Annotated in this window: 108 protein-coding genes, 1 pseudogene and 1 riboswitch (2 of these 110 only partly in view); of the genes and pseudogenes, 57 read left to right on the forward strand and 52 right to left on the reverse strand. The window is 64.1% G+C overall.

The window, feature by feature from the left end; translation table 11 throughout:
• The 9 genes from OC446_RS04610 to OC446_RS04650 form a co-directional block, all read right to left on the reverse strand.
• On the reverse strand, positions 1-194 hold the 5' portion of the coding sequence (locus tag OC446_RS04610) for an SDR family NAD(P)-dependent oxidoreductase (RefSeq protein ID WP_262027870.1). It extends 571 nt beyond the left edge of the window; 194 of the gene's 765 nt are visible here — the first part of the coding sequence; its start codon is at positions 192-194; its stop codon lies off the left edge, out of view.
• A gap of 12 nt (positions 195-206) precedes the next feature.
• The gene (locus OC446_RS04615) at positions 207-1088 is read right to left on the reverse strand and encodes an SMP-30/gluconolactonase/LRE family protein (RefSeq protein ID WP_262027871.1); all 882 of its coding nucleotides are present in this window, start codon (positions 1086-1088) and stop codon (positions 207-209) included.
• Positions 1089-1099: 11 nt separating this feature from the next.
• Positions 1100-1906: an HpcH/HpaI aldolase family protein gene (locus OC446_RS04620; RefSeq protein ID WP_262027872.1), complete on the reverse strand. Its 807-nt coding sequence runs from the start codon at positions 1904-1906 to the stop codon at positions 1100-1102.
• 9 nt (positions 1907-1915) lie between these two features.
• Positions 1916-3649, reverse strand: a complete 1734-nt coding sequence (araD, locus tag OC446_RS04625) for an L-arabinonate dehydratase (RefSeq protein ID WP_262027873.1) — start codon at positions 3647-3649, stop codon at positions 1916-1918.
• Between the two features lie 104 nt (positions 3650-3753).
• Positions 3754-6132 (reverse strand): TIM-barrel domain-containing protein, encoded by a 2379-nt coding sequence (locus OC446_RS04630; protein ID WP_262027874.1) that lies wholly within the window; start codon positions 6130-6132, stop codon positions 3754-3756.
• 22 nt (positions 6133-6154) lie between these two features.
• The gene (locus tag OC446_RS04635; RefSeq protein WP_410055010.1) at positions 6155-7234 is read right to left on the reverse strand and encodes an ABC transporter ATP-binding protein; all 1080 of its coding nucleotides are present in this window, start codon (positions 7232-7234) and stop codon (positions 6155-6157) included.
• A gap of 13 nt (positions 7235-7247) precedes the next feature.
• Positions 7248-8297, reverse strand: a complete 1050-nt coding sequence (locus OC446_RS04640; protein WP_262027876.1) for a carbohydrate ABC transporter permease — start codon at positions 8295-8297, stop codon at positions 7248-7250.
• A 7-nt stretch (positions 8298-8304) separates the two neighbouring features.
• Positions 8305-9342 carry a carbohydrate ABC transporter permease gene (locus OC446_RS04645; RefSeq protein WP_410055002.1) on the reverse strand — a complete coding sequence of 346 codons (1038 nt, stop codon included), beginning with the start codon at positions 9340-9342 and terminating at the stop codon, positions 8305-8307.
• Between the two features lie 60 nt (positions 9343-9402).
• Positions 9403-10683, reverse strand: coding sequence for an ABC transporter substrate-binding protein (locus tag OC446_RS04650; protein ID WP_262027877.1), 1281 nt, complete (start codon positions 10681-10683; stop codon positions 9403-9405).
• Positions 10684-11039: 356 nt separating this feature from the next.
• Here OC446_RS04650 and OC446_RS04655 point away from each other — a divergent pair, with 356 nt between their 5' ends.
• The gene (locus OC446_RS04655) at positions 11040-12053 is read left to right on the forward strand and encodes a LacI family DNA-binding transcriptional regulator (protein ID WP_262027878.1); all 1014 of its coding nucleotides are present in this window, start codon (positions 11040-11042) and stop codon (positions 12051-12053) included.
• Positions 12054-12056: 3 nt separating this feature from the next.
• On the opposite strand, the gene OC446_RS04660 is transcribed toward OC446_RS04655, so the two are convergent.
• The 3 genes from OC446_RS04660 to OC446_RS04670 are packed head-to-tail and all read right to left on the reverse strand — an operon-like array spanning position 12057 to position 16173.
• Positions 12057-14309: a xanthine dehydrogenase family protein molybdopterin-binding subunit gene (locus OC446_RS04660; RefSeq protein ID WP_262027879.1), complete on the reverse strand. Its 2253-nt coding sequence runs from the start codon at positions 14307-14309 to the stop codon at positions 12057-12059.
• Positions 14309-14797 carry a (2Fe-2S)-binding protein gene (locus tag OC446_RS04665; RefSeq protein ID WP_262027880.1) on the reverse strand — a complete coding sequence of 163 codons (489 nt, stop codon included), beginning with the start codon at positions 14795-14797 and terminating at the stop codon, positions 14309-14311. The genes OC446_RS04660 and OC446_RS04665 overlap by 1 nt, the downstream gene beginning before the upstream one ends.
• Entirely contained in the window at positions 14788-16173 is a 1386-nt protein-coding gene (locus OC446_RS04670) for a cytochrome c (RefSeq protein WP_262027881.1), read from the reverse strand. The genes OC446_RS04665 and OC446_RS04670 overlap by 10 nt, the downstream gene beginning before the upstream one ends.
• A 530-nt stretch (positions 16174-16703) precedes the next feature.
• On the opposite strand from OC446_RS04670, the gene OC446_RS04675 reads away from it, so the two are divergent.
• Positions 16704-16871, forward strand: a complete 168-nt coding sequence (locus OC446_RS04675; protein ID WP_262027882.1) for a hypothetical protein — start codon at positions 16704-16706, stop codon at positions 16869-16871.
• Positions 16872-16944: 73 nt separating this feature from the next.
• Here OC446_RS04675 and OC446_RS04680 read toward each other — a convergent pair whose 3' ends face one another.
• The gene (locus OC446_RS04680; protein WP_410055003.1) at positions 16945-17196 is read right to left on the reverse strand and encodes a phage tail protein; all 252 of its coding nucleotides are present in this window, start codon (positions 17194-17196) and stop codon (positions 16945-16947) included.
• A 204-nt stretch (positions 17197-17400) separates the two neighbouring features.
• Here OC446_RS04680 and OC446_RS04685 point away from each other — a divergent pair, with 204 nt between their 5' ends.
• Positions 17401-17535, forward strand: a complete 135-nt coding sequence (locus OC446_RS04685) for a hypothetical protein (RefSeq protein ID WP_262027884.1) — start codon at positions 17401-17403, stop codon at positions 17533-17535.
• A 467-nt stretch (positions 17536-18002) separates the two neighbouring features.
• Here OC446_RS04685 and OC446_RS04690 read toward each other — a convergent pair whose 3' ends face one another.
• Positions 18003-18407, reverse strand: coding sequence for an HWE histidine kinase domain-containing protein (locus tag OC446_RS04690; RefSeq protein ID WP_262027885.1), 405 nt, complete (start codon positions 18405-18407; stop codon positions 18003-18005).
• Positions 18404-18742: a hypothetical protein gene (locus OC446_RS04695; RefSeq protein WP_262027886.1), complete on the reverse strand. Its 339-nt coding sequence runs from the start codon at positions 18740-18742 to the stop codon at positions 18404-18406. The genes OC446_RS04690 and OC446_RS04695 overlap by 4 nt, the downstream gene beginning before the upstream one ends.
• Before the next feature lie 542 nt (positions 18743-19284).
• Here OC446_RS04695 and OC446_RS04700 point away from each other — a divergent pair.
• From OC446_RS04700 to OC446_RS04745, 10 genes are all read left to right on the forward strand, one after another.
• A complete protein-coding gene (locus OC446_RS04700) occupies positions 19285-19656 on the forward strand; it encodes a hypothetical protein (RefSeq protein ID WP_262027887.1) in 372 nt (123 codons plus the stop codon).
• Between the two features lie 549 nt (positions 19657-20205).
• Positions 20206-20811 (forward strand): hypothetical protein, encoded by a 606-nt coding sequence (locus tag OC446_RS04705; RefSeq protein WP_262027888.1) that lies wholly within the window; start codon positions 20206-20208, stop codon positions 20809-20811.
• The gene (locus OC446_RS04710) at positions 20765-21103 is read left to right on the forward strand and encodes a molybdopterin dinucleotide binding domain-containing protein (RefSeq protein WP_262027889.1); all 339 of its coding nucleotides are present in this window, start codon (positions 20765-20767) and stop codon (positions 21101-21103) included. Before OC446_RS04705 ends, OC446_RS04710 begins: the two co-directional genes overlap by 47 nt.
• Positions 21104-21223: 120 nt before the next feature.
• Positions 21224-22567 carry an MFS transporter gene (locus tag OC446_RS04715; protein WP_262027890.1) on the forward strand — a complete coding sequence of 448 codons (1344 nt, stop codon included), beginning with the start codon at positions 21224-21226 and terminating at the stop codon, positions 22565-22567.
• Positions 22568-22582: 15 nt separating this feature from the next.
• Positions 22583-23824, forward strand: coding sequence for a ubiquinol oxidase subunit II (cyoA, locus tag OC446_RS04720; RefSeq protein ID WP_410055011.1), 1242 nt, complete (start codon positions 22583-22585; stop codon positions 23822-23824).
• A gap of 17 nt (positions 23825-23841) precedes the next feature.
• Complete coding sequence (gene cyoB / locus OC446_RS04725; RefSeq protein ID WP_262027892.1) at positions 23842-25845, forward strand: cytochrome o ubiquinol oxidase subunit I; 2004 nt, start codon at positions 23842-23844, stop codon at positions 25843-25845.
• Positions 25846-25849: 4 nt separating this feature from the next.
• Positions 25850-26476, forward strand: a complete 627-nt coding sequence (gene cyoC / locus OC446_RS04730; RefSeq protein WP_410055004.1) for a cytochrome o ubiquinol oxidase subunit III — start codon at positions 25850-25852, stop codon at positions 26474-26476.
• Entirely contained in the window at positions 26473-26883 is a 411-nt protein-coding gene (cyoD, locus tag OC446_RS04735; RefSeq protein WP_262027893.1) for a cytochrome o ubiquinol oxidase subunit IV, read from the forward strand. The genes cyoC and cyoD overlap by 4 nt, the downstream gene beginning before the upstream one ends.
• Before the next feature lie 35 nt (positions 26884-26918).
• Positions 26919-27638, forward strand: a complete 720-nt coding sequence (locus tag OC446_RS04740) for an SURF1 family protein (protein WP_262027894.1) — start codon at positions 26919-26921, stop codon at positions 27636-27638.
• A gap of 160 nt (positions 27639-27798) precedes the next feature.
• Entirely contained in the window at positions 27799-28125 is a 327-nt protein-coding gene (locus OC446_RS04745) for a hypothetical protein (RefSeq protein WP_262027895.1), read from the forward strand.
• A 69-nt stretch (positions 28126-28194) separates the two neighbouring features.
• Here OC446_RS04745 and OC446_RS04750 read toward each other — a convergent pair whose 3' ends face one another.
• Positions 28195-30735 (reverse strand): arylsulfatase, encoded by a 2541-nt coding sequence (locus OC446_RS04750; RefSeq protein WP_262027896.1) that lies wholly within the window; start codon positions 30733-30735, stop codon positions 28195-28197.
• A 362-nt stretch (positions 30736-31097) separates the two neighbouring features.
• Here OC446_RS04750 and OC446_RS04755 point away from each other — a divergent pair, with 362 nt between their 5' ends.
• A complete protein-coding gene (locus OC446_RS04755) occupies positions 31098-31364 on the forward strand; it encodes a hypothetical protein (RefSeq protein ID WP_262027897.1) in 267 nt (88 codons plus the stop codon).
• 20 nt (positions 31365-31384) lie between these two features.
• Here the strand turns inward: OC446_RS04755 and OC446_RS04760 are convergent, their stop codons facing one another.
• The 12 genes from OC446_RS04760 to minD form a co-directional block, all read right to left on the reverse strand.
• Positions 31385-31942: a hypothetical protein gene (locus tag OC446_RS04760; RefSeq protein WP_262027898.1), complete on the reverse strand. Its 558-nt coding sequence runs from the start codon at positions 31940-31942 to the stop codon at positions 31385-31387.
• A 117-nt stretch (positions 31943-32059) separates the two neighbouring features.
• Positions 32060-33082: a hypothetical protein gene (locus tag OC446_RS04765; RefSeq protein WP_262027899.1), complete on the reverse strand. Its 1023-nt coding sequence runs from the start codon at positions 33080-33082 to the stop codon at positions 32060-32062.
• 15 nt (positions 33083-33097) lie between these two features.
• Positions 33098-34471: an MBOAT family O-acyltransferase gene (locus tag OC446_RS04770; RefSeq protein WP_262027900.1), complete on the reverse strand. Its 1374-nt coding sequence runs from the start codon at positions 34469-34471 to the stop codon at positions 33098-33100.
• Between the two features lie 323 nt (positions 34472-34794).
• Complete coding sequence (pepT, locus tag OC446_RS04775) at positions 34795-36030, reverse strand: peptidase T (RefSeq protein ID WP_262027901.1); 1236 nt, start codon at positions 36028-36030, stop codon at positions 34795-34797.
• A 151-nt stretch (positions 36031-36181) separates the two neighbouring features.
• Positions 36182-36922 (reverse strand): energy-coupling factor transporter transmembrane component T family protein, encoded by a 741-nt coding sequence (locus tag OC446_RS04780; RefSeq protein WP_262027902.1) that lies wholly within the window; start codon positions 36920-36922, stop codon positions 36182-36184.
• Positions 36916-38616 carry an ABC transporter ATP-binding protein gene (locus OC446_RS04785; RefSeq protein WP_262027903.1) on the reverse strand — a complete coding sequence of 567 codons (1701 nt, stop codon included), beginning with the start codon at positions 38614-38616 and terminating at the stop codon, positions 36916-36918. The genes OC446_RS04780 and OC446_RS04785 overlap by 7 nt, the downstream gene beginning before the upstream one ends.
• Positions 38588-39172, reverse strand: a complete 585-nt coding sequence (locus OC446_RS04790; RefSeq protein WP_262027904.1) for an ECF transporter S component — start codon at positions 39170-39172, stop codon at positions 38588-38590. Before OC446_RS04790 ends, OC446_RS04785 begins: the two co-directional genes overlap by 29 nt.
• Before the next feature lie 40 nt (positions 39173-39212).
• Positions 39213-39821, reverse strand: a complete 609-nt coding sequence (locus OC446_RS04795; protein WP_262027988.1) for a Ykof family thiamine-binding protein — start codon at positions 39819-39821, stop codon at positions 39213-39215.
• Positions 39812-39923, reverse strand: a riboswitch (TPP riboswitch). (Overlaps the previous gene by 10 nt.)
• Positions 39924-39988: 65 nt before the next feature.
• The gene (locus OC446_RS04800; RefSeq protein ID WP_262027905.1) at positions 39989-40726 is read right to left on the reverse strand and encodes a ComEA family DNA-binding protein; all 738 of its coding nucleotides are present in this window, start codon (positions 40724-40726) and stop codon (positions 39989-39991) included.
• 182 nt (positions 40727-40908) lie between these two features.
• The gene (locus OC446_RS04805) at positions 40909-41844 is read right to left on the reverse strand and encodes a DUF5996 family protein (protein ID WP_262027906.1); all 936 of its coding nucleotides are present in this window, start codon (positions 41842-41844) and stop codon (positions 40909-40911) included.
• 165 nt (positions 41845-42009) lie between these two features.
• On the reverse strand, positions 42010-42288 hold the full coding sequence (minE, locus tag OC446_RS04810) for a cell division topological specificity factor MinE (protein ID WP_262027907.1): 279 nt from the start codon (positions 42286-42288) through the stop codon (positions 42010-42012).
• A complete protein-coding gene (gene minD, locus OC446_RS04815; protein ID WP_262027908.1) occupies positions 42285-43094 on the reverse strand; it encodes a septum site-determining protein MinD in 810 nt (269 codons plus the stop codon). The genes minE and minD overlap by 4 nt, the downstream gene beginning before the upstream one ends.
• A gap of 351 nt (positions 43095-43445) precedes the next feature.
• Here minD and OC446_RS04820 point away from each other — a divergent pair, with 351 nt between their 5' ends.
• The 4 genes from OC446_RS04820 to OC446_RS04835 all read left to right on the forward strand — a co-directional run bounded on the left by OC446_RS04820 (position 43446) and on the right by OC446_RS04835 (position 48574).
• Positions 43446-44420 (forward strand): ABC transporter substrate-binding protein, encoded by a 975-nt coding sequence (locus tag OC446_RS04820; protein ID WP_262027909.1) that lies wholly within the window; start codon positions 43446-43448, stop codon positions 44418-44420.
• The gene (locus OC446_RS04825) at positions 44420-45226 is read left to right on the forward strand and encodes an ABC transporter ATP-binding protein (RefSeq protein WP_262027910.1); all 807 of its coding nucleotides are present in this window, start codon (positions 44420-44422) and stop codon (positions 45224-45226) included. The genes OC446_RS04820 and OC446_RS04825 overlap by 1 nt, the downstream gene beginning before the upstream one ends.
• Positions 45223-45996, forward strand: a complete 774-nt coding sequence (locus OC446_RS04830) for an ABC transporter permease (protein ID WP_262027911.1) — start codon at positions 45223-45225, stop codon at positions 45994-45996. Before OC446_RS04825 ends, OC446_RS04830 begins: the two co-directional genes overlap by 4 nt.
• Before the next feature lie 91 nt (positions 45997-46087).
• Positions 46088-48574 (forward strand): glucose/quinate/shikimate family membrane-bound PQQ-dependent dehydrogenase, encoded by a 2487-nt coding sequence (locus tag OC446_RS04835; protein ID WP_262027912.1) that lies wholly within the window; start codon positions 46088-46090, stop codon positions 48572-48574.
• 161 nt (positions 48575-48735) lie between these two features.
• Here OC446_RS04835 and OC446_RS04840 read toward each other — a convergent pair whose 3' ends face one another.
• Positions 48736-49758 (reverse strand): hemerythrin domain-containing protein, encoded by a 1023-nt coding sequence (locus OC446_RS04840; protein WP_262027913.1) that lies wholly within the window; start codon positions 49756-49758, stop codon positions 48736-48738.
• A gap of 229 nt (positions 49759-49987) precedes the next feature.
• Here OC446_RS04840 and OC446_RS04845 point away from each other — a divergent pair, with 229 nt between their 5' ends.
• Positions 49988-50995, forward strand: a complete 1008-nt coding sequence (locus OC446_RS04845) for a threo-3-hydroxy-L-aspartate ammonia-lyase (RefSeq protein WP_262027914.1) — start codon at positions 49988-49990, stop codon at positions 50993-50995.
• 170 nt (positions 50996-51165) lie between these two features.
• Here the strand turns inward: OC446_RS04845 and OC446_RS04850 are convergent, their stop codons facing one another.
• Positions 51166-51849 (reverse strand): hypothetical protein, encoded by a 684-nt coding sequence (locus tag OC446_RS04850; protein WP_262027915.1) that lies wholly within the window; start codon positions 51847-51849, stop codon positions 51166-51168.
• 74 nt (positions 51850-51923) lie between these two features.
• The gene (locus OC446_RS04855) at positions 51924-52706 is read right to left on the reverse strand and encodes a class I SAM-dependent methyltransferase (protein WP_262027916.1); all 783 of its coding nucleotides are present in this window, start codon (positions 52704-52706) and stop codon (positions 51924-51926) included.
• 208 nt (positions 52707-52914) lie between these two features.
• Here OC446_RS04855 and OC446_RS04860 point away from each other — a divergent pair, with 208 nt between their 5' ends.
• Genes OC446_RS04860 through OC446_RS04870 form a run of 3 tightly spaced genes read left to right on the forward strand, consistent with a single transcriptional unit; the run spans position 52915 to position 55884 of the window.
• A complete protein-coding gene (locus OC446_RS04860) occupies positions 52915-54051 on the forward strand; it encodes an ABC transporter substrate-binding protein (RefSeq protein WP_262027917.1) in 1137 nt (378 codons plus the stop codon).
• Positions 54052-54079: 28 nt separating this feature from the next.
• Positions 54080-55120: a FecCD family ABC transporter permease gene (locus OC446_RS04865; RefSeq protein WP_410055012.1), complete on the forward strand. Its 1041-nt coding sequence runs from the start codon at positions 54080-54082 to the stop codon at positions 55118-55120.
• Complete coding sequence (locus OC446_RS04870) at positions 55114-55884, forward strand: ABC transporter ATP-binding protein (RefSeq protein ID WP_262027919.1); 771 nt, start codon at positions 55114-55116, stop codon at positions 55882-55884. The genes OC446_RS04865 and OC446_RS04870 overlap by 7 nt, the downstream gene beginning before the upstream one ends.
• Before the next feature lie 18 nt (positions 55885-55902).
• Here OC446_RS04870 and OC446_RS04875 read toward each other — a convergent pair whose 3' ends face one another.
• Entirely contained in the window at positions 55903-56139 is a 237-nt protein-coding gene (locus tag OC446_RS04875) for a DUF6894 family protein (RefSeq protein ID WP_262027920.1), read from the reverse strand.
• A gap of 80 nt (positions 56140-56219) precedes the next feature.
• The gene (locus OC446_RS04880; RefSeq protein WP_262027921.1) at positions 56220-56906 is read right to left on the reverse strand and encodes a Crp/Fnr family transcriptional regulator; all 687 of its coding nucleotides are present in this window, start codon (positions 56904-56906) and stop codon (positions 56220-56222) included.
• A 335-nt stretch (positions 56907-57241) separates the two neighbouring features.
• On the opposite strand from OC446_RS04880, the gene ampC reads away from it, so the two are divergent.
• The 5 genes from ampC (at position 57242) to OC446_RS04905 (ending at position 63675) form a co-directional block, all read left to right on the forward strand.
• The gene (gene ampC / locus OC446_RS04885) at positions 57242-58363 is read left to right on the forward strand and encodes a class C beta-lactamase (protein WP_410055013.1); all 1122 of its coding nucleotides are present in this window, start codon (positions 57242-57244) and stop codon (positions 58361-58363) included.
• A gap of 54 nt (positions 58364-58417) precedes the next feature.
• The gene (locus OC446_RS04890) at positions 58418-58684 is read left to right on the forward strand and encodes a hypothetical protein (protein WP_262027923.1); all 267 of its coding nucleotides are present in this window, start codon (positions 58418-58420) and stop codon (positions 58682-58684) included.
• 437 nt (positions 58685-59121) lie between these two features.
• On the forward strand, positions 59122-59484 hold the full coding sequence (locus OC446_RS04895) for a hypothetical protein (protein ID WP_262027924.1): 363 nt from the start codon (positions 59122-59124) through the stop codon (positions 59482-59484).
• A gap of 139 nt (positions 59485-59623) precedes the next feature.
• Positions 59624-62284, forward strand: a complete 2661-nt coding sequence (gene mprF / locus OC446_RS04900; RefSeq protein WP_262027925.1) for a bifunctional lysylphosphatidylglycerol flippase/synthetase MprF — start codon at positions 59624-59626, stop codon at positions 62282-62284.
• On the forward strand, positions 62281-63675 hold the full coding sequence (locus tag OC446_RS04905) for an AcvB/VirJ family lysyl-phosphatidylglycerol hydrolase (RefSeq protein WP_262027926.1): 1395 nt from the start codon (positions 62281-62283) through the stop codon (positions 63673-63675). The genes mprF and OC446_RS04905 overlap by 4 nt, the downstream gene beginning before the upstream one ends.
• Before the next feature lie 30 nt (positions 63676-63705).
• Here the strand turns inward: OC446_RS04905 and OC446_RS04910 are convergent, their stop codons facing one another.
• Entirely contained in the window at positions 63706-63999 is a 294-nt protein-coding gene (locus tag OC446_RS04910; RefSeq protein WP_262027927.1) for a hypothetical protein, read from the reverse strand.
• A 101-nt stretch (positions 64000-64100) separates the two neighbouring features.
• The gene (locus OC446_RS04915) at positions 64101-64343 is read right to left on the reverse strand and encodes a DUF3297 family protein (protein WP_262027928.1); all 243 of its coding nucleotides are present in this window, start codon (positions 64341-64343) and stop codon (positions 64101-64103) included.
• A 165-nt stretch (positions 64344-64508) separates the two neighbouring features.
• On the opposite strand from OC446_RS04915, the gene kynA reads away from it, so the two are divergent.
• Entirely contained in the window at positions 64509-65339 is an 831-nt protein-coding gene (kynA, locus tag OC446_RS04920; protein WP_262027929.1) for a tryptophan 2,3-dioxygenase, read from the forward strand.
• 15 nt (positions 65340-65354) lie between these two features.
• The gene (locus tag OC446_RS04925) at positions 65355-66548 is read left to right on the forward strand and encodes an aminotransferase class V-fold PLP-dependent enzyme (RefSeq protein ID WP_262027930.1); all 1194 of its coding nucleotides are present in this window, start codon (positions 65355-65357) and stop codon (positions 66546-66548) included.
• Between the two features lie 39 nt (positions 66549-66587).
• Here OC446_RS04925 and OC446_RS04930 read toward each other — a convergent pair whose 3' ends face one another.
• The 5 genes from OC446_RS04930 to OC446_RS04950 form a co-directional block, all read right to left on the reverse strand.
• The gene (locus tag OC446_RS04930; protein WP_262027931.1) at positions 66588-67160 is read right to left on the reverse strand and encodes an HdeD family acid-resistance protein; all 573 of its coding nucleotides are present in this window, start codon (positions 67158-67160) and stop codon (positions 66588-66590) included.
• Positions 67161-67188: 28 nt separating this feature from the next.
• A complete protein-coding gene (locus tag OC446_RS04935) occupies positions 67189-67791 on the reverse strand; it encodes a DUF1269 domain-containing protein (RefSeq protein ID WP_262027932.1) in 603 nt (200 codons plus the stop codon).
• A 130-nt stretch (positions 67792-67921) separates the two neighbouring features.
• Positions 67922-68860, reverse strand: a complete 939-nt coding sequence (locus OC446_RS04940; protein ID WP_262027933.1) for a D-alanyl-D-alanine carboxypeptidase family protein — start codon at positions 68858-68860, stop codon at positions 67922-67924.
• A 100-nt stretch (positions 68861-68960) separates the two neighbouring features.
• Entirely contained in the window at positions 68961-69206 is a 246-nt protein-coding gene (locus tag OC446_RS04945; RefSeq protein WP_262027934.1) for a hypothetical protein, read from the reverse strand.
• A gap of 75 nt (positions 69207-69281) precedes the next feature.
• On the reverse strand, positions 69282-70460 hold the full coding sequence (locus OC446_RS04950; RefSeq protein WP_262027935.1) for an NAD(P)/FAD-dependent oxidoreductase: 1179 nt from the start codon (positions 70458-70460) through the stop codon (positions 69282-69284).
• A 432-nt stretch (positions 70461-70892) separates the two neighbouring features.
• On the opposite strand from OC446_RS04950, the gene OC446_RS04955 reads away from it, so the two are divergent.
• Entirely contained in the window at positions 70893-71363 is a 471-nt protein-coding gene (locus tag OC446_RS04955) for an aminoacyl-tRNA deacylase (protein ID WP_262027936.1), read from the forward strand.
• A 186-nt stretch (positions 71364-71549) separates the two neighbouring features.
• On the forward strand, positions 71550-71987 hold the full coding sequence (locus tag OC446_RS04960; protein WP_262027937.1) for a YqaA family protein: 438 nt from the start codon (positions 71550-71552) through the stop codon (positions 71985-71987).
• Between the two features lie 55 nt (positions 71988-72042).
• On the opposite strand, the gene OC446_RS04965 is transcribed toward OC446_RS04960, so the two are convergent.
• A complete protein-coding gene (locus tag OC446_RS04965; protein WP_262027938.1) occupies positions 72043-72279 on the reverse strand; it encodes a hypothetical protein in 237 nt (78 codons plus the stop codon).
• A 47-nt stretch (positions 72280-72326) separates the two neighbouring features.
• Positions 72327-72929 (reverse strand): cation transporter, encoded by a 603-nt coding sequence (locus OC446_RS04970; RefSeq protein ID WP_262027939.1) that lies wholly within the window; start codon positions 72927-72929, stop codon positions 72327-72329.
• A 214-nt stretch (positions 72930-73143) separates the two neighbouring features.
• Between OC446_RS04970 and ilvD the strand changes: the two genes are divergently transcribed.
• The 4 genes from ilvD to OC446_RS04990 all read left to right on the forward strand — a co-directional run bounded on the left by ilvD (position 73144) and on the right by OC446_RS04990 (position 77382).
• Positions 73144-74973: a dihydroxy-acid dehydratase gene (gene ilvD / locus OC446_RS04975; protein WP_262027940.1), complete on the forward strand. Its 1830-nt coding sequence runs from the start codon at positions 73144-73146 to the stop codon at positions 74971-74973.
• A gap of 131 nt (positions 74974-75104) precedes the next feature.
• Complete coding sequence (locus OC446_RS04980) at positions 75105-75407, forward strand: hypothetical protein (RefSeq protein WP_262027941.1); 303 nt, start codon at positions 75105-75107, stop codon at positions 75405-75407.
• A gap of 138 nt (positions 75408-75545) precedes the next feature.
• Positions 75546-75863 carry a quaternary ammonium compound efflux SMR transporter SugE gene (gene sugE / locus OC446_RS04985; protein ID WP_262027942.1) on the forward strand — a complete coding sequence of 106 codons (318 nt, stop codon included), beginning with the start codon at positions 75546-75548 and terminating at the stop codon, positions 75861-75863.
• Between the two features lie 25 nt (positions 75864-75888).
• Positions 75889-77382, forward strand: coding sequence for a sensor domain-containing diguanylate cyclase (locus OC446_RS04990; protein ID WP_262027943.1), 1494 nt, complete (start codon positions 75889-75891; stop codon positions 77380-77382).
• 149 nt (positions 77383-77531) lie between these two features.
• Here OC446_RS04990 and OC446_RS04995 read toward each other — a convergent pair whose 3' ends face one another.
• The 4 genes from OC446_RS04995 to OC446_RS05010 form a co-directional block, all read right to left on the reverse strand.
• Entirely contained in the window at positions 77532-80042 is a 2511-nt protein-coding gene (locus OC446_RS04995; RefSeq protein ID WP_262027944.1) for a cadherin domain-containing protein, read from the reverse strand.
• A gap of 158 nt (positions 80043-80200) precedes the next feature.
• Positions 80201-81571 carry a glutamate--cysteine ligase gene (locus OC446_RS05000; RefSeq protein ID WP_262027945.1) on the reverse strand — a complete coding sequence of 457 codons (1371 nt, stop codon included), beginning with the start codon at positions 81569-81571 and terminating at the stop codon, positions 80201-80203.
• 179 nt (positions 81572-81750) lie between these two features.
• Complete coding sequence (locus tag OC446_RS05005; RefSeq protein ID WP_262027946.1) at positions 81751-82890, reverse strand: carboxylate-amine ligase; 1140 nt, start codon at positions 82888-82890, stop codon at positions 81751-81753.
• 175 nt (positions 82891-83065) lie between these two features.
• Positions 83066-83812 (reverse strand): 16S rRNA (uracil(1498)-N(3))-methyltransferase, encoded by a 747-nt coding sequence (locus OC446_RS05010; protein ID WP_262027947.1) that lies wholly within the window; start codon positions 83810-83812, stop codon positions 83066-83068.
• 208 nt (positions 83813-84020) lie between these two features.
• On the opposite strand from OC446_RS05010, the gene OC446_RS05015 reads away from it, so the two are divergent.
• The 7 genes from OC446_RS05015 (at position 84021) to lpxK (ending at position 89664) form a co-directional block, all read left to right on the forward strand.
• The gene (locus OC446_RS05015; RefSeq protein WP_262027948.1) at positions 84021-84488 is read left to right on the forward strand and encodes a hypothetical protein; all 468 of its coding nucleotides are present in this window, start codon (positions 84021-84023) and stop codon (positions 84486-84488) included.
• Positions 84489-84506: 18 nt separating this feature from the next.
• On the forward strand, positions 84507-85436 hold the full coding sequence (gene ubiA / locus OC446_RS05020; RefSeq protein ID WP_262027949.1) for a 4-hydroxybenzoate octaprenyltransferase: 930 nt from the start codon (positions 84507-84509) through the stop codon (positions 85434-85436).
• An 80-nt stretch (positions 85437-85516) separates the two neighbouring features.
• Positions 85517-86320, forward strand: coding sequence for an inositol monophosphatase family protein (locus tag OC446_RS05025; protein WP_262027950.1), 804 nt, complete (start codon positions 85517-85519; stop codon positions 86318-86320).
• Between the two features lie 59 nt (positions 86321-86379).
• A complete protein-coding gene (locus OC446_RS05030; protein ID WP_262027951.1) occupies positions 86380-86613 on the forward strand; it encodes a DUF4170 domain-containing protein in 234 nt (77 codons plus the stop codon).
• A gap of 14 nt (positions 86614-86627) precedes the next feature.
• Complete coding sequence (locus OC446_RS05035) at positions 86628-87362, forward strand: lysophospholipid acyltransferase family protein (protein WP_410055005.1); 735 nt, start codon at positions 86628-86630, stop codon at positions 87360-87362.
• On the forward strand, positions 87359-88648 hold the full coding sequence (locus tag OC446_RS05040) for a 3-deoxy-D-manno-octulosonic acid transferase (RefSeq protein WP_262027953.1): 1290 nt from the start codon (positions 87359-87361) through the stop codon (positions 88646-88648). The genes OC446_RS05035 and OC446_RS05040 overlap by 4 nt, the downstream gene beginning before the upstream one ends.
• On the forward strand, positions 88648-89664 hold the full coding sequence (gene lpxK, locus OC446_RS05045; RefSeq protein WP_262027954.1) for a tetraacyldisaccharide 4'-kinase: 1017 nt from the start codon (positions 88648-88650) through the stop codon (positions 89662-89664). The genes OC446_RS05040 and lpxK overlap by 1 nt, the downstream gene beginning before the upstream one ends.
• A 9-nt stretch (positions 89665-89673) precedes the next feature.
• Here the strand turns inward: lpxK and OC446_RS05050 are convergent, their stop codons facing one another.
• Together OC446_RS05050 and xseA are read right to left on the reverse strand one after the other, a co-directional pair.
• Positions 89674-89895 carry a DUF2093 domain-containing protein gene (locus OC446_RS05050; RefSeq protein ID WP_262027955.1) on the reverse strand — a complete coding sequence of 74 codons (222 nt, stop codon included), beginning with the start codon at positions 89893-89895 and terminating at the stop codon, positions 89674-89676.
• Between the two features lie 70 nt (positions 89896-89965).
• On the reverse strand, positions 89966-91540 hold the full coding sequence (gene xseA / locus OC446_RS05055; protein WP_262027956.1) for an exodeoxyribonuclease VII large subunit: 1575 nt from the start codon (positions 91538-91540) through the stop codon (positions 89966-89968).
• A 185-nt stretch (positions 91541-91725) separates the two neighbouring features.
• Between xseA and purD the strand changes: the two genes are divergently transcribed.
• The 4 genes from purD to OC446_RS30985 all read left to right on the forward strand — a co-directional run bounded on the left by purD (position 91726) and on the right by OC446_RS30985 (position 96694).
• The gene (gene purD / locus OC446_RS05060; protein WP_262027957.1) at positions 91726-93003 is read left to right on the forward strand and encodes a phosphoribosylamine--glycine ligase; all 1278 of its coding nucleotides are present in this window, start codon (positions 91726-91728) and stop codon (positions 93001-93003) included.
• A 151-nt stretch (positions 93004-93154) separates the two neighbouring features.
• Positions 93155-94063, forward strand: a complete 909-nt coding sequence (locus OC446_RS05065; protein ID WP_262027958.1) for an alpha/beta fold hydrolase — start codon at positions 93155-93157, stop codon at positions 94061-94063.
• 125 nt (positions 94064-94188) lie between these two features.
• Positions 94189-95907, forward strand: a complete 1719-nt coding sequence (locus tag OC446_RS05070) for a calcium-binding protein (protein WP_262027959.1) — start codon at positions 94189-94191, stop codon at positions 95905-95907.
• A gap of 94 nt (positions 95908-96001) precedes the next feature.
• Positions 96002-96694: a GH25 family lysozyme gene (locus OC446_RS30985; protein WP_410055006.1), complete on the forward strand. Its 693-nt coding sequence runs from the start codon at positions 96002-96004 to the stop codon at positions 96692-96694.
• A 13-nt stretch (positions 96695-96707) separates the two neighbouring features.
• Here the strand turns inward: OC446_RS30985 and OC446_RS05080 are convergent, their stop codons facing one another.
• Positions 96708-97136 (reverse strand): nucleoside deaminase, encoded by a 429-nt coding sequence (locus OC446_RS05080; protein WP_262027989.1) that lies wholly within the window; start codon positions 97134-97136, stop codon positions 96708-96710.
• A gap of 105 nt (positions 97137-97241) precedes the next feature.
• Between OC446_RS05080 and OC446_RS05085 the strand changes: the two genes are divergently transcribed.
• Positions 97242-99305 (forward strand): pseudouridine synthase, encoded by a 2064-nt coding sequence (locus tag OC446_RS05085; protein ID WP_262027961.1) that lies wholly within the window; start codon positions 97242-97244, stop codon positions 99303-99305.
• A gap of 239 nt (positions 99306-99544) precedes the next feature.
• Positions 99545-100105: pseudogene (rsmD, locus tag OC446_RS05090) on the forward strand (16S rRNA (guanine(966)-N(2))-methyltransferase RsmD); the annotation flags it as partial.
• A gap of 6 nt (positions 100106-100111) precedes the next feature.
• Here the strand turns inward: rsmD and OC446_RS05095 are convergent.
• Positions 100112-100879 carry a hypothetical protein gene (locus tag OC446_RS05095; protein WP_262027962.1) on the reverse strand — a complete coding sequence of 256 codons (768 nt, stop codon included), beginning with the start codon at positions 100877-100879 and terminating at the stop codon, positions 100112-100114.
• Between the two features lie 121 nt (positions 100880-101000).
• On the opposite strand from OC446_RS05095, the gene OC446_RS05100 reads away from it, so the two are divergent.
• From OC446_RS05100 to OC446_RS05115, 4 genes are all read left to right on the forward strand, one after another.
• The gene (locus OC446_RS05100; protein WP_262027963.1) at positions 101001-102041 is read left to right on the forward strand and encodes a zinc-dependent alcohol dehydrogenase family protein; all 1041 of its coding nucleotides are present in this window, start codon (positions 101001-101003) and stop codon (positions 102039-102041) included.
• 104 nt (positions 102042-102145) lie between these two features.
• Entirely contained in the window at positions 102146-103240 is a 1095-nt protein-coding gene (locus tag OC446_RS05105; protein WP_262027964.1) for an ATP phosphoribosyltransferase regulatory subunit, read from the forward strand.
• On the forward strand, positions 103240-104214 hold the full coding sequence (gene hisG, locus OC446_RS05110; RefSeq protein WP_262027965.1) for an ATP phosphoribosyltransferase: 975 nt from the start codon (positions 103240-103242) through the stop codon (positions 104212-104214). Before OC446_RS05105 ends, hisG begins: the two co-directional genes overlap by 1 nt.
• Before the next feature lie 120 nt (positions 104215-104334).
• Entirely contained in the window at positions 104335-104814 is a 480-nt protein-coding gene (locus tag OC446_RS05115) for an META domain-containing protein (protein WP_262027966.1), read from the forward strand.
• 211 nt (positions 104815-105025) lie between these two features.
• Here OC446_RS05115 and OC446_RS05120 read toward each other — a convergent pair whose 3' ends face one another.
• A complete protein-coding gene (locus OC446_RS05120; protein WP_262027967.1) occupies positions 105026-107122 on the reverse strand; it encodes an ABC transporter ATP-binding protein/permease in 2097 nt (698 codons plus the stop codon).
• A gap of 264 nt (positions 107123-107386) precedes the next feature.
• Here OC446_RS05120 and OC446_RS05125 point away from each other — a divergent pair, with 264 nt between their 5' ends.
• The 4 genes from OC446_RS05125 to OC446_RS05140 all read left to right on the forward strand — a co-directional run bounded on the left by OC446_RS05125 (position 107387) and on the right by OC446_RS05140 (position 111177).
• Entirely contained in the window at positions 107387-108481 is a 1095-nt protein-coding gene (locus tag OC446_RS05125; protein ID WP_262027968.1) for a methionine ABC transporter ATP-binding protein, read from the forward strand.
• The gene (locus tag OC446_RS05130) at positions 108471-109136 is read left to right on the forward strand and encodes a methionine ABC transporter permease (protein WP_262027969.1); all 666 of its coding nucleotides are present in this window, start codon (positions 108471-108473) and stop codon (positions 109134-109136) included. Before OC446_RS05125 ends, OC446_RS05130 begins: the two co-directional genes overlap by 11 nt.
• A 33-nt stretch (positions 109137-109169) precedes the next feature.
• Positions 109170-109958 carry a MetQ/NlpA family ABC transporter substrate-binding protein gene (locus OC446_RS05135; protein WP_262027970.1) on the forward strand — a complete coding sequence of 263 codons (789 nt, stop codon included), beginning with the start codon at positions 109170-109172 and terminating at the stop codon, positions 109956-109958.
• Positions 109959-110148: 190 nt separating this feature from the next.
• The gene (locus OC446_RS05140) at positions 110149-111177 is read left to right on the forward strand and encodes an ABC transporter substrate-binding protein (RefSeq protein WP_262027971.1); all 1029 of its coding nucleotides are present in this window, start codon (positions 110149-110151) and stop codon (positions 111175-111177) included.
• A gap of 51 nt (positions 111178-111228) precedes the next feature.
• Here OC446_RS05140 and OC446_RS05145 read toward each other — a convergent pair whose 3' ends face one another.
• Positions 111229-112308 carry a flavodoxin family protein gene (locus tag OC446_RS05145; protein ID WP_410055007.1) on the reverse strand — a complete coding sequence of 360 codons (1080 nt, stop codon included), beginning with the start codon at positions 112306-112308 and terminating at the stop codon, positions 111229-111231.
• A gap of 263 nt (positions 112309-112571) precedes the next feature.
• Between OC446_RS05145 and OC446_RS05150 the strand changes: the two genes are divergently transcribed.
• Positions 112572-112984, forward strand: partial view of an aldo/keto reductase gene (locus tag OC446_RS05150; RefSeq protein WP_262027972.1) — the start only. Its footprint extends 415 nt past the window's final position; 413 of the gene's 828 nt are visible here — the first part of the coding sequence; its start codon is at positions 112572-112574; its stop codon lies off the right edge, out of view.

Consider the following 112984-nt stretch of genomic DNA (forward strand, 5'->3'; position numbering starts at 1 on the left):
GCATGGAAGGCGGCCCCCGTCGCGCTCGCCAGCGCCTTCCCCGGCTCCTCGGCGATATCGATGAACGATACGCGCGCGCCTTGCGCCACGAACGCCTTCACCATCTCTTCGCCGATTCCGGACGCTCCTCCCGTGATGATCACGGAGCGGTCTTGAAGAGAGCGATACTGAACGGTTGTATAGTCGAATGCCATCGTAGCGCGGCCTTAAACGGATGGGTCGAAACGGGTTTCAGGCAATCCCGGCACATCGACCGGCATGAAAAACAGACTTCCAGAATGGGGGAAGGCTTCGAGCTCGTCCTCCGGACGACCAGTGCGGGCAGAGGTTACGTAAAGGGTTTTCCGATCCTCGCCGCCGAAGCACACCATGGTGGGGCATCGGGCCGGAACGGGATACTCGGCCAGCAACTGGCCATCCGGCGCGTAGCGTTGGATCCGCCCGCCCTCGAACAAGGCCGTCCAGTAGCAGCCCTCCGCATCGACCGCGGCACCGTCGGGACGGCCACGGTCGGTTTCGGTTGGTTGAAGGCGCGCGAACAAGGCCTTGTCCGTGGCCTCGCCGGTGGCGGGATCGTAGGCGTATCGCCATACGGTGAAGGTCGGCGTGTCGGAATGGTAGAGCATGCGCCCGTCGGGCGAAAAGGCGACGCCGTTCGACGTGAGCAGGTCACCTGCGAGCGCCGCGAGACCGCGCCGGTCGTAGCGGTAGAGATGCGCCCTGCCGCCGTCCTTCGGCTCGTCGATGGTGCCGGCGAGGAACCGCCCCGCCGGATCGACGCGGCCATCGTTGAAGCGGCTGGTTCGCTGATCTTCGGGATTGTCGGCCAGCTTCGTCTCGCGGTTTCCTTGGGAATCCAGCAGCCACAAGCCGGAACGGAAACCTGCGATGAAGCCTCCACCCCTCCGGAGGCCGATACAGCCGATCTCCTCGGGCATCGTCACGACACGATGCTCACCCGTCGTCGGTCGGAAGCGATGAAGCGCCCGGCCCTTGATGTCAACGAAGAACAGCGCCTGCTCGTGGGAATCCCAGATTGGGCATTCACCCAATTCGGCGCGGATATCGAGCGCGACGGTCAGCGGCATCTCGTCGAACCTCAATAGGCAGCCGTCGGAGCCCCCGATGGGGCGGGCTGATCGCGCAAGGCGCTCAGCCACTCGGAGGCGCGACTCGTCATCATGGCGATGTCGGACGCCACCGCCACGTAGCTGTAGCCGAAATCGATGAAGCGCCGCACCATGTCCGGGTTGGGGCCCACGATGCCGACCGGCTTGCCCGCATCACGGGCCATCTTTGCCGCCTTCTCGATCAGCGCCTGAACATCGGGATGGGTGATATTGCCGATATGCCCCAAGGCAGCCGCGAGATCGCCGGGCCCGACGAACAAGGCGTCGATGCCAGGAACGGCGGCAATCTCCGGCAGCCGCTCGATGGCCTCGGGTGTCTCCAGCTGGACGATCACCGCCACCTGATCATTGGCACGTTTGAGATAATCCGCCGCGCGACCGAACAGCGATCCGCGATGTACGGCGGCGACGCCGCGCACACCCTCGGGCGGATATTTCGCGAACGAGACCGCCTGACGGGCCTCCTCGGCGGTCTGAACGAACGGAAGCATGATCGTCTGCGCCCCGGCATCGAGCACGCGCTTCACGAGCACCTGATCGTTCCAGGCGAGACGCACGACCGCGTCGGCGGGCGTGCAGCCGATGGCGCGCAGGATATGGGCGAGGTCCGACACCTCGATCGGCACATGCTCCATGTCCACGACGAGAAAGTCGAAGCCGCTATAGCCCATCGCCTCGGCGCTCGCGGGAGCGGCGGCCATGAGCCAGGTGCCCAGCGGCGGACGCGGCCCCGCACCCTTCAGCCAGCCCTTGAAGCGGTTCTCGATATCGATCATGACGGGCCCCTAGAAGATGGACGGCTCGACCACCAGGCCGGGCGCGCTGAGAAAATCGAAGTCGCAGCCCTGGTCGGCCTGCGAGACATGGCGCTGGTAGAGCGCCGCGAAGGAACGGCCATAGACGTGTGCGGTCGGCTTCCACGCGGCGCGGCGGCGCTCCAGCTCGGCATCGTCCACCTTCATGTCGAGGCGCCCGGCCGCGACGTCGAGCTCGATGAGGTCGCCCGTCCTGAGCAGCCCCAGGGGACCGCCCACGGCCGCTTCCGGGGCAACGTGCAGGATGCAGGTGCCGTAATGGGTGCCGCTCATGCGCCCGTCGCAGATGCGCACCATGTCGCGCACGCCTTGGCGAAGAAGCTTCTTCGGAATCGGCAGATTGCCCCATTCCGGCATGCCGGGCGCCCCGACGGGGCCCGCATTGCGCAGCACGAGAACCGTGTCTTCCGTGATGTCGAGATCGGGATCGTCGATCATCCGGTTCATCTCGGCGGGACTGTCGAAAACGAGCGCCGGGCCGACATGCTTGAGGAATTTTGGGTTCGCCGCCGAGGACTTCATGACCGCGCCGTTCGGGGCGAGGTTGCCGCGCAGGAGCGCCAGCGTCTTGCCGCGCGAGAGCGGGACGACCGGGTTGTCCTCCCCGCGGATGACGTCGTCGTTCCAGCACTCGGCCCCGGCGATGTTCTCACCGAGCGTCCTGCCATTCACCGTCATGGCTCCCCGGTCGAGATGGCTCTCCAGCTTCCTGAGCAGGGCGAGCAATCCGCCGGCGAAGTAGAAGTCCTCCATCAGGTATTCGCCGGACGGGAAGAGGTTCGCGCAGACAGGCACCCTCCCGGCCATGTCGGACATGTCGTCGAGGGTCAGCTCGATTCCGGCGCGGCGCGCCATGGCGATCAGGTGCACGGCGGCGTTGGTAGAGCCGCCCAGCCCCATGTAGGTCACGAGACCGTTCCGGAAGCTCCTCGCGTCAAGGAACCGCGACGGCTTCCAATCTTCCCAGATCATCTCGACGATGCGCTCACCGCAGAGGGAGGCCATGCGCGGATGACTGCTGTCGGCGGCGGGGATCGAGGACGCGCCCGGAAGCGTCAGGCCCATGGCGTCCACGATGGACGTCATGGTGGATGCCGTTCCCATGGTGTTGCAGGTGCCGATGGAGCGGGTCATCCGGCTTTCCAGATCGACCCAGTCTGCTTGCGTGATGTTGCCGGCCCGAAGCTCGTCCCAGTACTTCTTGGTGTGGGTGCCCGCGCCGGTCTTCTGGCCGCGCCACTGCCCGTTCGACATCGGCCCCGCTGGGCAATAGAGGGCCGGGATATCCATGCTGATCGCCCCCATGAGAAGCCCGGGCGTGGACTTGTCGCACCCGCCCAGCAGCACGGCCCCGTCGACGGGATGCGAGCGCAGGAGTTCCTCCACCTCCATGGCGAGGAAGTTGCGGTAGAGCATGGTGGTAGGCTTCACCATCACCTCGCCAACCGAGAGCGCCGGCAGCTCCACCGGGTAGCCGCCCGCCTGCCAGACGCCGCGCTTCACGGCCTCGGCACGGTCGCGCAGATGCGAATGGCACGGGCTCAGATCGCTCCAGGTGTTGATGATGGCCACGACGGGCTTGCCGAGGAATTCCTCCCGCCGCAGGCCCATCTGTTGCGTGCGCTGGCGATGCGCGAAGCCGCGCATGTCGTCCGAGGCGAACCAGCGCTGGCTCCGCAACTCTCCGAGAGATCGGCGTGTCATGTCAAAACTTCCTTCTCCCTCGATGCCGCCGGAGGTCCGGCCGGATCAACGGCACCGAACCGTCGCCGAGCATGTCCCAGGGATCACGCCCCTGGACACTGCTCTCAATCCTGGAACGCAGGTGCGCCCTGCGCGACCTTGATGGCCCCCGCCGGAATCTCGATCCGGATCGGCCCGTCAATGGCGACAGTGCGAACCGAAATCGCGTCGAACGCGGGCCGGTAGGAGCCGGTCGTGTCGAGCGACAGGACCAGGTCCTTACCGTTTTTCCGGAGCCCGAAGCGAAGCTGCAGCCGGCCTTCACCCTGCCACTCGGACGTGTCGCCGTTGTCCTCGTAGAGATCCGCGTGGGCTTCATCCCGCGGAGCCCCGAAGACGATCAGCTCGCGCTGCGTGTCGCTGCTCGGATCGATCGCATCCGTCTGACGGGTCAGCGGAACGATGGCACCGCAGCGGACGAAAACCGGCAGGCGGCCGAGAGGGGCCGCGACCGTGACAGTCCGCCCGCCGTCGAAATGGCGGCCGTCATGGAAATCGAACCAGCCGCCCGCATGCTCCGGCAGATAGACCTGCCGGTCCGTGGCCGCTTCTTCAAGAATGGGCGCCACCAGAATGTCCGGTCCCAGCATGAAGCTGTCTTGCACATCCAGGGCCGAACGGTCTTCGGGGAAGGCGTAGAACAGCGGCCGCACGACCGGCTCGTTCTCGCGCGAGGCGCGCCACATCTGCGTGTAGAGATAAGGCATCAGCCGGTAGCGCAGCTTGATCACATCCCGAACCTGGGGAATGACGCTCTCATGCATCCAGGGAAGATTGACGACGCCGTCGTCCTTCCAGGAATTCATGACCATGCGCGGCCAGAGCGCGCAGAACTCCACGAAGCGGCAGAACAGCTCCGCATTCGGGCTGGGCCCATGAAACCCGCCCACATCATGCCCGATGTTGAACATGCCGGAGAGGCTCATGTTGAGCCCCTGGGTCAGATTGAACCGGAGAGTCTTCCACGCGGTCTCATTGTCGCCGGACCAGGTCTGCGCGTAGCGCCACAGGCCGGCCGCTCCCCCGCGCGTGATCGCGTAGGGCCGCTTTCCGGGCGTATGGGCCGCCTGCGCCTCGTAGGAAAGCTTCGTCATGAGAAGCGGCTGCGCGGCCCGCGCCAGGACCTGCGGGAACGGGCGACCGTCTCCGTCGCACACCGCATCCTCATCCCAGATCTCGTATTCGTTGTTGTCGTTCCAGATCGTCAAGACACCGTAATCCAGCAGGGCGGATTGAATGCCGTTCCGCCACCAGGTGCGGCCATCGGGATTGGTGAAGTCGACGTGGAACCCCAGACCGTCCCAGAACTGAGCCACGGCCGGCTGGCCGGTCGCACCATCCTTGACAAGGATACCCTGCTCCACCGCCTCGTCGAGCCGAGGATGATCGTCCAGGAGGCAGGGCTTGAGATTGGTGACCGGCTGCATGCCGGCTTCCTTCAGCCGGCGCATGGTGCCTGCCGGATCGGGAAACTTGTCGCGGTTCCAGTTGAAGGCATAGCGGCGATGGCCGATGGATGTATAGCCGGAGCCGAAATGGAAGCTGTCGCAAGGGATCTGGTGATGGCGGCACTTCTCGATAAAGTCGGTGATCCGCGCATCGGCGTCGGGCGCGTCCGCGATGGTCATCGACGTGGTGGCGAAACCGAGAGACCATTTCGGCGCGAAGGCCTGGCCGCCCGTGAGCCAGGAGAACCGCCGCACCACATCCGGAACGCTGGGGCCCGCCAGCACATAGAAGTCGAGGTCGCCGTCCTGCGCGCTGTAGGACCGGAACGGCCCGTGGTAATTGTCGATCGTGCAGCCGAGATCCATCTCGCCGACGGCGAGATTGTCGTAGAAGATTCCGTGCGCACCCGTTGGCCCGTCGACCATGAGGAACGGGATCATCTTGTAGAGCGGATCGCTGAGCTCCGCATCGAAACCGCAGGGATCGACGGCGTCGATCTTGAAGCGGCGGCCCGTGTGATCGAGAGGTCCCGCCTTGTCGCCCACGCCGTAATGGCGCTCGTGATCATCGCGCGCCATGACGTGTTGAAGTGCGCCGGTCTTGCGCGACGCGAAATAGGCCTGCGTTCGCCGGTCCTGCAGGAAGGGACGATTTTCACCGCTCCGGTGCCAGGCAATTCCGAAGGGAGACAAGGTGACGATTGCCGTCAGACCTTCGGAGGCGAGCACGACGGTGCCATTCTGTTCCGTGACGGACGCGTCCGGGCAGGCAAACCCTTCCACCGAATCCCTCCATCTGCCCTCATAGGAAGGCTCGACCCCATTGGGCGCGATGCTCCAGCCTCGGTCGAGGCGGTAGCCGCCGTCACGCTTCAGAACGACACGACCAATATCGTGCTCGAGGATCCCGACGCGCAGCTGCGTGTTCCAGCCCAATTCGAACACGGCCCAGATTCCATCGCGGCCACTGTAGCGGCCTTCCGTCAACGCCTTCATCGAAAATGTCTCCTCAGAAATATCAGCGAACCCGGATCGCGTTTCCGCCCGCGTCGAACAGATGAAGCGCATCGCGCTTGAGGCGCAGTCCGATCCTCTGGCCGCGGTCGTATCCGGCCTGACCATCCTTGCGCACGGTAATCTGCGGCAAGCCGGGAGCCGACCCGTACAGGTACGTCTCGCCCCCAAGCTGCTCCACCAGGTCGATCGCGATAACGAGATCCGCCTGGCTCTCGTCCACGACATCGATATGTTCGGGGCGAGCCCCCAGGGTGATGGCATCGCCCGAGGAAGCCTGTCCGGTCGAGGGCACGGCCACCGTCTGCGAGCCGTCTCCGATCGTCACCTGCGCCGGCCCGGTCACGCGGGCCGGAAGCAGGTTCATGCGGGGCGACCCGATGAAACCGGCCACGAAGAGGTTGGCCGGATGATTGTAGACTTCGAGCGGCGTGCCGATCTGCTCGATGCGGCCCGCATGCAGCACGACGATGCGGTCGGCCAGGGTCATGGCCTCGACCTGATCATGCGTGACGTAGATCATGGTGCCGCCGATCTCCCCATGCAGGGCGGCAAGCTCCTTGCGCGTCGCGACACGCAGCTCCGCGTCCAGATTTGACAGCGGCTCGTCGAACAGGAAGATCTTGGGATCGCGCACGATGGCGCGGCCGATAGCGACGCGCTGGCGCTGGCCGCCCGACAGCGCCTTCGGCTTGCGGTCGAGATAATCGGTCAACCGGAGCATCTGTGCCGCGCGGCGGACACGTTGATCGATTTCGGCCCGCCCGAGGCCCATGTTCTCGAGAGCGAAGGCCATGTTCTTGTAAACGCTCATATGCGGATAGAGCGCGTAGGATTGGAAGACCATCGCCAGTCCACGGTCGGAAGCCGGGACGTTCGTCACGCTCTGGCCGTCGATCCGGATATCGCCGCCGCTGACCGTCTCCAGCCCGGCGATGATGCGCAGAAGCGTCGACTTCCCGCAGCCGGAGGGACCGACGAACACCACGAACTCGCCGTCCTCGATCGCAAGGTCGATGCCATGGATGATCGTGGTGGCGCCGTAGGATTTCTTGATGTCGGTGAGCTTCAGCTCTGCCATGATTCATCCAGTCCGGTTATTTCATCCCGGTATTGGCGATACCGGTGGTGATGAAGCGTTGCAGGAACACGAAGACGAGGGCGACCGGGGTGAGCGTCATCACGGTCATCGCCAGGAGATACTGCCACTGCGTCTGCAATTCGCCCTGGAAGGCATTGAGGCCAATCTGCAGCGTGTAGGATTCCGTCTTCGTCAGGACGGCAAGCGGCCACAGGAACTCGTTCCAGCGCCACATGATCGAGAAGATCGTCAGGACCGCGAGCGCCGGCAGGGTCAGGGGCATCACGATCCGCCAGTAAATCTGCCATTCCGACGCCTTGTCCATGCGGGCCGCTTCGATGAGATCGCGCGGCAGGGTCAGCATGTACTGACGCAGGAGGAAAACGCCCGTCGGTGTCGCCGCTCCCGGCAGGATCACGGCCCACAGCGAATTGACGAGCCCGAGCTTGGTCACCACGAGATAGACCGGCACCAGGATGATGGTGATGGGGATCATGAGCGTGCCGATCACCATCAGCATGGCGGCGTTCTTGCCCTTGAACTCGTAGATCGAAAGGGCATAGGCCGCCATGGAGTTGATCAGAAGCGTGATCAGGGTGGCGACCACCGTCACGAAGACCGAATTGGCGAGGAACCGCGGGAACGCGAAGCGTTGCAGCGGTTCGGAGTAATTCTCCGTCGCCAGGGAGAACTGACGCACGGGGGTGCGCTTGTCGATGGCGACCCTGAACTGCTGGCTCGGATTGGCCGGATCGACCATCTGCGCCTGGATTCCGATCCGCCGGACCTGCGCGAGCTCGCGCTTGGTCCCGTCCTCCATCGTGACCGTGAACAGAGGCAGCGGCTGCGGATAGCCTGTTACGACGACTTCCTTTTGCGACAGGGGCAGAAGAGAGGGGGGAAATTCCAGTAGGCTCGCCTGCGTCTTGAACGACGACAGGACCAGCCACAGCACCGGTCCGAACATGAGGACCACGCCGAGCACCAGATACGTGTAGGCCGCGATATCGGTCCAATGCCAGCCCTTGGGGTTGCGACGGGCGGTGACGAGATGAGCGATGTTCATGACGGCCTCACGAGGACTTGCGTTGCGTGAAGGCGAGCTGCGCCAACGTCAGGGCGAAGAGCACGATGCCGAGCACGACGGATGCGGCCGCTGCGAGGCCGAAATTCTGAACCTGGTTCGAGAATGCCGTCTCGTAGATGTACTGCACGACCATGAGGGTGGATGTTCCCGGTCCACCTCCGGTGAGCACGAACACCTCGTCGAAGGTCTGAACGGCGCGGATCAGCGACAGCACGATCACGACGATGAGGTTCGGCCAGAGCAGCGGCAGGGTGAGGCGCCAGAACACGCGCCACCGGGGCGTCGCGTCCATTTCGGCCGCCTCGTAGATGTCCGACGGAATGGCCTGGAGGCCTGCCAGCAGAATGAGGGTGTAGAACCCCATATGGGCCCAGACCGATACGAAGATGGCCCAGAACATCGCCCAGCCGGGCTCCGTCAGAAAGAGGGTTCTCTCCCCGCCCAGGCCCATGATGGCGGCGTTCAAAAGGCCGTCGCGCTGCAGGATCCACTTCCAGATCAGCGCCACCACGACGGGAGACAGGAGCACAGGGAAGAAATAGACCGCGCGGAAGAAGCCCCGTCCGCGGATCTTCATGTTGAGCACGACGGCCGTCAGAAGCGACAGCCCCACCATCGCGACGACTTGGAAGAACGAGAAGAAGAGCGTGTTGTAGACGCCACGCCAGAAATGATCCTCGCGGCAGGTGTTCGGATCCACGTAGGAGCCGCAATCGAACAGATACGAATACTGGTCGGCGCCGACATAGGGGCGCTCGGACGGGAACAAGGCCGGACCACCGGTGACCGAATAGACGAAGTTGATGGCGATCGGCACGAACACGAAGAGGCCGAAGAACACGAGATTCGGCAGGAGGAAGACATAGGGCATTCGCCTTTCGCCGATGAGGCGCTGCAGTCCCGCCATCGGCCAGTCGAGAATCCGGGTGACCAGCTTCAGGACGGGGTTCGCTCCGCGCGATGGGGCAAGGCTTGCTGCCGGGGCCGGCGATGTCGCCGGAGAGGTCTTCGACGTGAGGGTCATGATGTCTTCAGCCAGAGCGGGAATGCTCCGGGCGGGATCGCCCGGAGCAGGTTGCAGGCTTTACTTCCTGGTACGCTCAGCAATCTGCTGCTGCACATCCGACTCGATGCGCTGGTACGCCTCGTCGAGCGAGGATTCGCCCGCGATGGCCTGGCCGAGCCGGCTGATCACCGCGTTGAAGATCACGCGGTTGTGGACATAGCCCTGAAGCTTGGTGGCAACCGGCGAGAGCTGCGCCACGCCTTCGTTGAAGACCTTCAGCGCGGCCTTGCCCTGCGGCGTGGCACTCTTGTACTCGAGGCCCTTCTTGGCGATGCCCAGGTGGCCCGGCACGAAGAGGGAGCGCTCATAGAACTCCGCCGCGATCGGCTCGCTCGCGAGGAACTCCACGAGGCGCGCGACCTCCTGAGGATGCTGCGTCGTCTTGATGGCCACGAGCGCGGCGCCGCCGGGCATGCCGGAGCAGTTGGCGGGCCCGCAGGGCGTCGGAACCGCCACCCAGTCGAAGGCGTCGCCGATCGTCTTGTCGAATTGTCCGATCTGCCAGGAGCCGGACTCGTACATCACGACCTGCGCGTTCTTGAACTCGTCATTGGCGCCCCGGTAGGCGGTGCCGGCGACGGAGCCCCAGAGCTCCTTCGACATCACGCCGTTCTTGTGCCAGTCGAACACGAGCTGCGCGCCCTTCTTGAATCCTTCGTCGATGACGGCGGGCTCGCCCTTGTCGTTGAACACCTTCGCGCCCTGCGTGATGGCGAGGCTGAAGAACCGGTGGCCGGAGCGGTCGATCGCGATCGGGAACGGCGCCTGCACCTTGGCCGCGACATCCTTCGCGGCCTTCGCCCATTCCTCCCAGGTCGCCTTGGGACCGGGCATGGGAACCTTGGCCTGCTCGAACAGGGTCTTGTTCACGAAGGGGCCCGTCAGGGTGAGCTGGGTCATGAAGCCCGGGATCGAGCTCGTGTCGCCTGGAACGCGCATCCACTCGAGGAAGGGGCCGAAATTGGTCTCGAAATAGGCCGGGTCCTTCAGATGAGGACGCAGGTCGAGCATGTAACGGGCCACGCCGCCGAGATCCGCGACGCGCGCGAGGTCAGGTCCCTGCCCCGCCGCGAGCTGGACGGGCAGGTTCTCGTTGATGGCCTTGAAGGGCACCTGATCGAGAACGACCTTGATGCCCTTGTTCTGCTCCTCGAACCGGCGCAGGAGATCGGACATGACCTCGCCCTCGTTGCCGTCCGAGTACCAGGTCATACGCAGCGTCGTCTGAGCTTGAGCATGGCTCATTCCAAGGCTTGCCGCCAGCAAGGCGCAGCCGAGGAGCATCTTCGTACCCTTCATCGTTTCCTCCCTCTTATCTTCTTATCGAACGTCGAGATTTGCTCGGATCTGTGGCGCCACGGGGGCATCAGATCGCGTTGAAGCCCTTCCCTGTGAGTCGGCTTCGTCCTCCGGCGGAGGAGTTCGCTGGCCCCTGGATCGGGCTGGACTCTACTCAAGTCGCGTATCAGTCCGTGGCTGCTTGCCGGCAGCCCGTTCGCCTCGGCGCAAGCACCCGATCATCGGCCCTGGCGTCGATCTTGCGACTGGACTTTGGCAAACGTTTGCCTAAAACGTCTATCAGCCTTTGGTATAAGGAGCCCGGCGAGAGCCTCCGGGCTCTCGACAGAACGGGCGAATGTGGTGAACAAGATGGCATGACCAAGCAGAAGCCCATCGCGCAGGAACCTGTTTCACTTGCCACGGTCGCCGCCCAGGCCGGCGTCTCGGTCGCTACCGTATCACGTATTGTGAACGGCGAAACCCGGCGCGCATCCGCCGAGACCGTCGAGCGGGTTCAGAAGATCGTGGCGGCCCTCGGCTATCGGCCGAACCATGTGGGCCGGACCCTGCGCCGGCGGGAAAGCCGCGTCGTCGCCATGCTCTCGCCCAACCTCGACAACCCGGCCATGGCGGCCATCGCGGCCTCGGTCGAGACGGCCCTGCGCTCCGCGGGCTACGTGATGATCCTGTGCGACACGCACGATCGCGCCGACCTCCAGGACGAATATCTGCACGTGATGCGCTCGCAGCTCGTTCAAGGCTATATCGTCGTCAATCCCGTGCGCAGCGAAGCGCTGTCGGCCGCGTTTGAGCGCGGCGATCCCATCGTGTTCGTCGGACGTCGCAACCCGGACGGCGGCGGGGGGGCCTTCGTGGGCATCGACAATCGCGGCGCCGGACGGGATGCCGCCGACCATGTCTGGTCCCGAGGGATCAGGAACATCGCCATCATCCACCCGACGCAGGGATCCTCGGCAACACGCGATCGTGTCGGCGGATTCATCGCACGCCTGAAGGAGCTGGGCCTGCCCGAGGGGGACATCCGCCAGGCCGAGGCGCCGGGCCTGTCGCACCTGGAGGTCGGCTACGCGGCGGCTCGGAGGCTCGTCCACGGACATCCATGGCCGCAGGGGCTGTTCTGTCCGAGCGACCTCATGGCCTATGGCGCCTACCGCCTCGCGTTGGAAACCGGCATCCGCATCCCGGAGGATTGCAGGATCGTCGGCGTCGACGACAACAAGCTCAACGCCTGGATCACGCCGTGGCTCACCTCGGTGCACATTCCCTATGCGGATTTCGGCGCCAAGGTGGTGGATCAGCTGCAAGCCCTATGGGCCGGCGAGCACCCTTCGGAGCTGCTTCTGCCGCATACGCTGATCGTCCGCTGACGCTCATACGCCGATCGCGGCCTTCACCTTCTCGGCTCGGAACGGAATGTCGTAGAGCCGCTTTCCGGTCGCGTTGCGAATGGCGTTGGCGATGGCCGCCGGAGTGGGTCCCTGCGCCGCCTCTCCTGTCCCGAGGAAGGGCTGCCCGGGCCGGTCCATGATGCGCACGTCGATCTTATCCGGCACCGCACCGAAGCGCATGATCGGGTAGCTCGCCCAATCGATGCTGGTGATGCCGGTTTCCTCGAACGTGACGGCTTCATACAGCGTCCAGCTCGCGGATTGAATGATGCCGCCCTCGGTCTGGTTGCGGATTCCATCGGGATTGACGACTTCGCCGCTGTCGATCGCCGCCGTCACTCGGGTGATGCGGGTGCGTCCCGACTCCCGCTCCACAGTCAGTTCCAAGGCCATGGCGAGATAGGCCGCCAGGTTCTTGTAGCGGGCGAAGGCGAAGCCCCGACCGCGACCTTCCGGCAGCGGGTCCCGCGACCACCCGAAGCCCTCCGCGGCGGATTCGATCACGGCCCTCGCGCGCGGATCTTCCAGGTGGCGCAGGCGGAACTCGACCGGATCGGCATCCGCCATCAGGGCGAGTTCATCCATCGCGCTCTCGATCGCGAACACGTTCGCGTAGGCACCCAGCGCCCTCAAGGCGGAAACACGCAGAGGCATCTCGGGCAGGAAGTGCCAGATCACGCGCATGTTCGGGATCGCGTAGAGCGGCACCGCGTTGCGGTCGCCGTTCCCGGAGGGCGTGATGCTGAGTTTGGCAGGCGGCGCCTCGAACGGCGTCGGAAGCGAGCGCGCCGCGATGAGCGAACCGGCCGGCCCGGGACGCGTGGTGTGGGTGTTGCTCCACAGATCGTAATTCCACTCGACGATCTTGCCGGTCTGATCGAGCGACGCGCGAACCTCGGTCAGCATGGCCGGGCCATAGGGCTCCCATGCATGCTCCTGCTCGCGCATCCATTGCAGCCGGACCGGACGCCCCGGCACCGCCTGGGCGATCAGCGCCGCATCCGCAGCCGCGTCGTCGGCGCCATTATGGCCGTAGCAGCCCGAGCCCTCCACGTGGATGACGCGCACCTGTTCCGGCGGGATGCCCAGCATCTCCGAAATGGCCGCCCGGTCCGGATAGGCTCCCTGGGTGTGGCTCCACACCGTGGTGGTGCCGTTCTCGAGATGCGCTACCGCGCAGGAAGGCCCGATGGAGCCGTGGATCTGATAAGGCCGGGTGAAGGTCGCCTGGAAGGTCCGCGACCCGGGAGCGCCCCCTCCCTTTTTCTCGGCCACCACGCCCTGCTCGGAAGGCATCGTCTTCAGGGACTGGATCAAGCTGTCGGGGCTCGGCAGCCTTGCGCCCTCCGACCAGCGCGCGGAGGATGCCAGAACGCGCATAGCGCGGATCGCCTGGAATTCCCGCTCGGCCACGACGGCCAGGAAGCTGCCGTTGCGCACGATTGTGACGATACCGGGCATTCTCTCGACGGTTGCCGTGTCCACGTCCATGAGCGTTGCACCCGGGCGAGGCGGGCGCACGACACGCGCATGGACCATGCCCGGCAGGCGCATGTCCTGGACGTAGATCGGCGTTCCCGTCACCTTGGCCGGAATGTCGACCCGGGGCATGGGCTTGCCCATGATGCGGAAGCGATCCCTCGGCTTGAGACGCGATTGCGGCGCCGCCTCCACATGGAGGATCTCGGCCGAGACGAGGGAGCCGTAATCCAACGCCTGTCCGTCAGCCCTGATCACCCGGCCGTTTTCCGCGCGCAGCTGATCGGCCGGGACCTGCCACCGGGCCGCCGCCTGAGCGAGCAGGATCTCGCGCACCTGGGCGGCCGCGTGGCGGATGGCCGTGCCACTGTTCTGGATCGACTGGCTTCCGGCCGTGTAGCCCTCGTCCGGGGTCCGGTCCGTGTCGGCCGTGATCAGGCGGATTGATGCCGGATCGACTTCCAGCTCCTCCGCGGCAATCTGGATGAGGGCCGTCTTGACGCCCTGCCCCAGCTCAGCCTTGCCTGTGAAGACGGAAATCTCGCCGCCGGCGTCGATCCGGATCCACGCATCGAGGAAGGGATCGCCCGACAGGCTTCCAGGCAGTTTCGGCTTGGGCTGGGCCGGAGGAGCCGTGCCCTGCACCTCGCCTTCCTGGGAAAAGGCCTGGGACAGCATGGCAAAGCTGACGACGAGGGAGCCGCCTGCGGCGAGCACGCCGCGACGCGTGGGATTCTTCACATCAGAGCGGGTCATCAGATGGCACCTCCGCCTCGGGAATTCTGGCGCATCGCCTCGCCGGCCCGCATCACGGCCTTGATGATCCGCATATGCGTGCCGCAGCGACAGAGATTGGGCTCGAGCGCGGCGCGGATCGCCGCCTCGTCGGCGGAGGGGTTCGCCTGCAGAAGCGCCTGCGCGCGCATCATCATGCCGGGGATGCAATAGCCGCACTGGGCGGCCTGCTCATCGATGAACGCCTGCTGGATCGGCCCGGGCCGCTCCCGCGTACCGAGGCCTTCAATGGTGGTCACCCTTCGGCCTTCGAGCAGCAGGACGGGCGTGACGCAGGAGAGCACCGCCTCGCCGTCGACCATGACCGTGCAGGCGCCGCATTGCCCGATGCCGCAGCCGTATTTCGCCCCGTTGAGCTCCAGGTGATCGCGCAGCACGTAGAGAAGCGGAGTCTCGGGATCGGCATCGACCTGCTGGGTCTTGCCATTGACGGTGAGGGTCACGGCCATGGTGCGGTCCTCATGCTGGTTTCCGGGGGAGCCTGCGTCGTGCCGTCCATCCGATAGATGGGCACCTCGCGCTGGCCGTTCATCGTCGCGACGACACGCTCGCGCGTGTCGGTCCAGGCCGGCTTGTCGCTGAAGCGTTTACGCATGTAATCGAGCAGGGCCACAAGCTGATCCGCATTCAGGACGCCGCGATAGGCCGGCATGATGGCGCTGGGCTCGCCCCTGGCCGCAGGAAGGCCGAAGAGTGTGACGTTGATGATGTTTTGCGCATTGGCGGCATTCACGGCGGAGCTGAGATGGAGATTGAGCCCGCCGAAGGGCACGGGCCGCCGCCCGTCGTGACACCCCTGGCACGCACTGACGAAGATCGCCTCGCCGACCCCGTTCCCATTGGCGGCCGTGCGCACGGCGAGAGGCGTTTCGCTCTCCTTCCGCGCGGCCGCCAGAGCCGCTTCGCCCCGGGAGATCCGTTCCTGGTTCGGAGTGCCCATGACATCGGCCACATAGGCTGCGATCGCCTTCACGTCCTCTTCGGGAACCGACCCGAGATTGGCCGTCACCGGCGCCATCGAGCCGCGGGATGCGCCATGCTGCTCATGCCAGCCGTGACGCAGATAGATTGCGAGGCTGTCCGCATTCCACGGCACAGGCGCGGGCGAATTCGCGTTGATGGGATAGACGGTCCAGTTCTCGACCTCCGCCCCGGCCAGATACTCGCCCTTCTTTTCGGCGCCCAGCCGGTTGCGCGGCGTGTGGCAGGCACCGCAATGGCTCAGCCCCTCGGTCAGGTAATATCCCCTGTTCAACTCCGCGGACCGGTTCGGATCCGGCTGGAACGGTCCCTCGCGGAAATACAGGGCCTTCCAGCCGGCCAGAAGCATCCGGATGTTGAACGGAAAGGACAACTCGTTCGCCGGGATCCTGGCCGAGACGGCCTTGCGCGTCATCAGGAAGGCGTAGATGGCGCGGTTATCCTCATTCGACACGAGGGTATAATGATCATAGGGGAACGCCGGATAAAGGTGTCGGCCCTCCCGGTCCACGCCCTCGCGCATGGCGCGAATGAAGGCTGCCTCGGACCAGTGGCCGATGCCGTTCTCCGGATCCGGCGTGATGTTGGTGGAATAGATCGTCCCGAACGGTGTCGGGATTCCCAGCCCGCCGGCGAAGGGCTGGCCGCCTGGAGCCGTGTGGCAGACGTTGCAGTTCCCGATGGCGGCCAGATCGGCGCCCCGCGCCACGAGCGCGCGATCGATGTTCGCCTGAACCGGCGGTTCGACCGGGTCGATGGCGGAGCGCCATGCATAGGCGACGAAGGCTGCTGCGGCGACCACGACGATGGTCGCGAGACCTGCGATGATCCGCAGGGCTCTCATGGACACATCCTCCTCACCGGGAGGCAGAGCAGGGTCCATGAGCCGTAGGGTTGATGTCGATCCTGCCTCATCCGATTCTTCTCATTCCATTCACCGACAGTCACAGCCAGGGTTGAAACTGGGGCGGAATCGACGCTGAGCAAGAACGACCTCGACCCGACCGGATCACTAGAACGTGTAGGGGCACGAAGCCCTCCCTATGCCGTCGGGTGGGGCTCAAGCCGCTGCTGGAGCAGCCTTCGTCGCTGCGGATCTAGGTCACCGACGAAAAAACCGCTTTGGCAAGGCTACGAGCTGTTGCCTCGCAAGGGACAACAGTTCTAGACATGGGCTGAGACCGAGACGAGTTTACCGGAACGCGAGAGGCGCGGCCCTCCGGATCTCGGTGGCCGGTCACTGCCATTGGCCGCTTGGCCCTATCGCACCGTCCGAGAATCATTGGAAAGGTCGCTCTCATCCGACGCTCCTCTGCGCCCCTAAAGTCCTGGGATACTTTATCGCTCGCCTGCACGGGGGCTATTCTGGGCATCATGATCGCCACATTGCATTTCGGCTGGCACCTGATCCGGGACGAGATCCCGCATCACACGCTCCCGCATACCCTGCCCGAACTGATCATCGGCGGGCTTGTGGGAGCAGGGGCGCTAGCGACAGTTTCGAGTGTGCGGAACAGGCTTCGGCGGAGCGCCGACCGCTGAACAAGGTGATCGATGAAACAGGGTCTCGCATGCGAGTCGCGCCGATCGGGTAACCGGCTTTTGCCCACGGTCTTCAGAGATAGGCGAGATAGATGGCCGCGGTGATGAACCCGGCTAGGCCCAGCAACGACAGTACGGGCATGATGGCATTGAATGTTGTCTTGTAGCGCGCCAGCTCCGCATTTGCCGCTACAACCTTACGGCGCTGCTCCTCCGGATCGTAACGCTCTCGCTGCACGGTAGCTCCAGTGCTCAGAAATGATCTCTTTAAACTTGACCGCCTTTCATAAGTGAACCGGCCGATTGTAAGTTCCGGAAGCCACATTCAGGAAAATGAATCGAACTATCACGTGACAAAATTCCTAGGGATTAAGCCGTTTGGGGAGGGATACCATTGAAGCTGGCCACGGCTGTTCTGGAAAATATCTCGCCCAGCGCGATAATACTTCAAATCTATTCTCGATCAGGATCCTCTGTTCAGGGCAACCGTCTATCCAGCACCTCCTGAAACCCTGGAGGTTTGACGGCGATGAACGATGACGATCCTTTCCTGGAAGCCTCGAAAACCACGCCGGCGACCGACACCCTGGCTCGTATCCTGAGATGGGTCGGGTTGCTCGCCGGCATCGGCCTGTGCGCTTGGGCTATCTCGACCGTTCTCTGATCCTAACCCGGGCTGTCGAGCCGCTGCACTCGTCTCATACCGCCTCCTAAAGCTCTGGAACCCTTCTCCCTCACAAGTCTCAGGGCCTGCACGAGACCTGTCTTGCTTCAGTGCCACTCGGGCAACCCGACTGGCGGTGGGGAGGCGCCAGACTTTGAGAGGGCGCGAGCCGCGCATTCATCAGGCAAGTCAACGCTGTCGGAGCATAGGTGAAACCGACATCGCCGGAGAGCTCGCGGGCGAGGCTCCGCTCGATCAGGCGCGTCCCGAACCCCATACGCGATGGCGGCACGACGGGGGCCCCGGTCTTCGTGCCACGACAAGGAGAGACATACCGGGTCGGTCGGCGTGACCGTCCAGGTAATCGACACGCTGCCCGCAGGCCCCGAGAACGCGCCGTGTTTCTCCGCATTGGTGCTCAGCTCGTGCAGCACCAGGCTTAAGGCCAGGGCCACCCTCGGGTACAGTCACAGCGGAGGGCCATCGATGGAGAGGCGCTCGCCGTCGCCGTGGGACCGGCAATAGGGCGCGGCGGCCGCAGTCGCGACTTCCGTCAGCTCGGCCCCTTCCCAGTTCTCGCGCGTGAGCAGATTGTGCGCCTTCGACAGTGCCGGCAAGCGGGCTTCGAACGCTGCTTCCGTGTCGGCGTCCACGCCCTTGCGGAAGGACTGGCGGGCAAGCGACTGCACCGTCGCAAGTGTGTTCTTTACCCGATGGTTGAGTTCATGAATCATCAGCTTCAGGCGTTCGTCGGTATGCTTGCGCTCCGTGATGTCGATCACCACGCCAGGAAAGCGGGAGGGGCGGCTATCCTCATCGTAATAGACATGACCCTTGGCCGACACCCAGCAGACCGACCCGCTGGGCTTCACACTCGGTAGTCCGAGGCATGGAGCGTCCGATCGCGGATCGTCTCCTCGACCTCCCGTCGCCGCTGGATGGCGAGCCGCTCATCGGAGGTTTCCGTGCAGGCGCAGAACATGCCCGCGACCTGGCCGGCGGCGTCGCGCATATGAGTGGATATGCCCCGGCAGGCGCGATCGAGAATGGGACCGATCTGGTCCATGGCATCGTACCACACGACCGCGATGGGCTGGCCGAGTGCGGCCGGATGGCGCTGGCCGAGGATATGAATGTAGCTGTCGTTGTAAAGAAGGATGCGCTCCGCGCCCCAGATCAGGAACATGGGCTGACTGGAGGCGAGCATCAGCTCCAGCACGGTCTGGAGAGGCTATGGCCAGTCTGCGGGCGGGCCGAGCGGTGATAAACTCCAATCAACCGCTCTGATACGAGCTTCCATTTGGTTGCCAGTGGAAGCCTCACGCGAATCCGGGGGCAGATCAACGTGCATCACACCAGCCCGTCGTCAGGGATCGACGGATCTCGCCGCCTGCTTTGATCAACCTTCGCCGCCAGGCAAAGTGCGGCGGGCGCGAGTGAGAAGCTGCGAACACGTCTGGCTGGCATGAGGGATGATCCAGAGGGCGGGTTACGACAGTTCGTAGCAAACCAGAGCAGTACTGGATTGTTTCAGCTTGACCACAACATGACGAGCCGGAGCTGTAGAAATTTTCGATCCACCTCGTCAAACCGGGCAAATGCCGGCCTTTCAACGAGTTGCAGGCCGAGTTACCAGGTGCCATAGCGCTGGGCGGAACCTGGACGAAACTGTCTTAGGACACCGCCGAGAGCATCAACCGGAACCTTGGCCGTGAGATCGCGTTACCATGTGTCAGCCCGGGAGCTCACATGCAGGATTTCGACCTTAGCAAAATGGTCATGACGTGCCTCGTTGCACTCGGCCCTGGCGGCGGAACTCTGATAAAGGCAGCGCCCGCTCAAGCGGCAGACCTGCCCTCCTATATCACGGGCGAAGCAGCCTTTTTGGAGCACCCGCCCGTCCAGAGGCGGATCGTGGTCGAGGAACGTTTCAGTGCCCCGCCTATCGATCGCCATGTGATCGAACGCCGGGTTGTCGTGCATCGCATTGATGAAGGATATGAGGGACCTGCTCTGGTGCCGCAACGATATTTACCGATCATTCCTCTGGAGGAGAGCGATGGCTATGAAGGGCCTGCGCTCGTCCCGCCGCGGTATCTACCGATCATCCCCTTTCCGTAAGTCGAGCCGGCGCGCCGGGACCGAGCGAAGGCCCGCAGCGGCGAAGACGAGTTCATCTGTCGCCCTGGAACGGCAGTACATATACCTCCGAGAGTTACGTGTAGGTCGACCATGAAAGCTCCGGTGGAGGCGGGAGCTATCTTACTGCAACCTCGGCTCAACAATGCTCTCAGCCAATGACATCCTGATCCTATGACGACATGGTCTTTCAGGATCACATCGAGTAGCACCGATGAATGTCGTTGACGCATGACGAGGTTTGCCGCTTCACTCAGCTCACGGATCGTAGCCAGTCGGCAAACTGACTGATCATGACCCTGTGGCGATGCTCGGGCCGGTGGATCAGGTAGTAGCGCAGGAGCCTGCCCGATCCGGGGGCATTCCAACGTACAGGGCGACCGCACCGTCGGCATCTATCAGAAGCCCAAGGAGCCTTTCCTTGCCAAGCTTGACAAAGCCTTCGGCTTCCGCAGCCCGCGCTAGGATGGGCACGATACAGCCGAATGCTGCGAAGCGATCCTGCGGGGCGAGGTCGATGCCTTCCTGGCCATGGGCGGCAACTTCTCCCGCGCCATTCCCGACACCGACCGGGTCGGCGCGAAGGTGCCGGAGATCGGCATGACCGTGCATGTCGCCACCAAGCTCAATCGCTCTCACCTGATCCACGGGAAGCGCACCTATATTCTTCCGGCGCTCGGGCGCACGGAGCTCGATATTCAGAATGGGAACAAGCAGACGGTCACCGTGGAAGACAGCTTCTCCATGGTCCATGGGTCGACCGGGATGCTGACGCCCGCGAGCGAGCATTGCCGCTCCGAGCCCTGGACCATCGCGGGTCTTGCCAAGGCAACCGTCGCCGGTCGGGCGAGGATCGACTGGGACCTGCTCGTATCCGACTATTCCCTGATCCGAGACAAGATCGAGGCCGTGCTGCCTGAGCAGTTCGAGGGCTACAACGACCGGATGAGGCAGCCCGGCGGCTTCCGTCCTCCCAAACGGGGCGAGCGTACGCAAATGGGACACGCCGACCGGCAAGGCCAACTTCCTCTTCAAGCCTGGCCTGAGAGATCAGGACGACGACGCGCCGGAGGCACCGCACCTCTAGCTCATGACCCTGCGCAGCCACGATCAGTTCAATACGGCCGTCTATTCTAACAATGATCGCTATCGCGGCGTTTCGGGCGAGCGGCTGGTGGTTTTCATGAATGAGCAGGATATCGCCGCCCTGGGCCTGTCGGAAGGGTCGGTGATCGAATTCACCAGCACAGCCGGAGATGGGATCGAACGGCGCGTCGGCGGCTTCAAGGTCGTCGCCTACGACGTGCCGCCGGGCTGCTGCGCGGCCTATTACCCGGCATCACCTTGCCGCTCAAAGGGCCCCTCCACGGCAAATACTCGCTGCCATCGGGTTGTTGAACAGGACAACGGCCCTAAAACAACGAGCTAAGTTAAACCTGAATTGCGGCAAGCAAGGCCTCAGATCGAGTAGCCGGAGCACAGGCCGACGCGGGACTGAACCGGATAGACCGACTGAGCTGAACTATTCTCGCTGGAGGCGTTCGCCCGGATGACGATGGATCAGGTTCAAGGATCGCAGCCCTCCTCCACGGCTCTCGAGCGTGATGCCCGCCTAGTGTCCACGGACCACAGGGTCGCCCCGAGCGAGATCGCCATTGGCGTCGTGATCGGCCGGGCGGCGGAATATTTCGACTTCTTCGTGTTCGCCATCGCGTCCGTGGTGGTATTCCCAAAGGTGTTCTTTCCCTTCGCCGAACCCGTGACGGCGACGCTCTATTCCTTCGCCGTTTTTTCGCTCGCTTTCGTCGCCCGGCCCGTCGGTACTATCATCTTCATGGGGATCGACCGCCGGCACGGACGCGGCGTCAAGCTGACCATCGCGCTCTTCCTGCTCGGCTTCTCCACCATGGCGGTCTCGTTCCTGCCCCGCTATGAGCAGATTGGCGCCTGGTCCCTGTATCTCCTCGCCATCCTGCGCATTGGACAGGGACTCGCCCAGGGCGGCGCCTGGGACGGGTTGGCATCGCTCCTCGCCCTCAACGCGCCCGTTGAACGCCGGGGCTTCTACACCGCCGTCGCACAACTCGGCGCCCCGATCGGCTTCATGGTCGCCAGCGTTCTGTTCGCGTTCTTCATGCTCAATCTGTCCGACACCGATTTCCTGGATTGGGGTTGGCGCTATCCCTTCTTCTGCGCATTCACGATCAACGTCGTGGCCGTGTTCGCCCGGTTGCGTCTCGTGGCGACGGAAGAGTTTTCGCGGTTGCTCGAACAGCGACGGCTCGAACCTTCGCCCATCATCCCGCTGATCCGGACACAGGGGCGCGTTCTCATCATCGGCGCGCTGGTTCCGCTGGCGAGCTTTGCCCTGTTCCATCTCGTCACCGTGTTCCCCATCAGCTGGATTACCCTGTTCACCCAACGGTCGGCCGGCGAGTTCCTGATGATCCAATGTTCCGGCGCCTTCATCTGCGCCGGCGCCGTCGTCGCGTCCGGCCTGATCGCCGACCAGATCGGCCGCCGCAGGCTCCTCCTCCTGTCCGCCGGACTCATCGCGGTCTTTGCCATCTGCAGCATCATTGCTCCCCTGATCATCGAGGAGAACGCGATCGGCCAGACGATCTACGTCAATGCGGGCTTCACGCTGCTCGGCCTGTCCTACGGCCAATCGTCCGGCGCGGTGACGTCGCAGCTCGAGCGGCGCTACCGCTATACGGGCGCGGCCCTCACCAACGATCTCGCCTGGCTGCTCGGCGCTGGATTCGCGCCGCTGATCGTCCTGTACCTGTCGGCCCGCTACGGGCTCGCCTGCGTCGGGTTGTATCTGCTGTCGGGGGCAGTCACGACCATCATCGTGCTCAGCCTGTCCCGCTCCGAAATCCGGCAGGTTTGAACCATGCAGACGCCGATGCATCCAGCTCATCCTATCGCATGTCCCCGCTGGAGCTATGCCCTGAAGAGCAGATCCCTCCGCATCCTGGCGTTGCTCGCGACCGCAGGCCTGCTCGCCGGCTGCAACATGACCGTGATGTTTCCGTCCGGCGACGTCGCGGTCCAGCAGCGCAACCTCGTCGTCGCGTCCGTTGCTCTCATGCTGCTCGTGGTCCTGCCGGTGATCGCGCTCACCTTCATCTTCGCGTGGCGCTACCGGGCATCGAACACGGACGCGCCCTATGACCCGGAATTTCACCACTCGACCCAGCTCGAAGTGGTGATCTGGACCGTGCCGCTGCTGATCATCATTGCTCTTGGCGCGATGACCTGGATCGGCACGCACACGCTCGATCCGTATCGACCGCTCACGCGGATCGGACCCAACAAGCCCGTGCCCCCCGACGTGAAGCCCCTGACGGTCGAGGTTGTCGCGCTCGATTGGAAATGGCTGTTCATCTACCCCGATTACGGCATTGCCAGCGTGAACGAGATGGCGGCACCCGTGGACGTGCCGATCTCTTTCAAGATCACATCCTCCTCCGTTTGGAACACATTCTTCGTTCCTGCCATGGCGGGCATGATCTACGCCATGCCCGCCATGGAGACGAAGCTTCATGCCGTCATGAACGAAGAGGGCAACTTCACCGGCCAGTCGGCACATTACAGCGGGTCGGGATTCTCCCGCATGAATTTCGGCTTCCGGAGTCTCAGCCAGCAAGGTTTCGACGAATGGATCGCAAAGGCGAGATCGGCCGGAGCGTCCCTTGACCGCGACGTGTTTCTCAAGCTCGAGAAGCCAAGCGAAGAGGAGCCGGTCCGCTATTTCGCCTCCGTGGAGAACGGTCTTTACGAGGCTATTCTCGGCCTGTGCGTCGCGCCGGGCCAGATGTGCGTCAGCGAAATGCACCATATCGACAGGATGGGTGGCACGGCCGAGGGGAGCGAGGAAAACCGCAAGCGCCTCGACTATGACAACCGCCGGCTGGAACGCGGCGACGAGCCATCCGGGGCGACCTTCCCGGCCTCCGGCCGTCCGCCCCAGGGTTCCGTTCAACCGCAGGGCATGATGCCACGGGATCAGAACATGAGCCGCGGCGGCGTCAATGCTCCCGAGACCCAGCCGGACCAGGGACAGGGCAACGCCCTTCCGGGCGCCGACCGGGGACCTGCGCCGGCGCAATTGAACAGCCAGCCTACCGACGGTCACAAGCACTGATTGGAACGAGCATCCTCATGTTCTCGAACGTCGATCTCCAGCAACTCATTTTCGGACGCCTGTCGCTCGAAGCCATTCCCTATCACGAGCCGATCCTGCTCGTGACTTTCGCGGTCGTGGCGTTAGGAGGGATAGCGCTCCTCGGCGCCATCACCTGGTACGGCAAGTGGGGCTATCTCTGGCACGATTGGTTCACGAGCGTCGATCACAAGAAGATCGGCATCATGTACGTGGTGCTCGCCATCGTTATGCTGCTGCGCGGTTTCGCCGACGCCGTCATGATGATCACCCAGAAGGCGCTTTCAGTCGGCGCATCCGAGGGCTACCTGCCCCCGCATCATTACGATCAGGTCTTCAGCGCCCATGGTATGATCATGATCTTCTTCATGGCCATGCCGTTCGTGACCGGCATCATGAACTACATCATGCCGCTGCAGATCGGCGCGCGCGACGTCGCCTTCCCGTTCCTGAACAACTTCAGCTTCTGGATGACCGCCGGCGGCGCCGTCCTCACGATGATGTCCCTTTTCGTGGGTGAGTTTTCTCGCGCCACATGGTTAGGCTTCGCACCTCTGTCGGGGGCGGCGTACAGTCCGGGCGTCGGGGTCGATTACTATATCTGGGGCCTCCAGATCGCGGGGGTCGGCACAACGTTGTCGGGCATCAACCTGATTGCCACTATCGTCAAGATGCGCGCCCCGGGCATGACCATGATGAAACTGCCCGTCTTCTGCTGGACGACGCTCGCCAGTAACGCCATCATCGTCACGATCTTCCCGGTTTTGACCGCGACCTTGGCGCTTCTCGCCCTCGACCGTTACGTGGGAACGCATTTCTTCACGAACGATTTCGGCGGCAACTCGATGATGTACATGAACCTCATCTGGATCTGGGGCCATCCGGAGGTTTACGTTCTCATCCTGCCCGCTTTCGGCATCTTCTCCGAGGTCACCTCGACGTTCTGCAGCAAGCGGCTGTTCGGCTACACGTCGATGGTCTACGCCACGATGGTGATCGCCCTCGTGTCGTGGCTCGTCTGGCTGCACCATTTCTTCACCATGGGCGCGGGGCCCACCGTCAACGCCTTCTTCGGCATCGCCAGCATGATCATCTCGATCCCGACGGGCGCGAAGGTGTTCAACTGGCTTTTCACCATGTATCGCGGCAAGATCCGGTTCGAAACGCCGTTCATCTGGGTGGTGGGCTTCATCCCCACCTTCGTGATCGGCGGCCTGACAGGTGTGCTGCTCGCGGTGCCGCCCGCCGACTTCGTGGTGCACAACAGCCTGTTCCTGGTAGCCCATTTCCACAATGTCATCATCGGCGGCGTGGTGTTCGGGCTGCTCGCTGGCGTCCAGTACTGGTTCCCCAAGGCGTTCGGCTACAAGCTCGACCCGTTCTGGGGCAAGGCCTCGTTCTGGTGCTGGCTGGTCGGCTTCTGGACCGTGTTCGGGCCGCTCTACGTCCTCGGCCTGATGGGCGTGACGCGCCGGACGCAGCATTTCGACGACCCGAGCGTGCAGCCCTTCCTGACGGTCGCGGCCATCGGTGTCTTCATCATCGCGGCCGGAATCCTGGCCTTCCTGATCCAGCTTCTCGTGAGCTATCTGCGCCGCGACAGCCTGCGCGACCTTACCGGCGATCCGTGGGACGGGCGAACCCTCGAATGGGCGACGTCCTCGCCTCCCCCACCCTACAACTTCGCCTTCACACCGGTTGTCCACGATCTCGACGCGTGGTGGGACATGAAGCGGCGCGGGTTCGATCATCCCATGGAAGGCTTCAAGCCGATCCACATGCCTAAGAACACCGGCGCGGGCGTGGTGCTGGCCGGGCTCAGCACCGTACTCGGCTTCGCCCTGGTCTGGTACATCTGGTGGCTGGCCGCCCTGTCCTTTGTCGCGCTGCTCGCGGCCGCCATCATCCACACCTTCAACTACAACCGGGACTACTACATCCCGGCCGAGGACGTCGTCCGGCTTGAAAGCCAGCGCATGGCGCAACTCGCAGGAAGGGCCTGAGCCGATGCATGAAATGACCCCGCCGCCGGGCGCCACGGCGCCGGTCTTCTATGAGCAGGAAGAGCACGCCCACGGCGATGGCGGCACGTTGTTCGGCTTCTGGATCTACCTGATGGGGGACAGCCTCATCTTCGCGGTCCTGTTCGCCTGCTACGGTGTGCTCGGCCGCAATTACGCGGCTGGTCCATCGGGCGCCGACCTGTTCGATCTGCGGCTGGTCGCCGTCAACACGAGCCTCCTGCTCCTGTCCTCGATCACATACGGCTTCGCCATGCTGGAGATGGACAAGGAGCGGGTCAGCAAAACTCTCACCTGGCTCGCCGTCACGGGCGCGCTGGGCGCAGCGTTCCTCGCAATCGAACTTTATGAATTCGCCCATCTGATCCGCGAGGGCGCCACGCCGCAGCGCAGCGCCTTCCTGTCCTCGTTCTTCACGCTGGTGGGCACGCATGGGCTGCACGTCACTTTCGGCATCGTCTGGCTCGTCACGCTGATGGTCCAGGTGCGCCTGCGCGGGCTGATCATGGAGAACAAGCGCCGGCTCATGTGCCTGTCTATGTTCTGGCACTTCCTCGACGTCGTCTGGATCGGCGTTTTCACCTTCGTCTACCTGATGGGAGTCATGCGATGAGCCAAGTCGTCGAGCCCGAGCTCGCCGGGAAGCCGCACGGCCACGGCGAATCGCATGGACACCATGATGCGCACGGCTCGCAGGGCACGTTCAGAAGCTACATGACCGGCTTCATTCTGTCGGTCATCCTCACGGCCATTCCATTTTGGCTCGTGATGGGCGATGTCCTGGACGACACCCGTACGACCGGCATAATCATCATGGCGTTGGCGGCCGTGCAGATCGTGGTTCATATGATCTATTTCCTGCATATGAATACGAAATCCGAAGGCGGTTGGACCTTTCTTGCTCTGTTGTTCACGCTCATCCTTGTCGTCATCACGTTGGTTGGCTCCATATGGGTCATGTACCACCTCGACCAGAACATGATGCAGATGCCGCCGCACGAGGCGGTGCAAAAGCCCTGACGGGAAAACGCATCGCGGCGCTGGTCGCCTTCGGCGTGGCCGCGATCCTGCTCGTTGTCGGCCTCGCTGCGCTCGCGGTCTGGCAAGTCCACCGCCGTGCCCAAAAACTGGATCTCATCGCGCGCGTGGAGGCGCGGATTCATGCGGCTCCGACATCCGCCCCGGGGCCGGAGCATTGGGCCGAAGTGTCGGCCGCGACGGACGAGTACCGCCGCGTGGTCGTGACGGGCCGGTGGATCGAGGATCGCTCCGCACTCGTTCAGGCGGTCACCGAATTGGGCGGCGGTTATTGGGTCATGACACCCCTGGCCAGGGACGACGGGACGAAGATCTTCGTCAACCGCGGCTTCATTCCCGCGACGGAGCGCGATTCGGCCGCCTGGCAGGTCCGGAACGCTGGATCCGTCACGATCATGGGCCTGTTGCGCCTGTCCGAGTCGGGCGGCGGCTTCCTGCGTGCGAACGCCCCCGCGTCCGACCGGTGGTACTCCCGCGACGTGACGGCGATTGCTGCGGCCCGCGGCCTCGGCAAGGTCGCGCCCTACTTCATTGACACCGAGCGGACTACCACCAGCCAGGGCAGCCTGCCCGTTGCAGGACTGACCGTGATCGCCTTCTCCAACAATCACCTCGTCTATGCGCTCACATGGGCGGCTTTGGCCCTGATGACCGCGGCGAGCACGATCTTCGTTACTCTGGACGTGCTGCGCCCCCGCTGGTTCGGATGGCGTCAGGCTGGCCTCAACGAGTCGTGAGACACATCGGCCCTGGATTCGCAGAGTGCGAGTGGATCGACCGCCCTGTGACGCGCTTCACAGCCCGCCTTTGCGCGATCGTTCAAAGTCCCATCATCGCCAACGGAGATCGCATCTCAGGCGGTACGGAACGCAACATTTGAACGGCAGAGGATTTGTTATGGATATCAATGTGAATGCCAGCCCGATCACCCAAGTCGCCACCACCACGGCCATCGGCGGAGCCGGCATCTTCGGCGATGGGGGCGATGCCACGGCGGTGACGAACCAGCATGCCGACAGCTCAAACGTCCAGTCGATGGACGGCTACCACTTCCCTTGGGGTGGGCCGCTCTCCGATTTCGGCCCCGACATCAACGTGAATGCCAGCCCGATCACCCAGGTGGCGGATACGACTGCCATCGGCGGTCTCGGACTTTTCGGCCACGGGGGCGATGCCCTCGCGTTCACCAACCAGGATGCGCACATCTTCAACTTTCAGGGCTGACGACGCTCCGGAGCGCCAGGGCCGCAAGCCCCTGGCGCTCCGCACCTTTCGATTGCCTCTCCCCCTTCATCACTGAGGCCCGGCCTGCACCCGGGTCAGCGGCGTGCCATCCACTGCGGTGGCCTGTGCGCTTTCGAGCTTCTTGATGTCCTCAGGCGACAACGTCGGACGATCCACCTTGATCGTCAGCTTGTTCAGCTTGGCAGTCAACGGGAACGGCGGTTTGTAATCGGCATCGTTCACACCCGTGAGGGTGTCGGATCCAATGTCGAAGGACTCGTCCCATTGCAGGATCATCGGCAGCGTCTGCGGCAACGTGATCGTCTGAACGTCTTTGCCGTCCACCTTGAGCGTTCCGGTACCAGGGCGTCCGATCCCGCTCATGCTGTCGAAGGCGAGCGTGCCGGCGCCCAAGCCGTCATACTTGAAGTCGAACTCCAGGACGTGCCTGCCGGGGGAAAGCACATCCGCCCCCTCCCACTTCACCCGCTTCAGGTCGACGAGGTTCCACAGGAACACAGGCTTTCCCTTAAGCAGATAAAAACCGTAACCGGCGAACCGTCCACCGGAGGTCAGGATCATGCCTTCCGCGCCCTCCGGCGGGACATCGATATCGGCCGTGATCGTATAGGAGGTGTTCAGCAGAACCGGCGAGTCGCCCTGCGGCAGCCCGGTCATCGGCCGCGTGTACACGAACTCGTCACGCCCCGCCGTGATGTTGGGCCGCGGCGCGACGATGCGTGCGGCCACCGAGGCATCCATCGGGAACACTTGGTACTTCCTCGCCTCGGCGATGAACTTCTGCTTCATCTCCTCCACCTTCTGCGGATTTTTTTGAGCAACGTCGGTGGTTTGATTGAAGTCCGTGTTCAGGTCGTAGAGCTGTAGCACTTGGTTGTTGAGAGGATCGGGATTGGCCAGGCCGAACGCCTCCCAGGGGGCGCGGTTGACCTTGGTGCTCAGGAACCAACCGTCGTTGTACAGAGCCCATTGCCCGAGCATCTCGAAGTACTGTGTCGTGTGCCGCGACGGCGCCTTGGCGTTCGCTGCGTCGAAGGTATAGGCGAAGCTCGTGCCTTCGATCGGCGCCTGCTTGATCCCGTCGACGATCTCCGGCGCGGCGACGCCCGTCGCCTCAAGGATCGTCGGCACAATGTCGACCACATGCACGAATTGTTCGCGCAACGCACCCTTGTCCTTGATACGCGCTGGCCAGGAGATCGCCATGTTCTGGTTGATGCCGCCAAGCTGCGAGGCGTTCTGCTTGAACCAGGAGAACGGCGTATCGAAGGCCCAGGACCAGCCGGCCGACATATGGTTGTAGGTCAGGTCCGTGCCCCAGACATCGTAGAACTTCATCTGCACGTCGACGGGCAATTCGTTCAGGCCGTTGAAGAACGCGACCTCGTTGGGCGTTCCTCTGGGCCCGCCTTCGGCGCTGGTGCCGTTATCGCCGTTGATGTAGATGATCAGCGTGTTGTCGAGCTGACCGATGTCATCGAAGGCCCGGATCACGCGCCCGATCTCGTTGTCATTGTAGGCCGCATAGGCGGCGAAGACCTCGACCTGGCGGATGTAGAGCTTCTTTTCCTCAGCCGAGAGGGTGTCCCATTCCTTCAGCACGTCCTTCGGCCATGGCGCCAGCTTGGCGTCCTGCGGGATGACCCCGAGCCGCTTCTGGTTCTCGAAGATGCGCTCACGGAGCTTGTTCCAGCCCTCGTCGAACAGATGCATTTGGCTGATATTATCCACCCATTCCTTGGTTGGATGATGCGGAGCGTGCGTGGCGCCGGGCGCGTACTTGACGAAAATCGGCTTGGACGGCTGGATCTGGTGCATCCTGTTCACGTAGTCGATGGCGTCGTCTGCCATGGCAGTGACCAGGTTCCAGCTGCCTGCCGGCTTGCCCTCGAAGGGATAGATCTGCGTCGTGTTGCGGAAGAGGTTCGGCTGCCACTGGTTGGCATCGCCGCCGACGAAACCGTAGAAGTATTCGAAGCCCATCCCGGTCGGCCACTGGTCAAACGGCCCGGCCTGGCTCGCCTGGAAAGCAGGAACGTTGTGATCCTTGCCGAACCACGAGGTGGCGTAACCATTGTCTTTCAAGATCCGCCCGACGGTCGCCTTGTCCTTGGCGATGATGCTGTTGTAGCCGGGGAAGCCCGTGGATTGCTCGGAGATGACCCCGAAACCCGCCGAGTGATGATTGCGCCCGGTGATGAGCGCGGCTCGCGTGGGCGAGCACAAGGCCGTCGAGAACATGCGGTTGTAGCGCAGGCCTTCGCTGGCGACGCGATCCAGCGCCGGCGTCGGGATGACCCCGCCGAAGGTGCTGGGCACGCCGAAGCCGGCATCGTCGGTGATGATCAGCAGCACGTTGGGCGCGCCCTTCGGCGGCACGACACGCGGCGCCCACCACGGCGTGGACTGCAAGGCCTCATCCCTGATCACGCCGCCAAACTGCGGGTCAGGAGCGGGGAGCTGCCGCCCATCAATGGAAGTTGTCGCATCCGGCGCACCGGGCGTGCCGGTCGTGCCCTGGGCTTGGGCCACGGAGATCGCCAGAATGCTGGCGGAGATGAGAGACAGGGCTGCGCAGATCGCTTTCATGGCTGGATCCTCCTCAAGACCACCAAGCCGAGCTCGGCGTCAAAGGACGGGACTGCCATGCCGACATCCAGTACGGCCCATGGGGTGGAGATCATTCTGTCCCGACTGACGACAGTATGTCCCTGCAACGGTCGCTCAGGCTATCGGGGACATTCCTGAAATCCAGGGCGGCAAACCCTCATGTTCATCCGGGTAATTCTGCACGTTACCGGGAGATCGACGCCAGGTCCGGCGCGACAAAACGCACCTCTGCGCGCTGAATCGTTATGGTATTCTGCCCGCTAGGCTCCGGCCGCATTGGACTGGCGCCACCATAATCGAACGCGGCCGGATCGAACCGGGCGAAAGAGGGGGCACCTCTCATGGAAACAACAGTTCTTGGCGTCCTGAAGAAAGCCTGCGATCTCGTCGGCAGCGGGCAATCTCTCGGAATCATCGAAGCGATCAGTTCCCTGCGGGATCAGACCAGCGGCCGAACGCGTGATCTCGCGTATTACGCCGTACTCGAAACCGCGATGGTGAGCCGGGGCGATGCTTCCCTGACGACGCTCTCCTGTAATGACCGCAGGGAATCCGCGATCGAGCTGCTCGAGGCGACTATCCGGCGCATCGTGTCGGCACTTCACTAGCGCATCGGGCGATACACTCGTCAGAGGCTGCCTTCCGCCCCGCAGGCGATCTGAGCGCCCGTCATGTGAACGGGCGTGACCGGCTTGACGTCCCGTCCGGCGACGGCACAGGTGAGGCGGGCCTCGGACCGGCATTGCGGGCCCTTCGCCGGCCCGACCCGCGGCCCGACGGCGAACTGGACCGTCACTTCCCCGGGCGCCGATTCGAGGAAACCTTCGACCGCCGACAGCCAGGTCTGGCCCACGAGATCGTCCGTGGCGCGAGCTTCGCTCAGGGCCTGCTCGACGCAGGCCACGGCGGCCTCCTTCGGCTGCAGGGGCTCGACCACGACGGGCGTCGCAATGGCGGCGGTCGTCTCCACCTCCGGAACCGGATTCGTCGCCGATGCCTGCTTGTCGGTCTCCTGCGGCTCGCCGCGGAAGCCGTTGATTGTCGCGAGCGCCAGAATCGCAAAGACCGCGGTCTGGATCGGGATGCGCTTCAGCTTGTTCAGGAGCGGAGCCCGGCTGAAGAGGATCCGGCCATACAGGTGAACGAAGACGGTGACGAGGGTGAGGAGAAGGAGAAAACGCAACATAATGAATCGTGCCCGCGCGATATCGTGCGAAATAGACGGCTTGTCCTGGGAACGCCCCCAACCTAACGCAGGATCCCCGTCATCGCATGCGACAAGTGTTGTTTCTCGCTTTTATGGTTAGCGATGCGTTAAAGAGCCCGCACGCTCCCGGATGTCGAGCAGCGCCGCTACAATGTCCTGCTCCATGGCTCGGGCGACCGAGTGGCGATAATGGATCTGATCGATGAACGCGTCGATCTTCTTCAGCTCCGGTCGGTCGTCCCACCAATCGACTAGGGCCGTATTCGGACGTGCCGATGCGAGATCGACGAGACGCTGCCGGCAGGCCTGCTCCGCGCGGTGACGGGGCGTTCCCGGGCGCGGCTGCTTTGCCGTGAAGACGGGCGGGACCGTGAGAACGACAGAGAGATCGGCCGGAAGCGACGCAAGCTTCTCACTCAGGACCCGGATCCCTGGAAACGACGGCTCACCCAGGACGTCCTGATCGCTCCGCCGCTTGAACAGGAGTTCGCGTCGGCGCGGCGCGTCGGCAAGGAGCTTCGCGTAGAGAGGATCGTAGTCCCAGTAGCCGTCCGCTGCAGAATCGGCTTTGGAACTCGGGACGAGCCCCAGGCGCCGGCCGGCCTGCTCCAGACTGCTCGTGCTGATCAGGCCGGTCAGATACTCGACTTTCGAGGTGCTGAATCGCCAGAGTGGAAAGGAGCTGTTGCCGAGTTGTGTCGGATCGGATGCGCACCATGTGTCCCGGCTGATCCCGATCACCAGCGCTTTCGCGTTGCCGTCATGATGCTTCATGAACCAGTTGATGATCGCGAGCTGTTCGGGAATCTGTGTGCCGGGCACGGCCAGTTGGACGAAGGGGATCCCGGTCTGCGCCGTCAGCCGCGACGGCATGATGAGAGCGATCGTCGAATTTCCGATCACGGCCGCCTCGTATTTCCGGTTGCGTCCCACGCTCGCCGTCGCGTTGACCTCCTTCTGCCCACGAAGGTTCGGTTCGCGGGAGAACGGCGAGCGGCCCGTATCGTAGGGGTCGATCAGGTATATCCCAACCATGAACGCCAGAAAGAGAGCAACGGACGACGAGACAGCCCACAGAGCGAACTGCTTCCAGGCTTGGTTCTGATTGTCTGCCGTCATCGGATGTATCGTCCGTCAGAACTGGAAATAGATGAATTCATAGTTCGCAGAGTCCCCGATCTGGAGCAGAACCGCCATCAGCACCACCGCGAAGCCGACTGCGATCCAGCGACGGGGCGGAACGAGCTGGACGGCCGTCCATGTGGTCGGCCCTAGGCATGCCACCGCAGCCGCAAGGGCGATGGCACGCCACTTGAAGGTCCCGCCGATTGTCGTGAGCCCGAGCATGCCTTCATAGATCCGCAAGGCGGCATCGAAACTCGGCGCACGGAACAAGACCCAAGTGAACATGACGAACAGCATCGTCAGCACCCAGCCTGCCAAGGCGGGCATGCGGAGCCCGGCCCGGCGCCAGAGGACGCCCGCCCCGAGACCGAGACCATGCGCGACGCCCCAGGCGATGAAGGTGAGCCCGGCCCCATGCCAGAGCCCGCCCAGCGCCATGGTGGCGAACAGGGCTCCGATCTGGACGCCGAGCCCGTTCCGGCTGCCCCCAAGCGGAATGTAGAGGTAGTCGCGCAGGAAGCGGGACAAGGTCATGTGCCAACGGCGCCAGAAGTCCTGGAGAGAGGTCGAGACATAGGGTTTGTCGAAATTCTGCGGCAGGACGATCCCCAGCATCAGAGCCATGCCGAGCGCCATGTCCGTATAGCCCGAGAAGTCGAAATAGATTTGGAACGTGAAGCCGAGCGTCGCCTGCCATGCGTCGAGGGTGGGGATCGTAGCCCCAGCCGCAGCCTGGGCGAAAATGGGATTCACATTTTCGGCCAGGGGGTCGCTGACGAAGACTTTTTTCGCAAGTCCGAGAATGAGCAGCATGAACCCGCGCCCGAAGCGCTCCGCCGCGTCAGGACGCTTGTAAGGGCGCTCGTCGAACTGGTGCATGATCTCGCTCCAGCGGACCAGCGGACCGGCGAGAACCTGGGGAAAGAAGGCAATGTACAGGGCATAACGCACGAGGCCGAAACGCGGCGCGCGTCCAGCCTTCAGGTCGACGAGATACATGACGTGATGGAACGTGAAGAACGAGATGCCCAGCGGCAGCGCGATGTCCCATTTCGGAACCGTAACGGTGGAAAGGAGGCTTATAAGGTCGGCGAAGAAGTTGAAATACTTGAAGATGCCGAGAACGAGGAGGTTCGCGATCAACGCTAGGGTGATCAGGATCCCCTGCCGCGCTTGCAGGAAGGCCTGCGCGACGAGCCAGTTCACCAGGATCGAGGCGGCAAGCAGCGGGGCAAAGCGCCAATCCCAGTAGCCGTAGAAGACAAAGGACAGGATGAGCAGCAACGGCAATCGCCATTGCGGCCGGAAGCGCTCGACGAGCCAATGCATCACCAATGAGGCCGGCAGGAATACGAGCAGGAACGCGAAGGAATTGAAAAGCATCGTTGACCGGCACGTCTTGTGGATGGAACGACACGGAGGCCAACGGCGTCAGAAACCCGCTCCGAATCTTCTGGTTTCCTCATAGACAATACGATGCGCCGTCAAGTTTTCGACACCCATCCGGGGTCCCGACTATCGTCTATGCCCAGCGCACCACACTGACATGAAACTTCATTACTAAAATAATTTCTTGAGCTTCAACCTGTCAAGCGCTGAGGGGCCGACCACCTTTGGGCGACCCCTCATCGTTCCGTTCGGCCACAAGTAGCTTCCTTTGGCATGAAAGCCACTCTTCTCTCCGACAGGTTCGAAAGTGTGACGCGTTAAGCGCGCTCTTCCCAGACCTTGGCGAGCTCGACGATGGTCTTCACGGCTTTTCCCATGTCCTGGCTGCTGACGAATTCCAGCGGGGAATGAAAGGCATGACCACCGGCGAAGATGTTGGGACAGGGAAGCCCCATGAAGGAGAGGCGCGAGCCGTCCGTGCCGCCACGGATGCTGCCGCGCACCGGATCCATGCCGGCCCGGCGGATTGCCTCCACGGCATTCTCGACAATCTCCGGGTTCTTATCGAGCACGACCTTCATATTGCGGTACTGCTCTTTCACCGTGAAGGTATAGCTGGAGCCCGGATAGGCCTTCATCACGTCCTTGGTGATGCTCTCCAGCAGCGCCTCCTTGGTCTTGAGCCCCTCCTCCGTGAAGTCGCGGATGATGAAGCTCAAGCTGGCCTTTTCCATCACGCCGGAGAGGCCGGTCGGATGGATGAAGCCGTCGCGGCCCTTCGTGGTCTCGGGCGCTATGTCCTTGGGAAGACGCGCGACGATGTCGCCAGCGATCCGGATGGCATTCTCCATCTTGCCGTAGGCGAAGCCCGGATGGATCGCCACGCCCTTGATGGCAATCTCCACGGCATCGGCGGAGAACGTCTCGTCCTCGATGGTGCCAGCCGTCTCGCCGTCCATGGTGTAGCCGAAATCGGCTCCGAGCTTCTTCAGGTCCACCTTGTCGACGCCGCGACCGATCTCCTCATCCGTGGTGAACAGGATGCGGATCGTGCCATGCCGGACATCCGGATTATTGATCAGGAACTCGGCCGCCGCCATGATCTCGGCGATGCCGGCCTTGTCATCGGCGCCGAGGAGCGTCGTGCCGTCCGAGGTGACGATGTCGTGGCCGACCAAGTCCTTCAGAACGGGATGGTCGGATACACGGATCACCTGGTTCGGATCGCCCGGCAGGCGGATGTCGCCGCCCTGATAGTTCCTGACCACCTGCGGCTTCACGTTCGTCCCGGAGAAATCCGGTGCAGTGTCCATATGAGCCGTGATGCAGATCACCGGCACGTTGTTCTTCGGCGTGTTCGACGGAATGGTCGCATAGACGTAACCGTGCTCGTCGAGATGCGCGTCGGAGATCCCGATTTCCAGCAGTTCCTCGACCAGCAGCCGGCCGAGATTCTTCTGCTTTTCGGTGGAGGGCTGCGTCTGGGACTTGGCGTCGGACTGGGTGTCGATGACGACATAGCGGAGAAAACGGTCTGTAACGCTGGCGGCCATGGTTCTCGATCCGGGTTGCGAGGAGATGCAACGAGGTTGTAGCCGGGCAAGGGCATCTCGTGAATGGGGCGTGGGAAACTTTCTCATCTCCTGAGATGCGCACCCAACTCCGACTCCGACGCGAGGTCCGTTCCATCCAAGGAGAAAGGCTCTACTGGCTCATGACTACCGCGGCGGTGCACAGCCCCAAGACCAGAAACCCAACAGTCACGAATATCCCGTCACGGCTATCGAAGTCGGGCGCATTCATGATGGTGCGAGGCGCCTCAGGGCCGAGGCCCCTCGCCTCCATGGCGATCGCTGTGCGACCGGCCCGGCGGATGGCGAAGGCGAGCAGCGGGATCACGAGGCTCATCAGCTCGAAAGGGCCCGGGATGCGCCGGAGCCGGCGGCCGGACCTCATGGCGCGAGCAAGGCGCATCTGCTGCGCTTCTCCTGCCAGATCGGGCACGAGCTGCATGGCGGCGAACAGGGAATAGCCGATGCGCGGCGGGAGCCCTGTGTGCCTCATCAGGGCCCTCACAAAAAGGCCCGGATCTGTGGTCAGCGCGAAAAACACCGAAATCATGCCGCAGGCGAGCGCGCGCAGGAACAAAGTGATACCGGCCGAGAACGCTGGCGACGCGCGAAGGGCTTCACCCGCCATGCGCAGGGCAAAGTCGCTCTCCCGGCGGAACAGCAGGCTGGTGGAGAGGAAGCCGAAGCCGAACAGGGCGAAAGGGACCATCAGGGCCAGGAGCACCAGCGGCGAAGTGCGGTTGAAGATTACAAGGGTGAGCGCGGGCACGAAGATCGCAGCAAGCTGGAAGCGCGGGTCGAACACCAGCACGGAGGCGACAAGCCAGACGCAGCAGACACAAAGCTTCGACAGCGGATTGAGCGCTTTCAACATGCCGCAACCGGCTCCAGCCTCAGGGCAACCGCTTTGAGCCACCGGAAGGCCGCAAGGGACGCTGGTTCGGCGAGCCCGGCACGTGCGAGAAGGGCAGCATCGCCCAGCAACTCCTCCGTCGCGCCATCCGCCATAATTCCACCCTCTCCCAGGACGATGGAACGGGGGCAAAGCCTCAAGGCGAGATCCATGTCGTGCGTAATCAGCGCGATCGTGCGGCCTTTCTCATGCAGAGTGAGGATCTCCTGGGTAAGAAGCGCTGCCCCTTGGGCGTCGAGCCCGGCCATCGGCTCGTCGAGCACGAGGAGCGGCCAACGGTCCGACACCGTGAGCGTGGCCAAAGCAAGCTTGCGCTTCTCGCCCTGCGAGAGCTCGAGCGGATGGTTGGCCGCCAGATGCTCCAGGCCCCAGGCCTCGAGCGCGGCGTCTGTCCGGCGGGCCCTCTCGTCCGCACTCATGCGCTTCGGCCATGCGCCGAGAATTTCCTCGCACACGGTGCCGGCGGTAAACTGGTTCTCAAGACGCTGAAAGGCATAGCCGCCCGGAGGCCCTTTGCGCAGGCCGGCCTTCACAGGCAGGAGACCGGCAAGGGTGAGACCCAGCGTAGATTTGCCCGCGCCGTTGCGGCCCAGCACCCCGAGAATCTCACCCTCTTGGACGGTGAGATCGACACCGCGCAGGACGGCGGAGCTCAGGAACGGCGCGCAATCGGCTTTCGACAATTGCACGAGCGCCGGATTGTCGCGGACAGCGTGGGATGGCTTGGCCGATGCGGCGAAGGCCTCCACGGCGGGACGCGCTTGTTCGAGAAGACGCCTCGGTGCGCTGTCGGGATCGAGATGCGCGAGCGCTTCGTTGACGGACAGCGGTGCAAAGGGCGCTGCGATGCCCGCCCTCATCAGCTGCGCATCGAGCATGCTCGCGGCGGGACACCAGATGCCGTGCGACTGGAGCAGCGCGCGTTCTTCGCGGAAGATCCTGCGCGGCTCGCCTTCGGCGATGATCGTGCCATCGCGTCCGAGCACGACCATCCTGTCGATGGATTCGATCAGACCGTCGAGACGGTGGTCGACGATGAGAATGGTTCGCTCGCCTTGGTCACTCGTGAGCAGCGCGTGCAGGCGGCGGGCTGCATCCGGGGCGAGATGCGCGGTCGGCTCGTCGGCCACGAAGAGCGGCGCATCCTGAACGAGAATGGCCGCCAATGCGACGAGCTGGCGCTCACCACCGGAGAGCTGCGTCGAGCGGCGATGGCGCCACTCGTCCGGCACACCGACTTTGCGCATGGCCTCTGCGACAGCCTCGGCGATTTTCTCCGGCGTCATGGCGCGGTTTTCGAGCGCGAAGGCGAGCTCGTCCTCGACTCTCATCCCGCAGAGTGTCTGGTCCGCATCTTGGAAATACTGTGCCACGTGGCGCGCCCAGGCCCAGGGCTTCTGCGTGCCGACATCCGCGCCGAAGAGACTGACCTCTCCCGTCACATCGGCCGGGATGCTGTCGGGGACTAGCCCCGTCAGCGTCAGCAGCAGCGTGGATTTGCCGGAACCCGAGGGACCGAGCAGAAGAACACGTTCGCCCTGGCGGACATGCAGATTCACCGGCCCAACTGCAGCGCGCTTGGCGAAGGGGTACGCGACGCAGACCTCACGCCATTGCGCGGCAGGCTCAGGCAGCGGCGGAGCGCTTGTCGACATCGATCGCCAGACCCGCGAGCGCGCCGGTCTTATAGAGAGCGCGCACGATCACATGAGCGAGCCACCCGCCGAGCAGTGCACCGCTCAAGGTGCGCAGAGCGAACATGGCAATGAGCAGCGTGGGCTGAAGGGCGCCGTAATCGAACCGGATCCATGTATAGATGTAGGAGAAGACTGCGGCTCCGGCGCCCGCCGCCATCAGCACCGGGAGCGAATATTTGCGCCAGCGTGTTGCGGCGAAGACCGCTTCCGCGCCCGCGCCCTGGACGATGCCGCTGACCACGAGCAGCAATCCGGCGGGACTTCCCAGCAGCACCTGCACGGCCGCGGCCATGACTTCGGCTGCGAAGGCGGCGCCCGGCTTGCGGATGATGGCGGCCGCCACCATGGAAGCCACGAACCAGAAGCCCATCACCACATCCATCGTCAGGGGGCCGAAAGCCGCTTGCGCGATCAGCCAAACCTGCACCCATCCGAGATAGAGCACGGCGAACACCGCGCCGATCACGGTGACGATGAGGATCTCCCTCAGCGTCCAGCCACGCGTCACAGACATGACGACCTCCTTGTTGTACGTTAGGAATGCTCGCGAAGAACTACGCCTTGGTCGGGCTGTTCGCCGAGACCTTGAGATCGAGAGCCACATGGCCCTGCGGGGCGCCAAAGCGCAGAAAGGCTTCGCTCAAGGTGGCGAAGACCGGCCCCGCATCGCCGCGCAGCTTGGTGCAGAAATTCTTCGAGCGGTCGAAGACGCCGGACTTTTTGAGAAAATTGATGCAGCCGTAGATCTCGTCCATGTGGTGTCCGCTGCCGAGCGGATAGAGCGAGAACTGCGCGGCCACGACCTGCCCGGTGCGGGGCGCGGCCTCCACGCGCCCGACGGCGGCGACAATGCGTTCTTCGAGCGACCGATCATTGTTGGAGCCCGCTATCGGCGTGCAGATCGGATCGTCGGGCTCCCCCGGACAGCCACGCGAAACGGTTGCGGCCAGCACGCAGTGAACGCCCCGGCGTGACGCGGCGAGAAACAGATCGCGCATGGCGTGAAAGAGTTGCTCGGGCGGTCCGACGATCAGGGTCGAGATATCGTCGGTCTCGATTCTGAAATTGGCCCGGTAGGGATCAAGCGCCCCGATGGCGCCGAGGATGACGTCGATGAAATCGTCGGTCATCGGATAGAGGGAAATCTGTGCGCCGGAAAACATCGTCACCTCGCTCCGCTGGCATTACCCAGATCAGCTTGAGGGTCCAACGGCTTCGCGCCGTCATCTCAGCCCCGGCGATACGGAGCACCCCTGTCGGATGTCATGGTCTTATCACCTTTCACCGCCGCGTGGCAAGCGGGTGGCGTGCGCGACGCGGATCACGACGCCTACTGCACGGTGATCTGACCCTTGATCTTCTCGTAGGTGGCGCGGCGGACCACGCGCTTGTTCACAAGATCCTCGACTGACTTGTACGGACGTCCCCTGACGATGGCGCGTCCGAGTGAGCCGGCGCCTTTCAGGTTGTTCAGATCCTCGATCGTACTCTTGTTGAGATCGACCCGGTCCGACGCTGCTCCACCCGTCGGCACGGAGGGATCCGCGAGAACCGCCTGCTGCGGCACCGTGCCCGTCATGTTAATGTCCGTGCGCGGTGCGGGCTGAGGCTTGGAAGGCTCCTTCCTGGCCGCTTGCGATTGCCCGAGGGCGGCCTCGAACTGCTTCAAAACGGCAAGGGATTGATCGTGCGATCGCCCTATGGCGACGGTGTCGATAGTGGGTTCCACGATGGATTCGTCCCACTCATCCTCGTCCGCTTCCGGCGGAGGGGCCGCAGCCACCGGTTTCGCGGGCAACGCAATCGGCGCGGCGGGATCCGCATCGGCCACCTGCAGGGGTGCGGTCCGATCCGGCGGTGCCGGGGGCCTCGCCTCCACGGTGATGGTCTGCGGCGGTGCTGCGGCGACCATTCCTTCCGCGGCGGGTCCGCTGTCCTGAAACCGCCAGAGGGCGAGCCACCCTCCATTCATGAGGCCGACGACGAGCAGAACGCGCATGGCCAGACGGGCCGCGTTGTCGTTCGGTTCGCTGGGCGCTCGGGTTCGAGACAAATCGCCAACGTGCATGGGATCCTCGCACATCACATCGATGACGGAACCTTGGAAGGGCTAGAGCTAGACGGGGGATGTGGCGCAGGCGTGGCGAATGGCGCCTGTAAAGTGGCTTCAACGGCAATTTCGGATAGGTGTGGACTTTCCGCACGTGATCGGCAGATGTGTAACATCGCCACATTTTTTGAGGCCGAACTTCAGATCGGGCGCACCTGCGCGGGCGCGCCAATAGCGCATTCGAGGGCAGCGCGATCCCATTGCCCCGCATCGGCAGCGGCATCGTAGGTGGTCATGAGGAAATCAAGCAGCAGCGCATCCGGATCCTTCGCCTGACGCACCGTGTCGTAGGGCAGGATGAACTCGCCGAGCGTCGTCTCGAAGGACGCGCCCGGTGTCACAGTGGCATCGCGAAAGCCCGGTGGCTCGGGATAGGCATAGGAATAGAAGGCCGGGTGCGGATAGGCATCGTTGCCGGGCCAGAAGCCTGCGCTCGAAACCTCGTGCGAATAGGCCTCGCGGGTCACATCGTCCGGTAGTCCAGGCACGCCGCCGGGATGCAGCGGCGCGGTCCGCCCGGAAAAACGCGTCACGGCGAGATCGAAACTGCCCCAGAAGAAATGCACCGGAGAGGATTTTCCCAGAAACCCGCTGCGGAACAGCTTGAACACGCGGTCCACCTGCATGAGCGCCCGCCAGAAACGATGGGCGGCTTCACGGTCATAGGATGCATGGACCTGGTCCTCGGAGAAGGGGATGGGATCCGCCACCTCATTCGGCGTTTCGTTTATCACAACTGTAACGCCGATGTCGCTGAGGATGGTCAGAAGCCGAGAATGGAACTCCGCGACGCTCTGCGGCTGTAGCGGCAATTCCCGCTCCTCCCCGCTACTCGTACGTACGCGCAGCAAATGAGAGATGAAGTCGAACTCAATTTCGAGGATCTCATGTCCGACCGGCATGGGCGAGGTGCATAGCCCCCGGGCGGTCACGTAGAGCGGAACGTGCCAGCCGTGATTGAGCCAGGGAGAGAGGGAAAGCCGGATTTTGCCGACGATCTGCGTCCAGAGCTGGAGGGTCGCCGCCGTGTCGCGCCAGGCGGGATAGGACAGTTCGGGCCAGGACGCGTCGTGCATCGCATGCCTCCGTGAGGAACGGATCTCATGTCGAGTAGATCATCGTTCAGGCTAGGCAGCAAGGCTACCTGAAGCGGGAGAGCATCACAGATGCGCGTCGACGGGATTTCCTATCGGAGCGGCCGGCAACCGGATGGAATGACGGCCGCTCCGAGGATTGTTCGATCACGCGGCCGGGCGCATGCTGGCTGCGATGTCGGTCGGAATCTCGATATCGACTTCCAGGGTCGACACGGAGGCGCCGCGGTCCATCTTGATCTGCACGTTGTCCTGCGGCACCGCCATGTGCTTTGCGATCACGGCCATGATCTCCTCGCGCAGGATCGCCACGAGATCGGATTCGCCGCCTCCGACGATGGTGCGCTCATGGGCGAGCAGGACCTGAAGCCGCTCGCGAGCGACGGGCGCAGAGGTGTTGCGCTTGAAGAAACTGAACAGGCTCATGCGGCCCTCCGTGAGAAGAGTTTGCTGAAGAGACCGCGCTGCTTCTGCACTTCGACGACGGTCTCACCCTGGAGCTTGCGCACCGCATCGAGGTAAGCGCGGGCCGGCGCGGAGTTCGGGCTGCCGAGCGTCACCGGCGCGCCGAGGTTGGACGAGCGCAGCACCTCGGTGCTTTCGGGGATGATGGCGAGCAGCGGAATCGAGAGGATTTCCAGCACATCCTCGACCTTGAGGATCTCGCCGCGCTGCGCGCGGGCATTGTCATAGCGCGTGAGCAGAAGATGTTTCTCCACCTGCTCGCCCTTCTCCGCCTTCTCGGTCTTGGAATCGAGGAGGCCGATGATGCGGTCGGAATCGCGGATGGAGGAGACTTCCGGGTTGGTCACGACGACGGCGACATCCGCATGGCGCATGGCGAGAGTCGCGCCGCGCTCGATGCCGGCCGGGCTGTCGCAGATGATCCAGTCGAACTTCTCGCGAAGCCCGTTGATGACGCGCTCGACGCCCTCCTCGCTGAGGTTGTCCTTGTCGCGGGTCTGCGAGGCGGGCAGCAGGGACAGGGTCTCGATGCGCTTATCGCGTATGAGCGCCTGCTCGAGCTTTGCGTCTCCCTTGATCACGTTGATGAGATCAAACACCACGCGGCGCTCGGCGCCCATGATCAGGTCGAGATTGCGCAGGCCCACGTCGAAATCGACAACGGCCACCTTCTTGCCGCTTTGCGCCAGCGCCGCGCCAAGCGCGGCCGTGGAAGTCGTCTTTCCGACACCGCCCTTGCCCGATGTCACGACCAGTACTTTCGCCATCCTTGGTTCTCCTCGCCTACAAAACTGCTCCTGCGACGTCACCACCATCAGGTTCCCCGGAGGACCGCAGAACATGGTCGGAGAGCGGAGGCGGATCAGGCTGTCGCGTATTTATTACGCTACGTAATGCATCTTATTCGACGCCAGTTATGGTTACCGGGCGGTTAACATTTCCGGTTTCAACAAAGTTTTTTGTTGAAAAAACAAGAGTTTCTACGATCGTGGACATTGAGAGGAATGCTGTCCTCCTGCCGGAATCAAAGCGTGAGCCATTGACCTTGGACTCCGGCGTCCCATTGACCTTCAGCTGGGAATCCCTAGCCTTGGATCAATACGACCGGAGGTCTTCCGATGCGGCATGGATGGCGGATCATTCTCCTATCGGCGGTGGCGCTCGTCGCGGCAAATGACTCGACGCGGGCTCAGCAGGCCACAACGGTTCGGGTCGGACATTTCCCCAACATCACCCATGTCCAGGCCTTGGTGGCCCGCGCCTTCGAGCGCCAAGGACGCAATTGGTTTGCGGAGCGGCTCGGGCCCGGCGTGAAGGTCGAGTGGTATGTTTACAATGCCGGCCCCAGCGCCATGGAGGCGATCTTCGCCAAGTCTCTCGATTTGACCTATGTGGGCCCCAATCCCGCGCTCAATGCCTATGCCCGCTCCCGCGGCGCCGAGGTCAGGGTGATCGCCGGTGCGGTCAATGGAGGCTCGGCTCTCGTCGTGCAGGGGGATTCCACCCTGACCAAGCCGACCGATTTCAAGAGCAAGCGGATCGCCACCCCGCAATTCGGCAATACGCAGGACGTGGCAGCCAGGGCCTGGCTCGTCGCGGGCGGATTGCGCATCACGCAGACCGGCGGCGATGCCCATGTTGTTCCCACCAGCAACCCGGATCAGCTCTCCCTCTTCCAGAGCAAGCAACTCGATGCGGTGTGGACCGTGGAGCCCTGGGTGTCGCGGCTCGAATCCGAGGCAGGAGGCAAGATCCTCGTGGAAGAGAAGGACGCCATCACCACGATCCTCGTCTCCAGCGCCGACTTCCTGGCGAAAAACCGTGATCTCGCCAAGCGCTTCGTCGAGGCACATCGCGAACTCACCGACTGGATCCGGAAGCACCCGGACGAGGCCCAGCGCATGGCCCGCGACGAGTTGAAAGCATCCTTCCGTCTCGATATGTCGCCGGAGCTCGTCGCCCGGGCCTGGAGCCGCATGGAGATTACGCCGGATACGTCGCGCGAGGCGTTCCAGTCCTTCGTGACCAGCGCCCAAAAGGTCGGCTTCCTGCGCGACACGCCCGACCTGTCCGGTCTGATCGAGGCGCCTTGATGGAGACACTCGACACGACTGCCATGACTGGACGACCGGCCAAGCTGATCATCGACGGTGTTTCCAAGCGCTTCATCTCGTCACGAGCCGTGGTTCAGGCTCTCGACAATGTCTCGTTGACGATCGCCGACGGCGAATTCGTCTGCCTCGTCGGGCCGAGCGGATGCGGCAAGTCCACGCTTCTCGACATCATCGCCGGCCTCACCAAACCGGATTCGGGGCATGTGCTCGCCGACGGGAAGACCGTGGAAGGACCGGGGCGCGAGCGCCTCGTCATGTTTCAGGAATCCGCCCTATTTCCCTGGCTCGACGCCTTCGGCAACGTGATGTTCGGGCTCAAGTTGCGCCCCGATCTCACCAATGCGCAGCGCAAGGAGATCGCTCATCACTTCCTGAGCCTTGTCGGTCTCAGTAAATTCGAGCATGCGCAGGTGCATGAACTTTCGGGCGGCATGAAGCAGCGCGTCGCATTGGCGCGCGCGCTGGCGCCGGATCCTCAGGTTCTGCTGATGGACGAGCCCTTCGGCGCGCTCGATGCCATGACGCGCGACCAGCTCTACGACGATATCCAGCAGATCTGGATGGAAAGCCGCAAGACCATCGTGTTCGTCACGCATAATGTGCGCGAAGCCGTGTGCCTCGGGGACCGCGTCGTCCTCATGTCGCCCTCGCCCGGTCGCATCCAGCAGATCTTCGACATCCCGCTGCCGCGCCCACGCGACATCAACAGCCCGGAACTCGCCGGCTATTCATCGAAGATCGCCGCAACCCTCAAAGGCACCCTGACGGAGGCATTCTCGGAATGAAGCGTCTCGCCTCCGCTCTTCTGTTCTTCGCGCTCCTCATCGCGCTGTGGGAGCTTGCCGTGCGCACCGGCCGCTGGTCCGTGGTGCTGCTTCCCTCGCCCATCTTCGTCGGCGAATATATCTGGGGAGCGATGCTCGACGGCACTCTCGAGGAAGCAACCTGGGTGACGCTCAAGCGGCTCCTCGTCGGTTACGCGGCCGGCGTCCTCATCGGCCTGCCGCTCGGCCTTCTGACCAGCACGTCGCAGATCTTCGAGGACACGCTCGGATCCCTGGCTCTGGGCTTCCAGACGCTGCCCAGCGTGTGCTGGGTCCCACTGGCGCTGGTCTGGTTCGGGCAGACAGAGGGCGCGATGCTGTTCGTGGTGATCATGGGCACCGTCTGGTCCGTCATCATCGCGACGGATCACGGCGCGCGCAACATTCCGCCCATCTATGCGCGCGCGGCGCGAACCATGGGGTCGGAGGGGTTCCACAAATGGACTCGGGTGATCCTGCCCGCGTCACTTCCCTTTCTCGTCAGCGGCATGAAGCAAGGCTGGGCCTTCGCCTGGCGCTCGCTGATGGCGGCCGAGATCTATGTGACGATCCTCACCGGCTTCGGCCTCGGGCATCTCCTGCATTACGGGCGTGAATTGAATGCCATGGATCAGGTGATCGGCATCATGATCGTCATCGTGGCGATCGGACTCCTCGTCGATCGGCTTCTCTTCTCGCCCTGGGAGCGCTTTCTGCATCGCCGCTGGGGCACGAATGTAAGGGGAACATAGCTGAACTGCATCGCATGCCCTTGGCGTCATGCTCCTGTGAAACATTTCCCCCTCCCTGTCGTTGGAAACCGAACGTCCGGAGGAGTGAGACATGCCAGGTATGAGGCGAAGCCCTGTTCTCATGATAGCCGCCGTTCTCGCTCTTCTGATCGGCGCGGCTCTCGCTGTCGGCGGTGTGTGGCTGATCACGCTCGGCGGTTCCTGGTACTATGTGATCGCGGCCGCAGGCTTCCTGCTCACGGGAGGCCTGCTTCTCGCCCAAAGGCCTACAGCCCTGTGGGTCTATGCGCTCGTCGTCGCCGGCACGCTCGGCTGGGCCCTGTGGGAATCCGGCCTGCACTGGTGGCCCCTCGCGGCGCGTGGCGACGTGGTGTTCCTGGTCGGTCTGCTGCTGCTCACACCCTGGGTGACGCGCAGCCTCTACGACCGGGCGTCCGTTTCGGTATCGGATCGGGACGCAGAGGTGCGGCGCGTTTCCGCCTTTCGGGGTGCGGGATGGCCGCTCACGGCAGTGCTGGCCGTCGCACTTGCTGTGGCCGTGGCCTCATGGTTCACCGATCCGACACGGATCGAAGGGACCGCCCCGGGACCGCGGGCGGAGGTGCCCGACGATGCGCTCGGCGTCCCGCCCGGCGAATGGCACGCCTATGGGCGCACGGCTTACGGACAGCGCTACTCCCCGCTCAACCAGATCACGCCCGCGAACGTGGCAAACCTGCAGGAGGCCTGGACCTATCGCACCGGCGACGTCCGGGGACGCCCCGGGGATCCGGAGGAGACCACCTTCCAGGTCACGCCGCTCAAGTTCGGTAACCGGCTGTTCCTGTGCACACCGCATCAATCGATCATCGCCCTCGATGACACGACAGGCAAGGAAGTCTGGCGCTACGACCCCAAGGTGCGTGGCGAACTCGCCCTTCAGCATCTGACATGTCGCGGCCTCTCCTATTATCGCGGCAATGGTTCGGCCGTATCGGCTCCGGCGTCCGCGCCTGCCACTGGCACCTCCGTTCCCGACCTGCCGGTGGCGGCTAATGAGCGGAAGACGATCGATAATTGCCCGACCAAACTGTTCATGCCCACTGCCGACGGGCGCCTGATCGCCCTCAACCCCGAAAACGGCGACGTCTGCGCCGCTTTCGGAGGCGGCACGGGCCAGATCAATCTTTGGGCCAACATGCCCAACGTGAACCCGGGCGCCTACTACTCGACCTCGCCGCCGGCCATCGCGCGCAATCTCATCATCGTCGGCGGCACGGTACTCGACAACGTGTCGACCAGTGAGCAGTCCGGTGTTATCCGCGCCTTCGACGTGAATACCGGCGCGCTGGTGTGGAATTGGGATTCGGGCAGGCCGGACGTGACCACGCCGCTCGCCCCCGGCGAGACATACGTGCCGAACTCGCCCAATTCCTGGTCGATCTCCAGCGTCGACGAGGCCCTGGGGCTCATCTACATCCCGCTCGGAAACCAGCCGCCGGATCAATGGGGAGGCCGTCGCAGCGCCAATGTGGACCGCTTCTCCTCCTCCGTCGTGGCGCTCGACATCACGACCGGACAGCTGCGCTGGGTCTTCCAGACCGTGCATCACGACCTGTGGGATTACGATGTTCCCTCGCAGCCGAGCCTGATCGACCTGACCATCGGGGGGCAGACCGTACCGGCCCTCGTGCAGCCGACCAAGCAGGGCGAACTCTATGTGCTCGATCGGCGGACGGGCCAACCCGTCCTGCCGGTGACGGAAAAGCCCGCCCCGCAGGGGGCCGCGCCCGGCGACCGCACCGCGCCGACGCAACCTGTTTCCGCCCTCTCCTACGACCCGCCTCCGCTTTCCGAACGCGACATGTGGGGTGCGACGCTGTTCGACCAGCTCGCCTGCCGCATCGCGTTCAAGAAGCTGCGCTACGAGGGCCGCTACACGCCGCCCTCGCTTCAGGGCAGCCTGATATATCCGGGCAATTTCGGCGTATTCAACTGGGGCAGCATCGCGGTCGATCCGGAGCGGCAGATCGCCTTCACCACGCCAACTTATCTCGCCTTCGTGTCGCAACTGGTGCCTCGCCAGGACAACAAGACACTCTACGTGCAAGGCGAGAACCGGCCCGAGGGCAGCCTGCCGGCGCTGAATGAGAATTTCGGAGCGCCGTTCGCCGTGAAGCTCTCCGCCTTCACATCCGTGCTCGGCATTCCCTGCCAGGCCCCGCCCTGGGGCTACGTGGCGGCGGCCGATCTCACCACGGGCAAGATTCTCTGGAAGCACAAGAACGGCACGGTGCGCGACGCGTCACCGCTCCCGCTGCCCTTCCCGATGGGTGTGCCCAATCTCGGCGGTCCGATCATGACAGCAAGCGGCGTCGCCTTCCTGTCAGGCACCATCGATTATTTCGTGCGCGGCTATGACGTATCGAACGGCAAGCAGCTCTGGGAATCCCGGCTTCCGGCGGGCGGACAGGCCACGCCGATGACCTATACGGGATCGGATGGGCGGCAATACCTGCTCGTGGTCGCGGGCGGCCATGGGTCGCTGGGCACCAAGGCGGGCGATTACGTGATCGCCTATGCCCTGCCGAAGACCTGACGGAGCCTCTCCGCTCGACAAGCCCTTACGCAGTATCATTATCGGGAGGCCCTCAGCGGAGGGGAATGAGCCCCTAAACGCCAAGACCGTCCCCGGATCGTGTCCGGGGACGGTTCTGCCTTTTGGTCCCAAGACCGGCACCTGGTCTTGCGCTCGATGCCTTAATGCCCGTCGCGCTTGACCGCCCCTGAATCCGCACCGCCGGTTCCCATGGAGCCGGTGGATCCAGCGGCCGGACCGCCTGCGGGAAGCGTTCCGCCCGGCTGCAGCGGCGTCGAAAGGCCCGATGGGGCGTGGGGCGGGCGGGCCGAGGAGAACCACGAATCGTCGGAGGGGCTTCCCCCTGGAGCAGGAGCCGCGCTGCCCCCGGCGCCGTGAAGCAGTGCGTCGTCGGCCGTCGTGGCTCCGGCCGGGCTGCTCGACGATGCACCGGCGGCGCTACCGGCGCCCGCCGCCCGATAGGTCCGGGCCCCTGAGGATGTCTGGCTCGTGGCGCTTCGCCGGGACCCTTCAAGGCTGCGGTCGATCACGCCCCGATCGAGGGGGAATGGCGGCTGGGGACGCCGGGGAGCCGCATGCAGCGGCCTGTTCTGCCGCGAGCCGGCGGTGCCAGACCGGGTCATGCTCCAGAGGAGCGCGCCGGCTCCGACAGCCGTAAGGCCGGCGAGCACGCCGAATACCGTTCCGGTGGGAAGCCCGTAGCGGCTCGGCATCATGGATTGCGGCATATGCCAACGTTCGGCCTCGTAGGACGCGATACGCTCACGCTCGTAGCGCCGCCATAGGGTCTTCAGCTCGTCCGGCGAGAAAGCCCCGCGGGCGACGATCATCACGCCGTTTTCCTCGAGGGTGAAAGCATGCCGGATCGATCCGGTGAGCTCCTTGAAATCACCGGCCCAATCCGCGCTGTTCTTGTCGGGCCGGGCGGCGAGCCGGTCGAGCTCGCGCAGGATCTCCTCCTGCTTGCTCTCGAGATCGCTCAGATAGGCCGCCGTGCGCTCATGGGTCGACAGGGCCGGATAGAGCACGTTCTGCTGCGCTGCGAAGTGTCGCTCCAGCTCGTCCCGAAGATCGGCGAAGAGCTCGGCGCGGCTGTTCGGCCCGCTGCCCGTGGCGCGCAGCACCTCGCGGCAGAGTTCCTCGATATTCGCGTGATCCGCCACCACCATCTGCCACAGTTCCATGGAAGGCCTCCTGTCATGCCGTGATAAGCATGAACGGCCGGAGCGGACGGGCTGTTCCGCCGGCGACGGACATTGGCCGAACCTTAACCCCAAAGACGCCGCGTCTCCCGGAAAAGCCTCAATGGTGACAAGGATTGCGCAAAGTTGATATGGACAGAGATGAAGCTTTGCCTTGAATGCTTGGAGCGTCAGGGCATCCTGAAGCTTTGATCCAGATCGTGAGTGTCCGATGAACGCGCAGACCCCGCAGAATTCCGAGCCCGCTTCCCCCGCCCCTGTGAGCCTGCCGACCTACGAGGATGTCGTCGCGGCGGCGCGGCGCATCGACGGAGCGGCCCACCGGACGCCGGTTCTCACGTCCCGCACGGCCGATGAGCGCACGGGCGGCCGGCTGTTCTTCAAGGCGGAGAATTTCCAGCGCGGCGGCGCCTTCAAGTTTCGCGGCGCGTACAATGCCATCGCGCGCCTGTCTCTCGATGCGCGTAAGCGTGGCGTCGTAGCGTTCTCCTCCGGCAACCATGCTCAGGCCATCGCCTATGCCGGGCAGCTGCAGGCGGTGCCGACCGTCATCATCATGCCGCAGGATGCGCCAGCCATGAAGGTCGCGGCCACCAAGGGCTATGGTGGCGAGGTCGTGCTCTACGACCGCTACAAGGAGGACCGCGAGGCTATCGGGCGCAAGCTCTCGCAGGAGCGTGGCCTGACTCTCATCCCTCCCTACGATCATGAGGATGTGATCGCCGGACAGGGCACCGCGACGAAAGAACTGATCGAGGAGGTCGGACCGCTCGACATGCTCCTCGTCTGCGTCGGCGGCGGCGGATTGCTCGCGGGCTCGGCGCTCGCCTCCAAGGCTCTCTCGCCCGATTGCCGGATCTACGGCGTCGAGCCGGAGGCCGGAAACGATGCGCAGCAATCCTTCCGCACGGGCTCGATCGTTCGGATCCCGGTGCCCGCCACCATCGCGGATGGCGCACAGACGACCTATGTCGGCAACAAGACGTTTCCAATCATGCGTGCCCTCGCCGAGGACATTCTCACCGTGTCGGACGCACAGCTCGTGGACACCATGCGCTTCTTCGTCGAGCGCATGAAGATCGTGGTCGAGCCCACCGGCTGCCTCGCGGCCGCGGCCGCCCTCCACGGCATCGTGCCCTGCAAGGACAAGCGCGTCGGTATCATCATCAGCGGCGGCAACGTGGACCCGCGGGCGCTGGCGGGGTTCCTGGCCGGGTAGCGTTCGCGCCGTAAATGCCCCCCACCACGTCATGGCCTCCCCGGACTTGATCCGGGGACCCATGCCGGCCATCCCGCTAAGGTGAGGCTCGGCGCTTCACACAATCGAGATCACCGGGGCAAGCTCGGTGATGACATGAGAGTACAGACACGCCTCCCGACTTTCTTATCTCACGGCCCCACCCGCACCACGACCGCGATGCCGTCGTGATCGCCCGTCGTGAGCTTCGGGTCACCGATCAAGGCGTTGCCGAGATCGACGAACCGGGTCACCTTGAAATCGGTGCTGCGGTCGAGCCTTTGCGTGAAGTCGTCCCGCGCCCGGTTGAACGAGCCGAAGCGATGTCCCGGGTCGCGGAACGGGTCGACGTCCTCGCGGCTGAAGGCAGCGATGAAGAGATAGCCCTGCTCGAATTCATGCGGACCGAAGACGCGGCCGTGGTTGTTGTTGACCTCGAAGACGTCGTTGGAGAGTGCATCGTCCCTCCCCTGCGGGAGTTGCGCGTAGAGACGCCCGGCGATGGAGCCCTGGTAGCCGGTCGAATGCCCGAAGCGGATCGGGTAGCCGGCGCGGGCGGCGGCGGCCAGCAGCCTCTCCTTCGCGTCGTCGGCGGATGAGGCGCCCTGATCCACGATGATGACGTTGATCGGCTCGCGCAGGTTCTTGCCCTCGTAGATCTCGCCGAGCCAGTCTGAAGGCACGCCCTGAGCGGTCAGCATCCATTTGCCGATGGTCGGCAGTCCTTCCGGCGTCGCGAGCTCGACATCCGGGCGCTGCTGCGACCGCGCATCGAGGGGAATCGCACCCATCAGGGCGCCGCAAACTACAAGAAGCTTGATCAGCCTTCGTCCCATGGGCCTGCTCCCGCTGTATGGCTCATCGATTGCGAATCAGGGAAGCATGACCCGACGCGTCAGGCCATGACTTTTCAGGTGGAGGCCTTCACGGCGAGAACGGCATAGCGATGCTGCGTCGCGCGCTCCAGGCCCTTGAGGAGCGGCAGGTTCTTCGCCTGCTGGCGATGGATCTGCTTGAGATCGCGGTCGATGATGGTTTGCGAGAAGCCGGCCTCCCGCAGCAGCGCGGCGACTTCCTGGGCGCGTGCGCCCTGGGAGAAATAGACCCGGCTCAGGATGCGCTCATGGGTCTCGCGCATGGCATTGGGCGCATGAGCGGCGCCGGCAAGGCCCGGCAGCAGTTTCTCGACGAAGCGGATCATCCGCTTGACGAGGGTGTCGGAGACGAAATCGCCATCGACGATGAGAAGACGCCCGCCCGGCTTGAGCAGCGAGTGCCATTCCCGGAAGGCCGCTCTCGGATCGACGAGCGTCCAGACGAGATGGCGGGTGATGAGCACATCGTAGCTCTCCGGCCTTTCGAGGGTCCGTTCGGCATCGCCCATGATGAAGCGAATGTCGGCCCCGTTCCGGGCGGCCTTGGCCCGCGCCTGGCTCAGCATCGGCTCCGACCAGTCGAGGCCCGTGACGTCGAAGCCCAGCCCGTGTAGCAGATGGGAGATCACACCCGTTCCGCTGGCGAGGTCGAGCGCACGCCGTCCCTCGGCGGGTCCGAGATGACGCAGGACGAGATCGCGCCATGCCTGCCGTTCCGCCTCCGAGAAGATCTCGTGCCCCACCTGCTGATCGAAGGTCGGGGCGCGCAAGGACCAATAGTCACGGATCTCGTCCCGGAGGGTGTAATTCGCGTTCATCGAGAGCTCACGGATGCTGCTGTTTTCGACGCTCCTCTATGAGCAAAACTCGAAGACGTCAATTTATAATTACTATAATCTGTATAATAGAATTGTTTTAAACTAGCAAATATACATTTGAATTGAAGTAATTCTAAAAGATATTTCTTGCCAGCCGGCAGACATCGACATAGGAACCGCCTGCTCTTTCCTCGAAGCGAGGCGCGTCATGCAACTCTCCCAACTGGTTTTCGGTGCCGCCGTGGCACTCGTCGGGCTCCTGCCCGCTCCCTCCCATGCTGCCGACAAGATCACGGTGACCGACATCACGGGCCGACAGGTTCAGGTCAATGCGCCGGTCGAGAAGGTCATTCTCGGCGAGGGGCGCCAGATGTACTTCGTGGCGACGCTCGACACCGACCAGCCGTTCAAGCGCGTGGTCGGCTGGCGTGACGACCTGCAGAAGGCGGATCTCGACGGATACAGGGATTACCTCGCCAAGTATCCGCAGATCGACCGGATCCCGACCTTCGGCGGCTTCAAGGAAGGCACCTTCGACGTGGAGCAGGCCGTCTCGCTCAAGCCGGACGTGATCCTCCTCAACATCGAGGCGAAGACCGCGACCGACGACGCCAAGCTCATCGAAAAGCTCGCCAAGATCGACATCCCGGTGGTCTTCGTCGATTTCCGCGAGAAGCCGTTCGAGAACACCGATGCGAGCATGCGGCTCATCGGTAGATTGTTCGGCAAGGAAGCGCGAGCGGAAGAGTTCATCGCGTTCCGGAAGGCGCAGATCGACCTCGTGACCGAGCGTCTCGCCAAGGCCAACCCGCCGCGTCCGGTTGTGATGGTCGAGCGGGCGGCCGGCTATTCCGACGATTGCTGCATGTCCTTCGGCAACGAGAACTTCGGCAAGTTCGTCGAGGTCGCGGGCGGCCAGAACCTCGCGGCCAAGATCATTCCCGGCACGTTCGGCGTGGTCAACCCGGAGCAGATCATCGCGAGCAATCCGGATCAGGTGATCGTCACCGGCTCGAACTGGGAACTCTACGTTCCGGGCGGCTCCTGGGTCGGGGTCGGCTCCGGCGCCGACAAGGCGAAGGCGCGCGAGAGGCTCGCCACCCTGATGAAGCGTCCAGCCTACACGGGCGTGAAGGCGGTGCGCGACAATCAGGTGCATGCCATCTGGCACCAGTTCTACAACAGCCCCTATCAGTTCGTCGCCATTCAGGCGATGGCCAAGTGGCTGCACCCGAACCTGTTCAAGGATGTCGATCCCGAGGCGACGATGAAGACGCTCTACGAGCGCTTCCTGCCCGTCCCCTACAAGACCGGCTACTGGGTCTCTCTCGCGGACAAGGACTAAACCCTTGGCCCATTCGCCCGCCATCGCCATGCCGAAGGGACGCGGAGCGTACCGCGTCCTTGTGCAGCGCAAGAAGCTCGTTCTCCTTGCTCTCGGCCTCGTTCTGGTTCTCTCGATCATCGCGGATCTCGGTCTTGGACCCGCCCGCTACACCATGCGCGAGGTCGTGCTGGCGCTCATGGGCTCGACCGAGGTCTCGCGGCAGATCAGCGTCGTGATCTGGGACATCCGCATGCCTGTGGCGCTCATGGCTGTGGTCGTCGGCGCGGCCCTGTCGGCCGCGGGTGCGCAGATGCAGACGATCCTCAACAATCCGCTCGCCAGCCCCTTCACCCTCGGCATCTCGGCCGCGGCGAGCTTCGGCGCCTCGATCGCGCTCGTCTTCGGCGTCGGCATCCTTCCCTGGGCCATCGATTACGTGGTGTCGATCAACGCCCTTCTCATGGCCATGGCGGCAGCGCTCTTCATCCATTTCATGAGCCAGAAGCGCGGCGTCACCGTCGAGACCATCGTCCTCCTCGGCATCACCCTGGTGTTCACCTTCAATGCGCTTCTTGCGCTCGTGCAATACCTCGCGTCCGAGCAGGCGCTGGCCGCCGTGGTGTTCTGGACCATGGGCAGCCTCACCCGCGCCACATGGCCGAAGCTCGCGATCACCGCCGGCGTGCTTGCCGTCTCCCTGCCCCTCTTCATGCGCCGTGCCTGGGCGCTCACGGCGCTTCGCCTCGGCGACGACAAGGCCGCGAGCTTCGGCGTCAACGTGCGCTGGCTGCGTCTCGAGACAATGATGGTGATCAGCCTGCTGGCCGCCGTGCCCGTCGCCTTCGTGGGAACCATCGGGTTCATCGGATTGGTGGGCCCGCACATCGCGCGCATGCTCGTGGGCGAGGATCAGCGCTATTTCCTGCCGGCATCCGTTCTGTCCGGCGCGACAATCCTGTCGCTGACCTCCGTCATCAGCAAGTCCATCGTGCCGGGCACGATCTTTCCCATCGGCATCATCACGGCGCTCGTGGGCGTGCCGTTCCTCTTCAGCCTGATCATGTCCAGCCGGAGGCGCTCATGGTAGCGAGCCTTGAACTCACCGATGTCGGCGTGCGCTACGGCAAACAGGAGGTGCTCGCCGGCGTCACCACCCCGGTGCTGAAAGGCGGAGAGATCACCGCCGTGATCGGCCCGAACGCTGCCGGAAAGTCGAGTCTGTTTCGGCGCATCGCGGGTCTGCTCGACGGCCCAGGAAGAATTCGGATCGACGGTGCGGGGCACCTGTCCGGCCCGGGCAAGGTCTGCTACATGCCGCAAGATACGTCGGTGAACACAGTACTGACCGTCTACGAGTCGATCCTGCTCGCCCGCAAGCAGGGCGCTGGCCGCCGGGTGACCGATCAGGATCTCGAAGAGGTCGACCGCGTCCTGCATGGATTGCAGATCGAACCCATTTCCTTCAAGGGCCTGCACGAACTCAGCGGTGGGCAAAGGCAACTGGTCTCGCTCGCCCAGGTGTTGGTCCGCGATCCCAAGATCCTTCTCCTCGACGAGCCGACGAGCGCGCTCGATCTGCACCGACAGGTGGAAGTGCTCTCCCTGATCCGCTCCCTTGCCAAGGATCGCGGCATCTGTGTGATCCTGGCCATCCATGATCTGAACCAAGTCTTGCGCGTGGCGGATCGGGTGATGGTAATCGATGCCGGCACCATGGTGAGCTGCGGACCGGTGGAGAGTGTGATCACCCCCACCCTGCTTCAGACCATCTACAGGGTGGAAGCGCGCATCGAGCGATGCTCGCGCCTGTGCCCCCACGTGATCATCGACGGTCCGATTGCGCGAATGTGAATGAGGGTCCGGCCAAGGCTATGGCTGCCAATCGATCTTCATGGAGGCCGTCACGGTACAGATAGGCTGATTGCCGGCATCGCGGATGTCGATGACGACGTCGCTGAAATCGCCTCTGGCCATCCGGCCTTGGCCGATCTCCGCCGCAGACCGCGCTGCTGCCTGGACGGCCGCATCGGCGCTCTCGAAGTCGGAGCCGTCCTCGTCACGAACAAGTTGCGCTCCGTCGTGGACGTCGAAATAGTATCGGGCCACGTCAATCTCCTTCCAGCGGATATGACGCCTCATCCGAAGGGCAGATTCAGGGCAGAATAAGGAATTTTCACCTGAATTCTCTAGGGTGAGTTGGCGGGAGGATAGGAACGGGGCAGCAGGCGCCGATAAACCCGCCTGGTCTTGTCATAGCATTCGCATGTAATGCCTTCGAGACGCGAACGATCCGCAATGACGATGCCTCCGCGCTGCTGCCCGATCAGACCGTGCCTCTGAAAGGCGCGCAGGACCGTGCTGATCGTGGAGCGCTGGACGCCCAGCAGCTCCGCCAGATCGGCATGGGTCAGGGGCAGGACATCCTCGTCGATCCTGTCGCGTGCATTCAGGATCCATTTGCTGCAGCGCTGCTCGACCGTATGAACCGCATTGCAGGAAATAGCCTGAAACGTCTGCGCCAGCAGAACTTCCGTGTAACTCAGGAACATTCGCCGCAGCTTCGGCCGGATGCGGATTGCTTCCTGCAGCTGGTCCACGGTAATGCGGGAAGCGGTTCCCGGGACCTGGACCTTGTAGCGCCCGAAAGACTCGCGGGACACAAGGGCGCTGATCAGGCCGAACATCCCCTCGCGCCCGATGGACGCCACCTCGACGAACTGTCCCTCCTCCATGACATTGATCAGCCCCACGATGGCGTCGTGCGGGAAGTAGCTGTAGCTGATGAGATCCCCGGCTTTGTAAAGCACAGTGTCCTTCGGCAGGATCACGATCTCGAGACGAGACTTGAGATAAGCGAGGTCGTCCGGCTCCAAAGCTCCCAGAAGCCAGTTGCTGTGGTGAAACGCAGTCGGAGTCCTGGGTGGGATGGCGCATCTCCCCGATATAGGATGACAGTTTAGGCTAGTCCGGCGACTTCTGACATTCGGTGCGTCCGAACACATCCTGAAGAGAGTGCACCGGGCCGGCCCTGTCGATGCGACCGCAGCCCGCGCCTTGCGCGACTTATCCCCAGCCGATGTCCGGTCGCATCCCACGAAATGGTACCTGCACGTCGATCCGGGCTTATGAAGTCCCACCCGCCCCATGCCGGAACTGGAAGGACAAATCCTTGCTGCCACGACGTTGCGCGCGCCTCGCGGCCATTATCATGTTTTCCACCTTCGGCGCCCTGTCTCCCGCCTGTGCGGCAGGACCTGTCCAGGACGCCCAGGTCCGGCAGGTCGTCGATGAAGCGGTGAAGCCGGTGATTGCGCAGTATGGGCTCCCCGGAATGGCCGTCGGCGTGACCATCGAGGGTCAGCGCCATTTCATCACGTATGGCTTGTCCTCGAAGAACCCTCAGGTTCCCGTTACCCGCGACACGCTCTTCGAGCTCGGCTCGATCAGCAAGATCTTCACGGCCACCCTGGCGATCGATGCAGAGATCGAAGGCAGGCTGAGATTGACCGACAGCGTCAGCCGGCACATGCCGGAATTGAAGGGGAGCGCCCTCGACAAGGTGCGGCTCCTCGATCTCGCAACGCATACGGCCGGCGGCTTCCCGCTCCAGTTGCCCGGGAACGTGAAGGATCGCAAGCGGCTCACCGCCTACTACCGGGCGTGGAAACCCGCATCCGCGCCCGGTACCCTGCGGGTCTATGCCAATCCGAGCATCGGCCTGCTCGGCATCGTCACCGCACGAGCAATGGATGCGAGCTTCCCGTCCCTGGCGGAGCGCCTGTTCGGCGAACTCGGGCTGCGGCGGACCTATCTCGACGTGCCTGCGCCGGAGATGAAGTCCTATGCCTGGGGCTATAGCCGCGACGGCAGGCCCGTGCGGGTCTCCCCGGCACTCCTTGCGGACGAAGCCTACGGCGTGAAATCGAACGCCGTGGACATGGTCCGCTTCCTGGAGGTGAATATGGGGATCGGCTCCGTCCCGGAGCGGATCGCACAATCCCTCCGCGCAACCAGGACCGGCTATTTTCGCTCAGGCGAACTGATCCAGGATCTCATCTGGGAGCAATATCCCTATCCGGTTGCACTGGACGCTTTCATTGCCGGCAACACGATGAACCAGAAGGCTCATCCGGCCACCGCGATCGACCCGCCCCTGGCGCCGCGTGACGATGTGATCGTCAACAAGACGGGATCAACCCTCGGGTTCGGCGCCTATGTTGCCTTCGTGCCGGGTCGCAAGATCGGCATCGTCATGCTGGCGAACAAAGCCTATCCCAACGAAGCGCGAGTGAGGGCGGCCCATCAGGTGCTGTCCCGATTGACGGAATAGGCCGGAAGCGTCACCGCAAGCCTTTGTTCACCGCTGAATGCCATAACGGCCGCCATGACTTACTCCCGCGATACCGAAGCCATTTCCGAACTCACCGGCCAAACCGTCAGCACCTGGTCCGAGGAATGGCGGATCGAGACGGAGGCGCGCACCGTCCTGAAGATGTCCAAGCAGGAACGGGATGTGTTCTTCAACGGTCGGAAGGACGAGAACGGGCGGACCGTCGACCGCGGAGTGATCGGTATCCGCGGGCCGAAGGCCGTCGAGGAGATCAAGGCTACGGTAGAGAGGCTGCATGAAGCTCGCAGCCGGTCCAAGTAGCGGACCCCATTCCCAAAAGAGCCCTCTTTTAGCAATAAAATGAAAGTATAGATATAAATAGAAAAGGGCCGCGCCCAGCCTTATCGACTGTGTTCGCGACCCTGAAACCGTATTTGCCCCTACGGTCAGCACGGCATAGATCATATAATGCGCTCGATCAAGCCAAATCGTTTGGGCATGAACTATCTGAGCGTCAGATTATCGCACATACTCTATTGACACGCCGTATTCAGGTCATGAAACGTCACAATTTAGACAAAATGCTCTTTGAATAGATAGGTCACCGACCTCTTATTTGCCCCTACGGGTCGGACCTTAGAGCGCCCCTGCAAAGCGGGCGCTTTCTTTTTGGAAGCTGACCTTCTCTTGTATTTGTCCCGATCAGCAACCATTCAGCTTGCATGTGAAAGAATCGCATCGTCTCAAGGCGATTGTCCGTGCCCGTGCACCGTATCCTCCTGGCCCTCGTACAGCCTCTGCTGGCGCTCCTGCTGATCGCAGGAACAGCTCAGGCGGAGCCTTGCTTCTATGAGGACAGGGACCGGAACGGAGCCGTCGAACGAATCTTGAACCTGTCCGGCGACCTCGTCGCTCCGCTCGACGACGTCGCCGCCAGCCTTCAGGCTCCGGCCAGCGGCGGCAACACCGATCACGATGCCAGTCCGCTCCTGCCCGCCGTCGCGCCGATGGTCGTTCTCGATCAGGCCCGTATTATCAGAACGGGACGCGTCGCCTACCCCAACGCACCGCCTTCGCACAGGCCCTGCGCTGCTCCACCAACCGGTCCACCTCTCGTCTGATCCGCCGCTGAGCCGCCCTCCCGCGCGCCAGCGCCCCCATGTGCCGCCCCCGCACATTCCTACCCATGCCTTGACCGATCGGTTGGGCATCCAGGTGCCGGGATGACAGGCGTCTAAAGTCCATCAGACGAGATCTATCATGCCTACCAACGCTCTTCAGGCCGATCATGCGGGCCCTGCCGCCGAAGCACAGCAGGCGCCCGCCTTCCCCAGACCCGTGGCCGTCGCTCCCCCGCCCCGCCGGCATCAGCTCCTGCGATGGGGCACGCCCGTCGCGGCTCTCGCGGGATGCGCCGGCTTGGCCGCCCTTCTCATCAAGCTCTTGTCCGGCCTCGATGTTTCGGCCGTCGCCACGAGCGCGCTCGGCACGCCCTCGCACCTGATCGTCCTGTCGCTGCTCTGCGCGGCCATCAGCTATGCTGCCCTGGTCGGATACGACATCTTCGGCGTTCGCGCCGCGACGGCCAAGCCGGTGCCGTTGAAGACCATCGCCCTCGGATCCTTCACCAGCTACGCCATCGGCCACACCCTCGGCTTCCCCCTGGTGACGGCGGGCGCCGTACGCTGGCGGATCTATGGCGGGGCGGGCCTGACCCTGGCCGAGGTCGCGAAGCTCACCGCCGTCGCCGCCATGACCCTCTGGATCGGCATGGCGGGCGTTCTCGGGCTCAGCGCGGCTTCCGAGCCGCAGGCTCTCGCGGCACTGGACCATCTGCCCGCCGGCCTCAACCAGGGCATCGGCGCGGCCTTGCTGGCCGGCCTCGCGGCCTATTGGGCCTGGAGCCGCAAGGGCGGTCGCGAGATCGGCCGGGGCGATATCCGGGTCCGTCTTCCGGGCGGATCTTCCGCTCTGGTTCAGATCGGCCTCGGCCTCACCGACATTTGCGCCGCCGCCGCGGCCCTGTGGGTGCTCCTTCCAGGCGACATCGGCATCGGCTTCCCAATCTTTGCCACCGTCTTCGCCAGCGCGATCCTGCTGGCCGTCGTCAGCCATGTTCCAGCCGGGCTCGGCGCGTTCGAGGCGGCGATCCTGCTCGCTTTCCCGCAGGTGCCCACGGCCGAGCTCCTGTCCGCCATTCTCGTCTGGCGCCTGACCTACACGCTGATCCCGTTCCTGTTCGCCGTGGTGCTGTTCGCCGTGCACGAGATCAGACGCTCGGATGCGCGGTTCTCGCAGGCGGCTCGGCGTGCCAGGCGGTTCGTTCTGCCCCTCGTGCCGACGGCGCTCGCTACCCTCACGTTCATCGGCGGCCTCGTGCTACTGACCTCCGGCGCACTCCCCAACGATTATTCGCGCGTGCGCGCCCTGCGGCACCTCGTACCCCTGCCTTTCGCGGAAGTCTCACATCTCGTCGGCAGCGTGACCGGCGTCATGCTCCTCATTCTGTCCCGCGGCTTGATGCGTCGCCTGTCGAGCGCCTGGACCCTTTCCGTCGTCCTGATCGGCGCCGGAATCGTGGTGTCGCTGGCCAAGGGCTTCGATTGGGAAGAAGCGCTCGTTCTCTGCGCCGTTCTCACCCTGCTCCTTACCCATCGCTCCGCCTTCTACCGCAAGGCGGGGATCTTCGCGGAACCACTGGAGCCCCGCTGGCTGGTAGCCATCGCCCTCATCGTCGGCTGCAGTCTCTGGCTCGGCTTCACGGCTTTCCACGACGTGGACTACAGCCATGACCTGTGGTGGGAGTTCAACTGGCACGACGATGCATCCCGATTCCTGCGCAGCAGCCTCGGGGCCATCATCATCGGGGCGGCCCTGTCGCTTTATGCCATGATCCACCGCCAGCCTGGCCTGCGCAGGATCGATCCCGTCAAGACCAATGCAATCACGCCCGCCCTCGCGCATGCGGAGCGGGCCGATGCTCATCTCGCCCTGCTTGAGGACAAGCGTTTTCTCTTCCACGAATCCGGCGAGGCCTTCCTGATGTATGCCGTGCGCGGCAAGAGCTGGATCGCCATGGGCGACCCCATCGGGAAAACCGAGCATGCCGCCGACCTCATGTGGCAGTTTCTCGAAGAGGTCGACCGCCATGCCGGATGGCCCGTGTTCTACCAGGTCAGCCCCACCCATCTGCCTCTCTATCTCGACGGCGGCCTGTCGCTCGTGAAGCTCGGCGAGGAGGCGCATGTGGACCTCGGCGCCTTCACGACCGAAGGCAAGGCCGGCAAGGACTGGCGCGCGGCACTCAACCGCGCCAAACGCGAGAACCTGGAATTCGCGATCCTTCCGGCCGCCGAGGTGCCTGCCCATCTCGACGAGCTCAAGCATGTCTCCGATGCCTGGCTGGCGGAACGCGGCGCAGGCGAGAAGGGCTTTTCCATCGGCTTCTGGTCGGAGCGGTACCTGTCGCATTTCGATGTCGCGGTCATCCGCCGCGAGGGCCGCATCGTCGCCTTCGCCAATATCTGGTACGGCCAACCCGGAGGCGAGATCACCGTCGATCTCATGCGCTACCTGCCGGATGTCCCCGGCATCATGGACCTGCTTTTCGTCAGCCTCATGCAGGAGGGCAAGGCGCGGGGCTACCGTTGGTTCAACCTGGGCATGGCGCCGCTCTCCGGCCTGTCCGACCATCGTCTTGCCCCAAACTGGCACAAGATTGCAGCCTTCGTCGCCCGTAACGGCGAGCGGTTCTACGGCTTCAAAGGGTTGAGAGCCTACAAGGAAAAGTTCGGCCCCGTCTGGGAACCGCGCTACCTCGCCAGCCCCGGCGGATGGGCGCTGCCCCAGATCCTGCTCGACGTGACGAACCTGATTTCGGGCAGCCAGGCCAGGACCATCGGCAAGGGAGCCAGATCATGAAGCCCCTCAAGCTCCTCACGATCGTGGCGGCTCTTGCCGCCTTCGCGACCGGAACTGTTCTCCTCGGTCGCTCGGCATGGTCGGCGCTGACGCCGCCGACCATCGAAACGACGAAGATCGATGTCGATGAATTCGGTCCCGTCGAAGTCGTCCGATCGGACAATCGCAATCCCCGCGGCTTGGTGATCCTGGTGGCGAACGAGGCCGACGCGGAGATGCGCCGGCAGGACGCGCTGGCGCTGGCGAAGGCCGACATGATCGCGGTGTCCTTCGACTTCGATGCGTTGCGCGCGGAACTGGCCAAGTCCCCGACGACCGACGAGTGTCACTACATCTCGGACGATATGAAGGATCTGGCTCAGGCAGTTCAGCGCAAGCTTGGGCTCGGGCGCTATTACTTTCCCGTGATCGCCGGACGCGGCGACGGCGCAGCCTTCGCCTACGCGGCTCTCGCGCAGGCGCCGGTGAACACGCTTGGCGGCGCCATCGGGATCGGCTTCAAGCCCCTGCTGAAAACCGACAGGACCTATTGCTTCGATCCCAAGCTGGAACCGGCAGGCGACGGATACTTCGCCTTGCGCCGCATATCCGACATGCCTGCTTCATGGCGGGCGATTGCTCCCGAGCGCGAGCGCCAAGGCATCGAAACCTTCCAGGGAAGCGGCGGCGACGTGGCATTCGTTCCGGCCGAGGACGATGCCGCGACCCGTCAAGCGCTGGTCGATAACGCGCTCGAGTTGGGGAAAACGGGCGAGCGGGGCGCTTCGCAATTGCCCGTTTCCATCATCAGGCCCGAGGGGCCGGTGAAGGGACTGGCCGTAATCATCTCGGGCGACGGGGGCTGGCGGGATATCGACAAGTCCATCGGCGAGTGGCTGTCGCAGAAAGGCGTTGCCGTCGTAGGATTGGATTCGCTGCGCTACTTCTGGTCCAAGAAGAGCCCGAAGGATGTGGCATCCGATCTCGCGCTGCTCTTCGATCATTACGGGGCTGAATTCGGCACCAATCACTACGCGATCGTCGGCTTCTCGTTCGGGTCCGACATCATGCCCGACGTGTGGCCCGAGCTGCCGAAAGCGGTCAAGGACCACGTCAAGCTCGTGTCCCTCCTGGCCCTCGGCACCAATGCCGATTTCGAAGTGACCGTGGAAGGCTTCATCGGCGCGGGCTCGGCCGAGAGCCGGCCCCTGCCCCCCCTCCTGCATCAACTGCCGCTCGACAGGACCCAATGCATCTACGGTCGCGAGGAGGCCGAGGACAACGAGACCTCCTGCACGGCCCCGGAACTCGGCGATGCGCAGCGTCTCGCCCTGGAGGGCGGACATCACTTCGATGGAGATTACGGCAAAGCCGCAGAGGCGATCTGGACGCGGATGAACCCTACGCCATGAGATCACTCGATGGGCAGGTGCACTTGCCCATCACGAGGACCCTTCGGGCGCAAAGAAGCAGATGATCGCCCGTGTGGCGGGCTCTTCGCAGAGGTGGAATTTCGCGTCGGGAGACGCCTTGGCATAGTCCCGGCCGATGAGCCGCCCGTCCCAGAGCCTCCAGCCCTCGGGCGTTTCAGTCACGGTCTCGCCTCGTTCCTCCATCAGCTCGCGGCAATCCTGATCGCTGCAGCACCAGATCGGGTACCAGCTATGGGCCAGGGCTGGCGCACTGACGAGCCAGCCCACAACCATCAGGATCGTTCGTTGCGGGCCGACAGCCATCCTGGATAAGCCTTTCCCAGGGCCTTCCCCCGATCGACAAGCTTATCCTTGATCTTGGTGCGCCCTCCCCGGCTCGTCCAGTCCTCGGCCCGGCGCGGGTCTTACTCCTTGGCCTGAAAGTAAGGCTCGACCTTGCCCTTGAGCTTGATGGTCATGGGATTGCCGAACCGATCCTTGGCATTGCCCGCCGTCACCCGAACCCAGCCCTCGCTGACGCAATACTCGTCCACATTGGTCTTCTCGGCCCCGTTGAAGCGGATCCCCACCCCTTTTGCGAGCAACTCCTCGTTGTAGTAAGGGCTGTTCGGGTTCGAGGACAGGCGGTCGGGAAGCGTGTCGGTCATGCGAAGGTTTCTCCAGCTAAGTCTTATGGGGCGGCAACCTACCCTCTCGGGAGGCGAAAGCCAATTCCGGCCCCTTGACGTGACAAGCCCGTTGGGATGTCCTACTTTCGTTGAATGACTCTAAGGTAACAATAATCCGCCCAGAAGCGGAGCAGTTCTAGGGAGATGGCGTTGTCCGCAGCGACAGACGGGATTCACACGGACTTTTCCGAAGGCATGAGCTATGGGGATTATCTCCGGCTCGACACTCTCCTCTCCGCCCAATCTCCCCTGACGGCCGAGCACGACGAGCTCCTCTTCATCACCATCCATCAGGTGATGGAGCTCTGGCTGAAGCTCCTGAACCGGGAACTCGACACGGCGCTGGCCCATATCCGCTCCGATGAGCTCCAGCCCGCGTTCAAATGCACGGCGCGGATCAACCGAATCCAGGAGCAGCTGATCCAGGCCTGGACCGTGCTCTCCACCATGACGCCCTCCGATTACCTGAGCTTCCGGCCGGCACTCGGCAAGTCCTCCGGCTTCCAGTCCTGGCAGTACCGGCTGGTGGAGTTCAAGCTGGGGGCAAAGGATGCCATCAAGATGGCGCCCCACCGCCACCGGAGCGATCTCGCGGAGCAGCTCGACGCCGCGTACCGGGCACCGAGCCTCTATGACGAGGCTCTCCGCCTGCTGGCGCGGCGCGGTTACGCGATCCCGGCCGAAGTTCTCGAGCGCGACGTGACGCAGCCCTACACCGCCTATCCCGGTGTCGAAGCCGTCTGGGAGGAGATCTACCGCCATTCGGGCGAGCATTTCGATCTCTACGAGCTTGCCGAGGAGCTGGTGGACCTCGAGGACGCCTTCCAGCAATGGCGCTTCCGGCACATGAAGACCGTGGAGCGCATCATCGGCATGCGCAGCGGCACCGGCGGCAGCACCGGCGTGACCTATCTGCGCAAGGCGCTGGAGCGTTACTTCTTTCCAGAACTCTGGTCCGTTCGCGGCAAGCTTTGACGAAGGAGACGCGCCATGCTTGACCTTCGCTCGCAGTTCTCCCGCTTCCTCAACACCGAGCCGGACCGCCTGCATTTCGCGGCCCACAGTCATCATCCCTGGCCGGACGTGACACGCGACGCGCAACTCCAGGCCTGGGATGACGCGTCCCGCCTCATCGACGACAAGTGGGAGCATGTCCTTGGTCCCGTCCTCGACGAGTATCGCGGCCATGTGGCCGGACATCTCAACCTGCCCGACCCGTCGACCATTGCGATCGCGCCCAACACTCATGAATTCCTGAAGCGCATCCTCTCCTGCTTCCCCACCGACCGACCGATCCGCATCCTGACCTCGGACGGCGAGTTTCACTCCTTCTCGCGCCAGATCGCGCGGCTGGAGGAGGAGCGGGTCGTTGCGGTCACCCGGGTGCCGGCCGAGCCCTTCGCCACCTTCGAAGACCGCTTCTACGCCGCCGCGCAGGAGGGCTACGATCTCGTCTTCGTGAGCCAGGTCTTCTTCAATTCGGGCTTCGCGCTGGACGGACGCTATCTCGCGGAATGCAATCGCGACGGCGCGATGATCGTGATCGACGGCTATCACGGCTTCATGGCGCGGCCGACCGATCTCGGCAGCATCGCGGATCGCGTGTTCTACATCGCCGGCGGCTACAAATACGCTATGGCGGGCGAAGGCGCGTGCTTCATGCACTGCCCGCCCGGATGGGGCCCGCGCCCGCGCGACACCGGCTGGTACGCGGCTTTCGGCAATCTCACGAACGCGCAGAGCGGACAGGTCGGCTACAGCCAGGACGGCTGGCGCTTCATGGGATCGACCTTCGATCCCTCGGGTCTCTACCGCTTCAATGCGGTGATGCGCTGGCTCGCCGAGGAAGGCATCACGCCCGGCATCATCCACGCTCATGCCAAGGCCCTGCAGCAGCATTTCCTGCGCGGCATCGGCGGCTCCGCCCTGTTCGAGAAGGCCTCGCTCGTGGTGCCGGCTGACGAGATGCGGCGCGGCAACTTCCTCACCTTCCAAGCCGCCGAAGCTCAATCCATTTACCGCGACCTCGCGGAGCTGCGCGTGGTCACCGACGTGCGTGGACAACGCCTGCGCATCGGCTTCGGCATCTACCAGACGGAAGAGGAAGTGGACGATCTCGTGCGCCGCATCGACGAGGCGGGCGCGCTCGAATCCCTGCCGCTCAATACATCCTCGGCGGCATGAATTCGAAGGGAAGATCGGAGCAGCCTGGGGGCTGCTTCGCTAACTCATTCTAACCTGCCACGCGAGATAGGCGATCGCCGTGCCGACGCTGATCAGGTTGAGCCCGAGCAGGAAACCCAACAGCCACACGGAGGTGACCGGCAGGTTGGCCCAGAGCACGAGGGACAGCACGATTCCGACCATGCCGCTCCCGAGCACCCAGCCCCAATTGGGAAAGGGCCGGATCGTCAGGGCGAAGACAACCTTCGAAATGCCCTCGATCATGAAGAACACGATGAGGAGGAGCGTGATCGTCGTCAGCCCCTGGGCCGGGTCGCGCAGGAACAGGAAGCCGATCAGCACGGCAAGGCAGATGGAGATCAGCTGGAGCCAGAAATGCGGCACGTGCCGCGCGCTGATGAGGCTGAGCGCCTGCACGAAGCCGCTGATGACCAGGAGCCAGCCGAGGAGAACGATGACAGCCGTGGACGAGAAGACGGGATAGATGATCGCCAGGAAACCGGCGGCGATCAGCAACACACCCTCGACGAGGTACCACAGCGCATAACGCTTGACCGCGTCCCGCATCGCTTCGCGGAAGACTTCCGCGGCGGCGTCCAACGTCATGGCCATCGTACCCTCCGGACCGACACGGAAAATCCTACGCTGCCGGCGATGCTGGCGATGCCGATGCAGGCGGCACGGCCGCTGCCGCTGCTGCGGCCGCCGCTGCGCCGTCGCTCGGGCTCGGTGCATGCGCTTTCGACAGGGCATCCTGAAGCTTCTTCTCCTGCTCCGGCGACAGGGAGGAGCGGATGATATGCCCCTTGAAACCCGACAGCTCGGCCAGCACCTTCTCCGGCTGCGACTTCCGGATCAGCAGGAACAGGGCTGACGTATCGGGCTTGAGGGTCGCGCCGAGGGACTGGATGAATTCGTCGTTGATGCCGTAGTCGATCAGGCTTCCCGACAAGGCCCCGGAGCCTGCGCCTACGGCGCCGCCGATCGCAAGGCCCGCGAGCGGGTTGAGGAACAGAAGCCCGATGAGGCTGCCCCACATCGCCCCCGACAGCCCGCCGGATGCCGCGCCGAGGCGCACGAGATTCATGCTCTGCTTGATGCGCACGGCTCCGTCGGAACCGCGAATAGCCACGACCGCATCTTCCAGGTCGATGAGGTATTCCTTCTGCATCCGGGTCAGCTCGGTCAGGACACGATCGGCATCGTTCGGGTTGTCGAATCCAACGACCACGAGTTCGGACATGATACGCCCTCCTCCTGTTGCGCCATGACTCGAAGGGTAATGGGCAACACTGACAGGTCCATCGGGTCTAACCCGCAGCGGACGCGGGAATTGTCATGAGACCCGGGTGAAAAATCCGGCCTGCATGACCTCAACGAGACGGCTGGGCGTCGCTGCGTTTCGCAACGCTTCCCAAAGCCCGGGCCTCCATTCGTGCAGGAGCCTGCCGGCCGCATTTGAGCGGACGCAGATCGGCAGCGGGCGCCGGCGCCACGGCCCTCATGGTGCGCAGGTTGCCGACGGAGTTCGTCCCTTCCGACAGTCCGTTGTCGAGGAGGCCCCGCATCACCAGCGTCCGCGTCGCGGCGCTGGGCGCGCCGAGGACGACGCCAATGACGCGCCGGTTGCCGCGAAGGGCCGAGACGGCCACGTTGAATCCGGAGGCGCAGACATAGCCGGTCTTGGACGCTTCAAGGCCCGCATATTCCTCGACCAGCTTGTTGGTGTTCTTCAGCATCCGCCCGTTCACGGTCACGGCGGGGGTCCTGAGAAGATCCAGGTGGTCGGCGTGATAGCTCAGGAGAACCAGCATCAGCAGCGCCATGTCGCGCGCATTGGTCACCTGCCGATCGTCGTGCAGGCCGGTCGGGTTGACGAACCGGGTCCCGGTCATGCCGAGGCGTCTCGCCTCCTGGTTCATCGCCGCGACGAAGGCCTCCTCGCTGCCGCCGATGGCCTCCGCGATCGCCATCGACACGTCGTTGGCGCTCTTGACCATGATGACGGTGAGCGCGTCCTCCAGCCGGAGGGACGTGCCCGGCGGAACGCCGAGCTTCGTCGGGGCCTGGGCAACTGCCTTCGGGCTCAGAACGATGGAGGTGTCCATGCTGGCCCGGCCCGCCTCGACGGCCGTGAGGGCCAGGTGCGCCGTCATCATCTTGGTGAGCGACGCCGGATGCCAGGAGCGCGTCGCCTCCTGGGCGGCGAGAATGTCGCCGGTCGACGCATCCACCAGCAGCATGGGAGAGGCCCCGGCGGACAGGGGCATCAGGAGAAGGCCGGCAGCCAGGAGGATCGAGAGCGGCTTCATGGCCGGATCGTTGCCCGAACCGCGGCCTTGCGCAAGCGTCCGGCAACGAAAACCGCCCCGCTCTACCCCTTTCGGGCTGCCGAGAGCTGTTCAGGGGCCCTCAAACGGCCGTTTCCGCCAAGAGGACGACGATGCCGAGCGCAACCAGAATGATGCTGGGCCAATGGTGCCGGGGATGAAGCGCCCGCGCCCTCTCCCGTGGCTCCAGCGTCACGTTGTTCCCCGTCGAGCCCGTGCCGTGAGGGTCGCTCAGGCGCCCTTTCCAGAGAACCTGGCCTGCCGCGAGCACGATCCCGGCGACGATGAGCAGCGCGCCGATCCAGATGAGGACCATGCCCGAATGCATGACACCCCTCCCCATGAGCTGCGATCGTCGGAAGCATAGCACAGGACCCGGGGAGAACCCAGGGATCGTACGGCCTCAGGCCGCCTGTCCGGCGCACCAGCCGGACGACCAGGCCCATTGGAAGTTATAGCCGCCGAGCCAGCCCGTGACGTCCACCACCTCGCCGATGAAGTAGAGGCCGGGCACCGCCTTGGCTTCCATGGTGCGGGAATCGAGCTCGCGGGTATCGACGCCGCCGAGCGTCACCTCGGCGGTGCGATAGCCTTCCGAGCCGGCCGGCTTGAAGCGCCAGCTGTTCACCGCCTCGTCGACGGCGCGAAGCCTCTTGTCGGAATAATCGGCGAGGTTGGCCGGTCCCTTCTCCGTCTCGGCGATCAGCTGCGCCAGACGCTTGGGCAGGAAGGCCGATAAGGCCGTCTGCAGAGCCTGCCGCCCGTTCTGCGCGCGGGCGGCGCGCAGCTCCTCGAAGAGGTTCACGCCCGGCAGCAAGGAGAGCACGATCTCGTCTCCCTCGCGCCAATAGGACGAGATCTGCAGGATCGCGGGGCCGCTCAGCCCGCGATGGGTGAACAGCATGGCCTCGGCGAACGATGTCTTCCGGCAGCTCGCCACCGCATCGGCCGACACGCCCGCCAGAGGCGTGAGACGCTCGAGCATGGTCGGCTCCAGGGTCAGCGGAACCAGCGCCGGCCGCGTCTCGACGATCCTCAATCCGAATTGCTGCGCCAGATCATAACCGAATCCGGTCGCGTCCATTTTCGGAATGGATTTCCCACCCGTGGCCACCACGAGGGAGCGGCACTGCACGGAGCCCTGCGAAAGCTTGAGCGCGAAGCCCTCCGGGCTCTTCTCCACGCTCTCGACGGAGGTCGAGAGACGAAGCTCCACATTGGCCTGTCGCATCTCGCTCAGGAGCAGATCGACGATCTGCCTCGACGAGCCGTCGCAGAAGAGCTGCCCCAGGGTCTTCTCGTGATAGGCGATGCCGTAGCGCTCAACGAGGGCGATGAAGTCGGCTTGAGTGTAGCGGCGCAGGGCCGAGATGGCGAAGCTCGGGTTCTGTGAAATGAAATTGGCCGGAGCGGCGTTGAGATTGGTGAAATTGCAGCGCCCGCCGCCGGAGATGCGGATCTTCTCGCCGGGCTTGACCGCATGATCGAGGACCAGCACGGAACGGCCGCGCTTGCCGGCCTCCGCCGCACACATCATCCCGGCGGCACCCGCGCCGATCACCACAACGTCGAAGAGATCCAAGTGAGGTCTTCCTGAGAGATATTCCGAGCGCTCTCACGTGCTTCGCACGGAAAGCTGAGTATGAACGTACGAGATGGCCGTTCGTAGTGAACCTCGGAAGGAGACGCAAGTATCGGCCTATAGTCTCACCCCGTCATGGCCTCCCCGGACTTGATCCGGGGATTCGTGCCGGCCATCCCGATGCTTTGAAACGCCGCGCTTTTCCAGTCGATATCACCGGCGCGAGGCCGGTGACGACGTGTGAAAGTGTTATGCGTCGAACCAACCTGCCTTCAGGCAATATTTGCACCCGCGCTTCCTGCGGCAATTGAAGCCGATCCGCCAGGCGCGTATCATCGCGGTGTTCAAAGCAACTGCGCATCCCGAAGCGACGGTGTGTCAGTTCATCCGCCCTCCCGGCATGCGAGCGTCCTCGTCTCACAGGAGGTTGTCATGACGATCGCGCCCACCCTTCAGCGCTACATGTCCGATCAGAACATCAGCTTCGACCTGATCCAGCACGAACCGGCGATGACCTCGCTGGGCGCGGCTCATGCGGGGCATGTGCCGGGCGACCGGCTGGCCAAGGGCATCATGCTCAGCGACGGGCGGAACTACATGCTTGCCGTTCTGCCCGCCTCGCACCACCTGCGCCTGTCGGATCTCAAGTCCGAGCTTGGCCAGGAGTTGCGCCTGGCGTCCGAAGACGAGATCGTCCAGGTGTTCCGCGACTGCGACCGCGGCGCCATCCCGCCCGTCGGCACGTGTTACGGCCTCGACGTGATTGTCGAGGACAGCATGGAGCGCCTGCCCGACATCTATTTCGAAGGCGGAGACCACGCCACGCTGGTTCATGTGAAAGGCGACGATTTCGCGCGTCTCAATCCGCGCGCTCAGCATGGCACGTTCAGCGAGCGGATGTAGCGCGCAAACCCGCCAAGCTGAAGCATCGGATGTGAATTCGAACGCACGCACGATGCGTCAGAGGGCTGACCTGTTCAAGGCAGGTCAGCTCGGCGGACACTCGAAACCGTGATAGAGCTCGTTACCTCCAGGCTTCCGCCGAAGCCCTGGACATGCCGACCTGTCACCTGGGTATTCCCTCGCCTCATGCTCCATCTTGCCGAATACGGCGCCCTGTTCGCCGCGGCCTTCCTCTCGGCCACTCTCTTTCCTTTCCAGTCCGAAGCCGTGCTCTTCGCCATGCTGGTGGCCGATCGCTATCCATGGTGGCTTCTGATTGCCGTGGCGAGCGCGGGCAACATCCTCGGCTCGATCGTGAACTGGTATCTCGGCCGGTTCTTCGCCCATTTCGAGGACCGCCCCTGGTTCCCAGTCAAGCGCAAGCAGATGGCCCGGGCCGAAGCCTGGTACCACCGCTACGGGCGCTGGACGCTGCTGCTGAGCTGGACGCCGATCATCGGCGATCCGCTCACCATCGTGGCGGGCGTGATGCACGAGCCCCTGCGGGTCTTCATCCCGCTCGTGGCGCTCGCCAAGACGGGTCGGTATCTGGCGGTGGCCGCGCTGAGCCTCGGATGGGTTTGACATCCCCGCCGTCGTTCCGGCAAGCCGAAAGCGAACCAGGAAAAACGGTGGACGTTCACGGCCCCTGCAAGCTCGCCCAGATCTCCTCCAAATGCCGCGGCCCGAGCACGGCCCCCGAGGCAGCCCGGATCACGGCTTCCATGCCGGCGGGCGGCTCATTGTTCATGGCCCAGTGAACGGCCTCGCGGAGGGTGGCGAATTCCCTCACGTCGCTCGGATGGCCTTGGCTGGCCGTGCCGATGGGTTCGTATTGCAGATGGGCCGGGGCATCCAGTTCGGCTTTGGTGAGCATGGCGCTGTCCTGCCTCGTTCGGGGTGGCTTAAGCTGGACAACGTTCTTCAGGGTTCAGCCGTTGCAGCCCTATGCTCCTCGCGGGCCGCTTCCCAAACCTCCCGTGCGGCATCGGCGTTCATCGCCGCGATGGCCAGGCCGACGATCAGGTCCGGCCAGGCCGAGAGTGTCCCGGCCGTGACCAGCCCGGCCCCGATGATGGCGATATTGGCGGCGGCATCGTTGCGCGCCGACAGGAAGGCCGCCTTCGTCAGGCTGCCGCTGTGGTGCCTGTAACGCGCGAGAAGGAACGCGCAGAAGAGATTGACGATCAGGGCTCCCGTTCCGGCGAGGGAGAGCGACACCGGATCCGGCGCCACCGGCTGCCAGAACTTGTCCCAGGCCGTCCAGAGGGTGGCCAGGCCCGGCACCAGGATGATCCCGGCGAGCGCCATCCCGACCCGGGCCTGCGTCCTGGCACCCCAGCCGAGCGCCGCGAGTATGAGGAGGTTGATCGAGGCATCCTCCAGGAAATCGACGCTGTCGGCGAACAGCGACACCGAGCCGATGGCGAGCGCGACGGCGAACTCGACGCCGAAATAGCCGAGGTTCAGGGCCGCCACGATGGCCACGACACGGCGCAGCTTCCGGCTCGCCTGCACATCACTCATGGGTTTACCCTCCACGGCGCTCTTCCTACCCCCGACAGTCCGGCAATTCCATTGCGGCAAAGCAGGCGCGACCACAAGGAATGGCAATTTTTCTTGCAAGTTACGCAATTTCAGTCGAACAAGGCGGCAAAGATCAGCACATCCGGCACTCTGCCGCTCAAGGGACCGACCCGGGGGTGAAGGCCACTTTCGGGTCCGATGTTCAGGGGAAACCATGCCAGCCTATCGTTCTCGCACCACCACCCACGGCCGCAACATGGCAGGGGCCCGCGGCCTCTGGCGGGCCACGGGCATGAAGGATTCCGACTTCGGCAAGCCGATCATCGCCGTCGTGAACTCCTTCACCCAGTTCGTGCCTGGCCACGTCCATCTGAAGGACCTCGGCCAACTCGTGGCGCGGGAGATCGAGAAGGCGGGCGGCGTCGCGAAGGAATTCAACACCATCGCGGTCGACGACGGCATCGCCATGGGCCATGACGGCATGCTCTACTCCCTGCCCTCGCGGGAGCTGATCGCCGATTCCGTGGAATACATGGTCAACGCCCATTGCGCCGACGCCATGGTGTGCATCTCCAACTGCGACAAGATCACTCCCGGCATGCTGATGGCCGCCCTGCGGCTCAACATTCCCGTGGTCTTCGTCTCCGGCGGGCCGATGGAAGCGGGCAAGGTCGTGCTCAACGGCGTGACCAAGAAGCTCGATCTGGTGGACGCCATGGTGGCGGCCGCCGACGACAAGATCGCCGACGAGGACATCAAGGTCATCGAGCGCTCCGCCTGCCCGACCTGCGGCTCCTGCTCGGGCATGTTCACGGCCAATTCCATGAACTGCCTCACCGAGGCGCTGGGCCTGTCGCTCCCGGGCAACGGCTCGACGCTCGCCACCCACGCCGACCGCAAGCGCCTCTTCGTGGAAGCCGGCCACCTGATCGTCGATCTCGCCCGCCGCCATTACGAGCAGGACGACGCGAGCGTGCTGCCGCGCGCCATCGCGTCCTTCGCGGCCTTCGAGAACGCCATGACCCTCGACATCGCCATGGGCGGGTCGAGCAACACGGTGCTGCACCTGCTGGCCGCCGCCCACGAGGCGGAGGTCGACTTCACCATGGCGGATATCGACCGCCTGTCGCGCCGCGTGCCGGTGCTGTGCAAGGTCGCGCCCGCCGTCGCGAACGTGCACATGGAAGACGTGCACCGGGCCGGCGGCATCATGGGCATCCTGGGCGAGCTCGACCGGGCGGGCCTCATCGACACCTCCGTGCCGACGGTCCATTCCGACACCATGAAGTCGGCCCTCGACCGCTGGGACGTGCGCCGCACCAACAGCCATGCCGTGCACGAATTCTTCAGTGCCGCTCCCGGGGGCGTGCCGACGCAGGTCGCGTTCAGCCAGGAGAGCCGCTACGACAGCGTCGACACGGACCGGGCCGCCGGCACGATCCGCGACGCCGAGCACGCCTTCTCGAAGGATGGCGGCCTCGCCGTCCTGTCCGGCAACCTCGCCCTCGACGGCTGCATCGTGAAGACCGCGGGCGTGGACGAGAGCATCCTGGTGTTCTCGGGTCCGGCCGTCGTGTTCGAGAGCCAGGACGACGCTGTGAGCGGCATCCTCAACGGCAAGGTGAAGGCCGGCGACGTGGTGGTGATCCGCTACGAGGGCCCGCGCGGCGGTCCCGGCATGCAGGAGATGCTCTATCCCACGAGCTACCTGAAGTCGAAGGGCCTGGGCAAAGCCTGCGCGCTCATCACGGACGGTCGCTTCTCCGGGGGCACCTCGGGCCTGTCCATCGGCCACGTCTCGCCGGAAGCGGCGGAAGGCGGCACCATCGGCCTCGTGCGCGACGGGGACCGGATCGAGATCGACATCCCCAGCCGACGCATCAACCTCGCCGTGGACGAGGCGGAGCTGGAGCGCCGCCGCGCCGAGCAGCAGGCCAAGGGTTGGCAGCCGGCCGCGCCGCGCAAGCGCAAGGTCTCGGCCGCCCTGAAGGCCTATGCCATGCTGGCCACCAGCGCCGCCAAGGGCGCCGTCCGGCAGATCTGATCTTTCCGGTCGCAGACGAAGAAGGGCGGCTCCCGCGGGACATCTCGTCTCCCCGGAGCCGCCAAGCCTTGACGAAACACTGTGTCTGGAGTCCTTTCGAGAAAAGGCCCAAATCAGCCGCAGGATTCTTGATGACCCGTTTCGCCTTGACTGCCAGCCTCCTTCTCCTCGCAGGGCCCGGCTTCGCCCAGGATGCCCAGGAGGGGCAGGCTCTCCAGCTGACCGTGCGCCCCTCCAGCTTCGACGCCGAGGCCAATGAGGCGACGGAGCGGCAGCAGAGGCTCCTCAAGCGGCTTGAGCAGAGCAACCACATGATGCGCTCGATCTGCATCAATTGCGGCGACAGCTGGAAGCATCAGATCTATGCCCCCTTCAACCCGCTCGCGGCCTTGGGCGGCCGTCCCGAACAGCCTTCGGAAGAAGCCGGTAACTAAGCCGCCAAACAGGCGCTCGGCTGCGCCTTTCACGTATTGAGAAGGTTTTCTCGGACCTCTATATCTGGAGAGGTGAGGACGACCTCGCACCTTCTTGAAACCGGTAGGGACGGCCCTGCCAATGACGGAGGTCCTGTCATGGCATGGACTTGGCTCGGCCTTGCCGGTCTGTTCGAGATCGGCTGGGCGATTGGCCTGAAATACACCGACGGCTTCACCCGCCCCATCCCGTCGGTTCTGACCGCCCTGAGCATGATCGTCAGCGTCGTCCTGCTCGGCCTGGCTCTGAAAACCCTGCCCGTGGGAACGGGTTATGCCGTCTGGACGGGAATCGGAACGGTCGGCACGGCTCTTCTGGGGATCTATCTCTTCGGCGAGCCCGCGACGGCGATGCGCCTGGTCTGCATCGGGCTGATCGTGTCCGGCATCCTCGGCCTCAAGTTAGCCTCAGGCTAGCCCCGGCAGTTATGGTTGGGGGATCATGACTGCATTCGCTCAGATAAGACCGAGGTCCGCGGCACGGGGGCTGAGAGCCTTCGTTGCCGTGGTATGCCTCGTGATCCTCGGCCTGGGGGGCTGGCGCGACTGGAACGACCGGGAGCAGGAGATTGCCCGGATCAACGCCGAGAACCTGAACCTCGCCAAATCTCTCGTCCAGCACGCGGAGGACACTTTCGAGGTGGCGGATGCCCTTCTGGTGGACGTGGTGGACCGGGTCGAATCGACAGGCATGCTGCCCAAGACGGTCAAGAGACTGGACGCCTTCCTCGTGGACCGGGTCCAGTCCCTTCCTCGCATCAAGTCCCTCACTGTCTACGAGGAGGATGGTTTTCTCCTGTCGAGCTCCCTGCCCGGCCATCGCGGCAAGGTGAACGCCGAGAAGCAGGTCTTCTTTCAGCATCACAGGGATTCGACCAGCGGCGATTGGTACTTCGGCCCCCTGATCCGCGATCCGCTCGGCGGCGATTGGGTGCTTACCCTGTCCCGCCGCATCGAAAGGTCGGATGGCAGTTTCGGCGGCGTCGTTCAGGCCAGCATCCCGCCCCGGTATTTCGCCAATTTCTTCGGCCGTTTCGATGTGGGCCGGCAGGGCAGCATCACCCTCATCCACAAGGATGGCACGCTCGTCTCGCGTTATCCCTATATCGAGCGCGCCATCGGGACCGACATCTCGAGCGAACCGCAGTTCCTGGAGAGAAGAGGTTCCGGCGCCTACGAATATGTCTCCCCGGTCGACGGGGTGACGCGCATGGGCGGCTATTATCGCAATCCCATGTTCCCCATCGGGGTCCTGGCATCGGTCGGGCAGGACGAGGCGCTGGCGAGCTGGAACCGGGAGTTCGTGTTCCGCACGGTGGTCATGAGTCTTCTCGTCGCCACCATCGCGACCCTCGGCTGGATCCTGTCGGCAGAGCTGCGCCGGCGGGAGGAAGCCGAGGTGGAGCTCTCCGTTCTCGCCGCCACGGACGGCCTGACGGGCCTCGCCAATCGGCGCATGTTCGACCGGCAGCTCGAGGCGGCATGGCTCCGGGCCGCGCGGGAAAAATCGCCCGTGTCCCTGCTCCTCGTCGATGTGGACCAGTTCAAGGCGTACAACGACATCTACGGCCATCAGGCCGGCGACGAGTGCCTGCGCACCATTGCCGGGGCGATCGCGAGCGCGGCCCGCAGACCGGGCGACCTCGTGGCGCGGTACGGGGGCGAGGAACTCGTGGTCCTGCTGCCGGATCTCGACGAGGCCGGGGCCGCCGCCATGGCCGAGGAGATCCGCGCCAAGGTCGAGACGCTGCGGGTGCGCCATGAGGCGAACATCCCGACCCAGACCCTGACCGTCAGCGTCGGCAGCGCGACACGCATCCCGAGCCTGGACCGGTCTCGCCACGGCCCGGAGGACCTGGTCACTCTCGCCGATGCCGCCCTCTACCGGGCGAAGCAGGACGGCCGCAACCGCGTCGCGACGGCGAAGGCCGCGTGAACCGGCGTTTCCTGTCAATCGGGAGAAGCGCCCTCAATGTCATGGCCGGGCTTGTACCGGCCATCCCGATTGATCGACGCGCTGCGTCTTTCTGATCGAGATCACCGGCACGAGGCCGGTGATGACGTGGGAGGGGTTTACCCCGACGGTTAGATCACGAAGAATTCGGACGCCTTGAGGATGGGCTTGTTGGAGAACTTGGCGATCTCCGTCCGGCCACCCGCGGCGCTTCCGTTGCCATCGTAATAGAGCACCCCGGCTTCCTTGTTGTAGATGACGTAATCGTCCTTGTCCTGCTTCTGGGTGCTCAGCTTGAAGTGCTTCGCCTTGAGCATTTTCGGCAAGGACGCGCTGCCCGGTCCGAGCTTCGTGAAAATGGCATTGTCGAGATATATCGAGTCCTGCCTCACATTGTAGTCCTTGATGGTGTCGTAGTTCGTCTTCTTGTGAGGCTTCACGTCGAACACGAAGATGTCGTTGCCGGCCCCTCCGGAGAGCGTGTCGTTGCCAACGCCGCCGTTGAGTGTGTCGTTGCCAACACCGCCGAAGAAGACGTCGTTGCCGCTTCCGCCGACCAGGATCTCATGGCCAGACGTGCCCGTCACGGTCTCGCCGATCCAGTCGCTCACCTGAATGGTGAATTCCTTCACCGATGTCAGAATGCCGTCGCTCACCTGCACCTTGACGACGTGCGACTGGGTCTGCTCGTAATCGAGCAGCGTGCCGTTCGCGACCACGATGGACTTGCCATCTGCGCCGATGGCGAAACGGCCGCCTGCAGTGTCGATGAGGGTGTAGGAGAGAGCCTTGCCTTCGGGGTCGGTCGCCGACAGGTCACCGACCTTGGTGCCTGTTGAAACAGCTTCGCGAACGGAAGCGCCGACGAGGTTCAGGTTGACCGGACCTTCGTTGACGTCGCTCACCAGAATGGCGAATTCTTTCGTTGCCGTCAAAGAACCGTCGCTGACCTGCACCTTGATGACATGAGACTGAGACAGCTCGTAGTCGATCAAAGTACCATTGGCGACGACGATCGATTTGCCATCTGCCCCGATCGCGAAGCGACCGCCTGCATTGTCGAGCAGCGTGTACGTCAGAATGGTCCCTGCCGCGTCTGTGGCGGACAGGTCGCCGACCTTCGCGCCTGTCTCGGACGCCTCGCGAATGGAGGTTCCGGTGAGGGTGAGACCAGTCGGGGCTTCGTTGGGATTGCCTGGGCTTTCGCTGGCTTCGAGATTGACCGTGACTCGCGCCATCGTTTCCCGGTTTCCAACATCTCGAATGGACATCTGAATAATACGCGTTTCTCCATCCTCACCTGTGGCCTTCGTGTAGGTCAGCGCATGGATGAGTTGTTGAACACGTTCAGTCGTTGCCTGATCGTTGAAATGGAAACTTACGTAAGAGGAGCCGATTCCTGAAACATGCCCGATTGGCATTCCATTGACGAAGACATCTCTTGCAAGGTTTTCTGCTGAGAGAGTAACTCCGCTTGATTGATCGACATTAATGTTATCGGCATCGTCTGAAAGATCGATATGAAGGAGCAGCGACTTCAGAAGGCCGCTATCGACACCCAGAGCGGAATCCTGTCCGGCATCGAGAAAAACGGTGGTGCCGATGGCCGCCGCAATGTCCGCCTCGCCGAAGCGCACAAGCACCGGAGAGTTGTGAACCGACTCGACCAGTTGTCCGTTCAGATCGTGAGCGACGATGCGATCGATTCCTTGCCGATGAAGGAGGAGCCGATCCAAGGCAGTCAAGGTGCCAGTATTAAGGATGAGGCTATCATTGACTGTATCATAGCCATGCACCAGTCGCGCGGTCTCCAAGTTGTCGACAGTGATCGTGGCGCCATTGGTCTTGAGGTGGATACCGAAGCCGGAAATCGTCTTGTTGCCCAGGTCAATATCCGAGCCGTGGATGAAGAGATTGTCATCTCCTCCTTGGCCGTTGATCGCGACAACATCAGCCAGCTGATCCGCTCTTATGGTCACAAAATCGACGCCTGCCGTTCCCTTGATCGTCTCGACACCGTTAAGACCGGCCATCCGGTGGAGATCGAAAAAGCCGCCGCCGGTCAGTACAAGGGTATCGTTGCCGCCGCCTCCGTTCAGGCTGTCGCCCGCGCCGATCAAGTTTCGATCGACCGAGAAGGTATCATTCCCTCCTGTCAATGTGTCATCCAGATCAGTCCCGATGACTTCATCGCCGATATGAAGGCCGACGAGTTGCCCATGGCCGGCAGCGTCGGTCAGGCTGATGTCGATGCCGCGTGACGCGGCAAAGCCGTTAACGTTCGACAGATCCTTGTAGGTGAGAGACTTGATCAGGGTTTCAACGTGGCCCGCCGTCACAGTCTCGTTGAATTCAAAAAAGATTCCTTCTTCACCGACATAGGAGACAACCCCGATGTTGGCACCAGCGACCCACACCGGCTTGCCAGTGCCGAAACCATCGGGGAACTCAACTTGGCCGGTTGCAGTCCTCACTCCAAACGAAGCTGAAGCTGAGGGTCCCCAGTAGTAAACGTCCAGGTACCGAAGTGGGGTATCCCCCGCAGTGACGTCTACATTCTGATCCCGGTCGATGAGAACCTCCTCCCCGGGCTTTCTCAGAATGTAATCGTTGTCGAGATTGAGCAGCATCACGTTGGCCATCGTTTCCTCCAAGACGTTCCGATCAATGCGGAACGCAACCGGCCGCCGACTGAACCGAAGGCCCGGAAGAAGACTACTATGAAAGCAACGTTATTTCAATTCTGCGCTACTTTCCTGTCGAGCGACAGTCTCAAAACTCGCGGTAGCGTGATGTAGTCTTAAAACACACATTCCCCAAAGGCAGGCACAACCGATCCACCCCAACCGCCGTGGTAAAGCGCCAGCAGCCGCTCGGCCTGCGTGCGGCCCGAGGCGACGATCTCTTCCGCGTAGGCGAGATGCCGAGTCTCGTCCTGGCCGGTCGCATCGAGATAGCCGCGCCGCTTGAGGCCCTCACGCGAGAGCGCCAGGGCGTCGCGCGCCACATCCTGCACAGAACGTCCGGCGATGCTGGCCTTCAAGGCCTGTTTCGGCACGTTGGCGCGTAAGTCTTCGCGCTCCTGCGCGGTCCAGGTCTTCACCAGTTCCCAGGCCCCGTCGAGGGCCGCGTCGTCGTAGAGCAGGCCGGTCCAGAACGCCGAGAGAGCGACGATGTGCTCGATGTTGCCCACGTCCGCGCCGCGCATTTCGAGATAGCGCTTCAGGCGCACCTCCGGGAACACGGTGGAGATGTGGTTCGCCCAGTCGGATTGGGTGGCGCGCCCGCCCGGCAATTGTGTGAGCTTGCCGGCGAAAAGGTCGCGGAAGGAAGAGCCCGCCACGTCGTGATAGGTCGTGTCCCGCTTGACGAAATAGAGCGGCACGTCGAGCACCCAATCCACGTAGCGCTCGTAGCCGAAGCCCTCCTCGAAGGCGAAGGCCATCATGCCCGTGCGGTCGCGATCCGTATCGCGCCAGATCTGCGAGCGCATGGAGAGGTAACCGTTGGGCTTGCCATCAGTGAAGGGCGAGTTGGCGAAGATCGCAGTCGCGATGGGCTGGAGCGCCAGCGACACGCGCAGCTTCTTCACCATATCGGCTTCGGACGCGTAGTCCATGTTCACCTGCACGGTCGACGTGCGGTACATCATGTCGAGGCCGAGCGAACCGACCTTCGGCATGTAATTCGTCATGATGCGGTAACGCGCCTTCGGCATCACCGGGGTCTGGCTCCGCGTCCAGAGCGGGCTCATCCCGAGGGTAAGAAAGCCGAGGCCCAGCGCCTCCCCGACCGCCTTCACGTCGGCAATATGCTGCGCCGTCTCGCGGGCGGTCTCGTGCAGCGTCCGGAGGGGGGCTCCCGACAATTCGAACTGCCCGCCGGGCTCGAGCGAAATCGCTCCGCCGCCCACCTCGTCGGCGAGGCCGATGGGATGGCCGTTCTCCAGGATCGGCGCCCAGCCGGTACGCGCCTGCAGTCCTTCCAGGAGCGCGCGGATGCCCTTGCCGCCCTCATAAGGGACCGGCGTGGCATCAGCCGTGTAGAACGGAATCTTCTCGTGTTCGGTGCCGAGCCGCCAAGCGTCCCGCGGCTTCTCGCCGGAGGCGATCCAATCCACGAGCTCCGACCGCGCACCAATGGGGGTCGTATCGGATACGTCCCGCGCCATGCATCACCTCATCAAAAAGCGCGTTCAAGGCGCGCCGACTCAGGGTCGGAACTCAATAAGGGGCTTAAGGCCAAGGCGCAATGAGGGACCAAAGCACAAAACGACGAGGGCGACGCCGCCCTCGCCGAAGCACCGGATCCCGAAGGTTTGCCGCGCCTCCGGAGCCGTCGGCATCCCGGCTAGTGCCGGATCGCCGTCTCGCCCATGGTCTCCGCGCTGAGCCAGTCGACCACGCCGGCGAGCGCGTCCCGGTTCGACAGGCCGCGGCCGACCGCTTCCGTATAGAGCGTCAGCTGCTGGTCGGCACTGGTGCCGCGGGCCACGATCCAGCGGGCGAGATCGAGCTCGCGCTGGCAACCGAGAGCCTTGGCGTCCTCGGCCACGAGGTCGAGCGTCTCTTCGAGCAGCTCCCGCACGGGCTTGGCTGTCCGCATCTTCTCGTCCACGAAGCTGCCGTGGATGCCGTAGCGCTGGGCCCGCCAGCCGTTCTCGTCGTTGATGGCCCGCGAAGCGCCGGTCTGTCCGGCGTTGAGCGTGGTGTCCAGGCTCAGGTGGCGCACGAGGCAGCGGTAGAGGGCGGCGATCGCAATGGTGTCGTCGAGGCGCGTGCAGCTGTCGGCCACGCGCAGCTCGAGGGTCGGATGCTTGAGCGACGGCCGGATCACCCACCAGACGTAGGTGGAATTTTCGATGGCGCGGGCGGCCACGAGGGTGTCGATGTAGCGCTGGTAATCCTTCTCGTTCTCGAACAGGTCCGGCAGCCCCGTGCGCGGCAGTTCGCGATAGGCGGCGAGCCGGTAACCGAGAAGGCCGGTGCGCTGCGCCTGCCAGAAAGGCGAGGAGGTCGAGAGGGCGAGCAGCAGAGGCAGGAAGGGCTGGATCCGGTTCATAATGTCCACGCGCATGGACAGATCAGGCACTTCCACGTGCACATGCATGCCGCACAGAACATTCCGGCTGCCGAGCATCTGCAGGTCATGCATGACCTTGCCGTAGCGCGGCTGCGCCGTGGGGCGGATTCGCGTCCAGACGGCGAGCGGATGGGTGCCGGATGCCATGATCGACAGATCGAACTCGCGCGCGACGGCTCCCACGGAGGCGCGGAGACCTGCAAGCTGCGCTCGGGCCTCGGAAAACTCCAGCATCGGCTTGGTGGCGATCTCGATCTGCGGCTCGAGCATTTCGGGGTGGATGTCACCGGAAACCCTGTCCCGGCAGGCGGCAAAGAACTCCTTGATCTTCCCCTTGGCGATATCCCGTTTCGGCGCATCGTTGACGAAATACTCTTCCTCGATGCCGAACTTGAAATCCGAGCTCATTTCCTTGGTATCCTCTATTCTTATTCAGAAATGACCTTCACACATGCGGATCGGCCTGCGTCGACCCGGCCCAAAACTCCGGCGCAATGGGGCCAGATTGGGGCGAATCGACGCGAAACTGCTAAGCTTCTGAATCTATAGGCTGATTGAATTCAGTCATTGTCGGCCGGCGCGATCAGTTCCAATCGCCCAGCACGGACTGGACGATCGCCAGCGCGGCCACAGCGGCTGTGTCAGCTCGCAGGATTCGCGGACCCAACGATACGCAAACACATCTTTCGTGGGCGGCGACAAGCGCTCTCTCCTGATCGGTGAACCCCCCTTCGGGGCCCACGATAACGACCAGACCAGCTTGATTGTTCCCAAGCTTGGCCAGAGCCTCGACCGGGTTGGAAACGGGGGCGTTCTCGTCGCAGAAGACGACCAGCCGATCCCTCTCCAAACCCTTGAGAAAACGCTCCAAATCCTCTTCTTCCCTCACCCCCGGGATCGCCAGGATCCCGCATTGCTCGGCGGCCTCGATGGCGTTGCTGCGCATGCGGTCGAGGTTGACCCGGGTGGCCTGGGTCCGGCGCGTCAGGATCGGCTGGAGAACGCCCGCCCCCATCTCAACGGCTTTCTGGACCATATAGTCAAGACGGGCATGCTTGAGCGGCGCGAAGGCATAGATGATGTCGGGAGCCGATTCCTGTTCCCGGGTCCGCTCCACGCAGACGAGGTCGGCGGCCTTGCGCCCCTCGACCGAGACCTCGGCCCGCCACTCTCCGTCCTGCCCGTTGAAGATCAGGACGCTTTCCCCCGCCTTCAGGCGAAGGACATTCAGGAGGTAATTGGCCTGCCCCCGATCGAGCGCGATCCTGGATCCGGCCCGTAGGGACGCATCGACGAAGAGGCGGGGGGCGTTGAAGTCGTACTCGGGCATGGGGATCTTGTGCTGAACCGCCTCCCCTGTATCAAGTTCCGCCGTTTGCCGGGAGGGGGACCGGCCGTTCTGGTCACTAAAAATTCAGGTGCGGGATGGCACAGGGTGTGATTTAGGCGACCATTCGCCTCTTGGCCTCAAGGCTCTGAACCTGTTAACAGAACACAGGCGCGCGAGACGTCGCGTGCCAAGTAAGGGAATTTTGGGCATGACGCACATCCGTTCGCATATCCTGGCTGCGTTTGCCGTCGCCGGCATTTTCGTGACCGCTCCTGCCTTCGCGCAGTCGAGCACCTGCCAGGAAGGGCAGAAGATCCTCCAGGAACGCCAGAGCCTCATCCAGCAGGTCAACAAGCTCACCAACGGCGGCAAGAACAAGAAGCTCGACCCGCGGGAGGCCTGCACCATCTTCTCCAAGCTGGTGACGAACGGAACCGCCGGCGAGAAGTGGATGACCGCCAACAAGGATTGGTGCCAGGTCCCGGACCAGCTGGTCCAGAGCTTCTCCGAGGACCATAAGCGGTCCCAGCAATTCAAGGGCCAGGCCTGCGGCGCAGCCGCGAAGATGGCCGAGATGGAGAAACGCGCCAAGCAGCAGGCCCAGCAGGGCGGCGGCGCCGGCAAGCTGGGCGGCGGCCTGACCGGCACCCTGAGCATCCCGAAGGGCGCCCTCTAAGCCGGGTTCCGACGAGCCATGGAGCGTCCTGGAGCGCCTTCCCTGCCCGATGCCGTGAAGGGCCATTGGGCCGACCGGTGGGCGCCCGCGGGCCTCAGGCCCTATCTGCGCCTTGCGCGTATCGAGCGGCCGATCGGCTGGTGGCTGCTTCTCCTGCCCTGCTGGTGGTCGGCGGCGCTCGCCGCCGTCGCGGCGGGACAGCCCTGGCCCAACCCGGTCCATTGCCTCCTGTTCCTCGTCGGCGCCGTGGCAATGCGCGGGGCCGGCTGCACCTATAACGACATCGTCGACCGGGACCTCGATACGCGGGTCGAGCGCACCCGCCAGCGCCCCCTGCCTTCGGGTCAGATCACCCTGAAGGGCGCCCTGGCTTTCCTCGGACTCCAGGCCATCGTCGGCCTTCTGGTCCTGCTCCAGTTCAACGCCTTCGCCATCGCGACCGGCTTCGCCTCGCTGGGCGTCGTGGCGCTCTATCCGTTCATGAAGCGCTTCTTCTGGATGCCCCAGATCGTTCTGGGCTTTGCCTTCGCCTGGGGCGCCCTGATGGGCTGGGCCGCCGCCTTCGGCTTCCTGAGCTGGGCTCCGATCCTCCTCTATCTCGGCAGCATCGCCTGGGTGGTGGGCTACGACACGATCTATGCCCTGCAGGACATCGAGGACGACGAGATCGCCGGGATCAAGTCCTCGGCCCGCTTCTTCGGGGAAAACGTGAAGCTCGGCGTCGGCATCTGCTATGCGCTGACCCTGGTCTTCATCACCGCATCCCTGGCCCTGGTCAGGGCAGGCTGGCCGTCCTTTGCCGGCTTGAGCCTCTTTGCCCTCCATTTGGGCTGGCAGGTCGCGCGCATCGACCGGGCGGACGGCGCGGGCGCGCTGCGGCTCTTCCGCGCGAACCGGGATGCCGGCCTGGTCCTGTTCGCGGCCATGACCCTCGACTGTTTCATCTAGGAATGTCAGCCGCGTCGAAATGGAAGGTTTAGACAGGCGGCCTATGGTATCTCCTGCCAATAGCTACCATCTCAGGTTCGATGCTCTCTTCCTCAACCCAACCGATCGCCGCTCTCGCTCCCGCCGTCCGTGACGCCGCCCGCCGGGCGGGCGAGCTGGCCCTGCCCTATTACCGCGCCGGCGCGCAGACGGCCGCCCGGCTCTGGTACAAGGGGCAGAGCTCACCGGTGACGGAGGCGGACATCGCCCTCGACGTCTTCCTGAAGGAGCATCTGTCAGGTCTGTTTCCCGAGTCCGGCTGGCTCTCCGAGGAAACGGCCGACGATCCGTCGCGCCTCGACCAGAGCTATGTCTGGATCGTCGACCCCATCGACGGCACGCGAGCCTTCGCCTCCGGGCTTTCCGACTGGGCCATCTCCATCGCCCTGGTGCAGGACGGTAGACCCGTTCTCGGCGTCCTTCATGCTCCAGTCCATGAGCGCCTCTATGAAGCACGGATCGGCGAAGGAGCCTGGTGCAACGGCGAGAGGCTGGCGCTCGCGCAAGCCGACGATATCTCCCGCGCGCGGGTGGCGGGCCCCAAGCCTCTCGTGGACCGGTTCGAGCGCCGCATGGGCCCGGTCGAGCGCCTGCCCAAGGTGCCGTCCCTGGCGCTCCGGCTGGCCCGGGTGGCGGAAGGCACCATCGATGTCGGACTCGTCTCCGCCAATGCCCAGGACTGGGACATCGCCGCGGCCGACCTCATTCTTCAGGAGGCCGGCGGCCGCCTGACGGGGTTCGATGGTTCGACCCCGATTTACAACAGGCCTCGGCCCTCTCACGATGAGATGATTGCCGTTGCGTCACGGTTGCATCCTCGTGCTATTGGAGCCATGAGAGCCTGACGTCGTCGGCTCGCATCGATACCGACCCCTCCAACACTCTTCAGAAGAGCCCTATCACCATGACCGACACGCCTGGCAAGCAGCTCCTGCATCTGGTTTTCGGCGGCGAGCTCAGCAGCCTCGAATCCGTCGATTTCAAGGATCTTTCCAAGCTCGACATCGTCGGAATCTACCCGAACTACGCCAGCGCCCATGCGGCCTGGAAGGCCAAGGCGCAGGCCACCGTGGACAACGCGCAGATGCGCTACTTCATCGTCCACCTCCACCGTCTTCTGGATCCGCAGCACGGCTGACCCTTCCAGTCGCCATGGGTCTCATGAAGCGCATCATCCGGTCGCGGGCCGTCCAGGAAACCCTGGGCTTCATCGTCGCGGGCTATCTCAAGTTCGTTCAGCGCACGAACCGGTTCGTCATGGAACCGGCCGATGCCTATGACCGGATCGAGATGCCCGTGATCGCCGCCATGTGGCACGGGCAGCACTTCATGATCCATTTCGCCAAACGGCCACAGGACCGCGCCGCGAGCCTTGTGTCACGCTCCGGCGACGGCGAGTTCAACGCCGTCGCCCTGCGCCACCTAGGTGTCAGGGCGATCCGTGGCTCGGGCGCGCGGGGCCGCGACATCCGCAAGAAGGGCGGAGCCCAGGCCATGCGCGCCATGCTGCGCGCCTTGAGCGATGGGGAAATGGTCGTGATGACCGCCGACATTCCGAAGATCTCCCGGATCTGCGGCCAGGGCATCGTCACCCTCGCGCAATTGTCCGGCCGCCCCATCGTGCCGGTCGCCGTGGTCACGAGCCGCCGCATCGATTTCGACAGCTGGGACAAGGCCAGCATCGGTCTGCCCTTCGGGCGCGGAGCCATGGTGCTCGGCGAGCCGGTCCATGTGCCGCGCGACGCGGACGAGCCGACGCTGGAATCCCTGCGCAAGACGGTGGAGAGGGAACTCGACCGGGTCCACGAGCGGGCCTATGCTCTCGTCGGATCGAGGGATCCCGGCGCCAAGCCCGATCCCGTGCTCATGGAAGGTTCCCAGGCATGAGCTTCCCGATCGTCTTCAAGGCTTATCGCGCGGCCGTATCCGCCCTGGAGCCGGCCGTGCTCGGCCTCCTTTACTGGCGCCAGCACAAGGGGCGTGAGGACCGGACGCGACTCGGCGAGCGCCAGGGCTATCCAAGCCGGCAGCGGCCCAAGGGCCACCTGATCTGGGTTCACGGCGCCAGTATCGGCGAGACCCTGTCCCTCCTGCCCATCGTGGAACGGATGACGCAGCGCGGCGTTGCGGTCCTGGTCACGTCGGGCACGAAGACCTCCGCGTCTCTCATTGCCCGCCGGCTTCCGCCTGGAGCCATCCATCAGTTCGTCCCGCTGGACGTGCCACGTTATGTAAAGCGGTTCCTGGAGCACTGGCAGCCTGACCTCGCCCTGATCGCGGAATCAGAGATCTGGCCGAACACCATCATGGCACTCGCCGAGCGAGACATCCCGCTCGTCATGGTGAACGGGCGCATGTCGGACCGGTCGTACCGGCGCTGGCAGAAGATGCCGCGCATCATCAAAGGCCTCCTGGACCAGTTCGCCCTGTGCCTTGCCCAGACGGCCGAGGACGCCGAGCGGCTGGCGCGGCTCGGTGCCCCTCGGGTGATCGTGACAGGCAACATCAAGTTCGACGCGGCGCCTCCCCCGGCCGATCCTCGGGTGGTGGCGCATCTCTCGGGCATGATCGCGGGCCGCCCCGTCTGGCTTGCCGCCAGCACGCATCCGGGAGAAGAAAGCGTGATCGTCGCCGTGCATCGCGCCCTGGCGAAGCGCTACCCTTCCCTGCTCACCATCATCGCCCCACGCCATCCACATCGGGGAACGGAGGTCGCGGCCCTGGCGGGACAGGCCGGCCTGCGCGCGAGCCGGCGCTCCGAGGGCATTCACCCGGACCGGGCGACGGATGTGTACGTGGTCGACACGGTGGGCGAAATGGGCCTGTTCTATCGGCTCTCCCCCGTTGTCCTCATGGGGGGCACCCTGGTGCCGGTCGGCGGGCACAACCCGATCGAGCCGGCCAAGCTGGGCGCGGCCATCCTGCATGGCCCGCATGTCCATACAGCCACCGAGATTTACGAGGCTCTCGATCAGTCCCGAGGCGCCCTGATGGTGAAGGACAGCGCCACGCTTGCCCGCGCCGTCAACGAGTTGCTGAGCAACGCGGCGCTGACGCGCGACATGGCCCGCAAGGCCGGAGAGGCCGTGCAGGCGCTGGGCGGCGCAGTAGACCGTACGATGCAATCGGTCGAGCCGTTCATCGTCCAGGCGAAACTGGGGGCCCGCCGCTGATGCGCGCGCCGCGCTTCTGGTGGCACCCCTTCCCTACCCTGCCGGCCAACCTGCTGCGCCCGGCGAGCCTCCTCTACACCTCCATCGCGGCGCGGCGGATGCGTCGTCCGGGCGAGAAGGCGGACCTTCCCGTCATCTGCATCGGGAACTTTACCGCGGGCGGCGCCGGCAAGACGCCGACGGCCCTGGCGGTCGCAAGGATTCTCGATGTGGCGGGAGAGAGCCCGGCCTTCCTGTCGCGGGGCTATGGCGGAAGCCTTCCGGGTCCCGTGCAGGTCCGCAGGCCGGAGCATACCGCCTCCGACGTGGGCGACGAACCGATCCTGCTCTCGCGGACGACCAGGACCATCGTGTCCCGCGACCGCCCGGCCGGCGCGCGGCTGGCCTACGAATCCGGCGCGACCGTCGTGGTCATGGACGACGGGCTCCAGAATCCGTCCCTGACCAAGGATTGCGCTATCGCGGTCGTGGATGGGGCAACCGGGATCGGCAACGGGCTGCCTTTGCCGGCTGGGCCGCTCCGCGCTCCGATCGACGTTCAATGGCCCATGATCGATGCGGTTCTGATCATCGGCGAAGGCGCGCCCGGCAGACAGGTGGCCGAGGAGGCCGCGCGGCGCGACAAACGCGTGTTCGAGGCAAGGCTCGTGCCGCCTCCGGAGGCCGCTCAATCGCTCGAAGGCAGGAAGGTCCTGGCTTTCGCCGGAATCGGACGGCCTGGAAAGTTCTTCGAGACCCTGCGCGCCTGTGGGGCCACCGTCGAAGCCGCCCGCTCGTTTCCCGACCACCATCGCTACACGGCGGCCGAACTCGCGGCTCTGCGACGGGAGGCCGAGGCAGGCGGGCTTGTGGCCGTCACGACGGAAAAGGACTTCGCCCGGATCGCCGCGGCGCGGGATGAGGAATCCTGGCCGGATCTCATGGTCCTGCCCGTGCGGCTCCGGATCGAGAACGAGGCGGGCCTGCGCAACCTGCTCTTGCGCCGCATCAACGAGAGGCGTTTGCGCGTCGCCTGAAGGATGGCCTTACTGTTCGGGTGCGGTCTGGCCCGTGATGCGCATCATGACCGCCTCGGGCGAGGCATAGGCCTCCTGCCTCTCGACACTCCAATATTTCAGCTCGTCGAGGGGGATCTCGACGCCCGTCACCGCGCAGCGCACATAAGCCCCGGGCTTCACGACCCGAAGGTTGCTGTCGAGATATTGCACGACGGCTTCGCCGCCGCTGCGTTGGATCTTGTTCAACATCGATGACATCGAGAAATGCGTTGCGCCTTTCTTCACATAAGCAGGGAGGCTGAGGATTTCCAATCCTCAATCAGAACAAGGCGCCCTGCTCCTCCGCCACAACGAGCTTCGGCTTGGCCGCCCTCGTCCGCGACCCGATCCGGCCGCCGGTCGCATCCGCCCTGCCGTCGGCGAATTCGAGCACGAGGGCCTGACCGTCCAGCACCGCCTCCGCCGAATTGAGTGGCTGCCCGTCCGCGTCCCTGACCAGGGCGAAGCCGCGCTTGAGCACGGATTTGTAGTTCAGGCTGTCGAAGAGCTTCGACACCGCCTCCAGCCTGTCGGCCTTGCGGGCGATCTGTCCCTGCAGCGCCGGCACGAGACGCTCGGCCACCCGCCGGGTGAGTTCATGGCCTTGCGCAAGGCGCGTGCGCTCGGCGCGCAGCAGCGCCTCTCGTGACACCACCAGGCGGCGGCCGATCTGCTTCAGGCTCTCCTCGCGCAGCAGGATGGACCGGCAGACCGCATTGTGGGGACGCGGACCGACCGCATCGAGCCGGGCCCGCATCCGGGCCACATTGGCCACCGGCGAGACATGGGCCAGTTGGCGCGCAACCTTGAGAAGACGCTCCTCATGGCCGCGGGCATTGCGAGCGAGCGCCGGATAGAGCTTGGCGGCCGCAAGGTCGAGCCGCTGACGCTTGGGCGAAAACAGGGCTTCCGGGGTCGGCAGCGCACGGGCCGTGGCGCGCAGGTCCGACCGGCGGCGCTCCACGAGGCGAAGCGTCGCTTCCATATGGCGCCGGGAGAGGTCGTTGACGGCGGCCATGAGCTCGACCCGCACCGGCACCACCATCTCGGCGGCGCCCGTGGGCGTGGGAGCCCGCCGGTCGGACGCATAGTCGATCAGCGTCGTGTCGGTCTCGTGGCCCACCGCCGAGACGAGCGGGATGGCGCTCTCGGCGGCGGCGCGCACCACGATTTCCTCGTTGAAACCCCAGAGGTCCTCGATGGAACCACCGCCGCGGGCGACGATCAGCACGTCAGGCCGTGGGATCCGGCCGCCCGGCTCCAGGGCGTTGAAGCCGCGGATAGCGGCGGCGACCTCCGCCGCGCAGGTGTCGCCCTGCACGCGCACGGGCCATACCAGCACCCGGCGCGGGAAGCGGTCTTCCAGCCGGTGGAGAATGTCGCGGATCACCGCGCCGGTCGGCGAGGTGACGACGCCAATCACCCGGGGCAGGAACGGCAGGGGCCGCTTGCGCTCCTGGGCGAACAACCCTTCGGCGTTGAGCTTGCGCCGGCGCTCCTCGAGCAGGGCCATCAGGGCGCCGATGCCGGCGGGCTCGAGCGTGTCGATGACGATCTGGTACTTGGACGAGCCCGGGAAGGTGGTGATGCGCCCGGTGGCGATGACCTCCATCCCCTCCTCGGGGCGGATCTTGAGCCGGGCGAAGGATCCCTTCCAGATCACCGCGTCGATTCGGGCATTCTGGTCCTTCAGGCAGAAATAGGCATGGCCCGACGAATGCGGCCCGCGATAGCCCGATACCTCGCCCCTGAGGCGTACGTGGCCGAACGCATCCTCTAGGGTGCGCTTGAGGGCCCCCGCCAAGTCGGACACCGACCACTCGGGAGCATTCGAGGGAGCTTTTTCTGCGAACATGACGAGAACCTAATCCGCCCGGCGCTACCCTGCCAAGGGCGCGGGCGCAACAGCCATTCACAATGCCGAACTATCCCCTGTGCATTTCGCCGCGCCTGCGAAACAGGTTCCGTTTCACGCTTTCGAGACTAGGCGCAAAAGCCTTCAGCCTTTAAGAGCGCAAGCAGCACAGGGAGGCGAAAGTCATGAACATTCTTCTCATCGGATCCGGCGGGCGGGAGCATGCTCTGGCGAGGAGCCTCTCGGCGAGCGCCCTGTGCGACAACCTCCTCATCGCGCCCGGCAATCCTGGCACGGCGCAGCACGGCACCAACGTGGCGCTCGACGTCACCGATCATAGGGCAGTGATCGATTTCTGCCGGGTGATGAAGGTCGATTTCGTCGTGGTCGGCCCGGAGGCGCCCCTTGTCGCGGGCCTTGTGGACGATCTCCAGGCCGAGGGAATCAAGGCGTTCGGGCCGAGCAAGGCCGCCGCCCAGCTAGAAGGCTCGAAGGCCTTCACCAAGGATCTCTGCGCGGAGTTCGGGATTCCCACGGCCGCCTACCGGCGTTTCACCGACGCGGAAGCGGCCAAGATCTATATCCGGAGCTACGGCGTGCCGATCGTGGTGAAGGCGGACGGCCTCGCGGCCGGAAAGGGCGTGGTGGTCGCCACATCGTTCGAGGAGGCCGAAGCCGCCATCGACATGATGATCGGCGGCGGTCTCGGGGCCGCCGGAGCCGAGGTGGTGATCGAAGCTTTTCTCGAAGGCGAAGAGGCGAGCTTCTTCGCGCTCTGCGACGGCACGCACGCCCTCCCGTTCGGCACGGCCCAGGACCACAAGCGCGTCTTCGACGCAGACCAGGGTCCCAATACCGGCGGCATGGGGGCCTATTCGCCCGCTGCCGTGCTGACGCCGGAGCTGCAGGCCCGCGCCATGCGCGAGATTATCGAGCCGACGCTCGCCGGCATGAAGGCGCGGGGCACGCCCTATACGGGCATTCTCTATGCGGGGCTCATGCTGACCCAGGACGGGCCGCAGCTCATCGAGTATAACGCCCGCCTCGGCGACCCCGAAACCCAGGTGCTGCTGCCGCGCCTGAGATCCGACCTTGTGACGGCGCTGCTCGCTGCCTGCGACGGCGTTCTGAACAGCATCTCCCTGCAATGGTCGGATGAGGCCGCGCTCACCGTCGTCATGGCCGCCAAGGGTTATCCGGGAGCCGTCGAGAAAGGCTCAGAGATCCGCGGCATCGACAGGGCCGAGGCACTGGACGACGTCATCATCTTCCATGCCGGCACGAAACAAGACGGCGACAGGATCGTTGCCAATGGCGGGCGCGTTCTCAACGTCACGGCGTTGGGGCGCACGATCTCCGAGGCGCAGGCCAGGGCCTATGAGGCGGTTTCGAAAATTGATTGGCCGGAGGGCTTCTGCCGCAGGGACATCGGCTGGCGCGCCGTAGAGCGGGAGCGGAGCTGAGTGTCGCGTACTTCCATCGAGGGATGACGCTACGGCAGAAGATTCTCGTTAGGGTTGCACCACATTTTCCTGAACGGGGGCAGTCATTTTTGGGAAGAAATGCCCTACCTTCGCGTATCGTGATTACTGCAGAACCAGCGAGCACCCCTCCATGAGCGACGATCTCTTTCCCGATTTCGAAAGCCACTGGATCGACACCGAGGTGGGACGCATCTTCGCGCGCACGAAAGGCGATGGAAAGCCGCTGGTCCTCCTGCACGGTTTTCCCGAAACGCATGCCATGTGGCATCATCTCGCGCCGATATTGGCCGAAACACACAGGGTCGTCTGCATGGACATGCGCGGCTATGGCTGGTCGGCGGCTCCGAAGGGCGATCCGAAGCACGAGACCTATTCCAAGCGCGCCATGGGCCGCGATGTGATTCGGGTCATGGAAGCGCTGGGGCATGTGCATTTCGCCGTTGCCGGACATGATCGCGGAGCCCGCGTAGCCTACCGGCTCGCGCTCGACCATCCGGGCCGCGTGGAGCGGCTCGCCCTTCTCGACATCCTCCCGACCTATCACGTGTGGGAGCAGATGCGGTCCGGGAAGGTTCCCGAAGCCCATTGGGGGTATCTCTCGCAGGCCCACCCGAAACCGGAAGAAGAGATCGGCCGCGATCCGATCCCCTATTTCGAGGACCTGATGCGGCAATGGTCGGGCACGGGAGATCTGAGCGCGTTCAATTCCAAAGCGCTGCGCTCCTATTGGCAGAGTTGCAACGAACCCAGCCGCATTCACGCCTTCTGCGAGGATTATCGGGCCGGCGCGACGCAGGACATCGAGGCCGACGAAGCGGATCTCGCCGCGGGCAAGACGATCCAGTGCCCGACCCACCTGATCTGGAGCGACTATTATCTCGTCAGCGGTCCCATGGGCGACCGCAAGAAGCCTCTCGAGATCTGGCACCAGAGCTTCGCCCCCAAAGCGACCGGCAATGGCGTCAGTTCAGGACATTTCGTAGCAGAAGAAAACCCGAGCGCGACGCTGGGGGCGCTGCAGGCTTTTCTGGCGGATTGAATTAACTCTGCGCCAAGCCTTCTCGGAAGGTGCGCTCGCACACCGTCCTGTCCGATGTAGAGACCAATCAATTGTGAAAGCTATATGATATGTTATAATAAGCTAAAATCTAGAGACTTATCCCTATGCTGGCTTCTCTTCCGCACACCGCACCTCTGAGCATTCCCAATTCATTTGCGAGCACCGCAATCGCCCTGTCCGATGGCAATTACATGATTGCCTGGACAGAGACCAATGGACCTTCCGACGCTCAAGTCGCGAGCATATTCACCCAAATCATGAACCCCGCAGGACAAATTCTGCGTGGGAAAGAGCTAACCTATCAAAAGCAAGGCACTGATTTCACGCAACTTGACGGTGTGACGCTCGCGGACGGAAGAACTGCGCTGGTCTGGTACGATGGCTCGATCAGCAAGATTGAAGCGACGTTCTTCAGCCCGAGTCATGTCCTGATCTCAGGCAATCCCGTGACTATCAGCGATCCGGCCGCGTCCGACCCTTCCCTTTACAGAGTCGATGCCAAGGCGGATGGCGGCTTCACTGTCCTTTACAGCGGCAGCGTTCTCTTTCCTGGCGATGCCGATCCACAACGTTGCTTGATCGAAGCCATTGTGAGCAAAAGCGGCACAGGTTGGACGCCAGATTCCTCCACCGTTCACAATATGCCTTCTTCCGAAGGAAACCTAAGGGTGACAGCCGGCCTGCCGAACGGGAACTTGATCACATTGTTGGCCACCAACGCGGGCACGATTCAAGCTTACGAGTACAATGCGACTGTAGATGAGGTGGTAGCAACTTGGACTGTCGGAACCTTCGCCACAGGGGCCGGAGTTCACATGGGCGTTTCTGCGCTCGCGAATGGCGGCTCTGTTGCGGTTTGGGAAGATAAAACCGGAACCGGCGCCAAGGTCATGCATCTGCAGGCGTTCAATGCCAGCGGACAGCCTGTCGGAGCGGCGGTCGACTTCGCGATCCCCAATCTGACGGTCGAGGGTATCCCCCAAGTCAAAGCGCTGGCCAATGGCGGGTTCGCGCTGAGCTTTGAGGTAAGGACGGCCGTCGGCGACACGGACGTTTATGTGGCAGCCAGCGCAGCCAACGGGACCATCATCCAGGACGCCGTCACCGTCGGCACCGTCACGGCGGGCGATCAATACAATCCCGCAATCGTCGGGCTCGCCAACGGCACCTTCGTCGTCAGCTGGAGGGATGCAAATACATTCAAATTCGAGAGCGAGATTTTCGGCGTAACCGGCACCCCCACGGACCCCAGCACCCCCAACACTCCCAGCACTCCTTCAACGCCGACCACCCCCGCTTGGTCCGCGACGCAAGGCGATGACCTCTACGTCGGCACGGCCGGGAATGATCACGTGAGCGGCCTGGGCGGCGATGACAGGCTTGGTGGCGGCGCTGGGGACGATCAGCTCTCAGGCGATGCGGGCAACGACTTCCTCGAAGGAGGCGATGGCTCGGACATTCTGCGCGGTGGCCTTGGCAAGGATACACTGAGCGGTGGAGCGGGTGCGGATTCGTTCTATTTCGATTCCGCTGTGGCCAAGAAGAAGAACACCAACATCGACAAGATCGTGAGTTTTAACGTCAAGGACGATACGATCTACCTGGCGAAAGCTGTCTTCACGAAGCTCAAGGCCGGAAAGCTCAAGAAGGATGCCTTCTTCATCGGCAACAAGGCCCATGACGGCTCAGACAGGGTCATCTACGACAAGAAGTCCGGCAAGGTCTTCTACGATCCCGACGGCACCGGGAAGCAGCAGCAGATCCAGTTCGCCACCCTCGATAAGAACCTGAAGATGACGGAAAAGGACTTCTTCGTCTTCTAAAGCCCTGTCTACCTGGCTTCTCCCGGATTCCGGCATCACGCCGGAAGTCTTTTCTTGTTGAGAGCAGATCCAAACAGGTCACGAGCGGCTTTTCATGAGACGTTTCAATCGCACCTTTATCATAACCGCAATAGCCTGTTCGGGCGCCGTATGTCTCGCTTTCCTCTACATTCGGTTTTATGAGCCTGATCGCACCACATACCCTGTGCGGGGCATAGACGTCTCACACCACCAGAAAGAGATCGACTGGCACAAAGTAGCCAATGACGATGTGAGCTTCGCCTTCATCAAGGCTTCGGAAGGTGGTGATCATCGCGACAGGCGGTTTGCCGCGAACTGGAAAGAGGCCCAGGCCGCTGGTCTGAAAGTCGGCACCTATCACTTCTTCACGTTCTGCCGCCCGGGCGGCGATCAGGCCAAGAACTTTCTCGATGCGCTCGGAGCGGATAAAGGTTCGCTCCCGGCTGCCCTGGACCTCGAGTTCGGCGGAAACTGCAACGTCGCGCCGGACCCGTCGGATATCAGGGCCGAGATCCATCGCTTCCTCGAACCTGTCGAGCGCCATACGGGCAAGCCCGTCGTTCTGTATGTCACGCCCGAATTCTGGGAAGCTTATCACCACATTCTGCCGCGAAGACCGCTCTGGGTCCGTTCCCTCTTCTGGAAACCATCACAGAAGGAGTGGAGCATCTGGCAATACCACAATGCCGGCAGTGTTGACGGGATCTCAGGCCGAGTGGATCTGAATGTCATTCAGGATATGCACGCACTGTCGTCAGGAAATTGATTGGAATCTGCGCTCAGCGCCTATCCTCAAAAAAGCCTTTCAGCAGCTGAGCCGCCTCCCTCTCCCGGATGCCGCCATAGACCTCCGGGGCGTGGTGGCAGGTCGGCTGATCGAAGAAGCGGACCCCGCTGTCGACCGCGCCCCCCTTGAGGTCATGGGCCGCGTAATAGACCCGCCGGAGCCGGGCGAAAGAGATAGCCCCCGCGCACATGGTGCAGGGCTCCAGGGTGACGTAGAGATCGCAGCCGGACAGGCGCTCGTCGTCCAAAGCCTCGCAGGCTTGGCGGATGGCGAGCATTTCCGCGTGGGCCGAGGGGTCCCGCAGCTCGCGCGGGCGGTTGCCTGCCGAGGCGATGACCCGGCCATCCTTGACGACGGCGGCCCCCACGGGCACCTCCCCGCGCGCCGCGGCGGCACGGGCCTCGTCGAAGGCCACGCTCATGGGATCCGGACGTCCCGGATCAAGCGGCTCATGATCGGCGTTATCCGTCAACGGGTTCGCTCCTTAACCCTCGCTTCTATGGAACTCCTCTGCTATCAGGCTCCCATGACCGACAGCAACGACGATAATCGCAGGGGCCGTTCCTCCGGACGCTCCGACCGCGGCCGCCCCTCAGGTGATAGGCCCTTCCGCAAGCCCCGCGAGGGTGGCGAGCGCCCCTTCCGTGCCCGGGGCGACGACGACCGCCCGCGCAAGCCCCGCGAGGCCGGCGACCGGCCTTTCCGCAGCCGCGACGGCGACAAGCCGTTCCGCCCGCGCGGAGAAGAGGGTGAGCGTCCCCGCCGCTTCGAAGGCGGAGAGAAGAAATCCTTCAGGCCCCGCGGCGAGGGCGGCGATAAGCCGTTCCGTGCACGCAGCGGCGGGGACAAGCCCTTCCGCGGTCGCGCCGGCGACGAGCGCCCGCGCCGCTTCGACCGCTCGGCCGAGGATCGTCCGCGCCGCGCCCGGGAGGAAAGCCCGGCCGTGCCGGCCGAGCCGCAGGAGCCCGTCGAGGACCGGATCGCCAAGGTCATCGCCCGGGCGGGCGTCGCATCCCGCCGCGACGCGGAGGTGCTGATCGCGGAAGGCCGCGTGACCCTCAACGGCAAGGTGCTGGAATCCCCGGCCATCAACGTGACGGCGGCCGACAAGATCACCGTGGACGGCGAGCCCCTGCCCGCCAAGGAGCGGACGCGCCTGTGGCTCTTCCACAAGCCGCGCGGCCTCGTGACCACGGCCCGGGACCCGGAAGGCCGTCCGACCGTGTTCGACAACCTGCCCGAGGACCTGCCCCGCGTGGTGGCGGTGGGCCGGCTCGACATCAACACGGAAGGCCTGCTGCTCCTGACCAACGATGGCGGGCTTGCCCGTGTAATCGCACATCCGGATACCGGCTGGCTGCGCCGCTACAAGGTGCGCGCCCATGGCGAGATCAACCAGGCGGACCTCGACAAGCTGCGCGACGGGATCAGCATCGACGGGATCGATTACGGCCCCATCGAGGCGCGCCTCGACCGGATGCAGGGCGACAACGTGTGGATCACGATGGGCCTGCGCGAGGGCAAGAACCGCGAGATCAAGCGCATCCTCGAACATCTCGGCATGCAGGTGAACCGCCTGATCCGCATGTCCTTCGGACCGTTCCAGCTCGGCGACCTCGAAGTCGGCCTCGTGGAAGAGGTGCGCACCAAGGTGCTGCGGGATCAGCTCGGAGACGCGCTGGCCGCAGAAGCGGGTGTCGATTTCGAAAGCCCGGTGCGCGAGCCCATCGCGCCTTTCGGCTCGTCCAAGAAGCAGGACCGCGAGGAGCGCAGCGAGCGTCCCTCACGCTTCGGCCGCGACCGGAACGACGAGCGTCCGCGCCGCCGCCGTGACGACGATGAACGGCCGTCGCGTGGCCGTGGCGGCGACCGGTTCGAGCGCGATGAGGAGGAGCCCAAGAAGCGCCCCTCGCGCCTCGACGTGAAGACGAGCGTGTGGCGCGCCGGCGAGACGGACGAGGACGCCCCGCGCCGGAAGTCCCCGCGCCGCGGCGCCGATCCGAAGGAAGCCCGCGCCGCGAGTGGAGAGCTCCAGCGTGAGCGCGTCGGCGCGATCTCATCGAGCGAGGGCCGCAAGGTCGTCGTGGAGCGTCTGGTGCGCCAGCCGCAGGAAGAGGAAGCGCCGGCACCGCGTCGGGGCCGCGCCACGGCCGGCGGCGAGGATCGTCCGCGCCGCCGCGATGACCGCGAAGGGGCTCCAGCCCGTCGCGGCCGCGAGACCGGCGAGCGCCCCTTCCGTGCCCGCGGCGACGACGAGCGGCCGCGCAAGCCTCGTGAGGCCGGCGACCGGCCATTCCGCACCCGATCCGAGGGCGACGAGCGTCCGCGTTCGCGCCAGGGTGAACGCCCGTTCCGCTCCCGCGAGGGCGGCGGCGACGACCGGCCGCGCAAGCCGCAGGGCGACCGTCCGTTCCGCGCCCGCGGCGACGATGATCGTCCCCGTCGCGGTCCTCCGCGCGGGGATGCTCCCTCGCGCAGCGGCCCGAAAGGCGGAGGCTTCAAGGGCGGCCCCAGAGGCGCGCCCAAGGGCGGCGCCTCGAAGGGCGGCTTCAAGGGCGGTTCCAAAGGCGGCCCGCGCGGCCGCCGCTGAACGAGGGGAAACACCAACCTCATTCTGAGAGGCGGCTCATCAAGCTCTTCCCTCGCTGTCATGGCCGTCCCCGGACTTGATCCGGGGATCAGTCCCGGCCATCCCGATACGGTGAGGTGCGGCGCTTTTCGGATCGGGATCACCGGCACAAGGCCGGTGATGACGGGGGGAGGGTTGCTGGTCCTTGATAATCCGAACTCCTAGGATGAGCTTTCCAAGACTCTCTCAATGAGGTTCAGAACATGAGAATCGTGGGCGGACGCTGGCGCGGCCGCTCGCTCAAGGGGCCGAGCTCGGACGCGATCCGCCCGACCTCGGACCGCCTGCGCGAGGCGCTCTTCAACATCCTCCAGCACGGCTATGACGACCCGATCGAGGGCGCGCGCGTGCTCGACCTCTTCGCCGGAACCGGCGCCCTGGGGCTGGAAGCGCTCTCCCGCGGCGGCGCCTTCGCGCTCTTCGTCGACGATGGTGCGCAGTCCCGTGGCATTATCCGCGAGAACGTGGAAGCCCTCGGCGCCGGCGGCGCCACCCGGCTCTTCCGCCGCGACGCCACCCGCATGGGCGATGCCGCCCCCAACGCGCCCTTCTCCGTCGTCTTCTGCGACCCGCCCTACGGCAAGGACTTGGCGCCCAAGGCCCTGCGTTCCTGTGCCGAAGGCGGCTGGCTCATGCCCGATGCCCTCGTGATCGTGGAAGAGGCGCAGAACGCCGAAGTCACCCTGCCGGAAGGTTTCGAGGAGGTCGAGCGGCGGGGTTACGGGGAAACGAAGGTGCTGTTCGGGCGGTATCGAGGTTGAGGCTGCTTACTGGAATGAGGTTTGTGTTCGGATCCATTTTCGGATCAAGGTGCCACCGAAGACCAAACCTCCTCCTAGGCAAACCGAAATCAGCCAGGGGGCCAGAGTCAGCCCTCCAAGGAGACCGAAAAAGCCTGAGACCAGGATGAGGAAGAGCCCCATTCCGAGGATCAGAAAGATTGCTAAAGCTGCCATGAAGGTTTCGAAGTATCGCCTTCTAGGCTGCCTTTTGATGACAATGACTCCTGCACCTAGGAGAGCGCACAAAGCGCCTATGACGACACTGAAGACGACCTCTGGAATTTTGTCGGATAGCATCGCCTGGTAACCGAGGAGTTTTTCTCTGAAACTTGGATCCCGGCGCGAGAAGCCCCAGTTTTCAAGTCCATTCTCCAGTTCCCACAAACCGTCCCGTTCATGATCCGAGAGGCCCGGTACAATTGGTCCTGACCGGAAGGACGACGGCGTAGGGTCGAGTATCTTCCCCGCGGAGAAATCGAAGATGAGACATCGTCTCACTTCCCAGCATGAGAGCACCATCGAACGCGTCTTGTGACTTCGTGCCAGCAACCGTCCATGCGCATCCACGATGATGACGCGCACGGGATCCGGACCCAAAATTCCATCTCCGTTCAAAAGTCTCGCTTCTCCCATCTCGCCACTGGGAAGCTGAATTTTCTCCACTTGAGTGAAGTACGGACGATGCGCGGAAGCTGGAGACGAGCCGGTGACGGCGATAATGAGCACGAGAAAGAAGGCGGCGATTTGCATCATAAATCATGAATAACAACAAAGTATCACATCGTCACCTTTGAGAGACGACGTTGGAATTTGCCCCATCGTCACCCGCCCGCTATACCGCCCTTCCCTGTCGGCCGTAGAAGGAATGCCTCCCATGAAAGCGGTTCTCTTCGAGCAGTTCGGCCAGCCGCCGCGCGTGCAGAACGTGCCGGATCCGACGCCCTCGGCGGAAGGGGTCGTGATCAAGGTGGAGGCGACGGGACTGTGCCGGAGCGACTGGCACGGTTGGATGGGGCACGATCCCGACGTGGTGCTGCCGCACGTGCCGGGGCATGAACTGGCCGGCACGGTTCTGGCAACCGGCAGGCAGGTGACGCGCTGGAGAAAAGGCGACCGGGTCACCGTACCGTTCGTGGGCGGCTGCGGGCATTGCCATGAATGCCACTCGGGCAATCACCAGGTCTGCGAGCAGCAGTTCCAGCCGGGCTTCACGGCCTGGGGGTCCTTCGCGGAATATGTGGCGGTCGACTATGCCGACACCAATCTCGTGGCCCTGCCCGACGAACTCGATTTCGCTACCGCCGCAAGCCTCGGCTGCCGCTTCGTCACGTCGTTCCGCGCCATCGTCGACCAGGGCCGCGTCAAGCCCGGCGAATGGGTGGCGGTGCATGGATGCGGGGGCGTGGGCCTTTCGGCTATCATGATCGCCAGTGCCATGGGGGCGAATGTGATCGCCGTCGATCTCACCGACGAGAAGCTCGCCTTCGCCCGGACCATGGGCGCGGTCGCGACCGTCAATGCGCGCGATGCCGCCGACGTGGTCGGCGCGGTGAAGGAGATCACCCGGGGCGGCGCGCATGTGTCCATCGACGCCCTGGGCCATCCGGTGACCTGCTTCAATTCCATCGCGAACCTGCGCCGCCGCGGGCGGCATGTGCAGGTCGGCCTGATGGTGGGAGACCATGCCCGCGCGCAGGTGCCGATGGCGCAGATCATCGCCCACGAGCTGGAGGTCTACGGCAGCCACGGCATGCAGGCCTTCCGCTATCAGGACATGATGGCCATGATCCGCACCGGCAAGCTCGCGCCCCAGAAGCTCGTCGGCCAGCACATCGGTCTCGACGAGGCCCCCGCCGCCCTGATGGCCATGGACCGGTTCGAGGGCTTAGGGATCAGCGTCATCACGCGGTTCTGAGCCTGAACGCGCCTGGCCCGCATTCACCCTTCCGGTCGAAAACAATCGCCTTCCGGGCCACGCATTGGTAGAGAGCATGCCGACATGAGGATTGGGCGACGCCAGTGACGGAGACGGATGCCATTGTTGCGCTGATCGCGCTTTTCGAGCGCGAGGGCTATGCGCGGATCGAGCCGCCGGTGCTGCAGCCGGCGGACGTGTTCATCGACCTTTCGGGCGAGGATATCCGGCGGCGCATGTTCGTGACGCAGGATGCCTCGGGGGCGGAACTGTGCCTGCGGCCCGAATACACGATCCCGGTCTGCCTGCATCATCTCCACCGGCATGGGGCCCAGCCCTCCGGCTATTCCTACGGCGGACCGGTCTTCCGCATGCGCCCGGGCGAGAGCGGCGAGTTTCTGCAGGCGGGCCTCGAATCCATCGGTCGCAAGGACGTCTCGGCGGTCGATGCGGAGATTCTCGCCCTCGCCCTGGACGGCCTCACGCAGTTCGGCGGCCCCGCCCCCATCGTGAAGCTGGGCGACATGGGCTTGCTCCATGCCCTGATCGACGCCTTGGGGATCGCGCCGGCCGCCAAGAGGCGCGTGATCCGGGCCATCGTGTCGGGCCAGGGGCTGGCGAGCCTCGCCGAGCCCGATGGGCCAGGCGCCCAGGAGCACGCGGGCCTTCTCGCCGCCATCGAGGGACAGGCGCCCCAGGCCGCCAAGGCCTTCGTGGAGGACATCCTGTCCATTGCGGGCATTGCCCGGGTCGGCGGACGCAGCGCGGGCGAGATCGCCGAGCGCTTCCTGGCCCGCGCGGCGAACCGGACGGGCCTGCCCGACGACGCCCGGCAGGTGCTGGAGCGCTATCTCACCATCGCGGGCGACCCGGACCAGGCAGCCCATGCGGTGAGGACCCTCGCCAAGGATGCAGGGCTCGATCTCGACGGAGCGCTGAGTCTCTTCGAGGAGCGGACCGGCTTCATGGCGGCCCGGGGGCTCGATGTGAGCACCTTCTCCTTCGCCGCCACCTTCGCCCGCAATCTCGACTACTACACGGGCTTCATCTTCGAGGTGCAGGACCCGCGCCGCGGCGACGGCAAGCCCGTCGTGGGCGGCGGGCGATACGACCACCTGCTCGAGCATCTCGGCGCCGATGCGCCGATCCCGGCGGTTGGCTGCTCCTTCTGGCTCGACCGCATCGTGGGGACACCCTGATGACCGATTCCCCTCTCATTCTGGCCGTTCCCTCCAAGGGGCGCCTGCAGGAGAACGCGGCCGCGTTCTTCGCCAGGGCCGGCCTCGTCTTCACCCAGTCCCGGGGCGCCCGCGACTATCGCGGCACGCTCGCCGGCGTGCCCGACGTGGAGGTCGCCTTCCTGTCGGCGTCCGAGATCGTGAGCCAGCTCGCCAGCGGCACGGCCCATCTCGGCATCACCGGGGAGGACCTGATCCGCGAGCAGATCGCCGACGCGGACGAAACCGTGGAACTGCTCACCCCCTTGGGCTTCGGGCATGCCAACGTGGTGGTCGCCGTGCCTCAGGCCTGGATCGACGTGCGGAGTATGGCCGATCTCGACGAGGTCGCGGCCGATCTTCGCGCGCGCCACGGCACCAAGATGCGGGTCGCGACCAAATACGTGAACCTCACCCGCCGGTTCTTCGCCGACAAAGGCGTGGCCGATTACCGGATCGTCGAGAGCCTGGGCGCCACCGAGGGCGCGCCGGGTGCAGGCTCGGCGGAGCTGATCGTCGACATCACCACAACGGGCGCCACGCTTTCGGCCAACGCCCTGAAGATCCTCGATGACGGCGTGATGCTGCGCTCCGAGGCCAACCTCGTGGCCTCCGCGCGCGCTCCCTGGTCCGACCGTGCCCGGGCCGCCGCCACCGCCGTGCTCACCCGCATCGCCGCCGAGGAAGAGGCCCGCACCAGCCGAGAAGTCCGCGCGGCGCTCGATCCGGCGCGGGCTTCCGCGCTGGTCGCTCTCGCGAAAGAGCATGGGGTGGCCCTCCCTTACGGCAATGCGCTGGGTCGAGAGGTCGTGCTGCATTGCCGGGCCACGACAGTGTTCGAAATCGTGGCAGCCCTGCAGGGCATCGGCGCGCAGGATATTTCAGTCCGGGCTTTCGATTACCTGTTCCGCCCCACCAACGCGCTCACCGAGCGGCTCATGCGGCGGATCGGATAGCGTGATCGTGAACGCGCCTTCACCAAGGCTTCAACCTTGGTGTGCATCTTCGCGGGAGAGAGTTGCCTCAATGCCCAAGGCCTCTTATGGTCCCTGCGCTTTTTTGTAGTAGAGGTTCCGATGAACGCGCTTCGACTTGCGACATGTTTGGTGGCTCTCGCCGCCGTCTCGGGAGCTCATGCCCAGTCGGCAGCAACCCTCGGCCGACCGGTCGGCCCGACCCGTCAGGTGGATAACAAGGTCCCGCAGCCCGGCGAGGGCGGCAAGATGTTCCCGCTGAACTCCTCCTGGGTGGCCGTCAGCCTGAACGGCAAGCCGTTCACCGGCGAGCGTCCGAGCTTCAAGCTCGACGACCAGCTCCGCGCCACCGGCTTCAGCGGTTGCAACACCTACGCCACCGCGGCCTACCCCCTGCGCGAGCAAGGCCTGGCCGTCGGCCCCTTCGCCCTGACGAAGAAGAGCTGCGACAAGTCCACGATGGCCCTCGAGCAGGCCTTCCTTGTGGCGCTCCGTTCCTCGGGCAAATGGGACATCCAGGGCCGCAACCTGATCATCCAGACCCAGAACGGCGGCCGGCTGGTTCTGGAGCGTTCGCTCTGAGGCATTGGGCTCACTGGAATTGAAAAGGCCGGCGTGAAGCCGGCCTTTTTCGTTCGTGCGTCTCGCCAGTCAGGGACTGATCGGTTGCGAGGATGGTACCCGCTACGTCATGGTCAGCCTTGTGCCGGCCATCCCGATACGAGAAAGCTCGACGTCCCATGCAATCGAGATCACCGGCACAAGGCCGGTGATGACGTGAGAGCGCGTCGACCTATTCCGCAGGCTCGGCCTGGCGCAGGTCCACCGGGGTCGAGAGGCCGCTTTCGGTCTTCTTCATGTCGACGCGCCGGTCGTGATAGGCGGAGAGCGTCGAGCGGTGGCCGATGGACACGACGGTCGTGGTTGGCAGCTCCTCCCGGATGATCCGGTAGATCTCCCCTTCTGTGGGCTCGTCGAGGGCGGCCGTCGCCTCGTCCAGGAACAGCCAGTCGGGCTTGGCGAGGAGCGCCCGGGCGACCGCGAGGCGCTGTTGCTCGCCGAGAGAGAGGGTCTGGGCCCAGTTGCGGTCCTCGTCGAGACGCTCCGCGATCTGCGGCAGCCTCGCCGAGCGCAGGGCCTGGGCGATCTGCACGTCGTCATAGGATTCGGCCCTGCCCGGATAGGTGACGGCCTCGCGCAGGGTGCCGATGGGGATATAGGGCCGCTGCGGCAGGAGCATCATGGTCTGCCCCTCGGGCACCAGCACCTGCCCCTCGCCGAAGGGCCAGATCCCGGCGATGGCGCGGAACAGGGTGGATTTGCCCGAGCCCGACGGACCGGTCATCAGCGTGCGCTCGCCCGGATGGAAGGTCAGGGTGTCAGTGTGCATCAGGGCGCTGCCGTCGGGGAGGCGCACATCGAGATCCTTCAGGCGCAGATCCCGGCCGGAGGCTTCGTTCACGGTGAGCTTGCTCTCCCCGCCGACGCGCTGAGCGGACGCGATCGCGCCCTCGAACGTGGTGAGACGGTCGAGCACGGCCTTGTAGTCGGCGAGCGTCGTATAGATCGTGATGAAGTAGGTCAGGGCCGACTCGACCCGCGAGAACGCGCCGACCACCTGCTGCATCTGGCCCAGCGAGATCTTGCCGATGAAGTAATAGGGCGCGGTCAGGATATAGGGCACCACGACGTTGGCCTGGAAATAGGCCGAGGTGAAGGTGTTGAGCTTGATGAGGCGGAATACGATCCGCATGTAGTTGTCGACGATCTGCCCGAACCGCCGTCCGAGGCCCTCCCGTTCGGCCCGCTCGCCGGAGAGAAGCGCCACCTGCTCCGTGTACTCGCGCAGGCGCGCCAGGGAGAAGCGGTAGTTCGCCTCCACGCGCTCCTGCTCGAAGTTGAGGGCGATCAATGGGCGGCCGATGAGATGCGTCACCCAGGTGCCGAGAATGGCATAGCCTGCGCAGACCCAGACCAGCAGGCCGGGGATCTCCACGCTTGTCCCCGGGAAGGTGAAGCCCGCAGAGATCGTCCAGAGGATGGCCACGAAGGACACGAGGGTCGCGGCCTGGTTCATGAGGCCGACGGACAAGGAATAGGTGCTCTCGACGAACTTGCGCAGGTCTTCCGAAATACGCTGGTCCGGGTTGTCGGCGCCCCGGCCCATGATCTGCATCCGATAATGCGTTCCGTCGCCGAGCCACTCGCGCACGTAATAGGTGTTGAGGAAGGCGCGCCAGCGGATGGTGAGCACGTTCTGCAGCAGCACCTCGGTCAGCGCCATGGACACGAACACCGCCGCCAGGGGGGTGAAGATGACGAAGAGCTGGTACCAGAAGGCGGCTGCGTCCTTGGCCTCGAGCGCATTGAACATGTCGCGCGAGAAGAAGCTGAGGCGGACGTTGAGGGCGACCTGGGCGAGGTTGATCGCGATGAGGATTGCGATCATCCAGGTGCCGATGGTGCCTTCGCGGGCCCGCACGAGACCGAGGAACGGAATGCGGATGACGCTGTCGGCCTGGGAATCGAGGTAGCGGTCGGTGATGCGGCAGATGGTGCGGACGACCGGCACATGAGCCAGGCCGTAGATGATCGCCCCGAAGGCGGTGGCGCCAAGCGCGGCCGAAGGCGGCGGGACGTAGCCGGTGTAGTCGCCCGTAATCAGGCCTGCGACGGCCCCGAGGACGAGCAGGACGAGCACGAGATGCGTCGCCGAAAGCATCACGAGGAAGATGCGCAGGAATTTCGGGATGTCCCGCCCGACATACACGATCCCGGCCAGGGCCAGGGTCGAGAGGGGCAGGTAGAACGGAACGGCCACCGCCCCGGACAGGGAGGCTGCCAGCACGCCCAAACCCAGGATTGCCAGCGCAATGCTCGCCTTGATCATACACATCTCCTGCCGAGGTCCCGTTCCCGGCTCCATAGAAATCCGGGAAAGCCGGATCAAGGGTGCTTGTGGCGAAAGAAAGGAGGAACTTCCGCCCTGCGCAAGCGATAGCAGCCTTGTGAGATGAGCGACAGGCCGTTATATGGCCTGCCCCGTTCGGAAAAAGCAGCGCGTCCTGTTTATAGAACGAAAAGGTTGACTTAGAGAACGGGATGTTTCATGTGTCATATCGACATCCCCGACGTCACTGAAGAAGGCGACCCCATGAACGCCCCCCTTGGCTATCTCGGCGAACAGGCCGCCCAGCGCCTGATTCCGGCAGAGCCCATCGTGCGCCTGGAAAAGGTGTCGAAGACCTTCCCCGGCCGTGACGGCCAGCCCGTCACGGCCCTGCAGGAAATCAACCTCGCCGTGCCTCAGGGCTCGATCCTCGGCGTCATCGGCCGCTCGGGCGCCGGCAAGTCAACCCTGATCCGCTTGGTGAACGGGCTGGAGAAGCCGAGCTCCGGCAAGGTGATCGTCGACGGCGCCGATATCGCGGCCCTGCCCGAGGCCGCCCTGCGCCATGCCCGCCGCTCCATCGGCATGATCTTCCAGCACTTCAACCTGCTGTCCTCGCGCACGGCCGCCCAGAACATCGCTCTGCCGCTCGAGGTTGCGGGCTACGACAAAGCCGACATCAGGACCCGAGTCGACGAGCTTCTGGCCCTGGTCGGCCTCTCGGACAAGCGCAACCGCTATCCTTCCGAACTCTCCGGCGGGCAGAAGCAGCGCGTCGGCATCGCCCGCGCGCTCGCCACCAAGCCCAAGGTTCTCCTGTCGGACGAGGCGACCTCGGCCCTCGACCCGGAGACCACCCGGTCGATCCTCGACCTGCTCGGCCGCATCAACGACGAGCTCGGCCTGACCATCCTGCTCATCACCCACGAGATGGCGGTGATCCGCAACATCGCCCGCGAGGTCGCGGTGATCGAAGGCGGGCGCATCGTCGAGCAGGGCGACGTGTTCGAGGTCTTCACCCGGCCGCAGCATGAGGTGACCCGCTCCTTCCTGGCCGACGAGTCCGGCCGCGCGCTGCCACCCTACGTGCAGAGCCGGCTCAAGGCCGAGGCGACGCCGGGCAGCCAGGCCGTCGTCCGCATCGGCTTCCGCGGCCCGCACGCCACGGATCCGGTTCTCGCGCGGCTCGCCCGCGATCTGAACATCGAGACCAACATCCTGTCGGGCTCGGTGGACGAAATCGCAGGGCGGCCCTTCGGTACCCTCGTGGTCGGCGTACCGGAGCAGGCCCTCGCCACCACGCTCGACTTCCTCAACAAGCACGGTCTCGACACGGAGGTCCTCGGCCATGTCGCCTGAGATGATCCGCCTCATCGCCAATTCCACCGGCGAAACCCTCTACATGGTCGCGGTCGCGGCCCTGATCGCCACTCTGTTCGGCCTTCCGCTCGGCGTGTTCCTCGCCACCTCCGGCAAGGGTGAGCTGTTCGCCGCCCCCTGGGTGAACCGCGTGCTCGGCGTCGTGGTCAACGCCACCCGCTCGACGCCCTTCATCATCCTGGTCGTCGCGATCATCCCCTTTACGCGCCTGATCGCCGGCACCTCCATCGGCACCAATGCGGCCATCGTGCCGCTGACCATCGCAGCCACGCCCTTCATCGCGCGCCTCATCGAAGGTGCGATCCGTGAGGTGGATCAGGGGCTGATTGAGGCAGCGCGCGCCTTCGGAGCAAGCCCGATCCAGATCGTGCGCAAGGTGCTGATCCCGGAGGCCCTGCCCGGGATCGTGCTCGGCCTCACGCTCGCGGTCGTGTCGCTCCTCGGCTTCTCGGCCATGGTGGGCGCAGTCGGCGGCGGCGGCCTCGGCGACCTCGGCATCCGCTACGGCTATCAGCGCTTCATGCCCGAGATGATGCTCGCCGTCGTGGTCGTGCTCATTGTCCTCGTCCAGGCCGTACAGAGCATCGGCGACCGCCTCGCCCGCCGTCTCAACAAGCGCATCCGCCACGCCTGATCTTTACCAAGAACATCGTTCAAGGAGTATCCGATGTCCCTCAAGAAACTGGGCCTCGCCGCCCTCTTCTCGCTCGCCGCCCTGCCGGCTCTCGCGCAGCAGACGCAGACCATCCGCATCGGCGCTACGCCCGGCCCGCATGCGCAGATCCTCGAAGCCGTGAAGCCCATTGCGGCGAAGAAGGGCCTCGACCTTAAGATCGTCGAGTTCTCCGACTACGTGGTGCCGAACACGGCTCTGGCTGGCGGCGACATCGAGGCGAACTCGTTCCAGAACCAGCCCTATCTCGACAACCAGGTGGCCGACCGTGGCTTCAAGATCGAGAGCGTCGCGCTCACCGTGAACTTCCCGATTGGGATCTACTCGAAGAAGCACAAGAGCCTCGACGCTCTCCCGAACGGCGCAACCATTTCGATTCCGAACGATCCGACCAATGGCGGCCGCGCCTTGATCCTTCTGCAGGACAAGGGGCTGATCAAGCTGAAGGAAGGCACCGGCTACAAGCCGACGCCGCTCGATGTCACGGACAACCCGAAGAAGATCAAGTTCGTCGAGATCGAAGCCGCCCAAGGGCCGCGCGTGCTCGATGACGTGGATGCCTCGATCATCAACACCAATTATGCGACCTCCGGCGGTCTCGATCCGGTGAAGGACCCCATCGCCCGTGAGAACCCGAAAGGGCCTTACGTGAACATCATCGCAGTGCGCAGCGAAGACAAGGACAAGCCCTGGGTGAAAGCTCTCGTCGAATCCTATCACACCCCCGAGGTGAAGAAGTTCATCGAGGAGACGTTCAAGGGCTCCGTGCTGACCAGCTGGTAAGCGACACATCCTCCACACATCAAGGCCGGGCCTCATGCCCGGCCTTTTTGTTGTTCGCCGTCGATCGAATGAATCCGCACTCGACCAAAGCCTCCTTGACAAAAAAGCCGGCTAAGCTTCCACATCGCAGAGTTCCTTGAAGCACAAAGCGAGCCGGGCCGATGCAGCCCGGCATACGGGAGGAAATCTCATGCGACTGTCATGGCTGGGCCTGGCCCTCACGACGACCCTCTGCGCATCCCCTCTGGCCGCTCAGGCCCAGGCGCCAATCACCATCTACTGCTCCATCCTCGAGGAGCAGTGCCGCGTCGGCGTCGCGGCCTTCGAGAAGGCGACCGGCGCGAAGGCCACGATGGTGCGCAAGAGCACCGGCGAGACCCTGGCGCAGATCCGGGCCGAGGCCTCGAATCCGCGTGCTGACGTGTGGTGGGGCGGTCCGGGCGATTCCCATATCCAGGCGGCCGAGGAAGGGCTAACGGTCGAATACAAGTCGCCCGAACTGCCGGAGCTGCACGATTGGGCGCAGCGCTTCGCCGAGCAGGCCGGCTACCGCGCGACGGGAACTTATCTCGGCGCCCTCGGCATCGGCTACAACACGAAGGTGCTCGAAAGCCGCGGCCTGCCAGAGCCGAAATGCTGGGCGGATCTGCTCGATCCGAAATACCGCGACGAGGTGCAGGTCTCGGATCCGAACTCCTCCGGCACCGCCTATGTCTTCCTGGCCTCGCTGGTTCAGCTGATGGGTGAGGACAAGGCCTTCGACTACATGAAAAGCCTGCACAAGAACGTCAATCAATACACCAAGTCTGGCGCGGCCCCGGTCAAGGCCGTGGCGTTGGGCGAAACCGGAATCGCCATCGCGTTCATGCACGACATGGTGACGATGATCGCCGAAGGTGCCCCGGTCAAAACGCTCGCTCCCTGCGAGGGCACGGGCTACGAGACCGGCTCCATCTCCGTCGTGAAGGGCGGCAAGAACACGGAAACGGCGCAGAAGTTCGTCGATTGGGCGCTCTCGGCCGAAGCGCAGAAGCTCGTGGGCGCGGACCTGAAGATCTACTCCATCGCGTCCAACAAGAACGCGCCGGTTTCACCGGATGCGCCGAAGCTCTCGGAGATGAAGCTGATCAACTACGACACGGCCAAATACGGCTCCGTGGCGGAGCGGACGCGCCTGCTCAAGAAGTGGGACGCCGAGGTCAAGTCGGCTCCTAAATAGAGCCGATCTTACGAACCCTCTCGAAGGGCCGGGCGGCATGGCCCGGCCCTTTCATTTCTGGCGCGGCTCCTTGAGGCTGTTGCCGGCGGAGACGAGTTTCCCCTCCCGCTTCGCCGTGACCGCTTCCAGCAGCGTCCAGGCGGCGTTACGCACCTCATCCTGCACGGCCTGATCCCGGTCGAGTTCCTCGTGGCTGGTGGCGTAGGGCTTCCAATAACCGATATAGCGCTCGAATTCCGCCGCTCCTCCGGCGGGCTCGAGATCCATGGCGCGCAGCCAGTCGGACAGGCTGCGGCGGACGCCGCCTGCGCCCTCCGCATCGCCGTGGACGATGACGGAGAAGATCCGCCCCTCCAGGTGCTTGGGATAATCCCAGCCTTTCAACTCGAGACCTTTCGCGAGATCCGTCTCCTTGCCCTGCGTCGACGTCGGATCAGGATTGCCGCCATCGGCGCAGACGAGCCGGTCCATCATCAGCTTCAGGGGCGAGGTGACCTGATACCAGTTCACAGGCGTGATGATCATGACCCCGTGGGCCTCGACCCATTTCGGGTAGATGTCGTTCATCCAGTCCTGCGTCTGTCCGAGCGAATAGTTGGGGTAGCAGGAACAAGGCCAGTGGCACAAAGCGGCCGCCGTGGAGAAGCAGGCCTTGCAGGGATGGATATGGCGGCCGTACTCCGCCGTGAGACGGCTCAGCTCCAGCACTTCGACCTCGGTGTTTCCGGCGCTGGCGAGAACCTCGCGGGCGATCTCCACGAGACGATAGCTCTTGGACATCTCGCCTGGACAGGTGTGTTCGCTGCGCGACGAGGCCGAGATCAGGAGAAACCGGGATGGAGCCTTCGGATCCTCGTGCCGCTTCTGCGCGAGGTCGATCGCCTCCCTGGCGGCGATCCAGTCGACCGCGAGATCGTAATCCGGATCCGCGAAGCCCGGGCCGGCCTTGCGGGTCTTGGGGCTTTTCCTGTGATGGCTGTAGGCATCCCAGGCCGCATCGGCGATCCGCTGAAGCTCGCCGGCCAGCGGCTCGTAGGCGGGGTCCTGAAACTGCTGGAGAAAGCGCTTGCGGAACTCGGCCTGATCGAGGGTCGGATCGGGCGTACCCTTCCGGGCTTCTGGAACGGACAATGCGAGCTCCTGCATCGAGAGAAGATGTGCCAAGCTTGCAACGCGGGGTCGCTATGCCGGTTCCGGCATGGCGCCGGACCGAGGCGATCACTATTTGATGATTCCCAACCCGAAGCATCGGGCCCGACAGTGGATTGCGCTTTCGGGATCCTATGCGATGCTTCACTCATTGAACAGAGCATCGTCCTTGCGGGAAAGTGGACCTGGTTTTCCGCGCGATGCGCCAGCCGACTTCTCCCGCCGCACCATCAATGGAGCCGTCTATGCCGACCATACCCACTGTCCGCCTGAATGATGGAATCGCCATGCCGCAACTCGGCTACGGCGTCTGGCGGGTCTCCAACGAGGAAGCCGCGAGCGTTGTCGGCGAAGCCATCAAGGCCGGATACCGCTCCATCGATACGGCCACCATCTACGGCAACGAAGAAGGCGTGGGGCAGGCCATCAAGGCCGCGCCCGTCTCGCGCGAGGAGCTCTTCATCACCACGAAGGTGTGGAACGACCGTCACGGCTACGACAACACCCTCCGGGCCTTCGACGAGAGCCTCGCGCGCCTCGGGCTCGATCATGTCGATCTCTATCTCATTCACTGGCCGGTCGCAGGCAGCGAAGCCTATCTCGACACGTGGCGCGCGCTGATCCAGCTGAAGCAGGATGGCCGCGCGAAATCCATCGG

Source organism: Microvirga sp. Mcv34 (assembly GCF_024519725.1).
Classification (GTDB): Bacteria; Pseudomonadota; Alphaproteobacteria; order Rhizobiales; family Beijerinckiaceae; genus Microvirga.

Bases quoted from the DNA above. Each gene is read 5' to 3' on its own strand.
- OC446_RS04615 (WP_262027871.1), bottom strand. From the start codon at position 1,088: ATGCCGCTGACCGTCGCGCTCGATATCCGCGCCGAATTGGGTGAATGC.
- OC446_RS04620 (WP_262027872.1), bottom strand. From the start codon at position 1,906: ATGATCGATATCGAGAACCGCTTCAAGGGCTGGCTGAAGGGTGCGGGG.
- araD (WP_262027873.1), bottom strand. From the start codon at position 3,649: ATGACACGCCGATCTCTCGGAGAGTTGCGGAGCCAGCGCTGGTTCGCC.
- OC446_RS04630 (WP_262027874.1), bottom strand. From the start codon at position 6,132: ATGAAGGCGTTGACGGAAGGCCGCTACAGTGGCCGCGATGGAATCTGG.
- OC446_RS04640 (WP_262027876.1), bottom strand. From the start codon at position 8,297: ATGAACATCGCTCATCTCGTCACCGCCCGTCGCAACCCCAAGGGCTGG.
- OC446_RS04645 (WP_410055002.1), bottom strand. From the start codon at position 9,342: ATGACCCTCACGTCGAAGACCTCTCCGGCGACATCGCCGGCCCCGGCA.
- OC446_RS04650 (WP_262027877.1), bottom strand. From the start codon at position 10,683: ATGAAGGGTACGAAGATGCTCCTCGGCTGCGCCTTGCTGGCGGCAAGC.
- OC446_RS04655 (WP_262027878.1), top strand. From the start codon at position 11,040: ATGACCAAGCAGAAGCCCATCGCGCAGGAACCTGTTTCACTTGCCACG.
- OC446_RS04660 (WP_262027879.1), bottom strand. From the start codon at position 14,309: ATGACCCGCTCTGATGTGAAGAATCCCACGCGTCGCGGCGTGCTCGCC.
- OC446_RS04665 (WP_262027880.1), bottom strand. From the start codon at position 14,797: ATGGCCGTGACCCTCACCGTCAATGGCAAGACCCAGCAGGTCGATGCC.
- OC446_RS04670 (WP_262027881.1), bottom strand. From the start codon at position 16,173: ATGAGAGCCCTGCGGATCATCGCAGGTCTCGCGACCATCGTCGTGGTC.
- OC446_RS04675 (WP_262027882.1), top strand. From the start codon at position 16,704: ATGATCGCCACATTGCATTTCGGCTGGCACCTGATCCGGGACGAGATC.
- OC446_RS04680 (WP_410055003.1), bottom strand. From the start codon at position 17,196: ATGTGGCTTCCGGAACTTACAATCGGCCGGTTCACTTATGAAAGGCGG.
- OC446_RS04685 (WP_262027884.1), top strand. From the start codon at position 17,401: ATGAACGATGACGATCCTTTCCTGGAAGCCTCGAAAACCACGCCGGCG.
- OC446_RS04695 (WP_262027886.1), bottom strand. From the start codon at position 18,742: ATGCTCGCCTCCAGTCAGCCCATGTTCCTGATCTGGGGCGCGGAGCGC.
- OC446_RS04700 (WP_262027887.1), top strand. From the start codon at position 19,285: ATGCAGGATTTCGACCTTAGCAAAATGGTCATGACGTGCCTCGTTGCA.
- OC446_RS04705 (WP_262027888.1), top strand. From the start codon at position 20,206: ATGGGCGGCAACTTCTCCCGCGCCATTCCCGACACCGACCGGGTCGGC.
- OC446_RS04710 (WP_262027889.1), top strand. From the start codon at position 20,765: ATGACCCTGCGCAGCCACGATCAGTTCAATACGGCCGTCTATTCTAAC.
- OC446_RS04715 (WP_262027890.1), top strand. From the start codon at position 21,224: ATGACGATGGATCAGGTTCAAGGATCGCAGCCCTCCTCCACGGCTCTC.
- cyoA (WP_410055011.1), top strand. From the start codon at position 22,583: ATGCATCCAGCTCATCCTATCGCATGTCCCCGCTGGAGCTATGCCCTG.
- cyoB (WP_262027892.1), top strand. From the start codon at position 23,842: ATGTTCTCGAACGTCGATCTCCAGCAACTCATTTTCGGACGCCTGTCG.
- cyoC (WP_410055004.1), top strand. From the start codon at position 25,850: ATGCATGAAATGACCCCGCCGCCGGGCGCCACGGCGCCGGTCTTCTAT.
- cyoD (WP_262027893.1), top strand. From the start codon at position 26,473: ATGAGCCAAGTCGTCGAGCCCGAGCTCGCCGGGAAGCCGCACGGCCAC.
- OC446_RS04745 (WP_262027895.1), top strand. From the start codon at position 27,799: ATGGATATCAATGTGAATGCCAGCCCGATCACCCAAGTCGCCACCACC.
- OC446_RS04750 (WP_262027896.1), bottom strand. From the start codon at position 30,735: ATGAAAGCGATCTGCGCAGCCCTGTCTCTCATCTCCGCCAGCATTCTG.
- OC446_RS04755 (WP_262027897.1), top strand. From the start codon at position 31,098: ATGGAAACAACAGTTCTTGGCGTCCTGAAGAAAGCCTGCGATCTCGTC.
- OC446_RS04760 (WP_262027898.1), bottom strand. From the start codon at position 31,942: ATGTTGCGTTTTCTCCTTCTCCTCACCCTCGTCACCGTCTTCGTTCAC.
- OC446_RS04765 (WP_262027899.1), bottom strand. From the start codon at position 33,082: ATGACGGCAGACAATCAGAACCAAGCCTGGAAGCAGTTCGCTCTGTGG.
- OC446_RS04770 (WP_262027900.1), bottom strand. From the start codon at position 34,471: ATGCTTTTCAATTCCTTCGCGTTCCTGCTCGTATTCCTGCCGGCCTCA.
- pepT (WP_262027901.1), bottom strand. From the start codon at position 36,030: ATGGCCGCCAGCGTTACAGACCGTTTTCTCCGCTATGTCGTCATCGAC.
- OC446_RS04780 (WP_262027902.1), bottom strand. From the start codon at position 36,922: ATGTTGAAAGCGCTCAATCCGCTGTCGAAGCTTTGTGTCTGCTGCGTC.
- OC446_RS04785 (WP_262027903.1), bottom strand. From the start codon at position 38,616: ATGTCGACAAGCGCTCCGCCGCTGCCTGAGCCTGCCGCGCAATGGCGT.
- OC446_RS04790 (WP_262027904.1), bottom strand. From the start codon at position 39,172: ATGTCTGTGACGCGTGGCTGGACGCTGAGGGAGATCCTCATCGTCACC.
- OC446_RS04795 (WP_262027988.1), bottom strand. From the start codon at position 39,821: ATGTTTTCCGGCGCACAGATTTCCCTCTATCCGATGACCGACGATTTC.
- OC446_RS04800 (WP_262027905.1), bottom strand. From the start codon at position 40,726: ATGCACGTTGGCGATTTGTCTCGAACCCGAGCGCCCAGCGAACCGAAC.
- OC446_RS04805 (WP_262027906.1), bottom strand. From the start codon at position 41,844: ATGCACGACGCGTCCTGGCCCGAACTGTCCTATCCCGCCTGGCGCGAC.
- minE (WP_262027907.1), bottom strand. From the start codon at position 42,288: ATGAGCCTGTTCAGTTTCTTCAAGCGCAACACCTCTGCGCCCGTCGCT.
- minD (WP_262027908.1), bottom strand. From the start codon at position 43,094: ATGGCGAAAGTACTGGTCGTGACATCGGGCAAGGGCGGTGTCGGAAAG.
- OC446_RS04820 (WP_262027909.1), top strand. From the start codon at position 43,446: ATGCGGCATGGATGGCGGATCATTCTCCTATCGGCGGTGGCGCTCGTC.
- OC446_RS04825 (WP_262027910.1), top strand. From the start codon at position 44,420: ATGGAGACACTCGACACGACTGCCATGACTGGACGACCGGCCAAGCTG.
- OC446_RS04830 (WP_262027911.1), top strand. From the start codon at position 45,223: ATGAAGCGTCTCGCCTCCGCTCTTCTGTTCTTCGCGCTCCTCATCGCG.
- OC446_RS04835 (WP_262027912.1), top strand. From the start codon at position 46,088: ATGCCAGGTATGAGGCGAAGCCCTGTTCTCATGATAGCCGCCGTTCTC.
- OC446_RS04840 (WP_262027913.1), bottom strand. From the start codon at position 49,758: ATGGAACTGTGGCAGATGGTGGTGGCGGATCACGCGAATATCGAGGAA.
- OC446_RS04845 (WP_262027914.1), top strand. From the start codon at position 49,988: ATGAACGCGCAGACCCCGCAGAATTCCGAGCCCGCTTCCCCCGCCCCT.
- OC446_RS04850 (WP_262027915.1), bottom strand. From the start codon at position 51,849: ATGGGACGAAGGCTGATCAAGCTTCTTGTAGTTTGCGGCGCCCTGATG.
- OC446_RS04855 (WP_262027916.1), bottom strand. From the start codon at position 52,706: ATGAACGCGAATTACACCCTCCGGGACGAGATCCGTGACTATTGGTCC.
- OC446_RS04860 (WP_262027917.1), top strand. From the start codon at position 52,915: ATGCAACTCTCCCAACTGGTTTTCGGTGCCGCCGTGGCACTCGTCGGG.
- OC446_RS04865 (WP_410055012.1), top strand. From the start codon at position 54,080: ATGCCGAAGGGACGCGGAGCGTACCGCGTCCTTGTGCAGCGCAAGAAG.
- OC446_RS04870 (WP_262027919.1), top strand. From the start codon at position 55,114: ATGGTAGCGAGCCTTGAACTCACCGATGTCGGCGTGCGCTACGGCAAA.
- ampC (WP_410055013.1), top strand. From the start codon at position 57,242: ATGTTTTCCACCTTCGGCGCCCTGTCTCCCGCCTGTGCGGCAGGACCT.
- OC446_RS04890 (WP_262027923.1), top strand. From the start codon at position 58,418: ATGACTTACTCCCGCGATACCGAAGCCATTTCCGAACTCACCGGCCAA.
- mprF (WP_262027925.1), top strand. From the start codon at position 59,624: ATGCCTACCAACGCTCTTCAGGCCGATCATGCGGGCCCTGCCGCCGAA.
- OC446_RS04905 (WP_262027926.1), top strand. From the start codon at position 62,281: ATGAAGCCCCTCAAGCTCCTCACGATCGTGGCGGCTCTTGCCGCCTTC.
- OC446_RS04910 (WP_262027927.1), bottom strand. From the start codon at position 63,999: ATGGCTGTCGGCCCGCAACGAACGATCCTGATGGTTGTGGGCTGGCTC.
- OC446_RS04915 (WP_262027928.1), bottom strand. From the start codon at position 64,343: ATGACCGACACGCTTCCCGACCGCCTGTCCTCGAACCCGAACAGCCCT.
- kynA (WP_262027929.1), top strand. From the start codon at position 64,509: ATGGCGTTGTCCGCAGCGACAGACGGGATTCACACGGACTTTTCCGAA.
- OC446_RS04925 (WP_262027930.1), top strand. From the start codon at position 65,355: ATGCTTGACCTTCGCTCGCAGTTCTCCCGCTTCCTCAACACCGAGCCG.
- OC446_RS04930 (WP_262027931.1), bottom strand. From the start codon at position 67,160: ATGGCCATGACGTTGGACGCCGCCGCGGAAGTCTTCCGCGAAGCGATG.
- OC446_RS04935 (WP_262027932.1), bottom strand. From the start codon at position 67,791: ATGTCCGAACTCGTGGTCGTTGGATTCGACAACCCGAACGATGCCGAT.
- OC446_RS04940 (WP_262027933.1), bottom strand. From the start codon at position 68,860: ATGAAGCCGCTCTCGATCCTCCTGGCTGCCGGCCTTCTCCTGATGCCC.
- OC446_RS04945 (WP_262027934.1), bottom strand. From the start codon at position 69,206: ATGCATTCGGGCATGGTCCTCATCTGGATCGGCGCGCTGCTCATCGTC.
- OC446_RS04955 (WP_262027936.1), top strand. From the start codon at position 70,893: ATGACGATCGCGCCCACCCTTCAGCGCTACATGTCCGATCAGAACATC.
- OC446_RS04960 (WP_262027937.1), top strand. From the start codon at position 71,550: ATGCTCCATCTTGCCGAATACGGCGCCCTGTTCGCCGCGGCCTTCCTC.
- OC446_RS04965 (WP_262027938.1), bottom strand. From the start codon at position 72,279: ATGCTCACCAAAGCCGAACTGGATGCCCCGGCCCATCTGCAATACGAA.
- OC446_RS04970 (WP_262027939.1), bottom strand. From the start codon at position 72,929: ATGAGTGATGTGCAGGCGAGCCGGAAGCTGCGCCGTGTCGTGGCCATC.
- ilvD (WP_262027940.1), top strand. From the start codon at position 73,144: ATGCCAGCCTATCGTTCTCGCACCACCACCCACGGCCGCAACATGGCA.
- OC446_RS04980 (WP_262027941.1), top strand. From the start codon at position 75,105: ATGACCCGTTTCGCCTTGACTGCCAGCCTCCTTCTCCTCGCAGGGCCC.
- sugE (WP_262027942.1), top strand. From the start codon at position 75,546: ATGGCATGGACTTGGCTCGGCCTTGCCGGTCTGTTCGAGATCGGCTGG.
- OC446_RS04990 (WP_262027943.1), top strand. From the start codon at position 75,889: ATGACTGCATTCGCTCAGATAAGACCGAGGTCCGCGGCACGGGGGCTG.
- OC446_RS04995 (WP_262027944.1), bottom strand. From the start codon at position 80,042: ATGGCCAACGTGATGCTGCTCAATCTCGACAACGATTACATTCTGAGA.
- OC446_RS05000 (WP_262027945.1), bottom strand. From the start codon at position 81,571: ATGGCGCGGGACGTATCCGATACGACCCCCATTGGTGCGCGGTCGGAG.
- OC446_RS05005 (WP_262027946.1), bottom strand. From the start codon at position 82,890: ATGAGCTCGGATTTCAAGTTCGGCATCGAGGAAGAGTATTTCGTCAAC.
- OC446_RS05010 (WP_262027947.1), bottom strand. From the start codon at position 83,812: ATGCCCGAGTACGACTTCAACGCCCCCCGCCTCTTCGTCGATGCGTCC.
- OC446_RS05015 (WP_262027948.1), top strand. From the start codon at position 84,021: ATGACGCACATCCGTTCGCATATCCTGGCTGCGTTTGCCGTCGCCGGC.
- ubiA (WP_262027949.1), top strand. From the start codon at position 84,507: ATGGAGCGTCCTGGAGCGCCTTCCCTGCCCGATGCCGTGAAGGGCCAT.
- OC446_RS05025 (WP_262027950.1), top strand. From the start codon at position 85,517: ATGCTCTCTTCCTCAACCCAACCGATCGCCGCTCTCGCTCCCGCCGTC.
- OC446_RS05030 (WP_262027951.1), top strand. From the start codon at position 86,380: ATGACCGACACGCCTGGCAAGCAGCTCCTGCATCTGGTTTTCGGCGGC.
- OC446_RS05035 (WP_410055005.1), top strand. From the start codon at position 86,628: ATGGGTCTCATGAAGCGCATCATCCGGTCGCGGGCCGTCCAGGAAACC.
- OC446_RS05040 (WP_262027953.1), top strand. From the start codon at position 87,359: ATGAGCTTCCCGATCGTCTTCAAGGCTTATCGCGCGGCCGTATCCGCC.
- lpxK (WP_262027954.1), top strand. From the start codon at position 88,648: ATGCGCGCGCCGCGCTTCTGGTGGCACCCCTTCCCTACCCTGCCGGCC.
- OC446_RS05050 (WP_262027955.1), bottom strand. From the start codon at position 89,895: ATGTTGAACAAGATCCAACGCAGCGGCGGCGAAGCCGTCGTGCAATAT.
- xseA (WP_262027956.1), bottom strand. From the start codon at position 91,540: ATGTTCGCAGAAAAAGCTCCCTCGAATGCTCCCGAGTGGTCGGTGTCC.
- purD (WP_262027957.1), top strand. From the start codon at position 91,726: ATGAACATTCTTCTCATCGGATCCGGCGGGCGGGAGCATGCTCTGGCG.
- OC446_RS05065 (WP_262027958.1), top strand. From the start codon at position 93,155: ATGAGCGACGATCTCTTTCCCGATTTCGAAAGCCACTGGATCGACACC.
- OC446_RS05070 (WP_262027959.1), top strand. From the start codon at position 94,189: ATGCTGGCTTCTCTTCCGCACACCGCACCTCTGAGCATTCCCAATTCA.
- OC446_RS30985 (WP_410055006.1), top strand. From the start codon at position 96,002: ATGAGACGTTTCAATCGCACCTTTATCATAACCGCAATAGCCTGTTCG.
- OC446_RS05080 (WP_262027989.1), bottom strand. From the start codon at position 97,136: ATGAGCGTGGCCTTCGACGAGGCCCGTGCCGCCGCGGCGCGCGGGGAG.
- OC446_RS05085 (WP_262027961.1), top strand. From the start codon at position 97,242: ATGACCGACAGCAACGACGATAATCGCAGGGGCCGTTCCTCCGGACGC.
- OC446_RS05095 (WP_262027962.1), bottom strand. From the start codon at position 100,879: ATGATGCAAATCGCCGCCTTCTTTCTCGTGCTCATTATCGCCGTCACC.
- OC446_RS05100 (WP_262027963.1), top strand. From the start codon at position 101,001: ATGAAAGCGGTTCTCTTCGAGCAGTTCGGCCAGCCGCCGCGCGTGCAG.
- hisG (WP_262027965.1), top strand. From the start codon at position 103,240: ATGACCGATTCCCCTCTCATTCTGGCCGTTCCCTCCAAGGGGCGCCTG.
- OC446_RS05115 (WP_262027966.1), top strand. From the start codon at position 104,335: ATGAACGCGCTTCGACTTGCGACATGTTTGGTGGCTCTCGCCGCCGTC.
- OC446_RS05120 (WP_262027967.1), bottom strand. From the start codon at position 107,122: ATGATCAAGGCGAGCATTGCGCTGGCAATCCTGGGTTTGGGCGTGCTG.
- OC446_RS05125 (WP_262027968.1), top strand. From the start codon at position 107,387: ATGAACGCCCCCCTTGGCTATCTCGGCGAACAGGCCGCCCAGCGCCTG.
- OC446_RS05130 (WP_262027969.1), top strand. From the start codon at position 108,471: ATGTCGCCTGAGATGATCCGCCTCATCGCCAATTCCACCGGCGAAACC.
- OC446_RS05135 (WP_262027970.1), top strand. From the start codon at position 109,170: ATGTCCCTCAAGAAACTGGGCCTCGCCGCCCTCTTCTCGCTCGCCGCC.
- OC446_RS05140 (WP_262027971.1), top strand. From the start codon at position 110,149: ATGCGACTGTCATGGCTGGGCCTGGCCCTCACGACGACCCTCTGCGCA.